Source organism: Salipaludibacillus sp. HK11 (assembly GCF_047795645.1).
Classification (GTDB): domain Bacteria; phylum Bacillota; class Bacilli; order Bacillales; family Salisediminibacteriaceae; genus Salipaludibacillus.
This window is the reverse complement of record NZ_CP181045.1, coordinates 1,787,818-1,903,160: the sequence shown is the minus strand read 5'-3', so window position 1 is coordinate 1,903,160 and position 115,343 is coordinate 1,787,818. Positions and strand designations below refer to the sequence as shown.

The 115,343-nt window shown below is 36.2% G+C and carries 128 protein-coding genes and 1 tRNA gene (1 of these 129 running past the window's edge); 89 read left to right on the top strand and 40 right to left on the bottom strand.

Going from position 1 to position 115,343, the window contains the following annotated elements; genetic code table 11:
* Positions 1–18: 18 nt before the first annotated feature.
* From ACM26V_RS09440 to ACM26V_RS09380, 13 genes are all read left to right on the top strand, one after another.
* Complete coding sequence (locus ACM26V_RS09440) at positions 19–1,590, top strand: extracellular solute-binding protein (RefSeq protein WP_416151166.1); 1,572 nt, start codon at positions 19–21, stop codon at positions 1,588–1,590.
* A gap of 159 nt (positions 1,591–1,749) precedes the next feature.
* The gene (locus tag ACM26V_RS09435) at positions 1,750–2,655 is read left to right on the top strand and encodes a pectinesterase family protein (RefSeq protein ID WP_416151165.1); all 906 of its coding nucleotides are present in this window, start codon (positions 1,750–1,752) and stop codon (positions 2,653–2,655) included.
* A gap of 277 nt (positions 2,656–2,932) precedes the next feature.
* Complete coding sequence (locus tag ACM26V_RS09430; RefSeq protein ID WP_416151164.1) at positions 2,933–3,919, top strand: ABC transporter permease; 987 nt, start codon at positions 2,933–2,935, stop codon at positions 3,917–3,919.
* Between the two features lie 23 nt (positions 3,920–3,942).
* Positions 3,943–4,818, top strand: coding sequence for a carbohydrate ABC transporter permease (locus tag ACM26V_RS09425; RefSeq protein ID WP_416151163.1), 876 nt, complete (start codon positions 3,943–3,945; stop codon positions 4,816–4,818).
* Positions 4,819–4,892: 74 nt separating this feature from the next.
* On the top strand, positions 4,893–6,008 hold the full coding sequence (locus tag ACM26V_RS09420; protein WP_416151162.1) for a hypothetical protein: 1,116 nt from the start codon (positions 4,893–4,895) through the stop codon (positions 6,006–6,008).
* An 18-nt stretch (positions 6,009–6,026) separates the two neighbouring features.
* Positions 6,027–7,274: an MFS transporter gene (locus tag ACM26V_RS09415; RefSeq protein WP_416151161.1), complete on the top strand. Its 1,248-nt coding sequence runs from the start codon at positions 6,027–6,029 to the stop codon at positions 7,272–7,274.
* Positions 7,249–7,557, top strand: a complete 309-nt coding sequence (locus tag ACM26V_RS09410; protein ID WP_416151160.1) for a cupin domain-containing protein — start codon at positions 7,249–7,251, stop codon at positions 7,555–7,557. The genes ACM26V_RS09415 and ACM26V_RS09410 overlap by 26 nt, the downstream gene beginning before the upstream one ends.
* A 15-nt stretch (positions 7,558–7,572) precedes the next feature.
* A complete protein-coding gene (locus ACM26V_RS09405; protein WP_416151159.1) occupies positions 7,573–9,009 on the top strand; it encodes a family 43 glycosylhydrolase in 1,437 nt (478 codons plus the stop codon).
* 29 nt (positions 9,010–9,038) lie between these two features.
* Positions 9,039–10,571, top strand: a complete 1,533-nt coding sequence (locus ACM26V_RS09400; RefSeq protein ID WP_416151158.1) for a glycoside hydrolase family 28 protein — start codon at positions 9,039–9,041, stop codon at positions 10,569–10,571.
* 23 nt (positions 10,572–10,594) lie between these two features.
* On the top strand, positions 10,595–12,160 hold the full coding sequence (locus tag ACM26V_RS09395) for a glycoside hydrolase family 43 protein (RefSeq protein WP_416151837.1): 1,566 nt from the start codon (positions 10,595–10,597) through the stop codon (positions 12,158–12,160).
* A gap of 12 nt (positions 12,161–12,172) precedes the next feature.
* Positions 12,173–13,735: a glycoside hydrolase 43 family protein gene (locus tag ACM26V_RS09390; RefSeq protein ID WP_416151157.1), complete on the top strand. Its 1,563-nt coding sequence runs from the start codon at positions 12,173–12,175 to the stop codon at positions 13,733–13,735.
* Positions 13,736–13,760: 25 nt separating this feature from the next.
* A complete protein-coding gene (locus tag ACM26V_RS09385; protein ID WP_416151156.1) occupies positions 13,761–14,876 on the top strand; it encodes a glycoside hydrolase family 88 protein in 1,116 nt (371 codons plus the stop codon).
* 40 nt (positions 14,877–14,916) lie between these two features.
* On the top strand, positions 14,917–15,471 hold the full coding sequence (locus ACM26V_RS09380) for a hypothetical protein (protein ID WP_416151155.1): 555 nt from the start codon (positions 14,917–14,919) through the stop codon (positions 15,469–15,471).
* A gap of 98 nt (positions 15,472–15,569) precedes the next feature.
* Here the strand turns inward: ACM26V_RS09380 and ACM26V_RS09375 are convergent, their stop codons facing one another.
* Entirely contained in the window at positions 15,570–16,532 is a 963-nt protein-coding gene (locus ACM26V_RS09375; protein ID WP_416151154.1) for a LacI family DNA-binding transcriptional regulator, read from the bottom strand.
* Positions 16,533–17,053: 521 nt separating this feature from the next.
* On the opposite strand from ACM26V_RS09375, the gene ACM26V_RS09370 reads away from it, so the two are divergent.
* Positions 17,054–17,713: a reverse transcriptase-like protein gene (locus tag ACM26V_RS09370; RefSeq protein ID WP_416151153.1), complete on the top strand. Its 660-nt coding sequence runs from the start codon at positions 17,054–17,056 to the stop codon at positions 17,711–17,713.
* 48 nt (positions 17,714–17,761) lie between these two features.
* Here the strand turns inward: ACM26V_RS09370 and ACM26V_RS09365 are convergent, their stop codons facing one another.
* Entirely contained in the window at positions 17,762–17,920 is a 159-nt protein-coding gene (locus tag ACM26V_RS09365) for a hypothetical protein (RefSeq protein WP_416151152.1), read from the bottom strand.
* Positions 17,921–18,167: 247 nt separating this feature from the next.
* Entirely contained in the window at positions 18,168–18,527 is a 360-nt protein-coding gene (locus ACM26V_RS09360) for a cytochrome C oxidase subunit II (RefSeq protein WP_416151151.1), read from the bottom strand.
* Between the two features lie 297 nt (positions 18,528–18,824).
* On the opposite strand from ACM26V_RS09360, the gene ACM26V_RS09355 reads away from it, so the two are divergent.
* Positions 18,825–19,553, top strand: a complete 729-nt coding sequence (locus ACM26V_RS09355; RefSeq protein WP_416151150.1) for a DUF2161 domain-containing phosphodiesterase — start codon at positions 18,825–18,827, stop codon at positions 19,551–19,553.
* A 59-nt stretch (positions 19,554–19,612) separates the two neighbouring features.
* Here the strand turns inward: ACM26V_RS09355 and ACM26V_RS09350 are convergent, their stop codons facing one another.
* The gene (locus tag ACM26V_RS09350) at positions 19,613–20,083 is read right to left on the bottom strand and encodes a flagellar basal body-associated FliL family protein (RefSeq protein WP_416151149.1); all 471 of its coding nucleotides are present in this window, start codon (positions 20,081–20,083) and stop codon (positions 19,613–19,615) included.
* Positions 20,084–20,304: 221 nt separating this feature from the next.
* On the opposite strand from ACM26V_RS09350, the gene ACM26V_RS09345 reads away from it, so the two are divergent.
* Positions 20,305–20,691 carry a hypothetical protein gene (locus ACM26V_RS09345; RefSeq protein WP_416151148.1) on the top strand — a complete coding sequence of 129 codons (387 nt, stop codon included), beginning with the start codon at positions 20,305–20,307 and terminating at the stop codon, positions 20,689–20,691.
* Between the two features lie 50 nt (positions 20,692–20,741).
* Entirely contained in the window at positions 20,742–20,903 is a 162-nt protein-coding gene (locus ACM26V_RS09340; protein ID WP_416151147.1) for a hypothetical protein, read from the top strand.
* Positions 20,904–21,463: 560 nt separating this feature from the next.
* Here the strand turns inward: ACM26V_RS09340 and ACM26V_RS09335 are convergent.
* Positions 21,464–22,318, bottom strand: a complete 855-nt coding sequence (locus tag ACM26V_RS09335) for a TIR domain-containing protein (protein ID WP_416151146.1) — start codon at positions 22,316–22,318, stop codon at positions 21,464–21,466.
* Positions 22,319–22,604: 286 nt separating this feature from the next.
* Here ACM26V_RS09335 and ACM26V_RS09330 point away from each other — a divergent pair, with 286 nt between their 5' ends.
* Together ACM26V_RS09330 and ACM26V_RS09325 are read left to right on the top strand one after the other, a co-directional pair.
* Positions 22,605–22,982: a hypothetical protein gene (locus ACM26V_RS09330; RefSeq protein ID WP_416151145.1), complete on the top strand. Its 378-nt coding sequence runs from the start codon at positions 22,605–22,607 to the stop codon at positions 22,980–22,982.
* 155 nt (positions 22,983–23,137) lie between these two features.
* Positions 23,138–23,278 carry a hypothetical protein gene (locus ACM26V_RS09325; RefSeq protein WP_416151144.1) on the top strand — a complete coding sequence of 47 codons (141 nt, stop codon included), beginning with the start codon at positions 23,138–23,140 and terminating at the stop codon, positions 23,276–23,278.
* Positions 23,279–23,303: 25 nt separating this feature from the next.
* On the opposite strand, the gene ACM26V_RS09320 is transcribed toward ACM26V_RS09325, so the two are convergent.
* The 6 genes from ACM26V_RS09320 to ACM26V_RS09295 all read right to left on the bottom strand — a co-directional run bounded on the left by ACM26V_RS09320 (position 23,304) and on the right by ACM26V_RS09295 (position 27,825).
* Positions 23,304–24,107 (bottom strand): HNH endonuclease, encoded by an 804-nt coding sequence (locus ACM26V_RS09320; RefSeq protein WP_416151143.1) that lies wholly within the window; start codon positions 24,105–24,107, stop codon positions 23,304–23,306.
* A 370-nt stretch (positions 24,108–24,477) separates the two neighbouring features.
* Complete coding sequence (locus ACM26V_RS09315) at positions 24,478–24,792, bottom strand: hypothetical protein (RefSeq protein WP_416151142.1); 315 nt, start codon at positions 24,790–24,792, stop codon at positions 24,478–24,480.
* Between the two features lie 135 nt (positions 24,793–24,927).
* Complete coding sequence (locus ACM26V_RS09310; protein ID WP_416151141.1) at positions 24,928–25,089, bottom strand: hypothetical protein; 162 nt, start codon at positions 25,087–25,089, stop codon at positions 24,928–24,930.
* A gap of 116 nt (positions 25,090–25,205) precedes the next feature.
* Positions 25,206–25,964 (bottom strand): IS21-like element helper ATPase IstB, encoded by a 759-nt coding sequence (gene istB, locus ACM26V_RS09305; RefSeq protein WP_416147913.1) that lies wholly within the window; start codon positions 25,962–25,964, stop codon positions 25,206–25,208.
* Entirely contained in the window at positions 25,961–27,487 is a 1,527-nt protein-coding gene (gene istA / locus ACM26V_RS09300; protein ID WP_416147912.1) for an IS21 family transposase, read from the bottom strand. The genes istB and istA overlap by 4 nt, the downstream gene beginning before the upstream one ends.
* Positions 27,488–27,615: 128 nt before the next feature.
* Positions 27,616–27,825, bottom strand: coding sequence for a hypothetical protein (locus ACM26V_RS09295; RefSeq protein ID WP_416151140.1), 210 nt, complete (start codon positions 27,823–27,825; stop codon positions 27,616–27,618).
* Between the two features lie 275 nt (positions 27,826–28,100).
* Here ACM26V_RS09295 and ACM26V_RS09290 point away from each other — a divergent pair, with 275 nt between their 5' ends.
* Together ACM26V_RS09290 and ACM26V_RS09285 are read left to right on the top strand one after the other, a co-directional pair.
* Positions 28,101–28,721, top strand: coding sequence for a hypothetical protein (locus ACM26V_RS09290; RefSeq protein WP_416151139.1), 621 nt, complete (start codon positions 28,101–28,103; stop codon positions 28,719–28,721).
* Between the two features lie 122 nt (positions 28,722–28,843).
* Positions 28,844–29,383, top strand: a complete 540-nt coding sequence (locus ACM26V_RS09285) for a tyrosine-type recombinase/integrase (protein ID WP_416151138.1) — start codon at positions 28,844–28,846, stop codon at positions 29,381–29,383.
* Between the two features lie 162 nt (positions 29,384–29,545).
* Here ACM26V_RS09285 and ACM26V_RS09280 read toward each other — a convergent pair whose 3' ends face one another.
* A complete protein-coding gene (locus ACM26V_RS09280) occupies positions 29,546–30,172 on the bottom strand; it encodes a phospholipase D-like domain-containing protein (RefSeq protein WP_416151137.1) in 627 nt (208 codons plus the stop codon).
* 1,966 nt (positions 30,173–32,138) lie between these two features.
* On the opposite strand from ACM26V_RS09280, the gene ACM26V_RS09275 reads away from it, so the two are divergent.
* The 10 genes from ACM26V_RS09275 to ACM26V_RS09230 all read left to right on the top strand — a co-directional run bounded on the left by ACM26V_RS09275 (position 32,139) and on the right by ACM26V_RS09230 (position 38,095).
* Positions 32,139–32,297 (top strand): hypothetical protein, encoded by a 159-nt coding sequence (locus ACM26V_RS09275; RefSeq protein ID WP_416151136.1) that lies wholly within the window; start codon positions 32,139–32,141, stop codon positions 32,295–32,297.
* A 590-nt stretch (positions 32,298–32,887) separates the two neighbouring features.
* A complete protein-coding gene (locus tag ACM26V_RS09270; protein WP_416151135.1) occupies positions 32,888–33,151 on the top strand; it encodes a hypothetical protein in 264 nt (87 codons plus the stop codon).
* A 1-nt stretch (position 33,152) separates the two neighbouring features.
* A complete protein-coding gene (locus ACM26V_RS09265; protein WP_416151134.1) occupies positions 33,153–33,857 on the top strand; it encodes a hypothetical protein in 705 nt (234 codons plus the stop codon).
* Positions 33,858–34,128: 271 nt separating this feature from the next.
* Entirely contained in the window at positions 34,129–34,503 is a 375-nt protein-coding gene (locus ACM26V_RS09260; protein WP_416151133.1) for an HNH endonuclease, read from the top strand.
* A gap of 290 nt (positions 34,504–34,793) precedes the next feature.
* Entirely contained in the window at positions 34,794–35,099 is a 306-nt protein-coding gene (locus tag ACM26V_RS09255; protein ID WP_416151132.1) for a hypothetical protein, read from the top strand.
* A complete protein-coding gene (locus ACM26V_RS09250) occupies positions 35,096–35,362 on the top strand; it encodes a hypothetical protein (RefSeq protein ID WP_416151131.1) in 267 nt (88 codons plus the stop codon). Before ACM26V_RS09255 ends, ACM26V_RS09250 begins: the two co-directional genes overlap by 4 nt.
* A gap of 495 nt (positions 35,363–35,857) precedes the next feature.
* Entirely contained in the window at positions 35,858–36,739 is an 882-nt protein-coding gene (locus ACM26V_RS09245; protein ID WP_416151130.1) for a hypothetical protein, read from the top strand.
* A 282-nt stretch (positions 36,740–37,021) separates the two neighbouring features.
* A complete protein-coding gene (locus ACM26V_RS09240) occupies positions 37,022–37,294 on the top strand; it encodes a helix-turn-helix domain-containing protein (protein WP_416151129.1) in 273 nt (90 codons plus the stop codon).
* Between the two features lie 125 nt (positions 37,295–37,419).
* A complete protein-coding gene (locus tag ACM26V_RS09235; RefSeq protein WP_416151128.1) occupies positions 37,420–37,548 on the top strand; it encodes a hypothetical protein in 129 nt (42 codons plus the stop codon).
* Positions 37,549–37,843: 295 nt separating this feature from the next.
* On the top strand, positions 37,844–38,095 hold the full coding sequence (locus tag ACM26V_RS09230; RefSeq protein ID WP_416151127.1) for a hypothetical protein: 252 nt from the start codon (positions 37,844–37,846) through the stop codon (positions 38,093–38,095).
* A 436-nt stretch (positions 38,096–38,531) separates the two neighbouring features.
* Here ACM26V_RS09230 and ACM26V_RS09225 read toward each other — a convergent pair whose 3' ends face one another.
* From ACM26V_RS09225 to ACM26V_RS09210, 4 genes are all read right to left on the bottom strand, one after another.
* Complete coding sequence (locus ACM26V_RS09225) at positions 38,532–39,443, bottom strand: tyrosine-type recombinase/integrase (protein ID WP_416151126.1); 912 nt, start codon at positions 39,441–39,443, stop codon at positions 38,532–38,534.
* 115 nt (positions 39,444–39,558) lie between these two features.
* Positions 39,559–39,633 (bottom strand) — tRNA-Val (locus ACM26V_RS09220).
* A 101-nt stretch (positions 39,634–39,734) separates the two neighbouring features.
* Positions 39,735–39,914 carry a hypothetical protein gene (locus ACM26V_RS09215; RefSeq protein ID WP_416151125.1) on the bottom strand — a complete coding sequence of 60 codons (180 nt, stop codon included), beginning with the start codon at positions 39,912–39,914 and terminating at the stop codon, positions 39,735–39,737.
* Between the two features lie 129 nt (positions 39,915–40,043).
* Complete coding sequence (locus ACM26V_RS09210) at positions 40,044–40,604, bottom strand: phosphatidylglycerophosphatase A (RefSeq protein WP_416151836.1); 561 nt, start codon at positions 40,602–40,604, stop codon at positions 40,044–40,046.
* A 384-nt stretch (positions 40,605–40,988) separates the two neighbouring features.
* Between ACM26V_RS09210 and ACM26V_RS09205 the strand changes: the two genes are divergently transcribed.
* Both ACM26V_RS09205 and ACM26V_RS09200 read left to right on the top strand, forming a co-directional pair.
* On the top strand, positions 40,989–41,516 hold the full coding sequence (locus ACM26V_RS09205) for a YjcG family protein (protein WP_416151124.1): 528 nt from the start codon (positions 40,989–40,991) through the stop codon (positions 41,514–41,516).
* Entirely contained in the window at positions 41,503–41,928 is a 426-nt protein-coding gene (locus ACM26V_RS09200) for a GNAT family N-acetyltransferase (protein ID WP_416151123.1), read from the top strand. The genes ACM26V_RS09205 and ACM26V_RS09200 overlap by 14 nt, the downstream gene beginning before the upstream one ends.
* 191 nt (positions 41,929–42,119) lie before the next feature.
* Here the strand turns inward: ACM26V_RS09200 and ACM26V_RS09195 are convergent, their stop codons facing one another.
* The 4 genes from ACM26V_RS09195 to ACM26V_RS09180 form a co-directional block, all read right to left on the bottom strand.
* Positions 42,120–42,584: an S-ribosylhomocysteine lyase gene (locus ACM26V_RS09195; RefSeq protein ID WP_416151122.1), complete on the bottom strand. Its 465-nt coding sequence runs from the start codon at positions 42,582–42,584 to the stop codon at positions 42,120–42,122.
* Between the two features lie 72 nt (positions 42,585–42,656).
* Positions 42,657–43,406, bottom strand: a complete 750-nt coding sequence (gene nfsA, locus ACM26V_RS09190) for an oxygen-insensitive NADPH nitroreductase (RefSeq protein ID WP_416151121.1) — start codon at positions 43,404–43,406, stop codon at positions 42,657–42,659.
* 112 nt (positions 43,407–43,518) lie between these two features.
* A complete protein-coding gene (locus ACM26V_RS09185) occupies positions 43,519–43,881 on the bottom strand; it encodes a YppG family protein (RefSeq protein ID WP_416151120.1) in 363 nt (120 codons plus the stop codon).
* Positions 43,882–43,884: 3 nt separating this feature from the next.
* Positions 43,885–44,325: an Hsp20/alpha crystallin family protein gene (locus tag ACM26V_RS09180; RefSeq protein ID WP_416151119.1), complete on the bottom strand. Its 441-nt coding sequence runs from the start codon at positions 44,323–44,325 to the stop codon at positions 43,885–43,887.
* 103 nt (positions 44,326–44,428) lie between these two features.
* Between ACM26V_RS09180 and ACM26V_RS09175 the strand changes: the two genes are divergently transcribed.
* Entirely contained in the window at positions 44,429–45,067 is a 639-nt protein-coding gene (locus ACM26V_RS09175; RefSeq protein ID WP_416151118.1) for a hypothetical protein, read from the top strand.
* Positions 45,068–45,357: 290 nt separating this feature from the next.
* Here the strand turns inward: ACM26V_RS09175 and ACM26V_RS09170 are convergent, their stop codons facing one another.
* Together ACM26V_RS09170 and ACM26V_RS09165 are read right to left on the bottom strand one after the other, a co-directional pair.
* The gene (locus ACM26V_RS09170) at positions 45,358–46,050 is read right to left on the bottom strand and encodes an ATP-binding cassette domain-containing protein (protein ID WP_416151116.1); all 693 of its coding nucleotides are present in this window, start codon (positions 46,048–46,050) and stop codon (positions 45,358–45,360) included.
* Between the two features lie 208 nt (positions 46,051–46,258).
* Positions 46,259–46,915 (bottom strand): potassium channel family protein, encoded by a 657-nt coding sequence (locus ACM26V_RS09165; protein ID WP_416151115.1) that lies wholly within the window; start codon positions 46,913–46,915, stop codon positions 46,259–46,261.
* Between the two features lie 188 nt (positions 46,916–47,103).
* Between ACM26V_RS09165 and ACM26V_RS09160 the strand changes: the two genes are divergently transcribed.
* The 7 genes from ACM26V_RS09160 to ACM26V_RS09130 all read left to right on the top strand — a co-directional run bounded on the left by ACM26V_RS09160 (position 47,104) and on the right by ACM26V_RS09130 (position 52,683).
* The gene (locus ACM26V_RS09160; RefSeq protein ID WP_416151114.1) at positions 47,104–47,532 is read left to right on the top strand and encodes a universal stress protein; all 429 of its coding nucleotides are present in this window, start codon (positions 47,104–47,106) and stop codon (positions 47,530–47,532) included.
* 80 nt (positions 47,533–47,612) lie between these two features.
* The gene (locus ACM26V_RS09155) at positions 47,613–48,692 is read left to right on the top strand and encodes a mechanosensitive ion channel family protein (protein WP_416151113.1); all 1,080 of its coding nucleotides are present in this window, start codon (positions 47,613–47,615) and stop codon (positions 48,690–48,692) included.
* Between the two features lie 271 nt (positions 48,693–48,963).
* Positions 48,964–49,209, top strand: a complete 246-nt coding sequence (locus ACM26V_RS09150; RefSeq protein WP_416151112.1) for a glutaredoxin family protein — start codon at positions 48,964–48,966, stop codon at positions 49,207–49,209.
* Positions 49,210–49,235: 26 nt separating this feature from the next.
* Positions 49,236–50,288 carry an HD-GYP domain-containing protein gene (locus ACM26V_RS09145; protein WP_416151111.1) on the top strand — a complete coding sequence of 351 codons (1,053 nt, stop codon included), beginning with the start codon at positions 49,236–49,238 and terminating at the stop codon, positions 50,286–50,288.
* A gap of 189 nt (positions 50,289–50,477) precedes the next feature.
* A complete protein-coding gene (gene dapD, locus ACM26V_RS09140) occupies positions 50,478–51,194 on the top strand; it encodes a 2,3,4,5-tetrahydropyridine-2,6-dicarboxylate N-acetyltransferase (RefSeq protein WP_416151110.1) in 717 nt (238 codons plus the stop codon).
* A complete protein-coding gene (locus ACM26V_RS09135) occupies positions 51,194–52,324 on the top strand; it encodes an N-acetyldiaminopimelate deacetylase (protein WP_416151109.1) in 1,131 nt (376 codons plus the stop codon). Before dapD ends, ACM26V_RS09135 begins: the two co-directional genes overlap by 1 nt.
* Before the next feature lie 107 nt (positions 52,325–52,431).
* Positions 52,432–52,683: a YkuS family protein gene (locus tag ACM26V_RS09130; RefSeq protein WP_416151108.1), complete on the top strand. Its 252-nt coding sequence runs from the start codon at positions 52,432–52,434 to the stop codon at positions 52,681–52,683.
* Positions 52,684–52,746: 63 nt separating this feature from the next.
* Here ACM26V_RS09130 and ACM26V_RS09125 read toward each other — a convergent pair whose 3' ends face one another.
* Complete coding sequence (locus ACM26V_RS09125; RefSeq protein WP_416151107.1) at positions 52,747–53,583, bottom strand: mechanosensitive ion channel family protein; 837 nt, start codon at positions 53,581–53,583, stop codon at positions 52,747–52,749.
* A 232-nt stretch (positions 53,584–53,815) separates the two neighbouring features.
* On the opposite strand from ACM26V_RS09125, the gene ACM26V_RS09120 reads away from it, so the two are divergent.
* Entirely contained in the window at positions 53,816–54,361 is a 546-nt protein-coding gene (locus ACM26V_RS09120) for a peroxiredoxin (RefSeq protein ID WP_416151106.1), read from the top strand.
* A gap of 168 nt (positions 54,362–54,529) precedes the next feature.
* Entirely contained in the window at positions 54,530–55,198 is a 669-nt protein-coding gene (locus ACM26V_RS09115; protein ID WP_416151105.1) for a potassium channel family protein, read from the top strand.
* Between the two features lie 145 nt (positions 55,199–55,343).
* On the opposite strand, the gene ACM26V_RS09110 is transcribed toward ACM26V_RS09115, so the two are convergent.
* The 5 genes from ACM26V_RS09110 to ACM26V_RS09090 form a co-directional block, all read right to left on the bottom strand.
* Positions 55,344–56,282: a DUF4349 domain-containing protein gene (locus ACM26V_RS09110; RefSeq protein WP_416151104.1), complete on the bottom strand. Its 939-nt coding sequence runs from the start codon at positions 56,280–56,282 to the stop codon at positions 55,344–55,346.
* Between the two features lie 136 nt (positions 56,283–56,418).
* Positions 56,419–58,083: a ribonuclease J1 gene (gene rnjA, locus ACM26V_RS09105; RefSeq protein ID WP_416151103.1), complete on the bottom strand. Its 1,665-nt coding sequence runs from the start codon at positions 58,081–58,083 to the stop codon at positions 56,419–56,421.
* A 3-nt stretch (positions 58,084–58,086) separates the two neighbouring features.
* Positions 58,087–58,299, bottom strand: a complete 213-nt coding sequence (locus tag ACM26V_RS09100) for a DNA-dependent RNA polymerase subunit epsilon (protein ID WP_416151102.1) — start codon at positions 58,297–58,299, stop codon at positions 58,087–58,089.
* Positions 58,300–58,800: 501 nt separating this feature from the next.
* A complete protein-coding gene (gene def, locus ACM26V_RS09095; RefSeq protein WP_416151101.1) occupies positions 58,801–59,382 on the bottom strand; it encodes a peptide deformylase in 582 nt (193 codons plus the stop codon).
* Between the two features lie 216 nt (positions 59,383–59,598).
* Positions 59,599–59,787, bottom strand: a complete 189-nt coding sequence (locus ACM26V_RS09090) for a YjcZ family sporulation protein (RefSeq protein WP_416151100.1) — start codon at positions 59,785–59,787, stop codon at positions 59,599–59,601.
* Between the two features lie 219 nt (positions 59,788–60,006).
* Between ACM26V_RS09090 and ACM26V_RS09085 the strand changes: the two genes are divergently transcribed.
* The 5 genes from ACM26V_RS09085 to lpdA all read left to right on the top strand — a co-directional run bounded on the left by ACM26V_RS09085 (position 60,007) and on the right by lpdA (position 66,037).
* Complete coding sequence (locus tag ACM26V_RS09085) at positions 60,007–60,654, top strand: YkyA family protein (protein ID WP_416151099.1); 648 nt, start codon at positions 60,007–60,009, stop codon at positions 60,652–60,654.
* Positions 60,655–61,161: 507 nt separating this feature from the next.
* Entirely contained in the window at positions 61,162–62,250 is a 1,089-nt protein-coding gene (pdhA, locus tag ACM26V_RS09080; protein WP_416151098.1) for a pyruvate dehydrogenase (acetyl-transferring) E1 component subunit alpha, read from the top strand.
* Between the two features lie 3 nt (positions 62,251–62,253).
* Positions 62,254–63,231: an alpha-ketoacid dehydrogenase subunit beta gene (locus ACM26V_RS09075; protein WP_416151097.1), complete on the top strand. Its 978-nt coding sequence runs from the start codon at positions 62,254–62,256 to the stop codon at positions 63,229–63,231.
* Positions 63,232–63,327: 96 nt separating this feature from the next.
* Positions 63,328–64,623, top strand: coding sequence for a dihydrolipoamide acetyltransferase family protein (locus ACM26V_RS09070; protein WP_416151096.1), 1,296 nt, complete (start codon positions 63,328–63,330; stop codon positions 64,621–64,623).
* Between the two features lie 4 nt (positions 64,624–64,627).
* The gene (gene lpdA, locus ACM26V_RS09065) at positions 64,628–66,037 is read left to right on the top strand and encodes a dihydrolipoyl dehydrogenase (protein WP_416151095.1); all 1,410 of its coding nucleotides are present in this window, start codon (positions 64,628–64,630) and stop codon (positions 66,035–66,037) included.
* A 75-nt stretch (positions 66,038–66,112) separates the two neighbouring features.
* Here lpdA and ACM26V_RS09060 read toward each other — a convergent pair whose 3' ends face one another.
* Complete coding sequence (locus ACM26V_RS09060; protein WP_416151094.1) at positions 66,113–66,517, bottom strand: hypothetical protein; 405 nt, start codon at positions 66,515–66,517, stop codon at positions 66,113–66,115.
* 393 nt (positions 66,518–66,910) lie between these two features.
* Between ACM26V_RS09060 and ACM26V_RS09055 the strand changes: the two genes are divergently transcribed.
* The 3 genes from ACM26V_RS09055 to ACM26V_RS09045 all read left to right on the top strand — a co-directional run bounded on the left by ACM26V_RS09055 (position 66,911) and on the right by ACM26V_RS09045 (position 69,674).
* Positions 66,911–67,831, top strand: coding sequence for a polysaccharide deacetylase family protein (locus tag ACM26V_RS09055; RefSeq protein WP_416151093.1), 921 nt, complete (start codon positions 66,911–66,913; stop codon positions 67,829–67,831).
* Positions 67,832–67,850: 19 nt separating this feature from the next.
* Positions 67,851–69,011 (top strand): M23 family peptidase, encoded by a 1,161-nt coding sequence (locus ACM26V_RS09050; protein ID WP_416151092.1) that lies wholly within the window; start codon positions 67,851–67,853, stop codon positions 69,009–69,011.
* Between the two features lie 366 nt (positions 69,012–69,377).
* Entirely contained in the window at positions 69,378–69,674 is a 297-nt protein-coding gene (locus ACM26V_RS09045; protein ID WP_416151091.1) for a DUF3055 domain-containing protein, read from the top strand.
* A 111-nt stretch (positions 69,675–69,785) separates the two neighbouring features.
* Here the strand turns inward: ACM26V_RS09045 and ACM26V_RS09040 are convergent, their stop codons facing one another.
* The gene (locus ACM26V_RS09040) at positions 69,786–71,273 is read right to left on the bottom strand and encodes an aminotransferase class I/II-fold pyridoxal phosphate-dependent enzyme (protein ID WP_416151090.1); all 1,488 of its coding nucleotides are present in this window, start codon (positions 71,271–71,273) and stop codon (positions 69,786–69,788) included.
* A 127-nt stretch (positions 71,274–71,400) separates the two neighbouring features.
* Here ACM26V_RS09040 and ACM26V_RS09035 point away from each other — a divergent pair, with 127 nt between their 5' ends.
* Together ACM26V_RS09035 and ACM26V_RS09030 are read left to right on the top strand one after the other, a co-directional pair.
* Positions 71,401–71,676, top strand: coding sequence for a UPF0223 family protein (locus ACM26V_RS09035; protein ID WP_416151089.1), 276 nt, complete (start codon positions 71,401–71,403; stop codon positions 71,674–71,676).
* A gap of 1 nt (position 71,677) precedes the next feature.
* On the top strand, positions 71,678–71,818 hold the full coding sequence (locus ACM26V_RS09030) for a hypothetical protein (protein WP_416151088.1): 141 nt from the start codon (positions 71,678–71,680) through the stop codon (positions 71,816–71,818).
* 173 nt (positions 71,819–71,991) lie between these two features.
* On the opposite strand, the gene ACM26V_RS09025 is transcribed toward ACM26V_RS09030, so the two are convergent.
* Complete coding sequence (locus ACM26V_RS09025; protein WP_416151087.1) at positions 71,992–72,609, bottom strand: YktB family protein; 618 nt, start codon at positions 72,607–72,609, stop codon at positions 71,992–71,994.
* A 375-nt stretch (positions 72,610–72,984) separates the two neighbouring features.
* On the opposite strand from ACM26V_RS09025, the gene ACM26V_RS09020 reads away from it, so the two are divergent.
* Together ACM26V_RS09020 and ACM26V_RS09015 are read left to right on the top strand one after the other, a co-directional pair.
* Complete coding sequence (locus ACM26V_RS09020) at positions 72,985–73,179, top strand: hypothetical protein (RefSeq protein WP_416151086.1); 195 nt, start codon at positions 72,985–72,987, stop codon at positions 73,177–73,179.
* A 260-nt stretch (positions 73,180–73,439) separates the two neighbouring features.
* A complete protein-coding gene (locus ACM26V_RS09015) occupies positions 73,440–74,234 on the top strand; it encodes an inositol monophosphatase family protein (RefSeq protein ID WP_416151085.1) in 795 nt (264 codons plus the stop codon).
* Between the two features lie 657 nt (positions 74,235–74,891).
* Here ACM26V_RS09015 and ACM26V_RS09010 read toward each other — a convergent pair.
* On the bottom strand, positions 74,892–75,071 hold the full coding sequence (locus ACM26V_RS09010) for a DUF5325 family protein (RefSeq protein ID WP_416151084.1): 180 nt from the start codon (positions 75,069–75,071) through the stop codon (positions 74,892–74,894).
* Between the two features lie 267 nt (positions 75,072–75,338).
* Here ACM26V_RS09010 and ACM26V_RS09005 point away from each other — a divergent pair, with 267 nt between their 5' ends.
* Positions 75,339–75,686, top strand: a complete 348-nt coding sequence (locus ACM26V_RS09005; protein WP_416151083.1) for a YlaH-like family protein — start codon at positions 75,339–75,341, stop codon at positions 75,684–75,686.
* A 160-nt stretch (positions 75,687–75,846) separates the two neighbouring features.
* On the opposite strand, the gene ACM26V_RS09000 is transcribed toward ACM26V_RS09005, so the two are convergent.
* Entirely contained in the window at positions 75,847–76,050 is a 204-nt protein-coding gene (locus tag ACM26V_RS09000; RefSeq protein WP_416151082.1) for a YlaI family protein, read from the bottom strand.
* Between the two features lie 282 nt (positions 76,051–76,332).
* Here ACM26V_RS09000 and ACM26V_RS08995 point away from each other — a divergent pair, with 282 nt between their 5' ends.
* Positions 76,333–76,785, top strand: a complete 453-nt coding sequence (locus ACM26V_RS08995; protein ID WP_416151081.1) for a pyridoxamine 5'-phosphate oxidase family protein — start codon at positions 76,333–76,335, stop codon at positions 76,783–76,785.
* A gap of 228 nt (positions 76,786–77,013) precedes the next feature.
* Positions 77,014–78,327 carry a PhoH family protein gene (locus ACM26V_RS08990; RefSeq protein WP_416151080.1) on the top strand — a complete coding sequence of 438 codons (1,314 nt, stop codon included), beginning with the start codon at positions 77,014–77,016 and terminating at the stop codon, positions 78,325–78,327.
* A 93-nt stretch (positions 78,328–78,420) separates the two neighbouring features.
* Here ACM26V_RS08990 and ACM26V_RS08985 read toward each other — a convergent pair whose 3' ends face one another.
* Positions 78,421–78,918, bottom strand: a complete 498-nt coding sequence (locus ACM26V_RS08985) for a peptidyl-prolyl cis-trans isomerase (protein ID WP_416151079.1) — start codon at positions 78,916–78,918, stop codon at positions 78,421–78,423.
* 91 nt (positions 78,919–79,009) lie between these two features.
* Here ACM26V_RS08985 and glsA point away from each other — a divergent pair, with 91 nt between their 5' ends.
* From glsA to ACM26V_RS08960, 5 genes are all read left to right on the top strand, one after another.
* Entirely contained in the window at positions 79,010–79,942 is a 933-nt protein-coding gene (gene glsA, locus ACM26V_RS08980) for a glutaminase A (protein WP_416151078.1), read from the top strand.
* A 139-nt stretch (positions 79,943–80,081) separates the two neighbouring features.
* Positions 80,082–80,366 carry a YlaN family protein gene (locus tag ACM26V_RS08975; RefSeq protein ID WP_416151077.1) on the top strand — a complete coding sequence of 95 codons (285 nt, stop codon included), beginning with the start codon at positions 80,082–80,084 and terminating at the stop codon, positions 80,364–80,366.
* Positions 80,367–80,563: 197 nt separating this feature from the next.
* Entirely contained in the window at positions 80,564–81,919 is a 1,356-nt protein-coding gene (locus ACM26V_RS08970; RefSeq protein WP_416147931.1) for an IS1182 family transposase, read from the top strand.
* 475 nt (positions 81,920–82,394) lie between these two features.
* Positions 82,395–85,841: a pyruvate carboxylase gene (pyc, locus tag ACM26V_RS08965; protein ID WP_416151076.1), complete on the top strand. Its 3,447-nt coding sequence runs from the start codon at positions 82,395–82,397 to the stop codon at positions 85,839–85,841.
* A gap of 233 nt (positions 85,842–86,074) precedes the next feature.
* Complete coding sequence (locus tag ACM26V_RS08960) at positions 86,075–86,521, top strand: Dps family protein (RefSeq protein ID WP_416151075.1); 447 nt, start codon at positions 86,075–86,077, stop codon at positions 86,519–86,521.
* 25 nt (positions 86,522–86,546) lie between these two features.
* On the opposite strand, the gene ACM26V_RS08955 is transcribed toward ACM26V_RS08960, so the two are convergent.
* Positions 86,547–87,452, bottom strand: coding sequence for a COX15/CtaA family protein (locus ACM26V_RS08955; RefSeq protein WP_416151074.1), 906 nt, complete (start codon positions 87,450–87,452; stop codon positions 86,547–86,549).
* A 636-nt stretch (positions 87,453–88,088) separates the two neighbouring features.
* Between ACM26V_RS08955 and cyoE the strand changes: the two genes are divergently transcribed.
* From cyoE to ACM26V_RS08925, 6 genes are all read left to right on the top strand, one after another.
* Entirely contained in the window at positions 88,089–88,985 is an 897-nt protein-coding gene (cyoE, locus tag ACM26V_RS08950) for a heme o synthase (RefSeq protein WP_416151835.1), read from the top strand.
* 36 nt (positions 88,986–89,021) lie between these two features.
* Complete coding sequence (coxB, locus tag ACM26V_RS08945) at positions 89,022–90,062, top strand: cytochrome c oxidase subunit II (RefSeq protein WP_416151073.1); 1,041 nt, start codon at positions 89,022–89,024, stop codon at positions 90,060–90,062.
* Positions 90,063–90,090: 28 nt separating this feature from the next.
* Positions 90,091–91,923, top strand: coding sequence for a cytochrome c oxidase subunit I (gene ctaD / locus ACM26V_RS08940; RefSeq protein ID WP_416151072.1), 1,833 nt, complete (start codon positions 90,091–90,093; stop codon positions 91,921–91,923).
* A 2-nt stretch (positions 91,924–91,925) separates the two neighbouring features.
* On the top strand, positions 91,926–92,546 hold the full coding sequence (locus tag ACM26V_RS08935) for a cytochrome (ubi)quinol oxidase subunit III (protein WP_416151071.1): 621 nt from the start codon (positions 91,926–91,928) through the stop codon (positions 92,544–92,546).
* Positions 92,547–92,550: 4 nt separating this feature from the next.
* The gene (locus ACM26V_RS08930) at positions 92,551–92,898 is read left to right on the top strand and encodes a cytochrome C oxidase subunit IV family protein (protein WP_416151070.1); all 348 of its coding nucleotides are present in this window, start codon (positions 92,551–92,553) and stop codon (positions 92,896–92,898) included.
* 235 nt (positions 92,899–93,133) lie between these two features.
* Positions 93,134–93,595, top strand: coding sequence for a DUF420 domain-containing protein (locus ACM26V_RS08925; protein WP_416151069.1), 462 nt, complete (start codon positions 93,134–93,136; stop codon positions 93,593–93,595).
* Between the two features lie 203 nt (positions 93,596–93,798).
* On the opposite strand, the gene ytvI is transcribed toward ACM26V_RS08925, so the two are convergent.
* Entirely contained in the window at positions 93,799–94,857 is a 1,059-nt protein-coding gene (gene ytvI / locus ACM26V_RS08920; protein ID WP_416151068.1) for a sporulation integral membrane protein YtvI, read from the bottom strand.
* 287 nt (positions 94,858–95,144) lie between these two features.
* The gene (locus ACM26V_RS08915; protein ID WP_416151067.1) at positions 95,145–95,498 is read right to left on the bottom strand and encodes a YugN family protein; all 354 of its coding nucleotides are present in this window, start codon (positions 95,496–95,498) and stop codon (positions 95,145–95,147) included.
* 156 nt (positions 95,499–95,654) lie between these two features.
* On the opposite strand from ACM26V_RS08915, the gene ACM26V_RS08910 reads away from it, so the two are divergent.
* The 8 genes from ACM26V_RS08910 (at position 95,655) to coaD (ending at position 100,847) form a co-directional block, all read left to right on the top strand.
* A complete protein-coding gene (locus ACM26V_RS08910; RefSeq protein ID WP_416151066.1) occupies positions 95,655–96,083 on the top strand; it encodes a CBS domain-containing protein in 429 nt (142 codons plus the stop codon).
* A gap of 391 nt (positions 96,084–96,474) precedes the next feature.
* Positions 96,475–97,557, top strand: coding sequence for a CAP domain-containing protein (locus tag ACM26V_RS08905; protein ID WP_416151065.1), 1,083 nt, complete (start codon positions 96,475–96,477; stop codon positions 97,555–97,557).
* 70 nt (positions 97,558–97,627) lie between these two features.
* A complete protein-coding gene (locus tag ACM26V_RS08900) occupies positions 97,628–98,050 on the top strand; it encodes a YlbD family protein (protein ID WP_416151064.1) in 423 nt (140 codons plus the stop codon).
* A gap of 33 nt (positions 98,051–98,083) precedes the next feature.
* Positions 98,084–98,320 (top strand): YlbE-like family protein, encoded by a 237-nt coding sequence (locus tag ACM26V_RS08895; protein WP_416151063.1) that lies wholly within the window; start codon positions 98,084–98,086, stop codon positions 98,318–98,320.
* A gap of 97 nt (positions 98,321–98,417) precedes the next feature.
* Entirely contained in the window at positions 98,418–98,861 is a 444-nt protein-coding gene (locus ACM26V_RS08890; protein ID WP_416151062.1) for a YlbF family regulator, read from the top strand.
* Positions 98,862–98,900: 39 nt separating this feature from the next.
* Positions 98,901–99,179, top strand: a complete 279-nt coding sequence (locus ACM26V_RS08885) for a YlbG family protein (protein WP_416151061.1) — start codon at positions 98,901–98,903, stop codon at positions 99,177–99,179.
* A gap of 622 nt (positions 99,180–99,801) precedes the next feature.
* The gene (rsmD, locus tag ACM26V_RS08880) at positions 99,802–100,365 is read left to right on the top strand and encodes a 16S rRNA (guanine(966)-N(2))-methyltransferase RsmD (RefSeq protein ID WP_416151834.1); all 564 of its coding nucleotides are present in this window, start codon (positions 99,802–99,804) and stop codon (positions 100,363–100,365) included.
* On the top strand, positions 100,365–100,847 hold the full coding sequence (gene coaD, locus ACM26V_RS08875; protein WP_416151060.1) for a pantetheine-phosphate adenylyltransferase: 483 nt from the start codon (positions 100,365–100,367) through the stop codon (positions 100,845–100,847). Before rsmD ends, coaD begins: the two co-directional genes overlap by 1 nt.
* A 46-nt stretch (positions 100,848–100,893) precedes the next feature.
* Here coaD and ylbJ read toward each other — a convergent pair whose 3' ends face one another.
* Entirely contained in the window at positions 100,894–102,105 is a 1,212-nt protein-coding gene (gene ylbJ / locus ACM26V_RS08870) for a sporulation integral membrane protein YlbJ (protein ID WP_416151059.1), read from the bottom strand.
* Between the two features lie 242 nt (positions 102,106–102,347).
* Here ylbJ and ACM26V_RS08865 point away from each other — a divergent pair, with 242 nt between their 5' ends.
* Positions 102,348–103,394 (top strand): SepM family pheromone-processing serine protease, encoded by a 1,047-nt coding sequence (locus ACM26V_RS08865; RefSeq protein ID WP_416151058.1) that lies wholly within the window; start codon positions 102,348–102,350, stop codon positions 103,392–103,394.
* 83 nt (positions 103,395–103,477) lie between these two features.
* On the opposite strand, the gene ACM26V_RS08860 is transcribed toward ACM26V_RS08865, so the two are convergent.
* Entirely contained in the window at positions 103,478–104,713 is a 1,236-nt protein-coding gene (locus ACM26V_RS08860; protein WP_416151833.1) for a nucleotidyltransferase, read from the bottom strand.
* Between the two features lie 252 nt (positions 104,714–104,965).
* Between ACM26V_RS08860 and ACM26V_RS08855 the strand changes: the two genes are divergently transcribed.
* The 3 genes from ACM26V_RS08855 (at position 104,966) to ACM26V_RS08845 (ending at position 106,550) form a co-directional block, all read left to right on the top strand.
* Positions 104,966–105,475 (top strand): YceD family protein, encoded by a 510-nt coding sequence (locus ACM26V_RS08855; protein WP_416151057.1) that lies wholly within the window; start codon positions 104,966–104,968, stop codon positions 105,473–105,475.
* A gap of 53 nt (positions 105,476–105,528) precedes the next feature.
* Positions 105,529–105,705, top strand: coding sequence for a 50S ribosomal protein L32 (rpmF, locus tag ACM26V_RS08850; protein WP_416151056.1), 177 nt, complete (start codon positions 105,529–105,531; stop codon positions 105,703–105,705).
* Between the two features lie 299 nt (positions 105,706–106,004).
* Positions 106,005–106,550, top strand: a complete 546-nt coding sequence (locus tag ACM26V_RS08845) for an RsfA family transcriptional regulator (RefSeq protein ID WP_416151055.1) — start codon at positions 106,005–106,007, stop codon at positions 106,548–106,550.
* Between the two features lie 132 nt (positions 106,551–106,682).
* Here the strand turns inward: ACM26V_RS08845 and ACM26V_RS08840 are convergent, their stop codons facing one another.
* A complete protein-coding gene (locus ACM26V_RS08840) occupies positions 106,683–107,159 on the bottom strand; it encodes an N-acetyltransferase (RefSeq protein ID WP_416151054.1) in 477 nt (158 codons plus the stop codon).
* Between the two features lie 289 nt (positions 107,160–107,448).
* Here ACM26V_RS08840 and ACM26V_RS08835 point away from each other — a divergent pair, with 289 nt between their 5' ends.
* The 8 genes from ACM26V_RS08835 to ACM26V_RS08800 form a co-directional block, all read left to right on the top strand.
* Positions 107,449–108,345, top strand: a complete 897-nt coding sequence (locus ACM26V_RS08835; protein ID WP_416151053.1) for a 2-dehydropantoate 2-reductase — start codon at positions 107,449–107,451, stop codon at positions 108,343–108,345.
* Positions 108,338–108,715, top strand: a complete 378-nt coding sequence (locus ACM26V_RS08830) for a DUF3397 domain-containing protein (protein WP_416151052.1) — start codon at positions 108,338–108,340, stop codon at positions 108,713–108,715. Before ACM26V_RS08835 ends, ACM26V_RS08830 begins: the two co-directional genes overlap by 8 nt.
* A 282-nt stretch (positions 108,716–108,997) precedes the next feature.
* Positions 108,998–110,629 carry a bacillithiol biosynthesis cysteine-adding enzyme BshC gene (gene bshC / locus ACM26V_RS08825; protein WP_416151051.1) on the top strand — a complete coding sequence of 544 codons (1,632 nt, stop codon included), beginning with the start codon at positions 108,998–109,000 and terminating at the stop codon, positions 110,627–110,629.
* A 299-nt stretch (positions 110,630–110,928) separates the two neighbouring features.
* The gene (gene mraZ / locus ACM26V_RS08820; protein WP_416151050.1) at positions 110,929–111,360 is read left to right on the top strand and encodes a division/cell wall cluster transcriptional repressor MraZ; all 432 of its coding nucleotides are present in this window, start codon (positions 110,929–110,931) and stop codon (positions 111,358–111,360) included.
* Between the two features lie 121 nt (positions 111,361–111,481).
* Positions 111,482–112,426, top strand: a complete 945-nt coding sequence (gene rsmH, locus ACM26V_RS08815) for a 16S rRNA (cytosine(1402)-N(4))-methyltransferase RsmH (protein ID WP_416151049.1) — start codon at positions 111,482–111,484, stop codon at positions 112,424–112,426.
* 2 nt (positions 112,427–112,428) lie between these two features.
* The gene (gene ftsL, locus ACM26V_RS08810; protein ID WP_416151048.1) at positions 112,429–112,800 is read left to right on the top strand and encodes a cell division protein FtsL; all 372 of its coding nucleotides are present in this window, start codon (positions 112,429–112,431) and stop codon (positions 112,798–112,800) included.
* A gap of 39 nt (positions 112,801–112,839) precedes the next feature.
* Positions 112,840–115,020 carry a penicillin-binding protein gene (locus tag ACM26V_RS08805; protein WP_416151047.1) on the top strand — a complete coding sequence of 727 codons (2,181 nt, stop codon included), beginning with the start codon at positions 112,840–112,842 and terminating at the stop codon, positions 115,018–115,020.
* 102 nt (positions 115,021–115,122) lie between these two features.
* Positions 115,123–115,343, top strand: the 5' end (the start) of a protein-coding gene (locus ACM26V_RS08800) for a stage V sporulation protein D (protein WP_416151046.1). The gene runs 1,711 nt beyond the window's last position; only the first 221 of its 1,932 coding nucleotides appear in the window; the start codon lies at positions 115,123–115,125; its stop codon lies beyond the right edge, outside the window.

Genomic DNA, 115,343 nt, shown 5'->3' with positions numbered 1-115,343 from the left:
GAGAGGGGTTAATTGATTATGATAAGAAGATCAAAAGTATTATCCGTTCTAAGTATTGTTGGGATATCTACTATGTTATTAGCTGCTTGTGGAAATAACGACAATGAAGAGACAACGGCAGACACATCTAACAACAATAACAATAACAATGAAAATGTGGAAGTAAATGATGACAATAATAATGATGGGAATGCAGAAGAGGCTGGAGAACCAGTAGTTATCGAAATGATGGCCAATCTGCACACACCGGAAACTCCTGATGATTTCTTAAAAGAAAAAATGGAAGAAACTTTTAATGTTGAATTAGACATTCAATGGGTACCTGATGGTAACTATGAAGAGCGGTTAAATACTGCTTTCGCTACTGGGACACTTCCAATGGTTGTGCCAATGGGCTTTGATATGTATAACCAGTTTAAAGACCCAATTCGTGCAGGAGAGTTTTGGGAGATCGAACCTTATTTAGATGAATTTGAAAATCTATCGAAATTAAAACCAGAAATTTTAGATAATACTCGTGTTGATGGAAAATTATATGCGCTTTATCAAGGTCGTCCACTTTCACGTCAAGGTGTCATTTACCGTAAAGACTGGGCTGATAATTTGGGAATTGATACACCAACGAACACAGAAGAAGTGATGGAAATGGCGAGAGCGTTTTCAGAAGATGATCCGAATGAGTCTGGATCTGATGATACGATAGGGTTGTCAGATCGAAGTGATCTCGTCTATGGAGCATTTAAAACAATCTCTTCTTGGTTTGGTACGCCGAACTGGTGGGGAGAACAAGATGGAGAACTCTTACCAGAATTTATGTTTGATGAATACATTGAATCAATGGATTTCATGAAAGAGTTACATTCTAATGGATACATGAATCAAGATTTTCCAGTTACAAGTAAAGATGATCAACAGGCAGCATTTAAAAATGGTAGTTCTGGAATGTACATTGGTTCAATGGCTGATGTTTTAGGTTTACACAGTGACGCCGTCCAATTAAATCCAGACCTTGAGTACGATGTCTTCAATTATGTTGAGGGACCACATGGAGAATATAATGTTTGGAGTATCCCTGGCTATGGAAGTGTAGTTTTATTTCCTAAAGCTGCGTACGAAGATGAAGATGAATTGCGTCAAGTTCTTGGATTCTATGATCAACTAATGACACCAGAAGGAGCCAACTTACTGGTCTGGGGTGAAGAAGGTACTCACTATGAAATCGAAGGTGATGGCGTAAACTGGATCGAAGATAATATGAATCTCGTTGATACTCAGATCCGTCCATTTCTTTCACTTGAAATAGGCGAACCAGAAACAAATAATCGTTATGAAATGTCTTCAACTTATGAAACAAAAGTTAAAGCAGATGAACTGGTAATTGATAACAATGATTATCTTGTCCACGACCCTACGATTACGTTAGATTCAGAGACATTTATTCTACACGGTGATCGATTACAGCAAATGATTAATGATGCTACACATCAATATATTCTTGGCCAAATTGACTTGGATGAATTCAATGAAATAGTTGAAAATTGGAAGAGTGAAGGCGGAGAGGCTATTATTGAAGAGTATAACGCTCAGTAATTTATAATAGTAAGTAAGATAGGTAAGTTGGCTGGGATGATTCTGATTTTAGAATCATCCCATTTTAATGTTACCGCATTTCCCGTGGAAGAAAAGGGGCTATGCCTGAATTCTCTAGGATAGCGAAATAGAAATAAAGCGATAGTAGGTGTGATAAACATGAATCAAGTAAAAATATTGAAAGTAACTAAAAATAATATTAATGATAAAAATACGTATTCTACCATTCAAGAAGCGATTAATGCAGTTCGTGTTCATGATACACAGCATACTGAAATATGTATAGCGGCTGACATTTATAAAGAAAAAGTTATTGTTCCTGCAAATTTAAATAATTTAACGCTAATTGGTGAAAGTGCAACTAGTACCAAAATTGTATTTGATGATGGTGCTAAAACGATAGGTAGTAGTGGGAAGCCATTAGGAACATTTGGAACTGCATCTGTTGAGATTAGTGGAGATTTTATTAAAATAAAACACCTTACGATTGAAAATAGTGCAGGCAAGGGAGAAAATGCAGGGCAAGCAATCGCTTTAGCCCTTCATGGTGATCATATTGAACTTGAAGACGTTACTTTATTAGGATATCAAGACACGTTTTATTCAAGTAAGGGACATCAATATTTGAAAAAATGCAGAATCGAAGGAGACATAGATTATATTTTTGGTGCGGGAACGGTACTATTTGATAATTGTGAAGTTTATTCTAGGCGCCGAGGCTATATCACTGCAGCAGCAACGCCAAAAAAGAAAAAATTAGGGTTTGTTTTTAGAGAATGCACACTAATTGCAGGTGAAAATGTGAAAGATGTTTATCTTGGTCGTCCATGGCGGCCGTATGCACATACATTGTTTTATCGTACAAAAATGGGGAGTCATATTAACAAACAAGGCTGGCACAATTGGCGCAATCAAAATAATGAAAAAACTGCGAGATATGAAGAATTAAATTCTTCTGGACTTGGAGCTTCGCATGAAAGAGTTGAGTGGGCTTCAGTCTCAAATGACGAGCGAATCAATGAGGTGTTTTCAAGGTTATCATCAAATTTTGGAGAAAGTGAATGACATGATTTATCGACTCGATATAGCTTGTCTTTTACTAGTAAACTTTGAATCGATTACCTTGTAACCGTTTTCAATAAAGATAATCTTTACATTGGATCTACTAGACTATCTCCTTTCTATGTAAGGTTTTTTTAATCTATGTTTCATGATGATTATAGATGTTATTTGTCTTCTATTTTATTGTTTAACTATGGACTTATCCATTTTATCTCAAGTTCAGTTAGCAAATCATCATAAAAATCATTTTCATTATGAAAAGAGAAAGGGTGACACAGTTATGGCAAATAACCAACCGCAACAATCTACGGGCGATTCGCTCGTTGTCGATTTAACGAAACAACAAATTCGACAAGCAAGAAAAAAAGAGATATTGAAAAGTATTGTGAAAAACAAATTGCTGTATTTAATGATTTTACCAGGTGTGATTTATTTTATTATTTATAAATACATTCCAATGTATGGCCTGATCATTGCTTTTAAGGATTACAAGCCATATTTAGGAATTATGGGATCTGAATGGGTAGGGTTTGAACACTTTGTCAGATTGTTTACTAGTAGTGAATTTTACGGGATCTTTCGTAATACGCTTATCTTATTTGGATTACAGATCATTGTGTTTTTTCCGATTCCGATTATCTTATCTCTTATGTTAAACGAAGTTCGAACGAACTGGTATAAAAGAGGAATTCAGACGTTAATTTATATTCCTCACTTTATGTCATGGGTAGTTATCGTTTCGATTAGTTACGTTGTTCTAACCTTAGACGGTGGAATTATTAATGGTATGTTGGAAATGATGGGATTTAGTAAGATTAATTTCTTAATGAGTGCAGAGTGGTTTAGACCGATGTATATTATTCAAGTCATCTGGCGCGAAGCTGGATGGGGTACAATCATCTTCCTAGCAGCGATTTCAGCCGTAGATATTCAACTCTATGAGGCAGCAAGAATGGATGGCGCCGGAAGAATAAGACAAATGTGGCATATCACTTTACCATCTATTAGAAGTGTCATTATTGTTCTATTAATCTTGAAAATCGGTGATGTGTTGGAGCTTGGATTTGAACACGTTTACTTATTGTTAAATGCTTCAAACCGAGGTGTAGGTGAAATCTTTGATACGTATGTTTACACAGCTGGATTAAGACAAGGACAGTTCAGTTATGCCACCGCTGTTGGATTTTTTAAAGGGATAGTTGGTCTTATTTTAGTAATGTTTGCTAATAGATTGGCGAAAAAATTCGGTGAAGAAGGCGTCTATTAAATTTACGAAAGGAGGAAAAAGTGATGATTGAAAATAGATCAATAAGCGGAAAAATATTTAATGTTACAAATATTATTTTATTGGGGCTCATTGGATTATTAACGATATTACCATTTTTACATGTTATTGCAGCTTCATTTACGACAAGTGCTGAATTGGCGAATAGCAGATTTGTATTAGTCCCTAGAATATGGAGTTTAGATGCGTATCGGTATATCTTTTCAACAGATACGATTATAAAATCGATGGGTGTCTCGATATTCGTTACTGTAGTTGGGACACTTTGGAGTATGACGATTTCAGTTTTAATGGCTTATGGACTGTCGAGAAGGGATTTATGGGGACGTAATTATATTCAATTTTTTGTTATATTCACGATGCTCTTTAATGGAGGGATGATTCCAACTTTCCTTATTGTCCAACAAACAGGATTAATGAATAGTCTGGCAGCCCTCATTATTCCTGTTACGATTAATGCGTTTAATATGATTATCTTAAGAAGCTTCTTTCAAAATGTTCCAATAAGTTTGGAGGAATCTGCAAAGATAGATGGTTGTAATGATTTTGGAATTTTATTTCGAATTGTGCTACCAATTTCTAAACCAGCGTTAGCAACGATATCCTTATTTTATGCGGTAACCTACTGGAACACGTATATGCATGCGATTCTCTATATAAGTGATTCTGCTAAATGGCCTGTTCAAGTACTTTTAAGACAAATTGTTGTTTTAGCAAGTGGATTAAATTATGACGGTGCCGAATATACAGATATTCCACCTCCAGAACAAACGGTAAAAATGGCAACGATTGTCGTTGCAACGATTCCTATTTTGATCGTTTATCCTTTCTTACAAAAATATTTTGCTAAAGGTGCTCTATTAGGGTCTGTGAAAGGATAAAATCAAATGAAGTTGAAGGCTGTCCTTATAAAAGGGGAGTCTTCTATTACCATTTTGGGAAAGGGGTGGAATATATGACAGCTGTTATTGGAAAATTCGATAATATATTGGATCAAATGGATGATCTTTTTGAAGGTTTTTATCCGTGGGTTGCGGGTCAGTATGATGGAAAGAGCGGAGGGTTTTATTATGCGCATAGTTCAAAAGAAGATGCGCGTATTCTTCCCGATATTGAATCTACGTCTCAAGCTTTGAATATAGTAATGAGAAATGATTTACTACCATTTATACCAAATCTCATGAAAAAAAAGCTGATTTCTTTTTACCAACGTAAGCAAGACAAGAGAACTGGCTACTTCTACGACGATAATTCATTAATGAGAGAAGATGAGGTGATGGTGCACCGAGCTCTTGGCTATGCCAATCGTGCTTTGGAAAATTTGGGGGACCGTCCACTCCATCCTTTACCAATTCAAGCGCAATCTGCACCAGGCTATATTACATCTACTGAAAGTTACTTGAAAAAATGGCGAAGCATTGATCTTTCTAATAGTTGGCGGGGATGCGACTTAATTGCAACCTCTTGTGTATATATTGGGTTAATGGAACGTGTCGATCAACAAAAATTTCTGCAGGAGGCAACAAGTTTCTTAGCGTCGATTCAGGACAAAGACACTGGACTATGGGGCGAGGGAAGTCTGTATGAGAGAATCTCAGGAACTTTCAAACTCCATACATTTTACTCGAGGCATTGTTTAAAAATGCCAAATAAAGAAAAAATTTATGCGTCGATCTTACATACTTTACGTAGTGAGAAAGCCGCAGATATGTGCTATATTCGCAATCCTATTGATTTGATAACTTTTCTAAATGTTGATATGAGCGATGCGGAGAAATTGGAAATCATAGAAACCACTGTCTCGAATATGAAAGCAATGAAACAAGCAGATGGGGGATTCTCTAGAGAAATAGGACATTCTCCACCAGCACCAAATGTCGCACAAGTTAAACACGGTAATTACTATCCAAACATGCCTAAACCTGTAGTCATTGGCAAAGGAAAAGTCGAAGGGGATATGAATGCAAGTACACAGGCGACCCTCATCAGGTTAAAGTGTTATGAAATGGCCCAAAAACCTCCAGTATCATTGCCAAATAAGGATTTGTTTATTTCGAATCTACCTTATTAAACGGAGAGAAGTGTGCTTATGACGAATTTTTTTAAACTACCAAATGAAAAGCGCTTATCTCAACTTGCAATAACTACTTTAACGAACCATACAATCTTCCATTTTGGGAACTCTTTATCACTCATTTTTTTAAATCTATATTTATGGCGATTAACAAATAGCCTATGTATTAATGGACTCTTTAATTTAATTGCTATTTTGTCTCAAGCATTGGTTACTTTATCGGTAGGGAAAATCGCCAAACAGCGAGATCGTATCACCATTTACAGATATGGTATTTTATTAACTGCACTATTTTATTTTTGTATTTTGGTGACGCAAGAGTCGATTGTCGAGTATTTTTATTTATTTGCATTGTTAAGAGGGGTGGCGCAATCCCTTTATTGGCTTGGCTATTTCACGTTAATGTTTGAAGTTTCAAATGATAAGAACCGTCATCGATATTTGGGATGGAATCAGATTTCGATGGGAAGTGCCAATCTGATTGGACCTGCAGCATCAGGAGCAATCATTAGTATGTTCGAAGGACTCAATGGATATATAGTTGTGTTTACTATTGCTTTTGTGATGTTTACGATTGCCACTTTTGGAAGCTTTAAAATGGGGAAAATGGAAACACATCATCGACAATATTATATGAAATATTTACCTCAGATTATCAAGAGAGTCCCGAGTTTTAAAAACGTTTTACTTGGTTGGTTTATTATTGGTTTCCCTCAAGGTGTTTTAATGTACATCCCACCTATATTGCTTTATACCATTCTGCTAGAGGAAAGCACTGTAGGGTACTTAAATGTTATTTTTCTATTGATTTCAATTATATCAAGCTATGTCATTTCTCGATTGGCGAATGTAGATAAGACAAGGGAATATCTTGTTATTGCAGCAATTGGTTTTTTGTTATCTACAAGTGTTCTTTTTTTAGGAATCACGATTTGGACGTTTGTGTTTTTTATGGCAATAAGCGCTGTCTTTAGACCATTACAGGCAAATGCTTATGCTGCCCATTATTTTAAATGGATAGGTGTCATCCCTCTGAAGGAACATTTTCGGGTAGAAAGTGTTGTACTTAGAGAGTCGATTACAAATGCTGGAAGAGGATTTGGGATTATCATATTTATGTTGTTTTCTCGTGAAATTGATGAAACGACAATCCCATGGGTTTTATTAGTTGTGTTGGGGATGCAATGGGTTGTACCACTTTTAGTAAAAGATCAAATAAAGACTGAGGAGGAGACAAATGGGTATAAATTGGGAACAAGTTGATGAGAAGGTTTCTCGTAAAATTCACAAACCAGGTGATCAATTGATGGCCATGGAAGTTCGTTTTGAAAAAGGGGGAATAGGTGCAGAACATTCCCATCCACATGAACAGATCAGTTACTGTTTAGAAGGAGAAGTTGAATTTACACTTGCAGGCGAAAAGCACGTGTTACGTCAAGGTGAAACACTTGTGATTCCAAGTAATACAGTGCATGGAGCTATTGCCCTTGAAAAAAGTCGACTTTTGGATGTCTTCACTCCTATTCGTGAAGATTTATTGACCTAAAGGAGGATGCAGAAGATGGAAGAGCAAACAGTTGGTAATAACGAAAAATTAATTGTTCGAGGAAATTATGCTGATCCATCGATTATTCGGGTGGAAGAAGATTATTATATGGTTCATAGCTCCTATCAGTATATTCCGGGGCTAATTATTTGGCATTCGCAAAATTTAGTTGATTGGAAACCGATAGGAGCTGCTTTAACTTCCTATTTCGGGAATGTCTGGGCACCTGAATTTGTATATTACAAAGGAGAATTCTCGATTTATTTTCCTTCTAATCGGATGAACTGGGTGACAAAAGCGAAGAACCCACGTGGACCATGGTCTAAACCAGTTCCGCTTCATTTACCTCACATAGATCCAGGCCATATTGTAGATGAGGTAGGTCGACGATATTTACATCTATCTGGAGGTCATGTTGTTCCGATTGATGAAGAGGGGATTCATATCCAAGGAGAAGTTAAAAAGGTATATGATCATTGGAAATATCCAAAGGATTGGGTCGTAGAAGGGGAAAGCCCCGAAGGACCGAAATTAATAAGAAAAGGAAAATATTATTACTATACACTCGCTATAGGAGGTACATCAGGTCCACCGACAAGTCATATGGTTGTTAGTTCACGCTCAACAACACCAATTGGACCTTGGGAGCATTCTCCATATAATCCGATTATAAAAACGATGTTAAAAGACGAGAAATGGTGGTCGAAAGGGCACGGTACGTTAATCGATACAGTAAAAGGGGATTGGTACATTGTTTACCACGCCTATGCGAACCACCTTCATACAATAGGTCGACAAACGTTACTTTCTGAGGTGGAGTGGATGGAAGATGATTGGTTTCGAGTGAAGAGTGAAATGAAGATTCCAGATACTCTTAACATTTTAAAGCAAGATAGCATAGAAGAAGACAATTGTGATGTGTTTACGGATGAAAAACGCTTTTTATCATGGCAATGGCTAAGATCGATAAGTGACTATCGCTATATTTATCATAAAGGAGCTCCACTAACGATTTTGGGAGCTACAGACAAAGCTGATTACTCACCGATGCTTTATATGGCGAAGCACCGTAACTATAAAGTGACGGTGGAAGTGGAAGTCATAGGGGAAGCGGAGTTGGAGTTTCTGCTCTATTATGATAGCGATCATTATGTTGGAGTAGGGTGCAGTGCTAATGGTGTAAGGGTCCTACGTCCATATAAAAGAGTAGGAAAGACCCCATTTAATCGCTCAAGAATTGTTTTAAAAATAGATAATCACGATAACATTGTTAGTTTTTATTATCGTGGTGTTGAGGATAAAAAATGGACTAAATACGATAAAGTTCTTGATACGTCCGGAATGAACCATAATACCTTAGGTGGATTCTTGAGCCTTCGTCCTGGTTTGGAAGTAGTAGGTAAAGGTAAGGTACACGTTTATCAATTCAAATATAAAGCAATAAACAGTTGAGTTATAAAGAGACCGATGGAGGTTAAATAATGAAAATTTCAATAACTGATTTTGGTGCGATAGGAGATGGCATAACGTTAAATACGGAAGCTATAAAGAAGGCAATTACAGCCTGTGAACTTGGAAATGGTGGTACTGTCGTCGTACCAAGCGGACGTTACGTAACAGGACCGATTCAACTTGTGAGTAATATGACTTTTGAGGTTCAAGCAGGAGCAGTTATCTTATTTACGGATGATTTTCAAGCATATCCACCTGTGAAGACTCGGTGGTCAGGGTATGAGTGCTTCGCCTTTACTCCGCTTCTATTTGGAAACAATTTGGAGAATGTAACGATTTGTGGTCAAGGAACATTTGATGGTCAAGGACAAGCTTGGTGGAAGATTGCTAATAAATTAAAAGAAGGAAAGAGCTTTGCAAATGATCGTACGATGGAGATTCGAAAAGCAAATGAAGAGATGTTACCTGGTATAGAAACGAATATTTTAGAATGGGAGACACAATTTCTACGGCCTCCCCTATGTCAACTGATTGATTGCCAACAGGTCACGATTGAAGGAGTTACTTTACAGAATTCACCTTTCTGGAATACGCACCTTGTTTATTGTGATCATGTGAGTGTTCGAGGAGTGACGATAAATAATCCTGCTGATTCTCCTAATGGTGATGGATTAGATATTGATTCTAGCCGAAATGTTAGAATCATCGATTGTCACTTTGATGTTGGGGACGATTGTTTGTGTTTAAAATCAGGAATAAATGAAGATGGTCGAAGAGTTGCAATTCCTACAGAAAATATTGTTGTGACGAATTGTACGATGGCCAGGGGGCATGGTGGGATAGTGTTTGGAAGTGAAAGTTCTGGCGGAATTAAAAATGTTACGGTATCGAATTGTGTATTTATTGGCACTGACCGAGGCATCCGTTTCAAAACGAATCGAGCTCGTGGATCTTATATAAAAAGCATTATGATTTCCAATATATATATGGAAAACGTTTTCTGTCCGATTGCGATTAACTCTTTTTATCGGTATGGAGTAGATGAAAATGACCCATCTATGAACGTTCTGGAGGCAATCGATGTTACTGAAAAGACACCGATTATCAAGGACATTCATATAAGCCACATTATTGCAAAAAATGTAAGGGCTGCGGCAGCATTTATATACGGGTTACCAGAAATGCCAATTCAAAGATTGAATTTGTCGCACTTGTCCATTGAAATGACAAAGGACCCCAATGAACAAGGGGGAGAGCCTGATATGGTAAAAGAGACAATTCTACGCGCTGGAGACGGAATGTTTATCAGATTTGTAGATGACCTTATCATGACAGATGTCACCGTTGAAACACGCCAAGGACCAGCTTTAACTATAAAAAATGGCAAAGAATTGGAATTACATCAAGTTAGAATGAAAGAACGCCACGCTAATACACCAGTTGTTGAATTAGAAAATAGTCAAGGCGTGTTTTTAGAAGGAGCGCAATTTTTCAGAGAGAAGGAAACGTTTGTGAAGATGGATGAAAAAATGATGTCTCAATTAATCACCCCATACTTATGAAACCAGATAGAAAGGAGACGATGATGAAGACATTTACAAATCCAATTATTTCAGGATTTTATCCAGATCCTTCCGTCTGTCGTGTGGAAGATAAATACTATCTTGTAACATCGAGTTTTGAGTATTTCCCAGGAATTCCGATTTTTGAAAGTGAAGACCTTGTAAACTGGAAACAAATTGGTCATGTTCTTGATCGTCCCTCACAGCTTAATTTAGATTCGACGCCTTGCTCTAAAGGGATATATGCAGCAACGATTCGATACGATAAGGGGTTATTTTATGTTGTAACGACATTTGTTGAAAGTAAAACAGGGGAAAGACGAAATTTCTACGTGACAGCAGAAGATCCAGCTGGTGCGTGGTCAGAACCTAATTGGCTCGTTGGCGCACCAGGTATTGATCCTTCACTTTTCTTTGATGATGATGGGAAAGTGTATTACACAGGAAACAGGGTGCCACCGAATGGTCCGCTTTACCATAAACATGTTGAAATCTGGATGCAAGAATTAGATTTAGAAAGAAAAGAATTGGTCGGTGAAAGGGTATCGCTATGGGATGGTGCACTAAAACAGATTCATGCGCAAGAAGGTCCTCATCAGTTTAAAAGAAATGGATATTACTATCTTGTAATAGCTGAAGGGGGAACAGGTTTTACACACTCTGTTACGATTGCGCGCAGTCCATCTCTATCGGGACCTTATGAAGTGTGTAAAATGAATCCAATTCTAACTCATCGACACCTAGGAAAAAAGTATCCGATTACAAATGTAGGCCATGGTGATTTTGTCGAAACGCAGCATGGAGATTGGTGGATGGTTTGTCTCGCTTCTCGACCATATGGGGGACCTTATCGCAATATGGGGCGAGAAAGCTTTTTAGTACCTGTTATTTGGGAAGACGATTGGCCAGTAGTTAGCCCTGGAATTGGAAGAGTCGAACTTGAAATGGAAAGACCAAAATTAACAGAAAAAAAGTGGTCCTCTTTACCAGCCTGTGATTCTTTTGATAGCCCTATTTTAGATCAAACTTGGATCTCGATTCGTACGCCACGTGATGATTTCTGGTCTTTAAAAGATCGCCCTGGATTTTTACGTTTAAAGGCGAAACAAGAAACGATAACAGAACAGGTCAATCCAAGTTTTATAGGAAGAAGACAGCAACATATGAGTTTTGATATACGTACAAAAATGACTTTTTATCCTCAAGAGCAAGAGGAAGCAGGAATTGTTTTACTGCAAAACAGCGACTTTCACTACCGATTTGTGAAAACAATGAATAAAGGGAATTCTGTCATCCAATTGATTAAAAGGGAAAATGGGATAGATACCATTGTAACTGAATTAAAAATCAATGCAGGTGACATTTATTTAAAGGTTGAGGCGGATCAGCAAAATTATTCATTTTATGTAGCAATAGAAAGTGAAAATTGGTCTCTCGTATCTGAAAACATTGATGGTCGAATTTTAAGCTCAGATGTTGCAGGTGGTTTTACTGGAATGGTGATGGGAATGTATTGTACAAGTAACGGAAAGAAGTCAGAAACTGTTGCTGATTTTGATTGGTTTGAATACAATCCAGTTAGTTATTGAAGGGTGGTTAATATGGATAAATCATTACCATGGAGCGCTGATTTAGGTAATGGGAAGTACAAAAATCCGATTCTTTACGCAGATTACTCGGATCCAGACGTAGTTCGAGTGAAAGATGATTATTTTTTAGTCGCTTCTAGTTTTAATATGTCCCCTGGATTACCGATCCTTCATTCAAAGGATTTAGTCAATTGGCGAATTATTAATCATGTTACAGACACGTTTCCAGATGTGAGTTATGATCGTGTGCGACATGGGGATGGGCTTTGGGCTCCGAGTATTCGATATCATGATGGGTGGTTCTGGGTGTTTGTTGGTTGTCCAGATGAAGGGATTTTCATGAGTAAAACGAGAGATCCATTTAGCGATTGGTCAACTTTACACCTTGTCAAGAAAGCTTCAGGATGGATTGACCCTTGTCCATTTTGGGACGACGATGGCAAGGCATATCTTGTCCATGCTTTTGCTCGTAGTCGCATCGGTTTTAAACATCTATTACAGCTTTGTGAAATGTCCCGTGACGGACAACATCTCCTTTCTGATGGTGTGATTATTTTTAACGGAGAACAAGATCATCCGACAATAGAAGGTCCAAAAGTATACAAACGAAACGGATACTACTATATTTTTGCTCCTGCTGGAGGAGTGGAACATGGTTGGCAAACAATTCTTCGCTCAAAAAATATTAAAGGTCCTTTTGAAGATAAAAAAGTACTTCACCAAGGTTTAACCAAAACAAATGGTCCTCATCAAGGCGGCTGGGTAGATACCGAAAGTGGTCAAGATTGGTTCATCCACTTCCAAGATAAAGCTGCTTATGGTCGGATTACTCATTTGCAACCAATGAAATGGGGAGATGATGAATGGCCAAAAATTGGCGAGCAGATTGATGAAAGTGGAATTGGAATCCCCGTTGATGAATGGGAGAAACCGAATACAGGAAAGTATTATCAAATTGAAGCTCCACAAATGTCAGATCAGTTTACCGGAAATAAATTAGGTCTGCAGTGGCAGTGGAGAGCAAATCAGAAAAAAGAGTGGTACCAGTTAAATGAAGGATACTTAACCCTTTTTGCCAAAGAGCAACCGTTAGGAATCCATACTCTTTATGATACACCGCAAATTCTTACACAAAAAGTTCCGGCACCTTCTTGCACCGTATCGCTGAAGGTAGACTTTCAGCCAGAAAAAATAGGAGATACTTTTGCATTTGTATTGTTGGGCTATACGTACCATAGTCTCATCGTAGTTAAGGAAGAATATAGTACTTCTCTTTATTATGTTAGAGGCGATTCTAAAGAAAAGGTTAAGAAGGAAAACCGTGAAAAGATTGCGGAAGTAGACGATACAAGTGAGTTACATTTCAAGCTACTGATTCAGAACGAAGCAACATGCCAGTTCTATTTCTCAGAGGGAAATCACAATGGTTTCAAACCTATTGGAGATGTTTTTGTTGCTGAAGAAGGTCATTGGATAGGATCGCAAATAGGGATTAGCTGTTTTCATGAAAAAGAAGTCCAAGGAGAAGGTGGGCGAGCGAATATATCACAATTTTCAATCGAATCACTTGAATAATACTAAATTTACTGGAGGGTTAGCGATGTCTAAAGAAATATTATTTGAAGGGAACACAGCGCTACAATGGGCTGAAAAAGCATGTCAGTCTTTAATGCAACAACATGAGGAGCCAATGTCATTACCACCAGCAAACCGTTGGCATTATCATCAAGGAGTTTTCTTATGTGGCATGCACGATGTATGGAAAGAAACAGAGAAAGAAGAGTACTACACGTATTATAAAAAATATGTTGATGATCTGATTGATGAAGAAGGGAATTTCTATTTTAGAAGAGATGAGTTAGATGCGATTCAACCAGGTTTACTGCTTTATCCTCTTTATGAACGAGAGGGAAACAAGAAATATAAAGTAGCCCTTGATAAGCTGCGGAATTTATTGAATACAATTAATCGGACGAAGTCAAACGGATTTTGGCATAAGGACAAATATCCTTATCAAATGTGGTTAGACGGTCTTTATATGGCTGGTCCGTTTACGATGAAATATGCACTGACATTTAACGAACCGGAGTTGATCGACGTCGTTCTTCATCAGGAAAAATTGATGAGAACTCACACGAAAAGTGAAGAAACAGGTCTTTATTATCATGGCTGGGATGAAAGTGCTTCAACAGAGTGGGCTGTCGCAGAAAAGGGGCACGCACCTGAAGTGTGGGGGCGTGCGCTTGGTTGGTATGGGATGGCCTTAACGATGTTGATTGAACTATTACCAGAGAAGCACGAAAAACGCCAAGAATTGATAGATGTACTAAAGGAGTTGGTTCAGAGTCTTGTAAAATATCAAGACGAAGAAACAGGCTTATGGTACCAAGTCGTCGACAAAGCGAACGAAAAAGATAATTGGTTAGAAACTTCGTGTACCAGTCTTTTTATCCTGACAATTATTCGAGCAGTCAATCAGGGGTATGTTGATTCTTCTTATTATCAATACGCCAAAAAAGGTTATGAAGGAATTCTAAAGCATAAAATGACGATAGAAAACGACCGATTCATCTTATCTGGAGTTTGTATTGGTACTTCCATTGGTGTATACGATTACTATATGGAAAGAGAAACGGTAAATAATGATTTACATGGAGCAGGAGCTTTTGTATTAGCTAGTGTGCAGATGCATCACTATCTACATGGTAAAATATAAGTTATAACGAGTAAGAGTCAACGAAAAGTGGTGAGAAATAGTGCGACATATACTAACAGTTCTTCTAGGGTTCATGAGCTTATCTCTACTAATTGGTTGTAGTAACAAAGATGATAGTTTTGATTTTCTTTTTTTTGTAGACTCTTTTATTCATGACCAACCAGAGCAACAAATGCGGGAATTAGTAGATGAGAACTTAATAGAAAACTCAGTTGAACAAATTTCAACAACCTTTTTCGTGCCAATGGAAGAGCGCTTGATTATTGAAATAGCCAGTCATAACGGTGATATTCTTTTTTTGAATCGGGAAATGACAGAAAGGGCGATGGATCCGGAAGGGCTTCATGCTTTTGATGATCATCTGTCTTTAGAGACATTAGCAAACATTCCTGATCAGGAAAGGAAGAGGCATCCTGACACAAATGAATGGAAGGTCTATGCATTCCCAGTAAGCCAAACAAAGATATTTAAAGACAACGTTAGTTTACAAGGGGGTGAAGAAGTATTTGCAATCATTCCTGTTTATGTAGAGGATCCAGTTGCTTCTTTCAACTTAATTAAGGAGTTAATTGGGGAAGAGGTGGAAGGTAAATAGACATATTAGCAGATTGAAAAAGAAGAACAGTATTTTCTGTTCTTCTTTTGTACTTTAAGATTGTTTGACTTCGCTAAAGGGTTAAAGTATAAGATAGACTATTGATGAGAAAATAATTCAGGTTCAAGGATAGTTGAACCAGGTTGATCATTTTCTTCAATCATGTCGATTAATTGATCAACAATCGTTTGAACAATCTTATCTAGTGGGACTCCGACATTCGTGATAGGATTATCAAAGCTATGCATCTGTGGAATATTATCATAACTAATTAACTCGATTTCTTGACTTTGTTGACTAGTATCTTCATTAATCGCACGAATCGCCCCTCGTGTTAAATCATAGCTACCAATCACCATAGCACTTGGAAGATTACCTGTCTCAAGCATTGATTTTACCGCTAAGTACCCATCATACATATCAAGACCATTCGTATCTAGAAAATAAGAATCGTTGATTGATGCAAATTGTTCCTTCATTGCTTGTTTGAAACCAAAAAGTTTATCTTCCTGTAATGGATCATTGCCAGAACAAACTCCAACAAAAGAAATATTTTTGTGTCCTTTTTCGACTAATTTTTCGACAGCCATTCGAATCGCATGTTGACGATTAGCGTCGATCGTCGGATAATCAGAGCCTTCGGAAACACCATATGTAAGAACTGGAATCGAAGATGGGTGCATTTTCTCCAATTTTTTTTGATCATTAAAGATTAGAATAGCGTCTACATCAAATCGTTGAAACGTATTAACAGCCTGCTCTATTTTATTGATAGATAATAACGTAGTATAGTCACGTTTTTCTAGTTCCTGATTAATACGAGTTATAAGAGCGGCTTGAGCAGTTCTTTCTACTGTAGGCCACACTACTCCAATTGTCTGAGATTTCTTGGATACAAGACTTCGTGCAGCGGCATTTGGTTGGTAGCCTAATTCTGCGGCAATATCACGTATTTTTTGTTTGGTACCTGGTTTTACTAGCGAACTATCACGAAGTGCTTTTGAAACTGTTGAGTAACTAACACCGGCAGATCTTGCTACGTCTTTTATCGTAACTCCCATAGAAGGACCTCCTAAAAAATTAAATTTGATTGTGAAACATATGATTGGAGATAGTTAGGTTAACAACGTTGTTTTTCATACTAATACTAAACTATTCGACGGATTAGCACAAGTAAACACATCAGTGTTGGAAAGGAAATTTACCAATCTTCACCTTATGTTATACTACGGAGAATTTACAAAACTTAGATTGGTTGAATTATATAAACGCGGATAACGTAATTTGGGTAACCCCTATGTGGAAACGAGTCTGTGATGGGTGTCATTTGAATCGAGATAGTCTCTATGCGATATAGAAGGGGGGGTACGGTTCTTCATGTTAAAGAACACAGTAAAGGACTTTTTTTGGTGATAAAGGCTAAAAATTTCAAGTTAATTTTTTAAGCTACATCAATTTAAATTTCATCATCGTGTGTCGTATTTAAGCCGGGATGATGGGGAAACTGAGAAATAAGCTACGCAAATAATAGATGAAATTATACCAGCGAATTCATAAATAGCACAGTAAAGGATGATCCATTGTGAAGGTTCGATTAGAATTAACATACAAAACGAAAAAAGGAATAGAAGCAACATTCACTTCGGATGAGATGAATGCAGAAAAAGCAATATTCACTGCGGAAGATTTAGAAAAAACGGGTCGATTGAAAAATTTAATATTTATAGATAATTACGATAGTACATTAAATTTGAAGGAATTAAAAAAATATATCGAGGAAATTGATACGGAACCTCATAATATTACTGTGTATTTTGATGGTGGTTTTGATCTGACAACAAAAATGTCAGGATTAGGCTGTGCAATATATTATGAGAAGAACGGAAAAACATTTCGTATTAGAAAAAATGCATTAGTAAGAGAACTTCACACAAATAATGAAGCAGAGTATGCAGCACTTTACCTAGGTTTAAAGGAAGTCGAAAATTTAGACGCTCATCATTTACCAGTTAATTTTGTTGGAGATTCCCAAGTTGTTATTAATCAACTACGTGGAGAATGGGCGTGTATGGAGAAAGTATTGAATCAGTGGGCTGATCGGATTGATAGTAAACTGAATGAGTTAGGAATCAGCGCTGAATACGAACTTATTTCGAGAAAAAAGAATCGGGAAGCAGATCAATTAGCTTCCCAAGCATTAAAAGAGATCGAAATTACAAGTGAGGTTGAGTTGCATGTTTAAAGTGTTAATATCAAATACTAGCACTTCGGTTTGATAGTCATTCTATTTTTATACCTCTTCTTCGTAAGTAACCTCGGCATTAAAATCGTTAAATTGTATATCAATTGATGTTAGGTTATCCTTACTTTCTAACCATTCGCTAATCTGTTCTTCAATTGGTTTAACGCTTTGATTGTTAGAGAGATTTTCGAAAATTTTCTTTTGCACCGATAAAGACCTCCAATAAATTTTCTTGTAAGATAATATTTCTTTTATATTATATTAGAGGACTGTTGAGAAATATGTTACTTATTGTATTCTGTGATATATTATTTTTGTCTGATTTTGCTTAGAAATAATATTAACTTTAATACAAGGAAAAAGTCATTGATGTTAGATGGATAGAACGAAAATAAAGAGCTGGTCTCAATTATTTCGTCGAGACTAGCTCTTCCATTATGGTGACGATTTAAGCTTATGTTACAGTAATTACTGCAGTCATCTCTTCGTGTCCTTCTCCACATGGGATAGTACAAATAATTGTATATTCGCCTGGTTCGAGAGTAACTGTATCAGATCCTTCACCATCAATAGTTAAGTCAGTTCCCTCAATGGAAATGCCATGATGTCCTTCATCATTTACTAAAGTGAAAGTCACCTCACCTGCTTCTACAGTAGTTACGTCTGTTTCAATATCCCAATTCGTAGCTGTAATTTCTACAGTTTCTCCAGCACCGCTATTACTCGATGCTTCCTCAGATTCATTATCTCCACCACAAGCTGATAAGACAAGGATGGAAGCAAAAATCAACGATGAAAAAATTTTTTTCTTCATGAAATAATCCCTCCTAAATTTTCTATTACACCTTATAGAAAGTTGGCGTGTATTGTATTGCCCTTCATCCAATTGGTGATAGGTTCATTTTATATGAGTTAACTACATGACGAGGTGAGATATATCACACAGTATTAAAGAAAATTTAATTTTTTGCTGGTGTTAAAGACCCGTATTGATTGTTGATGTTACATTTGCTTGAGATGAGAATAGTAAGTCTATCAATTCAAGCAAGATGTATTTCATGGTAAAATTAAATACGATATTGTTTTTACAAAAGTGGAGAGTGGTTACATCATGAAGGAAATAATAAAACTGAAAGAGGCCGATTTATACAAACCAATTCAGAAACATTTTTTGCATGAAGGTTTTGAGGTCTATGGAGAAGTGAAAGACTGTGATATAGCAGTAGTGAAAGATGAAGAGTTAATTATAATTGAATTAAAACTTAACTTAACTGTAGACCTTCTCATCCAAGCTACAAAGAGGAAGAAATTATCGGAACTTGTCTATATTGCTATACCAAAGCCAAAGTACAAACCGAGGTCAAAGCGTTGGACCGATATATGTCAGTTAGTTAAAAGACTGGAATTAGGTCTGATACTTGTTTCTGTTTCAGGAAAACGAAAACAAGTAGAAATTGTCTTTCCACCCACACCAATTTCGTCTCGGAAAAAAATGACTCAGAACAAGCGGAAGAGGCAAGAAGTGTTAAAAGAAATAAACGGAAGAAGTGCTGATTTTAATATTGGTGGATCAAACAGGACGCAAATTTTTACAGCTTATAGAGAGAATTGCATTCAAATTGCTTGTTACCTTGAACAAGCTGGTGAGCTGTCTCCCAAAAAGTTAATTGAAATGGGAACGGGAATAAAAACGTCATCAATCTTAACGAAAAACTATTATGGATGGTTTGAGAGGATTAAAAGGGGCGTTTATGTTATTAGTGAAAAAGGCAAACTTGATTTGAAGGGATATCCTGACCTTATGAAGTATTATCTAGGTAAATTGAATGATGAGAGCTAGATCAAAGACAGTCAAATGAAACATGAAAATTAAGTTATCATGTGCATTTGACTGTAAAATCATGAAATTACCATGCCTGTTATATAAACACGTTCAATATCAATATCAGAGAACGATTGATTTAAATCGTTCATAATTTCATTTTCAAACCATTCGAGGCCTTTGTTTCCTTGAAAGTCAGTACGATCAGCACCAGAAATTGATTTTGTAATAGAATGTCTTAGAAAAGCCTGTCCTCGTGATAGTTTATCAATATTAGAACTGTCTTCTAATAGAAAAGAAATGGAAATCCTTACGTATTCACCGTTATCCAACATATACCCATTTTCTTCAAGGTGATAAACCCTATTCAGTTCATCTTCACTCGTCAGTTCATCATAGGCTGATAAAATCGTCTCATTAGGTAATACGATGACGATGATTGTTATTACTAATAGTAAAACAGAGAGTCCCCCGAGAAAAATTATTATCGGTTTTCGTTTTTTGTTTTTAAGTTTATTTTTCTGAATATCATTGTTTCTTTCTGCCATCAAAACATCAATCCTTCGCTAGAATATTATATATAGACTTTGAATTAGTATATTATAATCCTTTAGTCCTGTATACAAAGTATGCAAAAGCGGATGATAAAGTCCTATAATGGTTGTGTCAACAGTGAAACCTATATTCAGTAGGTTGTGAAAATTTTATAGGACTGTTAATATTAAGTATAGAGTATATAATAAAAGGATAATAGAAGGAGAAAAAAATTTTGAGTGCAGAAAAAAGAAGCGTCAGTTTAAAAGTATTGAAAGATACTGAGAATCTTTATGACAGATTTGAGAGTGCATTTCGTTCTATTGCAAAGACATATATTGAATGTACGCCTATAAAAATATCAGGTATATACTTTCAGAAATCGAATAACCAAATCCTTGTATTATACGATTATCATAATTTAGAATTGAATTATATTCTTGAATTAGAAGAAGGTACGATGGGGGAACATGCTAAACTACCGAATGGTGAAATTGTCGATTCATTTATGGAGTTCTGGATAAAATGGGTGGTTGAAGGATTTTTCTCTAAAGAACTAGAAGTTGAAGCGAAACATATTGATATTACTTTTAATGATGGTGTCATAACTAAAACGATTTAAATAATAAGAGAAGCCTAGCATTTAATGCTAGGTTTTTTGGTTTACTATGAATGGGCTTTGATGATGTCAATAATGTCGAAAAAAGCTTTGCACGACAGACTCGCAAAATCCAAACAGGGAACACGTTCATTGACGAATTAAATGTCAGTGATGTTAGAGGTATTGTGCTGCTCGATCTAAAACAGCTCTCTAATAGTTTTGTTATTGAGTAAAGAGGAGAAGGAGTTTGTTTATGGACGAAATACAGTTCTCGTGGTTTTGTCTATGTGAAAAAATAGCGTAATTTAACAACAAAAAAACTACCTCACGTTTTCTGTGAAATAGTTATTAACTAAGGAAAAGGATATAAGTAAATTTATATTCTTAATATTAGTTTATAAACGGCTGTACCGATAATATGTAATATATGGTGACCCGTACTGGATTCGAACCAGTGACCCCTTGCCTGTCAAGGCAATAGCAAACTCTCAAGTCGAGGAATCCAGTCATATCAAAGCAAAAGTTCTCTGTGAACTCAACACAGTATTTTATTTGTGTGAACACTGTGTTGTGTCCACATTTATAAGTATAAAGGACAAGTCATTCACTTGCAAAAGTTTTGTTCTATTAATACGAAAATTGATTTACGAAGAACAGGTTAGGAAATTAAAATTGATTACCTTCTCTTTTTATGTTTTTTATTTAGATACATTGCGATCATAAATCTTTTAGATACTGGTAATACACACTATGAATGGTGTTCAAAACAAAGTTATTTACAATGTACTTGATGTTAAACAATCAAATTATAATCTATATCATAACCAGATCCTCTTAACTCTTTAGCTATCTCAAGTTTCCAACCAGCAATCATATCAATATAAACTACTCCAGCTATATCATTGGGTACTTCTACTATGTCTTTTTTTAAAGCAGCTACTTTTTCTCTCCCTATTTTCCCTATTAAAAAGCCATGTTCAAACACAACGTTTTGTCTTGCTCGTGATTGTAGTTCATTACCTTTTTTAGCTCCGATATCGCAAGGTGTATATAATACGATTCCAAACCCTACATTTGAATATTTCTCAATTTTTTCAATAATTGTTTTCCCTCCGCTTGCTTGCTCGTGAAGAATGATAGGTGACAGTCCTAGCTTTTCTATAAACCTTGCTAACTCTGTTTTCGCCAAATCATCATGACCGTGAACAATAAACACTTTAGTTTTATCAATTTCAGTTTTTTCAATATCAATAGTTTCGCTATAATCAAATTTAGGAAAGCTCGACTCAACTTGCCCATTTGTATCTCCTATGTTTTCGACTCTACCCTTAACAAAGGAGTAACCGTCACGCTCAAGTAATTTAATGAGTTGTTTCCACTTAATATCAGTTTTAGAAATTGGATTTTCTTCAGATTCAATTTTAAATAATTCAATTACGTTGAATAGTTTTCGTGACTCTTTAGATTTTGTCAAATCCAATGAAGATACATAGCAGTCAGCAAGAGACCTTCTATCACCAGTTAAATATGGTTGATAAAGCTCATTTTGAAATATATCTTCAGATTCAAATAAAATCTTTATTTTTGAAATTGTGCTATAAGTAGACAGTAAGTCATAAAAAGTATACTTTGTTCTATTACTAATCACTAAATTACCCCCTAATATTACTTATTTTTCTTTTGCGGTTACTATTATTTAATTTTAACATAATTAGCCAATTACCGAATAAAGTTCATAGAAGATTCCTTGATCATATTAACAGTAAATTATCAAAGCAACTAACCTCGTTTACTATCACCATGCATAATAATAATTAAGAAATATTTTGTATTTTTTTGTAAAAATGTATACACTTTCTGATTGTTTTAGATTATAATATTTTTTAAGAAATACCCTCGCTTTACTCACACTAACCACGAAAGGAGCCACGCTCATGCATGATAATGATATAGATTACATGACCTCGGCATATCGAATGCTCTATGAAGTAGAAACGTTATTAAAGTACAATGTTCATTCAGCTCTTTTTAGGAAACGCGGTTGGAAATGGGAAGAACACGCTACCTTTAAAAAACCTCTTGATGAAATGTACTTCCCAGAAGTCCTCAGTCTTTACGAAAAACACCCACTTTTTATGTATTACTTTGACTACAAAGAACTTTCATTCCTTCTAAGCTTAAAACCAATTCGCAATGATATTGCTCACATGAAAGTAATAACTTCAGAAGAATATAATCTACTGGTAAAGTCTTTTCAAACAGTCAAAGAAAAATTCAACGCTCAAAAGCATACTCATAAAGTTCCTTCCTAAAAGCTACGTTTTTTGTTTTCTTTTTATCCCACCCCAGAGAAGGACGCAAATGATATTTTACAGGAGTTCGTTGACGCTATAATTTACACGAAAACTGGAGACGAAATGACACTGGACGTGAAACTCAAGGACGTTGTATAAGGGAGTTGAACTATATGGACAAACCAAAGGGAATTAGAATAAAAGGTAATGAACCAGATATGAAAGTATTTGCTCAAGCACTCAATGACTTATATAAGCAAGGTGTCAAAATAACTCCAAGCAATAGGGGAGTTATTCTTTTGTCTAAAAAGTAAGTATTATTACGCTATTTTATTTGTTCTACAAATTCCAAAATGCAGAAAAAGAATTAATAAACTCTGTATTTCGTGCACCTTTACTTTTATTACAACCTTCACAAGTTAGTTGTATATTAGTTGGGTCGTTTGAACCGTGTAGTTCTAATGGTATGATATGGTCGTAATTTTCAGCATTATCATTTTGGAAAATCCGTGTTAAGTCAGTTCCGCATATTTGACAACGACCCCTATCCCTAAATTTTATACCTTTTTTAAGCCATTCTGGAAAATACGTACGATTAATAACTCCGTCTTTCTTCAACTGGGTAGGGTAATTAGTAACTTTAAATTCACGAATAACTTCAGCTAATTGTGAATTGAATTCAAACAAGAATGTTTTATTCATATATAATATCGTAAAGGTTTCATGAACAATTACTGAAGATAATTTAGGAATAAAAAAATCAAACAAATCTTTAGCATAATCCTCGACTTGTTCAAATTCTTCACCAGTTAAATCATTGTCATCAGAACCTAAGAATTCACATTCTCCTACTGATGAAAAATCTATTCTGTAAAACTCTAAAATATTGGTTAACGAATTAATGACACTCATTGGAAAATGCTTATCCAATAGATACTCGTATCCAAAAATATAAATTTCTGTTATGTACTCGTTTAGTAAAGTAAACTTTTTTGGTTTAGCACAAAAATCCATAACATCAATATCATTATAAAAAATCCAATTTTCTATATTTAACTCATTAATATTATCTAACTCTAATATTACTTGAGAGGCTAATTGTATTGCTTCGTTACCTTCCCAAGTGTTTTTATTAGTAGCCATAATTACACCACCTCTAAATAAGTCTACATGAATAGAAAATTATTTTATTAAGCTAATAACGCCAACAATTACTCCTAAAACTCCAGTAACCATTCCAGTTAGTATACCTATCCTAACTAACGTCCAATTATGTGGTTTATCTGTTAACTGTATATCTGTATATGATAACAATTTTCCTTTATAGTTGAGGTGAGTAGTTATGAAAATTCCAATTAAAATTAAAAAGAAACTTACAATATTTAATAGTGTAATGTTACCAAAATACATAGTATAGAAGAGAAACAAAATCAAAGGGAAAACCAAACTGATTAAGTTTTGAACTACTCTAATTGCAAATGAATACCAAGGCTTCTTTGATTTAATATAGTTTTTAACTCGATAAAAAAACCCTAACGTCCATGTTTCGTCTTTTCCACTCACCTCTCGATTCACTTAAATCTTGTTGTGGAGTGTTGTTAAACCCGCTAATACGAATCTTTAAGTTGTTTAGTCTATCTGGTAATTCTTTGTGTTGCAAAAACGTATCAATGTTTGTTTCATCAATGCGTATATTGTTAAAATAACAAGATATATCCATTCTATATTCCTCTGGAAATTCGTTAATAATAATACTTACTAGATATTTCAAGCCTTCTTTATCTAACTTGCAGGAGGTTAACTTACCTCCCTCTTTATACATGGACATTTTCTCACCTCGCAACCAAATCTATTATTACCATATTTTTAATAGTAAAATAAAACAAAGGAGTTTCCGATGAAAACCCTTGTGTTTTAGTCTATCCGTATAAGACCACTCCACATTATCTAAACACTAATGTATTTATTTTTGATTTAGATCCTTAGCTTTTTCTAATCGTTCTTTGAACTTTATTAGTTTTCGGTTTTGATCTAGACGTTCAATATTTACATTGTTTTCAAAGACATAAACAGCCTTTTCTAATACTTGAATTTCCTTCTTAAAGTCTTTTGTTTTTGTCAACATAATATTGAGCCACAGCGATCACTTTAAAAGTGAGCCACTTGTCATCTTTGTCCACCCATTAATGGGTAGGATTGGAAGTTGGGAGGGGCAACCCTCTCCCAACTTTCGCATGTTCTTTAGCCTCCTTCATTCTGTTTCATACTTTGCCTAAAACGATATGATTCGCCATTTAATAAATGTATATGTGATCGATGAGTGAGTCGATCTAAAAGAGCTGCTGTCATCTTGTCATCGCCAAATAAACTCGTCCATTCACTGAATTCTAAGTTGGTTGTAATGATGACACTCGCACGTTCATATCGACTGGAGAAAAATTGAAATAATAGCTCTGATCCTACCTTTGAAAAGGGCACATATCCGAGTTCATCTATAATGATCACATCTAATTTGAGCCACTTCTTTTCGAGAGCATTTAGTTTATGTTCTTCCTTTGCCATCAATAGTTCTTCTACCAATTCTGATGCTGTTATAAACTTGACTTTGTATCCATTTTGAATCATTTCAATACCTATTCCTGTTGCTAAATGAGATTTCCCTGTCCCACTGTTACCAAGGAAAATGATATTCTCTTTTTTTTCTACGAAATCACCTTGGCCTAACGTTAAAAATCGGTTTCGGTTTAAGCTGGGCATTAAACTAAAGTCATAGGTATCTAACGTTTTATGAACGGGAAAAGTAGCTTGTTTAAGTCGTCGTTGTTTTAAATTTTCTTCTCGTGTTTTCACTTCCAAATCTAATAAAGCTAACAAGTACTCTTCATAACTAAGGTTCCGCTCTTCAGCCTCTCTTGCGAGAGATTCGTAGTTTTGAGCGATCGTAGGCGTTCTTAATTGTTTCGTCATATGCTCCAGGAGTAACGTTGTTGTGGCCATCATTTCTTCCCTCCTGTCAGTAAACCGTATTGTTCTACGTTCGACTTTTGAACTTTATAGTCTAGTAAACTCGTAGGCGTTTTTTCTCTTGAAAGGTCATGAATGATCACGCCCTCATTTGTAAGTTGTTGAATCATATCGTGAACCACCTCATAGCGAAATACGTGAGTCTTCTCAGCTTCGATTAAAGCTTGAGTTAACTTGGGCAAGCCAATCTCACGATGTAAGAGGAGAAGACGGATGAACTTTTGATCTCCAATCGCTCCTTCTTGTTCTCTCATCTTACGATGATACCGTTTGAATACGTCTGGGATCTCAGAAGAGTGAAAGGCGTGTGCATCTCTTATTGCCCGCGGCTTATTAAGTAGAGCGTCAAGATAATGATCAAGATTCGTAAACATTTGATTTCGTTCATAAGATCGAGAATGTTCTGCGATCACTTGATTTTGAGCCACTATGATCACCTGATCGACAAAAATTTTTGCCCAAACAGCTTTTCCGACAAATTGACATGGAACAGAGTATTGATTGGTCTCAATTGTAACTAAAGACGTTTTATTCACCTGACATGATACCAACTTACACGCTTCAAAAACCTGATCAGGAAGGGCCTGTAGATAACCTTTTTCTTTCTCCCACATTTGAGCCACAGTCTCTTTGGAATTTGGAACCATGGTCCTTTCTGATTCCTTTAAACACCATTCTTTCAAGGAATCATTTAACTCTTCCATTGATTGAACTGCCGGAAGTGGAACGAAGGCATTTCTTCGAATATAACCAACCGTCCCTTCGATTCGTCCTTTTTCATTTCCAGAACGAACATTACAAAACTCTGATTTAAATAAATAATGGGCTTGTAGAGCGAGAAATGTCTCTTGCTCTATGCGATCTCTTCCTTTTAAAGTTTTTTGTACTGCCGTTTTCAGATTGTCATAGAGTCCTTCTGTTGGTATTCCTCCAAAGAATTCAAAGGCATGAACAAAACCATCGAGAAAGGCTTCTTGTTTCTCGTGAAGATAGGCCCTAACAAATCGCATGCGACTAGCGGATAACTGAATACAGAAGAGATAAACCCGTAGGATTCGGCCTTGAAGAATAATATCAGCTTCACCCCAGTCAAATTGAAATTGATGTCCCAGTTGAAATTCCAAAGGAATAAATACTTTTTGAAGTTTCTTTCTACGCTTAGCAACCACTTTTCGAATATTAGATGCCGAGCCTTTAAATGCATACTCATCAACGAGTCTCTTATAGATTCTAGCTGCCGTATGTTTTTGTTTCGCCCAATGCTTCAAATCATCTTCTAGCCACTGATCGATGATTGGCAATACTCGTTTCGTTTCATCTGAATATTGTTTGGATCCATAGATTCTTTGTCTATTAATCGCCGTGGGGAGTTCTGATTGATTAAGATATTTACTTACGGTATTCCTTGAAATACCAAGCTTTTTTGCGATGCTTCTTTCCGATAAACCTTCAACCTCTTTTAAATATTTGATATTATAATATTGAGCCATATCAATCATCCTTTTCTTCCTCTCAGTATGAAGTAGTTTGGTCACTATCTATCATAAGAGAGATTATTGAAATTGGAAATTGTGTGGCTCATTTTTCATGTGATCGAAACACCTAAAAGTGGCTCAAAATTAACTTATCAAAAACAGTCTTTCTGTTTTCGATAAATAACAGCAAGTCTATTATAAGGGTGACTTCCTTCAAAGTTTTCATTTACATTTTCCCAGTATAGAGACATAGCTTCATCTATTTTCCCTTCTTTTTCTAATTCTTTTCCTTTTAGGTTTCTATCCACTGGACTCATTGATTTTGGTTCAGTTTTAAATATCTTCTTAAAGCTTTTAAACATAGAAATTCCTCCTTCTTATATTGGTAATATTGGACAAGAAAAGGCAAAACTCCTTTATTTTTGTTAACTTTTTATAGTCCGTTGACACCTATGAAAGTGAAAATCTCCAAAGAGCAAGAGCATATGAAACGGAGTTTTTAAGAACAGAACAAACGTTCTTAATGTCAAATGGATATTGTTTCCTTTTCTATATAGTGTAAAATAGGGACAAGTCTGGGGAATTACTTCTACAAGGAGAAACAATGTAACTAAATACAGTATGAGGGGGAATAGCCTTGAAGTTGTTCAAAAATAAATATGTAAATACAGTCTTGATTTCTGTTTTAACTTCAATTGGAGTGCTTATAATTTATATTTATCTTGATGGTTCGTTGTTAGTGAATTGGACTGCAAGTATAGATAGTAGTTTAATAGGAGCATTCTTGGGAGCTTTAATGACTGGTGGAATAGCAATAATAATAATGAATAGAAATTTTGACTATGATAAAAAAGTACGAAGAAAAGAAAAGTTAGATAACTTTATAAAATCTGCTAGCATTATAGATATTTACGCAACTAACATAGCTGAATCTTTGAAGGTGACTTTTGATTTCCCTGTTATTGAATCTGATGCACACCACGTAACTTACCTATCGGCTCTTAAGTATAATTACAGGTTCATTGATGAGTTAAATGATGACTATATCTTTGAAAACGTTTTTGAAGATTATCATAGAATTAAAGTAGCAACTAATTATGCTGTATCATCAATAGAAAACACTATAAACAAGATTGATGACGAAAGATACAATGGGCTAGAAGAATATATCTCACAGATTGAAGAACACACACAGAAAATAGTTAAAAAGAAAAACGAATGTGAAGAAGAATCAAGCGAATTATCCAAGAGTTTGTAATTCCACTTGACTCCCTCCTCAAAAAAACGATAAAATTATCCAATAACGTAATTACGCATTTATGAAAAGGTAATGAAACAGTGAGGTTTAGTAATGTCGATTAGTAGGGGAGGAATCATAAAATGAATACTGTCCAACCAATAAGAAATAAAGATCAAATACAATTAATGAAAGATAGCTTTAAGAATGATCGAGACAGATTCCTTTTTATTACTGGAATAAATTCAGCTCTTAGAATATCAGACATATTAAAATTGAAAGTGAGGGACTTACAAGGAACTCACATCATATTGAAGGAGCAGAAAACAGGCAAGGCAAAGAGGCAAATAATTTCAACAGGCTTCAGAAAAGAAATTGACAAGTACATCAAGGGAATGAATGAGAATGATTATTTGTTCCCCAGTCGCAAAGGAACAGTAGCTATAACAAGAGTTCAAGCTCACAAGATTCTCTCAGAGTGTGCTGACAGAGTGGGAGTGAAAGAATTTTCCGCGCACAGTACCCGCAAAAGTTTTGGATATTTCTTTTATAAACAAACAAAAGACATTGCAATGCTCCAGAAATTATTCAGTCACTCAAGCCCAATGATTACAATGAGATATATCGGACTAGAACAGCAACAGCAACAGCAAGACGACGCATTGAAAGACTTTTCACTTTAATTAGTGAGAGTCTTTTTTTATGTCTCCAGTCACAATCAATTATTTTTCCCTTGAATCTCAATGACTTAATACTAAGGGAAAGCAAATAAGTCTTAACTTATTATGTACCTTTAAACCTAATTCCAATTACTCCGTTTTAAAATGACAAATCTAAATCTACTATTAGTTAAATTTAAATCTATGTCCACAAATCGTACAAAAAGGACCGTAACTCTCAAAATCAACTCCATCCGAAGATATGCATTCTGGACAAATTATGCCTCTAATTTTGCCATACCTTGTGTAAATGTCTTGAGAGGTTTCCCATAAATTATCAAATTCACATTGAAATTCTTTTGCTAAATCTCTGTCTTCACATATATGTATTAACTCAAAATTCTTTTCTAATGCAGCATACGTCCAATTTAATGAACCAAATATCACTTGTCTTTCTGAAACTACAAATTTATGATGCATATTTTGATAATTAATTCTAGTATTTAATCCTAATGATTTAATCTGCAATAAGTGGTTTTCTTGTGAAATATTTATAAGATCAATTAAGTCCTTAGAAACAAATAGTGCCGATTCTCTCGGATTATTAGGTCTTAACAAATCGGAAGTGTTTAATATTAACCTAGTTTCTTTTTGTAATTCTGTTCTTTCAATTAATTCTTTAATCAATGTTTTATGATTAAAGTACGCAACAGCTATTCTTAATAGTCCATCTGTATGTTTTATAATTTTAATAATTTCAGATAAAGTAGCTTCTGTATTGCACTCCCCTGGTCTAAGAAAAATAGTCTTCAATTCTAATTTCCCCCTATCATTTACTAATAAGTATTTTCCTTTTTTTTTTATACTAACATAAGATTATTGTTAAAATATCATTTACACCTTTATTTTACATATATAGGTGATTTTTTTACTTTTAATAACCTTTGTTAATCAATCTTGCCCGTTTGCAGAAGACTGATTAATTGAAAAAATTATCGTATTTTTTACATTATTGATCCTCAAAAATGTTAGGGGTACTAGAAAAACCTCATGAGAACCTTATATGAACCTTCCTTGTGAACGCTCTGGGGAGGCATTTGAGTGTCATTTGTATGCAATTGTAGGCATGTCATGACATGTAAATTTATAAGCTACTATTATTACTAGGTACTAATTTATATAGGATTGACAAGGGTTAGAGGTACGTATCACTTGAAATGTACTTTGTGAGCAGTTGCGTATTTTATCAGCTGGAGACTTATTCCAGAGAGACCTTTCAAAACTTTTCTTTCTTTGACAGACGTTAATTTTAGACCATAGACCTCCACACAAGAAGAAATAACAGTAAATAGATGTATAATTAATGAACTCACTCCAGAACTCATACAAGGCATTAGAGAGCTTATTCCAGTATTGCTCTTTAAATGTTCCCTCCAGTTGATTCAATTGACGGGAGTTATACATTACAGGGAGCTATTTAACAGGCTTGAAGCTCCTCATGTATGCAGTTGCTCCCTACTATCCACACAACAGCCATACCAACAGCACACAAGGGAGACAGGTCTTGTGTATCATATCATTCATTGAGTAGATAGGTGAACGCAGTTGGTTTATCTCATTTTATTCTCATTAATTGCTATAATTTATTAGTCGAATGAAACACAATCGTTATTATGATAGATTGATAAACATACTCAAAGCATTGATACAAAAGGATTCATCAAAGGAAACATAACAACAAAGCTAATTGAGAACGGATAAAAGAGCTTATTCATTCATTTTAGTGACTCTAAACGATAATGATTACAATTAATAAAGTGTAATACAACAGCGATAAAAATATTATATGTAAAGGTAAACGACTTGACAAAAAATAATTGAAAGGAGGGGAGCATGGGGGAGTACGGGGGTATTTCCCCACAGCAGAGCTATAAACCGAACGCATAGAATTTTAGAACCTTCAAAGACAATATATGTAAACTACAATTACACATGCAACTGCGAACAACTGCGATCCTATAAAACAACTGCAAACACAAAGCCTCTCATATCCATTCTATGCCTATACAGGTAACACTTGCAAACAACAGGCATTTATACAAGGAAACTCACAAGAGCCTCCAGAGTCCTCTCAAATGCTCCTCAACAGGGGAACAACCATTCTTAAACCCCGTAATAACGCTCTGAATAGGGTGAATTGAAACGTTAATATATCAAGGGTTATTTGTATCAAACAAGTAAGACAATTGCACACAAGCGATCCTCACACTTCAATAATCAAAACACCGGGGTATTTTTTGAACCAAAAGGTAAATAAATTTATACACAAAATTTTTAAAAACTTCAAAACGTCACAAAAACAATTTGAATACGTTGTACAGGGTACGGAGTACCGAGAGAGCAGAGCGAACGAGGAGAACAAGAGCAGTTCAAAACAATTTTCTATAAATCTAGTTCCCTAAACAAATGATTAAACATGTAAAACAATTGTAGACAAATGATTAAACAACTGCAGTCACAACAGTCCTTTCCCTCCGTTGTACTAAGTAGGAAAACAAACAAGGAGGGAATATTCATGAAGGAAATCATTACACTTTTTAAGTCGGAAATGCAAAGACGACATAAGAAAAGTATTGAGATTGTTTGGGGGAGAGATACGACTCTTTCAAGAAGTATTTGAAAACCGTTGATGACTTAGAAGAACCATGATAAAAAGCTCCTTGTTAAAATCATCATAGAAAATTATTACAAGTGGACTAAAAAAGCGATATTGTACCCGTTGAATATATCAACGTTTTCAGTTGAATGGATTCAAAGGAAAACAAGGAGAATACTTGAAGAACAAAAGCTCCTTCAAATGGAATTGCTTGAAGAGGAACAGGAACGAATTGACCAACAGGAAAGAATTGAAAGACTCTATGAACGACTAGTCCAATAGTCATTTTACTAGGAGTATTTGTTCATTTTTCATCATATCAGTTGTGAATAGGGTTGTTCAGCCCATCTATATAGTGAGGGAGTCAAAGCCACTCATTGAGTGAGTTGAAAACGAACGAAATGATAAACAATACAAATAACAATTGAATAACATGTAAAGCAATTGAATACAAATGCTCCTGTTTCTCCGAAACGTAAGACCAACAATATTAATAATCATAGTGTTATTGATTGATTGAAAAGCAACTGCTAGACAATTGTAGGCAACTGCTAAAACAACTACGAAACCTAAACAATGAAAGTTTAGGTTGCTTTTTTATGAACCTCTCCTATTGATAAAGGTAGTCTTTGAAAATGAGACTTTCCTTTTTTTGATTAAGGATCATGAAAAATTTAAGAAAAGCACGAGAAAGCAAGATTTCCGAACTACATGTACTCCATCTAGTTCTTAGAGGCACATCGAAACCTCTTCAAGACGGTTCAACGGTTTCCGTTGGACTTGCGATATTGGAGAAAAGCCTTTCGAGGTTTTTTTATTTGGTTGAGTATCACTTTTATTTTAAAAATTATATGAAAAATGGAGGCAAGGTTATGAAAAGACAGCTTAAAGGAAACGAGGTCAAAATCATACGCACGTACTTTCTTGAAGTGGATCAAAACAGATTAGCGGAAATGCTTGAATATGATTCTTCTTATCTTTCACAGAATGAGAGCCGTAAAAATGAGTTAGCAAGTGAAAAGCTTTCATATAGGTTATTGAACCTACTGGAGAGAGAAAATTTTGACGTTGAATTGATTCTAATATTTTTGCAAGAGAAAGACAGGTTTCTAAAAAACACAAAGGGGAGAAAATAAAATGACAAAATTACAAGAACTGCAAAACCAATTGAAGGAATTTGAAGCACAAGCAAAGGAACTGGAGAACCGACAGAATCAAAACCGTGAGGACATGATAAAGCTTGGAATTGAATTAAAAGAGCTTTACAAGAAAGAATTTGGTAAAACAGACAATACGAGCAAAGCGGTAGATAAACGCAAGAAAATTGATTCTCTCAAAGTACGAAACGAGGACATACAGGGACAACTTGAAGCCGTGGAAGAGGTCAAAGAAGAAAGACTCCAAGAGATCAAAAATGAAACGATTGAAGAACGCTCAAAGGCTCTCATTGAATCAAATAAACAAGTGGAGGCTCTTGAACTAGAAATATTTGAGAGCAAATTGAAGTTCTTGAAAGAGCTTGAGAACGCAATTGAAAAGAGGAACAAACTTCAAGAAATCGAGAATGAATATCATAAAACTTTGAAAGCATTTGACAGCAAAGACAAGGTTCAAAAGGTCAAAGAATTTACTATGTACAATCCAGATTATTTAATCATTGGGGAAAGCTCAACTCCTCCAGTTGCTCCGACAGATAAAGAGATTCATAAAATTGTAAACGGGGGAAATTCAGCAATTAGATTACCATTCTCCTATCTCCTGTTCAAGAAACACGGAATAGTAGAGAGGAACGAGAAAGAGGCACAAAGTAAACTGCATGAGAAAGACAGAGGAGGAAAATAATTTATGAATGAAAACATAAAAAAGCATATGAGGAAAGCAAAGTTTCTAAAGAGAAAGAGAAAAAACAGGAACGACTCAGAGAAAGACGTGAGGAAATTGAACGAAATGAACAGACAGACAAGGAAAATAATGATTCAGCTCACGTTCTTATAAGAAAAGGACTTGAAAAGCTACTGGAGAAAGAGAAAACGGACTCAATAGACGACTAAAAAATAAATGGAGTAGGGAGGAGCTGCTTTCCTCCCTATGCTTCAAATAGGGGAGAAATATCATGAAAAATGAGTACAAAATATTAGACAATGGAACAACTGAAATCTACTGCAAAAAAATAGACGGCAGAATTATAACCGTCAAAATTGATACGGCAGATTTGAAGCTAGTCTCAACGTATGATACATGGTTCGCAATTCCAGACAAAGTGTCTAACAAATATTATATACGAACTGGGAGAACGAGAAATCATAAAACAGAAACGATCCTCCTCCATAGGCTTATTATGGATTTCCCAGAGGGGTTAGTAGTGAATCATATTAATTCTAATTCGACAGATAACACAAGAAAAAATCTTGAAGTTGTCACTAATCAGAAAAATGTTTTACACGGCAAACAAGCCATTGAGGTTATTGTGAGACAAGTTCCTTCATAATACGGGACTTGATAAACACTTTGCCGTTATATGGCTAATTGACAAGCACACAGAGGACGAAATTCAGTTGACAGCCTCCAGATTTCCAATAAAAAGTGACGCCAAAATATATGGATACTTGCTTGAAATACGACAAAATCCTGAAATGTTGGACTATATTGACTGGGATAGAAAGTTCGATAATTTGGGTTATGATTGGGCATAGGTTAGGTTTGAAAAGAACCTTAAAAAACCAGAGATATTAACGAATCTCGAAGTCATAAAACTACGAAAAAAGGAGCTAAACCTCTATGAAAATGGAAACTATTGAGCAATCATTCATTATAGGTGCTGGAAAAAAGAGTGTTTTAGTCTTTAAAGTTGATAAACCTTTCCTAGCCTACTCACTGGAGATTGAAAAGGAAAGTATTATTGTATATACGTTATTTATTGACGGGAGACAACAGAAACGAGTTGATATAAAACGAGGTTTGATTCTATTTGATGAAGAATTGCACGGCAACCAACACATAAAAAAAGAGTTTACCTTGCTAACGGAAAATAAGGACGCTTTACCTAAACGGGTTATTGTGAGAATAAGAGGGGAATACAAATGAGAAAAGTAAAAAAGTTACCTATTGTCGGAGATATGAAAATATTACCTTTGAGTAACGAATTAATGCTCTTGGAAAGCTCAAAGATCATTGATTGTGAAATACGGTTCATACTAGAGGAAAACGGATTCATTGAAATTACGGGAACGATCCGTATAAAACGAAATAAGAAATCATTTAAGCAAGTGTTTGACATAAAGCTAGTTGAATCAATTACGACAAGAGAACTGCATAATCTCATAGCAAGAGAAGAAAGCCTTTCCTAATCGGAGAGGCTCATATTTTTGTCACAAATCAAATAACAAGCAATTGATAGAACCGCAAAGAAAAAAATTTTATGGTTGAAAACCTTGATATGACTAAGTTTTATTTGCAAATGAAATAATTTATCGAAATCTTAAACAAAATGTTGTTGTATTATACGAAGTCGCTTACAAGGTAGGAATTGTGAAGGTAAAAACTTCAGATTAAACATCAAGAGATATCTAACAAGGATACTGGGATTTTATGTTAAAACGATAATTAGAGAATGTGAACAATGCTACTAAAGATAACAGGGCGCTTAGTTTAAGAATTATATTTCGATGATTAGTACAATAAAAAACTGTACAGTCGTTTGTAAAATTCCCAATTACTTATAATTAAAATATAAATTGAAAAAAGAAAGTTAAAAATTTAAATGAAAAAAAACCATTTTTATCCTATTATAATTTATACTATTACAGTATAAGCAAATAATATTTGTTAAAAGGTGGGGAGAAATGTCTAATTTACAATACTTTATAAAGGAATTAAACCTTAACGGTGACAATTCTGAAATTAGAAAAGGATTAATGAAAAAAATAAGGGATATCCATCCAGATAATAATAGGGGAGAATTTAAAAACGATGAGGAGAAATTATTATTTTATAACTTAAATGAAGCTGTTGAAGAGATTGATGATCTATCTAAAAATCAATTATCTACTATCAAAACTTCAGATATTGTGACTTTGGTAAGTCGCCTATCTACTACGAACCAAAAGGTAAGCATGAGTGATAATTTAGATAAAAAAATTGAAAAGTTCCATTCAGACTATAAGTCAAGTCATAATGTACCTAAGTTTTCCCTTACAGGAGTTACCTCTGTATTAGGTATCGTTTGGGTATTTCCTAGTCAAATGAGTGAACACCCGATCTTGGGAAACCTTATTAATCACAATAGTGTAACTTTTACTGGAATATGGTTGTACTCTATATTATTAACAGTAGGATTTTGGATTATCATAAATCGAAAGGAACAAAAACAAAAAGCGTTTTTATCAGAGATAAATACTGAATCATATCAAAATGATTTATTTAGCGAATATATTTCGGTAATATCACATCATCATATAGAAAAAGGTTCCTTCATATCTAAGCATCAATTTACTCATTTTTTGACTAAAGATAGATTCTATTATAGCCGTAGTAGACTGCTTTCCTTTTTTGGGACTAGTCATGAAATAGATAGCGATATTGCCCAAAGTATTGCAGACATTATATTTGAGCGTGCTGAAGAAAAAGGGTTAATCAATAAAACAGATACGAAGAGTCTTGTGGATCAATATGAAATAGATCCAGATTTCTTAACGACTTTTAATCCTGAACTTGCTACTCAATAACAATTTGTACAGGAAAAAGTTAGACATTAGACAGGTGCAATGTCCGGCTTTTTTCATGTCCTTTACTCTGTTAAAAATAAAGATAGTGAAGATTTGCACTTAAACTATGGGGAGCGTTAGTTGAATAATAAAAAGTAAATATGAGTAAAACGCACAGAAGTTGTGTTTAATATAGAAGTCTAATGCCGATAAGAGGAACAAGAGATTCCTTGTATTTATATAAAGCATGAACGGAGGGAGTAACAAAAAGAAAATTATGGAATTAATGGAGGAAAGAAATAAATGAATAACTGGAAAGTAAGACTAAAATTAAAAGAACTACTCGTTGAGAGAGAAATAAGTCAAAAGGAACTAGCGTTAAGAACAGGAATTAGAGAGGCAACCTTGAGTGTTATTGTAAGGAACACAACCGATAAGATTAATTATAAACATATTGGAACAATAATGAATGAACTTAATATCGAAGACTTTAATACAATTTTTGAATTATATGAAGAGTACGATTCAAGAGAAGGAAACTTTCAAGGTTCTCACGTCGCAGAAAAAAACGAATAAATAAACGGAGAACCTCACAGGGGTTCTTTTTTTATGTCACAAAAAAGACTCCCTCCTGTTGGAGAAAATAAGAGGGAATAAGACAAATATACCCTTGAATATTCTTATACTGGGAGGGTGTCACAATGGAGAAACCTCAAACAATTGTTACGCATGAGAGCAAGGTTGAAGGAGTGGGAACGGTCAAGGTTTATGGAACGATTGACGCAGAGAAGCTTTTCAAAAGGCTCTTGAAAAGTAAACATATTGTTTGACTAGGGGACTCCTGTAAGTTCCTTTTTTCTTTGTCGTTTATATATCGCAATATAGAACTTGATTATAATCGAATGAAAAAGGTGTCCAAGTAATTCGCAAAGATTCTGCAATAGCTGACGTTACTGAATTACTAGGACTATAACTGCAAAGGCAATGAAAACGCTCGATATGTTCCTGCTACTGAAGTTCAAGAGATAATTGTCCTTTCTACTAAAACCAGAAAAAGGACGGATTCCTAGAAAGCTATTCGACAAGGAATATTTTGGATATAATGTATGAAAGGAGAGTGGTAGTATGGGATTTAAGGAATTCAAGGAAGAATACAGAGAAGGAGTTAAGAAACTGGAAGAGGAGCGTAAGCAGAAGGAAGCTGAGAGGGAGGCTAACAAGGTAGTGAAGGAAACGCCTAGTGAAACGGAAAAACTAGCCAAGACAGGAAACTTTGTTGTGAGATGGACAGCGATATGGTTCCTCTTGCCGATATTGGCAATAATGTTTATTGTTGGACTCATGGTGGTTGTATGGGTATGGGACATGATATTCTAAGGAGTTGAAATATCTTCCTAGTTATATTTTCATTAATCCTTCTTTCGTTGTTTCTTAACGATTTAATTTTTTCCTATATTCATAAAAAACTAACCATTAACGAAGTGGTGATAAATTGTTATGGGCGGGGAGAAAGTCCCCTTTGCTCTTTTCCTTTTTCCTAAATTGAGTATAATATGTTTAGAAGTAATTTGAATTCTCAGAGGAGAGTGAGAAATGGGAGTAAGCAGGAATTAATTGACATGGAAGGTTTCATTGGACTGTTAGTAATTCTAATAATTGTATTCATGGGAGGAAGCAGTAGAAATAGGGGTAACTGGTAAGGAGTGTGTAATTCTCTTCTTTTTTTATGTGCAAATCAAAGATCAGCTCGTTGAACTAACCAAGAAAATCATTCTAAAGAGCCTATTCACGTGGATAGGCTCATGTAGTGCTGCTATATTAAATCATTAAGCGGATTGTGTTCGTCCAGTCCTTCTTTCAACTCATGAGCATGATAACCAACATAGAGCTGAGTTGTTTGAATCTTTGAGTGTCTCGCAAGTAATTGTGATTGTCTTAGATTTGACCCACTCCGCAGAACCTCTTTAATGAAGTAAGCTCTAAGACCATGTGGACAGAATCTTGATTGAAGACCTAGTTGTTTCTTTAATCTTTTGAATATGTTCTGGATTGCAGTTCTGGAAAGCAAGTGTCCTTCTTTTGTAATGAACAAGGATTGAGGGAGCTTGGCAAACTTCCTTTCTAAGAACAATCTGTACTCCAACAATTCCCTCGCAAGTGTATCACTCAATGGAACACTTTGACTTGTCCTTGACTTGCTCAACTGTATTCTTATGACTGATTCAGTGAAATTAATATCACTCCAATGAAGCCTTTCAATCTCGCTTAATCTCATTCCAGTTCCAATGAAGGTCAACATAATTACATAATTCCTTCTTGATGTGAAAGAGTCCTCACGTCTCTTTGAACGTCTTAAATGAGAAAGAACGGCTCTTACGTCTTCAGTTGTAACAATTTTTGGTTGAACGTCTTCCTTCATTGTTTTAATTCCCTCGGTCAACAATGAATCTGTCAGTTTCTCAACATATAACCAACGGCAAAAGACCCTCATTATTCTTAGTTTAGTGTTCACGGAAACAGGTTTGTTGTTTAGTTCTTCATAACAATACATGAGGAATTGCTTCAAATTTCGCTTGGTTAAATCCTCAAGGTGTTCGACCTCTTGTTCATATAAATACTTGGTGAAGCCTTTAAAGAAATTGTCGTAACCTTCCAACGTTGAATCTCTCAATCCTTCAAACTTCTTGTCCAAAACAAACTCTTTCACAATACTTTCTAACAACATAAAAATTCCCTCCAGAGTCCGTGTTGAACTCACAAGAGGGAACTTTTGCAACTTATATTTGAGCTTTAGCCTAATTGATTGAACAATATAGCTAAAACCGTTGATATGTAAGGATTGGTGACCCGTACTGGATTTGAACCAGTGACCCCTTGCCTGTCAAGCAAGTGCTCTCCCACTGAGCTAACGGGTCGTATTTAGTACGACAAGTACTAATATATAAGAAAAACGAAATGAAGTCAACAGTTTTATGGAAAATAGAAATAAAGTTGAAGATTATCTTTATGAAGTGGTTTATTCGTCATATGTATATCGTACGACGTAGCGATTATCCTTTAGTTTACGGATTTCCACGAGTGGCCCAACTTCATATCCATTCATCCAATTATCTTCTATTTTAGCTTTTAGGCAACTAGCTTGGAATTTGGATGTGAAAATTTGTTTCCAATAAATCCACCTTGGTTTTTTTCCCATCACATGCTCACCTCATAAATGTTTGATCGCTGTTTGAAAGAATACCATTGACAAAAACAAGAATCAAGTTGGAAGCTCAAGAGAAAGGTTACCAAGAGGTTAACGCGCATAGTTAACCTCAATCTTCTTTTAACCTATTCGTTCCTCTTCATCTCGATGATCTATTTCCTCATCTTTTAATTTTTCTTGCCGGTCTCGAATACGGTGGGCAAGACGGCTTGATGCATTTGCTGCCACACTACAGACAAGATCATCAAGAAACGTATGGACTTTATCACCAGGTTTAGTATCAAGTTCTTTGATGATACCTACTTTTTCTTTATCTAAGTAACCGAAAGTTGTTACTGCTATGCTTCCATACCCAAATACAGAGCCAATGGCAATCGTTTCGTCGACACCAAAAAGGCCTTCATCCATTTCTATGATGGATTGTAGTGGTTCTGATAATTTTTTTTGTTCAGCTAATTTGTCGAGTTCAACACCGACTAAAATAGCATGCTGAATTTCTCGCTTTTCTAATACTGCATTGACGCTTACTACACAATCTTCCATTGAGAGAGTATCGTTATATTGGATTTGCATATCGTAAACAATTTGAGCAATCGCAGCGATTTCGACTCCACGCTCTGTAAGCAGGTCACGGGCTGCTTTTTCAACAATATGGCTTTTTATTGGCTCTTTATTGGACATTGACATGTACGTCACTCCTTTGAGAATAATTAAATCAGCTCCCCTATTAGTTTAGCATATTTGTGAGGGGAAGTGCTTTTCAAGGATTTACTTATGTTATTCTCTAATCTGTAAATCATTGTTAGAGGTGCCAGAGCTTCTCTGAAAATAGAAGGATTTTTGAAATGTATAGAGAATTATATTATGATAAACAAATACTTAACGTGTTTTATAAAGTAGCGAACGAAGCTTTTCACCTCTTGTTTCACGGTGGAATTGCTAAATCTCGTATGCGGAAAGGGAACAGAACCAGGTTAACTGAATGAATAGAAAAATGATAATACCAACATTATATAATACCAGAGCGGAAAATTAGAAAATTTATTGTTGCGAGGAGGAGTTGTCATGAAATACGGTGTTGCTGTGTTCCCATCTAAACAATTACAAGATATTGCCAATTCTTATCGGAAGAGATATGACACAAAATATGCAAAAGTTCCACCGCATTTGACTTTGAAAGAGCCTTTTGAAATGGATGAGGCAAAAGTGAAAGATCTAGTTAAGTATCTTCGAGAGGTTTCTGCAAGTGCAAATCCGTTCACGTTAAATGTTTACAAGTATAGTTCGTTCTATCCAGTGACAAATACGATTTATATGAAGGCTCATGAGAATGAAGAGATGATTTCATTGCATGATAACCTGAACACTGGTTTAATGGAAAATGATTCAGAACACACTTTTGTACCTCATATTACGATAGGACAAGAAATGAATTATGATGAATTATCGGATGTGTTCGGTCGGTTAAAGTTAGAGTCGATTAGTCATGAAGAAACAATCGATCGATTTTCTTTGCTGTGTAAACTTGATAATGGTATATGGACAGTTTACGAAACGTTCATGTTAGGGGAGAAGGGAAATGACGCTAGTTAAAGTTGCAAAGACAAAAGAAGAGCTAAAACATGTATATGACGTTAGGCGAAAAGTATTTGTAGTTGAACAAGGCGTTCCGGAAGAAGTAGAGGTCGATGAGAAAGAACAGCAATCCATTCACTTTATCGCTTATAAGGAAGAGTGCCCTGTAGGTGCTGGAAGACTGCGTATTCATGGATCTGTAGCGAAGGCAGAAAGAGTGTGCGTCTTATCTGATGAGAGAGGCAAAGGTGTGGGGGCTGATATTATGAGAAAGATGGAAGTGTATTCAAAAGAGAACAATTTGCAATCGTTGAAGTTGAATGCGCAAATTCATGCAGAGCCCTTTTACAAAAGCTTAAACTATTCGACTATTTCAGATAGTTTTTACGAGGCAAACATTCCTCATGTGACAATGGAGAAGAATCTATAAGAATGTATTGTAAGCGTCTTGCACTTTTTCAGAAGGAGATCAAGATATTCAAGCTAATCGCAGTGGTTATTCATTTGAGTACTTCTCAGTTATAATAATTGTATTTACATAATAAATAAGCTACGGACTTCCGTAGCTTATTTATTTATTTTTTTTTGTGAATAAATTGAAATTTGTTACTTCAAGAGAAATTAAGCGAAAATTTCTGTCCATTCTCCTTTTTTGTCAAGCATTCCTTGGGCGATTTCTTTTGCACCTTCCAAGGAGTGAGATGCAGCCCATCCACATTGTACTTCATTACAAGCAGGGACGTCTGTTGCTTTAAGGACATCATGTAACGTTTTCTCTAGTAGCTCTAGGACGTTATCATAGCTGTCATCATTAATTATTGAAAGGTAGAAGCCTGTTTGGCATCCCATCGGACTAACGTCAACAATTTGTGTGTGGTGATCGCGGCTGAACTCGGCCATCATGTGTTCTAATGAGTGAAGGCCTGGCATATTCATATGATCTTGATTTGGTTGGCAAAAGCGTAAATCGTATTTGTAGATTGTGTCTCCGTTAGCCCCTTCAGTCGTACCAGCTAATCGAATGTAAGGAGCTTTTACTTTTGTATGGTCTAAATTAAAGCTTTCGACGTTCATCTTTTTAGTCATAAGCGATCCCCCTAAATAGTTTAAGTAAAATCTACTGTCTAAAATAGTATAACAGTGAAGCTACCATTAATTCTATGATTTTAGAAAACCTTTTCCTTGGACAAAATCTTTTATCTGAGTCCGACGAGGTGTGCTGAGCATACGAGTCATTTGCTCTGTCCAGCTATCTTTTCGTTCGCCATTTGTACGATCGGAGTAATAAGCGGAAATTGTTTGATTGTATGTAACAAGATCCTTCATTATCGCTTGTCGATCCGTTGGATAGGACTCTTTGTAATAGATGCTCTCTACCGGAAACCTAGGTTTTTGATCGGTTTCTGCATCAGGGACCCCAACAGCCATCCCAAACAGTGGAATGACATAATTAGGAAGTTGTAGTAGCTCTGAAACTTTTTCGATTTCATTTCGTAATCCACCTATGTAGCACATACCAAGCCCTATAGACTCAGAAGCAATTGCTGCATTCTGCGCAGCGAGGCTTGCATCGATGACAGCAACCATAAATTTCTCGGTTGTTTCAATAGCAGGCTTAATGTCTGTCTTTTCCATGTCAGCAGCAATGGTATGACGATAGAGATCGGCGCAGAAAACAAAAAAATGACCATTCTTTTCGACATATGGTTGATTTCCAGAAAGTTCAGCGAGCTTGGCTTTCGTTTCTTTATTTTCAATACCAATAATGGAATAGGCTTGTATATAACTTGACGTAGAAGCCATTTGTGCCGCTTCGACTATTTGGATTACTTGTTCTTCTGTTAATGCTTGATCTTTAAAATTACGGATAGATCGATGGTTCAAAATTGTCTCGATTGTTTGATTCATTACGACCAACTCCTTTGTATTCTATTTTTATTCTATCATACACAAGGTTTAAATTAATTATATCTGTTTATAAGGATGACGAGAAAAAAATGGAAGAGCGGTACTCTCCCATTTACGGCTTTTTAATAAAGAATCCTCCGACTTGTTTAACGAGCGGACTGACATGCGAGGCGGTTTTCACCACTTGATCCATCGTTGTCATCGTTTTTTGAAAATCGAACTTTCCGTCTGCAGATTGGAACGCGTTCATAAATTTGGACGGCGGTTTTTGTTGCGGTACTTGCTGTCCAAATTGCGAATAAGGACCAGGATGTTGCGGTGGTGCGTATCCATGATATGGCGGTTGTTGATAATAAGGTCCTGGACCAGGTTGTGGACCTGACCAATATTGTGGTGGAGGCTCTGGTGGATAATAAGATTGTTGATGATAGGCATTCGGAAACGGATGGTGGTTGTTTGGCTGTTGAAAAAACATCACTTATACCTCCTTAGAGTCGATTGGTATACGTTTTCGTTTATTCGGAATACGAATCGTTAGTAGACCTTGTGAGTGACTAGCTTTAATCTCGGACTGATTCACTGCAAAGGGAAGAGTGACTACTCGATCAGCTCGCTGAAATCGATAGTATTGTTCAGTTGTTTGATTTTGACCATCTTTTTTTTCTGTTAAGCTTTCGTTTTTGATACCGATTTTAATGTAGTTCTGAAAAATATCCAAATTAATTTGATCTTTTTTAATTCCGGGTAATTCGGCTTCAATAATATACTCATTCTTTGTTTCGTATTGGTAGACAGGAATGGATGGTGGACTATGCAAATGTTTCATCGCTTGATTAAAAAAACCGTCCATCGATTGTAAAATGTCGCCAAATGGTTGTTCTGTTATTGGTTTTATTTCTCGCTTATTTCTTTCACTCATTTTTTTCACCTCTTTTGACCATTCATCTTGTATTACAATATGTTTGCAAGAGAGAACGTGAGTGGGCGATTGACTCGATTTATAAAAAATGGAGGTTGTCACGATGCAAGCATATATAGGTTTATTGGTTCTTTTATTAATTTTTTTCTTTTCTGGTGTTGTTGATTGGTTTCAGATCAAGTTGGAAAATGGTGTTTACTACAAAGATAACTGGATTAAGACTGTTTTAGCAGTAGTCGGTTTTATTTTCATTATGTATTTTCAAGGGGATTTGATGGGGGATTGGATCTTTTGGGTTGCGGGTGCTTTGTTCGTCTTTTCAGTCGTCATTCTTCCAATAAAAGGAAATAAAAATAATTTGATCATTTATAGTACATCGAAAAATAACGTGGAGCACTTGTTGGAATATCACTTGTGGAAGTATGAGGTTCCATTTGTCGCAGAGAGGATAGAAGGTGAGGAAAGAATTTACTTTGAGATAGAGGGTTCAAATGAAAAAATCAAAATGGAGTGGGAAGAATCGCAATTTAAAGAAGAGAATGAACATACGGTCAAATTACATATTAAGAGAAGTAGGCATTCGAGTAACTTAATTGAAGTGTTAGCAGATACAAAGATGGAATTACAAAAACAACAAAATCCAGGAGTTTTAAAGAAAAGATTGATGTGGCTTGGTGGACTTCTTATTTTTGGCACAGGATTTGGTGTTTTCTTCTTTATAGCTTTATTGTTAGGATACTAAAAGAACAAGTGAATAGCATGTTTCATACTCGTTATGGTAAGTTATTATTAAGGAAATAGGACAATACGTATAAAGGTGAGTGAATCAAATGGAAAAAGTTCAAAAAGCAGCGATTCTTATTTTACTTGTCGGTGCTGGCGGCGTTGTGCTGACATACACCGTCTTAACGATATTGGCAATTATTTATAGTGGTTCAAATGGATCTTAACGGAACTATGTTTTCTTATTATTTGAAGAAGTGACATATCAAAATAAAAAGCCCACAACCTTGATGTGGGCGAATGCAGGCGTTAATGAACGTGCTCTTGTTTATTCTTTTCCACCAACTGGTAGTTTTCAACAGTAAAATGTCGGTCTGCTCGACTGTGAATGGAATCATCGTTTGTAACGATGATGACAGTTGATTGCTGTTTCTTAGTAAAGTTCAATAATTTGTCTAGCACAACCTTACCGTCATCGCCACTTAATTCTTTTGTCGGTTCATCTGCTAATATGATTTTTGGATTTGTCATTAGAATTCTTGCAATCGTTGCTAATATTTGATGTTTATCATCTAGTCCCTCAATCGAATCGTTTAGCTTTTCGTTCGAAAATCCTAGATCAACAAGGATATTTGTTGCTTTCTTTTCTACTTCGTCAAACCGAGGATCTTCCGTGTCCAGACCGAGCATTAAATTTTGTTTTGCAGTTAAATAAGGCATTAAGCAACCTTCTTCATTGATGTAACCGATATTCTCCAAACGCCATTCTGTACGCTTTCTAATACTAATTAAATCCTGACCGAATACTTCAACAGTTCCTTTATTTGCAGGAGTCATAGCGGCAATCATTCGTAATAAAGTAGATTTTCCAGTCTTTTCATTTCCTGATATGACAATGAGTTCCCCTTTACGTACAGAAAAATTCATATTTTCAAATATTAGTGTCATTTCAGAGCCGTTTGAAAAGCGTTTTAAAACATTGCTTAATTCAATCGCATTCATGTGATCTCCCCCCATCGTATGGTTTAAATCAAATTGAAATAGTTTGAATCCCTATACTATATTAAACCATGGAAAAACAATAAATGAAACCGCGATCATTGAAAAAGTTTGACAATTTTGTAAATTTAAAAAATTATCACTGTTGTTATAGTAGAAAAGTGACAAGCTAAATTGAGCTTTGGTAATTTGAATACAAGATCACCTGGGTTTAGAGGGCTGCTTCTTGAAAACGCATTAAATCCTGTTTATTTCCAATGACTATAAAAATGTCACCTTGATTAAGCTTTTCACTTGGATCTGGTGTTACATTCACTTTTCCATTTTGTTTAATTGCTAAAATAGTACAACCGAAGCGAGCTCTCACATTTAGGTCAATAAGAGACTTGCCATTTACTTTTTTGCTAGCTAGGACTTCAACAATACTGTAATCAGCTGATAAATCAATGTAATCAATAACTTTTTCAGAAGTAAGGAATGATGCAATTCGGTTACCCATGTCTTTTTCAGGATGGAAGATTCGATCAGCACCAATTTTTTCTAATACTTTATGGTGATAATCATTTTGTGCTTTTACCCATACTCTAGGTATATTAAAATCTTTTAAGTGTAGCGTGCACAATATACTCGCTTGAATATCATCACCGATCGCAACAATGACGTGTTCAAAATTACGAATTCCGATTTTACTTAGTTCTGTTTCATCGGTCGCGTCACATAATAACGTCTGTGTTGCAAATGCACCAGCCATTTCTATCTTTTTCTCGGTTTTATCGATAGCAAGGACTTCATGCCCCATGTGGAATAATTCCTTACAAATACTTGTGCCGAAACGTCCTAAACCGATAATTGCGAATTGTTTTTTCATAATTGGGTACCTTCTTTTATGTAATATGATGCCAAATTATATCATTTACACTTACTGATTTTCAAGTTAATATGAAAAGAAAGCTAGTCTGGAATTTTTACTTTAAGGAATTTTGAAAAATTAGTAAGGATTTGCGAGCAAAAATAAATAGTATGATGATTCTCATAAAGAAAGTAGGGAGTAAAAAAATGATTATTGTACCTGTTGACGGATCGAGTCAATCTTTAAATGCATTAGATTTTGCTATAATGATGGCAGTAAATTATCAGGATAAGTTATTGTTATTGAATGTTCAGCCGAAAAGAGAAGCAAATTTTTCCGTGGAAGTTACGGATGATGAACAATGGGGGCAACAAGTAAAGGATAATGCCAAACGTCAATTAGAAGAAGCGATTGCATTTGTAGAAGGAAAAGTTCCGTATTCGACTAAGATGAGAATAGGTATTCCATCTATCGAGATTACTACAGAAGCAAAGGAAACCCATGCGACTAGTATTGTGATGGGTTCAAGAGGAAACGGACCTGTTGTTAGTGCAATCTTAGGAAGTGTGAGCTATGGTGTATTGCATTTATCACCTTGTCCTGTCACAGTAGTGCCAGGTCAAGAAAAAGGATGAAGAGTTGGAACTCTCTAGTAATCATTTAGAGGGTTCCTTTTTAAAAAGTGTAATCGAATAAGTATCTAAAGGAGAAAACTATGTTTGACTGGTTAACATTACTCACATGGCGTGATGCAACAATTTCGGTAGGTATTTTATTGCTATTTTTACTTTTTAGGAAGATTTTCACAACGTATATATTTAAGCTGATATTATATTTATCAAGAAAAGCACCAACTGAGTGGGTCACTAACATTTTATTGGCTTTTGAAAAACCTCTTCGATCCTTTTTTGTGGTGATTGGTTTTTATCTTGCCTTTTTATATTTATTACCGGATAGATTTGATGAAACGATTCATCATCTTTTTCGAACGTTAGTGATCATTCATATTGGCTGGGGATTATATTATTTATCTGCATCTAGTTCAATTATTTTTTCAAAAGTAGGCGAAAGATTAGATATTCAATTTGATCAAATTGTCGTGCCGTTCCTTTCTAAAATCATTCGATTTGCCTTGGTTGCGATGATACTAAGTATTGTTGCTAGTGAATGGGGGTATGATGTCAGCGGTTTTATTGCAGGTCTTGGTTTAGGCGGATTAGCGTTTGCGCTTGCAGCGCAAGATTCTATAGGAAATTTTTTCGGTGGTGTCGTAATTATTACGGAAAAACCGTTTACCTTAGGGGATTGGGTGAGTACTCCTTCGGTAGAAGGATTTGTCGAAGATATTACATTTCGCAGCACTAAAATACGTACATTTTCTGATTCGTTAGTGGTGGTGCCAAACTCGACGCTTGCCAATGAGCCGATAGAGAATTGGACTAAAATGGGGAAAAGGCAAATTACGTTTAACTTAGGTGTGTTGTATTCAACTCCTAGGGACAAAATTCAAACTTGTGTCGATCGAATTGATAAACTTCTTCGTGAGCGAGAAGATATTAACCAAGATATCATTATAGTTCGTTTTAGCGAGTTTAATGATAGTAGCCTAGATATTTTTCTTTATTTCTTCACGAACTCCACAATGTGGGTAGAGTATATGGAAATAAAACAAGATGTGAATTTACAAATTATGAATATACTTGAAGAGGAAGGTGTGTCAATTGCCTTTCCAACGAGAAGTATTTATATGGAAGAAAAAATAAAAGGTGTGGAAAAAGAGCAAGGTGATCAATGATTAAGGTCTTTCTTTATAAAAGCAAACTTTAATATATAGGTTATTTATAGTAAAATAAATAAGATATATTCTTTTAGTAGGATTATAGTCCTATTGATTTAAAAAGTTAACATCATTTTTTTCCGTTTGTTATTCAGTACAATAAAGAGAGATGAAATTGTTACGTTCATTGTGGGGAGATCATTTATTTATACAAGAAAAAGACTAGGTGTTGAAATAAATACTGAAATGTCTGCTGACAATAGTTTTGAAAACAAGGTGGGGGATTCAAATGACGAACAATGTAGTAGTTTTTACTAGTGAGGGCTGTTCTTATTGTGAGAAAGTTCTTGATTTTTTCAAGGGGCATGGGATTGAACCCCATCAACGAAACGTGTCTCATAATGAGGTGGATTTTAAAGAATGGAAGTCAATTAACCCAATTGGAACGCCACTCACTTGTTACGGGGAAAAACAAGTGGTCGGGTTCAATGAAAAAAAACTTCTTGCAATAGCGGAGCAATATAATTCGAAATGATTTCAAAGAAAGTTTGAGGGATAGTCATGAGGTACGTATCTATTGATAAAGTTGAACAAGGTGAAAAATTAGGAAAACATATTTTTGGTAGTGATGGACGTATCCTTCTAAATGACGGAGTTACATTAACAATTGGACTTATTTCAAAATTGCGCCAAATGGGTGTGACTTCTATTTTTGTTAAAGATGATCGTTTTGAGGAAGTCGAAATTGAAGAAGTAGTTTCTGAGACAACCAGACGAAAAGCGGTTGCAACATTGGCCAATTCGATTCAATTTATCCAACAAGATAAGCAAATTGACGGAAAATCAATTAGCAATGTTGTTGATCAAATGATTGAAGAGGTGATGGCTAATCCGGATGTTTTATTTCATTTGACAGATATTCGCACGAAAGATAATCATCTTTTCGTACATCTAGTGAATGTCTGTATTGTGTCAGTTATGGTAGCTGTTCAAATAGGTCTATCAAAACCACGGATTCAAGAATTAGCTGTTGGCTCACTATTACATGATGTAGGGAAATTAGTTGCAGAAGTAAAAAAAAGTGATGTCCCAGTAGGCTATCAGCAAAGTGATGAGTTAATGCAACATCATTCTTGGAAAGGTTTCAATTTACTAAGGAAGGCGCCGGACGTGAGCACACTATCTGCTCATATCGCGCTAGCTCATCATGAAAATGTCGATGGTTCAGGAAAGCCTCGGGGAATGTCAGGAAACGATATTCATTTCTTAGCAAAAATTGTTGCAGTAGCAAACGACTACGATCATTTAACTTCTGAAAATGAGTCGGATCCTGGATTGTTTCCGCACGAAGCTTGTGAGAGGATCATGGGACTTACTAATGTCCGTTATGATCATAACGTAGTGTGGAAGTTCTTGCGATGTATCGCCTTTTATCCATCTGGGGCACAAGTGAAACTGAGTAACGGATCGATAGGTGTAGTCACAGGTCAGCATAAAGGCTTGCCTCAACGGCCTATTGTCAGAACTTTTCGTCCAGATGGGGATGATTTTATCTTTAATGAAGTGGATTTAGCGAAAGAAACAACGGTATTTATTACAAAGGTCTTAACATAATCACAACTGCAAAGATGCCCTTTAGGGGGTGTCTTTTATTTACTAATTTTTGTTGAATTGATATGCTCAATACCAAATTTAAATAGTAAAACAGAGTAAATGAAATAAAAGAAACACAACGATTGCATTTTTTTGTTGTAATGACTATGATAAATAGGAGTTGTGATCTAATTTAAGGAGGAATTTTTCATGAAACAAATGGATGCAAATGAAATTATTAGTTTTATCTCGAATGCAGAAAAGTCAACACCGGTAAAAGTACATATTAAAGGTGACGTGGATGGCATTGATTTCGGTGCTAATACGAAATCATTTATTCAAGGAAATACAGGTGTGCTTTTTGGTGAGTGGAAAGATATTCAAGAAGCAATCAAAGTGAATGAAGCAAAAATTGAAGACTTCGTTGTTGAAAACGATCGTCGAAATTCCGCGATTCCTTTGCTAGACATGAAAAATATCCATGCTCGTATTGAGCCAGGAGCGTTTATTCGTGAACAAGTTGTTATTGGTGATTCTGCTGTCATTATGATGGGTGCATCGATAAATATTGGTTCTGTAGTCGGAGAAGGTACAATGATTGATATGAATGCTGTTCTTGGTGGAAGAGCTACTGTAGGAAAGAATTGTCATATCGGTGCCGGAGCTGTATTAGCTGGAGTCATTGAACCACCGTCTGCTAAACCAGTGATCGTGGAAGACGGTGTTGTAGTTGGTGCGAACGCTGTTGTCCTTGAAGGTGTAACAGTCGGTAAAGGTTCGGTTGTTGCAGCAGGAGCAATTGTAACGGAGGATGTACCGCCAAATACGGTTGTTGCAGGTACCCCAGCCAAAGTTATTAAAGAAATAGACGATCAGACAAGAGGTAAAACAGAAATTAAGCAAGAACTTAGAAAGCTTAATAACTAATGAATACGAATCATTTACAGGAGCGCTTGGTGGAACGACGCCGAGCGCTTCATCAAATTCCGGAGGCTGGTTTCAAAGAGACGAAGACACAGCGTTTTATTCTTGACGTAATTAATAAATGTTCACAGGGTTTTCTGGAATACACGACTTGGGAAACGGGTGTACTTGTCAAGATTACTGGAAGTGAGCCAACTAAAACGATCGGGTATCGTGCGGATATAGATGGTCTCCCAATTGTTGAAAAAACGAATCTACCTTTTTCATCAAAACATGAAGGTATGATGCACGCATGTGGTCATGACTTCCATATGACGATTGGTCTAGCCTTGGTTGAAGAATTTGCAGTTAACCAACCGAAACAAAATGTCGTCTTTGTTTTTCAACCGGCAGAAGAAGGCCCTGGTGGAGCAAAACCTCTTCTTGCTTCGAATCAATTTCAGTCTTGGAAACCGGATGAAATCTATGCGCTTCATATTGCTCCAGAACACCCAGTTGGAACTATTGCTACAAAACCGGGGATTCTGTTTGCTAATACGAGCGAATTGTTTATCGATTTTCTTGGGAAAGGCGGTCATGCTGCGTATCCAGATATGACTGAAGATATGGTAGTAGCGGCTAGTCATTTTGTGACGCAACTGCAGTCGATAGTTGCAAGAAATATTTCCCCTTTGGATTCAGCAGTGGTGACTGTTGGAAAAATTGAAGCAGGTACGAAGCAGAACATTATTGCTGAACGTGCACGAATTGAAGGGACGATTCGTACGTTATCGATTGAGTCAATGAACAAAATTAAATCAAGAATTGAAGGAATGGCTCGAGGGGTTGAGGAAAGTTTTTTCTGTGACTGTAAAATTGATTATGGTGCAAACTACTGTCAAGTCTATAATGAAGAGAAGTTGACAAATTCCTTTATTCAGTTTGCACAGGCATCTTCCCATGTTGATTTTAAAGTTTGTGATAAGGCGATGACAGGAGAAGATTTCGGGTATTTCCTTGAAGAAATTCCAGGGGTGATGTTTTGGCTAGGTGTCGACAGTGAGCACGGTCTTCATTCAAATAAACTAAATGCTGATGAAAGAGCATTGTCAGTAGCGGTTAACTACTTAACTGAGTTTATTACTAGTAGGTAGATACTTATCGTTGTTTTTTTGCTATAAAACAAGATTCGCCTTCATTTTTTGTATATCGTCTGGTCTAGTGGTGATACTACTAGCGTAAATAAAAGGAGGCGATTTTAATGGCAAGAGTAGGTGTTGAATCTTCATTAACAGACATCGAACAAGCATTGCAGGCACAGGGACATGAAGTTGTTTCTTTACAAAATGAACAAGATGCATCAGGCTGTGACTGCTGTGTTGTTTCAGGTCAGCAAGAAAATGTGATGGGAATGGCCGATACGACGACAAATGCGGCGGTAGTCTCAGCACAGGGATTAACGGCTGATCAAGTGTGTCAGCGGGTCGATCAATCAATACAGGCTCAATCATAATAAAAGACCTGATAGCTATTTTTAGCTGTCAGGTCTTAAGTATGTCTGTGAAGGTTATGCGCTTTAAGCTTCCTTATTAATAAAAACTTGATGTGGAAACGGAATTTCAATATTGTTCGCATCAAGAGCTTCTTTCATGGCCTGACGTAATTTTCTTTCCACGCCCCATTGCTCCATATTCGCTGTCTGAGCAATGACGCGAATGACTACTTCGCTATCTCCTAAGTTCTGCACACCGACAACGTGAGGGCCCTCTTTAATCAACTCGTCTTCTTGTGCAATTTGGTCACAAGCTTGTTGAAGGACTCTCATGGCTTCGTCAATGTTGTCGCCATAACTAATACTCATATCAACTAATGCTCTCATATTGGAGCGCGAGTGATTGCTGAGGGTGCCGATTTCCCGATTCGGAATGTAATGGACGGTACCGTCAAAACCTCTTATTTTTGTTGTACGTAAACCTACTTCTTCAACAATACCATCTAAACCAGAGACAGTGACATATTCATCTACCTCAAGTTGCTTTTCTAATAAAATAAAAAAACCAGTGACAACATCGCTTACAAGGCCTTGGGCACCAAATCCGACAGCGAGCCCTATAATACCAGCGCCGGCAATCAGTCCAGTTATGTTATATTCAAAGATTCCGACAATAAATGTGATCAAAATAAATATTAATACGTAAGAAAAAAGGTTATTCACTAATTTTTCCAATGTTTTTGAGCGACTCGCAGAGAAGTTTTTCTGGTTGCTCATTCTTGCAAAAGTATTAGAAATAAATTTTCTCCCAATAGATCGGATGATAAAAAATACAATGACAATTGCAATTAATTGGAGACCGACTGTTAATGCTTTTGTACCTATTTCTGTCCAATTAATCGCTTCAATCCATGCTTGCATATGTAATACTCCTTCCAAGATGTTTTTTAAGTCCATATTAGAGTTTACCACAATCGATAGGGTCTTTAAACGTATAGGGTTTCTAAAAAAAACGGGCTATTTTCAAGATCCATCGGAGTTTCAGAAAAGAATGAGATGGACATGATAAGAGAAGGCACTTATTATGTCCGTCGTAGTTTACGGAAGATAATCAGTGTCATAAAATAATAATACTCCTGGAGGGATTGTTGACATGACAGAAAAGCGAATGGTAGCTAAACAAGCACCGAGATTTGAGATGGACGCTGTAATGCCGAATAAAGAATTCGGAAAAGTGAGTTTAGAGGAAAATATGAAGCAGGATAAATGGACAGTTCTTTTCTTTTATCCGATGGATTTCACATTTGTATGCCCAACGGAAATCACTTCTATTAGTGATAGATATGATGAGTTTGAGGATTTAGATACAGAAGTTATCGGTGTATCTACTGATACAGTACACACACACCTTGCGTGGATAAATACAGATCGTGACGATAATGGACTAGGAGATTTAGATTACCCATTAGCAGCAGATACCAACCACCAAATTTCTCGTGACTACGGAGTGCTAATTGAAGATGAAGGGGTAGCTCTTCGAGGATTGTATATTATTAGTCCCGAAGGTGAATTAATGTATTCTGTTGTAAACCACAATAACATAGGGCGAGATGTAGAAGAAACGCTTCGCGTACTTCAAGCGCTTCAAACAGGTGGGCTTTGTCCAGCTGATTGGAAACCTGGGCAAGCTACACTGTAAGGCAAGTTGAAATCCCCCCCCACGCCACTTACCACTTATACATGGTTTCAAACCAAGTGAAGGATTTTTTGCCACTTTTTTTCAATATAACGATATACTCTAATTGAAACTAAATGTTTTTCTCTGTATGATAGAAGAAAAGTGAAGTGAGAAAATCGGGGGATCAGAATGAAAAAACAATTTGCCGTCATAGGTTTAGGTCGTTTTGGGGGGAGTATTTGTAGTGCTTTAAGTGAGCAAGGAGTGGAAGTCCTTGCTATTGATACGGATGAAGACAAGATCAATAAATACGCTTCGATTGCGACTCATGCTGCTGTAGCGGATACGACAGATGAGAATACTTTGAAAAGTTTAGGAATCCGTAACTTTGATCATGTAATAGTTGCGATAGGGGACAATATTCAATCAAGTATTTTAACTACATTAATGCTAGTTGAGCAAGGAGTTAACCATATAACGGTTAAAGCACAGAATGATTATCATGAGAAAGTGTTAAATAAAATCGGGGCACATAAAGTGGTTCATCCTGAGCGTGATATGGGGATTCGTATTGCCCATAATATTGTTTCAAAAAACGTTCTGGATTACTTAGAACTGTCTGATGAATATAGTATTGTTGAGTTAATTGCAGGAAAGACAGTGGATGGACGCACTTTAATCGACTTGGATATCCGCGCGAAATACGGGTGCAACATCATGGCAATTAAACGAGAAGATGATATTAATGTATCACCAGCGGCTACGGAAGAGCTTAAAAAAAATGATATTGTGATTGTGATCGGTGCAGATAAAGATATTAACCAAATGGAAGACGATTTATTTGATGATGAAGATTGATGATAGTAGAAAAACTTGGGTTGTCGCCAAGTACTTCATGGCGAAAGTCTTAGTTTATCTTATACTTTAATCCTTTAGTGAAGTTAAACATTCTTAAAGTATTAAAAAAAGTGGCCTCGTACTTTTGAGGCCATCTTTTTTTACATTATAATTCATCAGTTTCCTGGTTATTTTTTCGTCGTTTATAAAAGATAAAAACACTAATTCCAATAACAGCAAGTGGAATTACTACTGGTGATAATCCTACAAACAATACAAATGCTCGAGAAAAAACTGAAATGATAACGTTTATTGTGTCCATGAATAAGCTCTGTGCATGCTGTAACGTATTTAATGATTCTTGGTCTTGTAAACTCGATACATTTATTGATCTTTCCTGTATATGAATGGTAACTGTCGATAATTCTACATGATTTTGTAAATACAACTTTCTACCTTTAATCCGTTCGATGTCTTCTTGAACGTCTGATAGATCATTTGAGATGGAAAGGAGATCTTCCGTATTGTTTGCTTCTGCTAGAAATGCAAGCAAACGCTCTTCAACGGTTTCTTTCGAGCGGAGTTGTGATTCTAAATCGACAAATTCTTCGGTTACATCATTTCCACTTGTAGCCTTTTCTAATACTTTTGAGCTAGTTGTTTCTAAATCATTGAGGAACGAATGGAAATATTCTTGAGGTATTCTCACAATTAGCATCCCATTTTGTCTGTCATTTTCACTTCCTTGTTGATAGACGGAAGATTCAACAACAAATCCGCCTAGTTGATCTACTTCATCTTGAATATGGATTCTGGCATCATTAAAATCATTGACTTCAATCGAGATATCACCATTGTAAATCACCATTCGCTCACTTGATTGTAAATCTTCAGATTGTTCGCCTTCCTCAACATTTGCTACCTCTCCCGAACTTGCTTGTTCATCTTCAGCTTCAACGAATCCATTCTCTGAATCGTTTGTTGCCACATCATAGGAAGCATCGCTATCACTTTCATTGTTACTACTACATGCAGAAAGAAACCCGATGAAAAATAGAATAAGTAGTGAAGGAAATATAAATCTATTGCGTTTTATTCTAGTCATAACTACGTTCCCCCTTCTTTTTCTGCCTCTTCGCATTGTTAGACGGGGAATGATCATATAAAGTTACAAAACGATCAAGAAAGTAAAGAAATAAAAAACGAGCAGGAATGTGTTATTCCTACTCGTTAGAATTTAATTATACTTCCATTATAATTGGTAAAATCATTGGTTTACGTTTTGTTTTTTCGTATAAAAATGGTCCTAAGGTATCGGTAATCTGATTTTTAATTTCTGACCATTGTGTTGTTTTATTTCCCATCAAACTTTTCAGATGAACGTCAAGTTTCTTTTGTGCTTCATGAATTAAATCTCCTGACTCTCTCATGTAAACAAACCCTCTTGAAATGATGTCAGGACCGGATGCAATTTTAAACTCTTTCATGTTGAGACTAACGACGACAACTACTAGTCCTTCTTCTGATAGAATACGTCTATCACGTAGAACGATATTTCCAATATCTCCAATTCCACTTCCATCAACATAGATAGAGCCGGAAGGAACTTTTCCTGCTAGACCAGCTTCGTTTTTGTCTAGTGCTAGAACTTCACCAATGTCCATAATGAAACAATTTTCTTCTGGTACACCGCAATCTTGCGCAAGCTTTGTGTGCATTTTTAGCATGCGATACTCTCCGTGAATAGGTAAGAAGTACTTAGGCTTCATAAGTCGAAGCATCAGCTTTTGTTCTTCTTGTCCACCGTGACCTGAAGTGTGAATATCACTTAATGATCCGTGAATGACTTCGGCGCCTGCGCGGAAAAGCTGATTGATGATTTTACTAACACTTAAATTATTCCCAGGTATCGGTGAAGATGAGAAAACAACCGTATCTCCAGGGTAAATTTGGATTTGACGGTGAGTACCATGTGCAATTCGAGATAGCGCGGCCATCGGTTCACCTTGACTGCCTGTACAAAGAATTAATAATTGATCGGCAGGAACTTTGTTTAACTGTGATGATTCTATAAATGTACTTTCAGGTGCTTTAATATAACCAAGCTCTCTACCAATTCTGATGGCTGATTCCATACTTCGTCCAAATACAGCAACTTTCCTTTCGTATTTGACTGCTGATTCTACAGCTTGCTGTAACCTATACATATTTGATGCAAAAGTCGCAAAAATAATTCGACCATCTACTTTTCTGAAAATGGCGTCGATACTTTCACCGACTTTTCGTTCAGACATAGTGAATCCCGGGACTTCACTGTTTGTACTGTCAGATAACAAACATAGGACACCATCTTCACCAATCTTCGCCATTTTTGATAAATTTGCCGGTTCCCCAACTGGAGTAAAATCAAATTTGAAATCTCCTGTTTGGACAATACTTCCAGATGGTGTTTTAACGACAACTCCAAACGAATCAGGAATACTGTGTGTTGTCCTGAAAAAAGAAACGGAAGTTTTCTGGAATTTGATAATGTCATCTTCATTAATTTCATGAAGTTCTGCAGTTCTTAGTAAGCCATGCTCTTCTAACTTATTTCGGATTAAAGCTAGAGCAAGTTTCCCTCCGTATATAGGTACGTTTAGCTCTTTTAATAAATATGGAATCCCGCCGATGTGATCTTCGTGACCATGGGTGATAAAAAGACCTTTAATTTTATCAGCATTTTTCACTAAATACGTATAATCAGGTATCACATAGTCAATGCCAAGTAATTCATCTTCAGGAAATTTAATTCCAGAATCGATAATAATAATTTCATCTTGGAATTGAACTCCATACATGTTTTTTCCGATTTCGCCCAGACCGCCGAGAGCAAATATTGCTACTTGATGATTTTTAGCCTTCATAATCTATGCATTCTCCAATCGGAAATCAAGATTATTTTCTTGTTCGTAAGCAAGGGCCTCATCAGATAATGGCGTAACGAATTCAATGTTGTACTTACGATCCGTAAGTTTTTTTCGAACTTCCTCTTCAGTTGATGCGTCGATGTAAAGAGTATTTGTTCGTTCTCTTACTGGGATTTCGGTTAATGTTTTTTGATAAAATACTTTAAAAATCATGTCATTCTCTCCTTTTTGTATTAAGAATTTTATTAAATAGGATTCTTTTGGTATCTGACAGTTAAACCTCAAGACAATTGATCCTATGTAAAAGCGTTGGAATTCGGTTACTCATTTAATTTAAAGTAAAACGCCACAAAGTAATTCTTCTTTTTACCATATTACAGAAAGAAGAATGAGTGAAGTATACATATAAATTTTATAGAAGTAAAATCCGGGAACTATTCTTATAAACGTTCTCTCCACCTTTTCAATATTTTAAACCCTCTAACCTTTTAATTCAAGGTTCTTGTTTAATAGAAAACGGGAAAGATCGATTTTATTAACGAGAAGCGACGGAAAAAGTCAATACATAAGCATGAAAACTACAGTATAAAAGAATTCTTAGTTATTGATGTTGTTTATGGAAGAGATTATGGCTTTTATAAAATTTTACTCTTGTTGCCAAATGCATAACTTTATAAAGAAAAAAATAACTCCTAACAAAAAACCTCTCCGTACTTAGGAGAGGGGAGAATCTTGCTCATTTCGTTTAATAATTTCGTTTGGAGGTAAGGGAACTTTGTAAGGATCATCACCTTCAATGCGATCATAGAACATGATACCGTTCAAATGATCTAATTCATGTTGGAAAACAATTGCTAAAAAGCCGCGGAGACGTTTGACGACTTTTTCTCCATTCAAATCGTAACCCTCAATTTTAACTCTTGCATACCGTGGGACGATGCCAGGCACTTCACGGTCAACTGATAAACAACCTTCGCCGGATTCCAAATGAGTTGTTTCAATAGAATGGCTAATGATTTTAGGGTTAAATAACGCATATTCAAGTAATTCTTCATTTTGATCTGTTGTTCTGACAACAATCATCCGTTTATTTACGTTAAGTTGTGGAGCTGCTAACCCAACACCTGGACGTAAATCATATTTTTCAGCTATCTCTGGGTCTTGACTATGTACAAGAAATTCCATCATTTTATTTAATAGTTGTTTATCTTCTTCAGAAGGAGGAATTTCTACTTCATTAGCAATTTTTCGCAAAGATGAATGTCCTTCACGAACGACATCTTTCATTGTAAGCATGGGATATCTCCTTTCAGTTTTCGGTATGTTTAGTTGATGAAATACTCGTCTTTCTTTATAAGCATAAACAGTCTTAAATGAGAAGCGCAAGTGCCTTGAAGATCGACGGAATAATTACATTCAGATATCATTATAATAATATTACACTTTTTTATCATTTAAAGAAAGAAAAAGAAAGTGAACTGAAATTGTTCACTTCCTTTTCGTGGGAATGGATTAACAGTGGTGTTGTTTAGATGCTCCTACAATAATTAATAGGATGAAAAGTACCACAATCAGGGCAAATCCTTTCCCAGCTCCTGTAGCAGCACCTGCTACTTGTGATGGGTATCCATAACCGTAACTTGGAGCTGCCTGCCCATAACCGCAAGGGTCACAGCACTGACCGCCATCGTATCCGTACATAAGAATGCCTCCTTTTTTCTTTCGACCGCTTAGTTAGCGGCGTAATAACATGCTATGCACCTTTTGTTTAATGGAGTGGATGAATACCTAGAAAATTGTTATTTGCCTGAAATAAATTTAAGTGTAGTAAAAAAAGAGCTTGTAAAAACCTTGGAAATAAGGTAATTTGATAAATGAATGCTATTACTGTTGAGTGAGTTATTTTAGGAGGGGCTTTGTTTGAAAAAGATCTATCTGTTTGTTCTATTTGCAGCTATGATGGTCGTCTATACAGCATGTTTTGGAGAACAACCAGCTGAATTAATGTACGATCACTTAGAAGAATCTGTACAAATAGAAAACGAAATTGAAGGAAAGCAAGACCCGTTAACGAATGCGGAACAAGAAGAAGTTAATTTGTATGAAGAAATGCTCACTCTGTCTTCTGTAGAAGAAATTGAACCACTGGCGGATCAAGCAATAGAATCTGCAGACACTAGAAGAGAGCTTATGGAAGAAGAGAAAGAATTAATTGAAGAATCATATTTGATTTTTCAAGAAGCTGAACAGTATGTTGACGATATCGATGACGAAGATGTCTTACAGGCTGCTAACAGTGTTGTCGAAACGATGAATGAACGTTATGACGTTTACATGCAGTTACATGAAGCTTATACGCATTCAATAGACCTAGATATTCTTTTATATGAAATGGCAAAGGATGAAGAAGTTGAAGTGGATGAATTACAGGAGCAACACGATACTGTAAATGAAGCTTACAGCGAAATCTCTCAATTGAATGACCAATTCAATCAGTTAACCAATGACTATAACGATGCGAAAGTGAACTTCTATGAAACAGCTGAATTAAATGTGACCTTTGAGTAAATGGAAATAAAATGAAAAAGAAAGGAAGGCATTCTTCCTTTCTTTTTTTGTGCTCTTAGAAATTCCGACAAATGTTTTATTAGTATTTTTTATTTCGATTATATTTATTAAAGGCGCTATGTGGGATAGTGTAGTTAAAATGGTATAACAGTTTCTAAATATCCATGTAACAGTTATATTTTTTTGTGAATGAGTAAACAACATAAATATGATAATAAACTATTAAAACGTGTGCAAAAGCGTTGACGAAAGATAAGAAAGTCGTGTAAACTGAGATTAGCAAAAAAGTAAGTTGTATCACTTGTTTTAAAAACAAACTATTACAGTGTTGATTTTAAAATGAATGATTATTTTTTTAAGAAGAGGGAATAAAATCACTGAGTTATACAATGAACGTGTCGAATCACATGGATAAAGTTGAACTTGGGTACTTTAATTAAGAGTGATTCAGGCAATAATAGTGATTAATTGATTTAGACGATAAGAAAGGATGAGGTGAACAGATTCATGGAAAAGACAAAAGAATTAAAACAAATTGAAGATCAGTTCAAAACGTTTCAAATTCTCGACGAAGAAGGAAAAGTAGTTAACGAAAAAGCGATGCCTAAATTATCCGATGAAGAGTTAAAAGAATTAATGACGCGGATGGTGTATACACGTATATGGGATCAAAGAGCTATCTCATTAAACCGCCAAGGCCGTTTAGGCTTCTATGCTCCTGTAGCCGGACAAGAAGCTTCAATGATCGGTTCTCAATTTGCACTTGAAAAACAAGACTGGATTTTACCAGGTTACCGTGATATTCCACAAATTCATTATCATGGTGTGCCACTAGATCAAGCTTTCCTTTGGTCACGAGGACATTTCATGGGAGGGCAAATGCCAGAAGGTGTGCGAGTAATGATGCCACAAATTATCATTGGAGCACAAATTACACAAACTGCTGGTGTCGCAATGGGACTTAAGAAAAATAAGGAAGATGCTGTTGCGATTACTTATACTGGTGACGGTGGTGCTTCCCAAGGTGATTTCTACGAAGGCATGAACTTTGCAGGAGCATTTAATTCTCCAGCGATCTTTGTTGTCCAGAATAATCGCTTTGCGATTTCAGTTCCAGTAGAAAAACAATCTGCTGCTGGTACGATTGCACAAAAAGCTGTTGCCGCAGGAATTCATGGCGTTCAAGTTGATGGAATGGATATTCTAGCTGTTTATGCAGCAACCAAAGAAGCTCGTCAAAGAGGTCTTGATGAAAATGGACCAACATTGATTGAAACACTTACTTACCGCTATGGACCGCATACAATGGCCGGTGATGATCCTACAAGATACCGAACATCTGATGAAGACGATGCTTGGGAAAAGAAAGATCCACTCGTTCGATTCCGTAAGTTCTTAGAAGGTAAGAAACTATGGACAGAAAAAGAGGAAGAGAAGATCGTAGAACAAGCGAAAGAAGATATTAAAGCAGCTATTAAAAAAGCAGATGGAGCTCCTAAACAAAAAGTGTCAGATTTAATCTCGAATATGGCGGAAGAACTTCCCGCTAATTTGAAGGAGCAATTGGAATATTATAAAGAAAAGGAGTCGAAGTAAGTTATGGCGCAAATGACGATGATTCAAGCAATAACGGATGGAATGCGAAATGAACTAAAGAATGACGAAAAAGTTCTCGTTTTCGGAGAAGATGTTGGCCAAAATGGCGGTGTCTTCCGAGCGACTGAAGGTTTGCAAAAAGAGTTTGGCGAAGACCGTGTATTTGATACACCATTAGCTGAATCTGGAATTGGCGGATTAGCTACAGGGTTAAGTGTTACAGGTTTCCGAGCAGTGATGGAAATCCAGTTTTTTGGTTTTGTTTTTGAAACGTTCGATGCAGTTGCCGCTCAAATGGCTCGTATGCGGTATCGTTCAGGTGGAACATACAATGCACCAGTGACGATTCGTGCTCCTTTTGGTGGTGGTGTGAAGACGCCTGAACTACATGCTGATAGTCTGGAAGGGCTAATGGCTCAATCACCAGGATTGAAAGTAGTTATCCCATCTTCACCGTATGATGCGAAGGGCTTATTAATATCTGCTATTCGTGATAACGATCCTGTAGTTTTTCTAGAGCACATGAAATTATATCGTTCTTTCCGTGAAGAAGTTCCGGAAGAAGAGTATACATTACCATTAGGCGAAGCGGCAGTTAAACGTGAAGGTTCTGATATTTCAATCATCACGTATGGGGCAATGGTTCATGCTTCATTAAAAGCAGCAGAATCATTGGAAAAAGATGGCATTTCAGCTGAAGTCATTGATTTGCGCACAGTGAGTCCAATTGATATTGATACAATTATTCAATCTGTTGAAAAAACAAATCGTGCAATTGTTGTTCAAGAAGCGCAAAAACAAGCTGGAATTGCTGCTAGTGTTGTCGCAGAAATTAATGAGCGAGCAATTTTAAGTCTTGAAGCACCTGTACTAAGAGTAACAGCACCTGATTCTGTATTCCCATTTGCATCTGCTGAAGATGTTTGGCTTCCAAATCACAAAGATATTATTGATAAAGCAAAGCAAGTCATTGAATTTTAATTAATACTACTAAATAGATCAAGGAGAAGTGAACTTTATCATCACTCCTTGGTTCTCTTTTAAATTAATACGATATATAGAAATGGAGGCATTACTATGGCATATGAGTTTAAACTTCCTGATATAGGTGAAGGGATTCACGAAGGTGAAATTGTAAAGTGGGAAGTAAAAGAAGGTGACGAAGTAAAAGAAGACGATGTCTTGTGTGAAGTTCAAAATGATAAAGCAGTTGTAGAAATACCATCTCCGGTCGATGGGAAAGTTCTTAAATTACATGTCGAAGAGGGCGTTGTAACAGAAGTTGGAACTGTCGTCATCTCGTTTGAAACGGATGCGGAACAACCAGCTGAAGCGCATGGCAGTGATGAAGAGGAAGAAGAAAAAGAGCAAGAGCAAGAGCAAGAACAAGAATCTGCTGAGGCTTCAAAAGAAGAAGAAAAGCCTGTAGAAGAAGTTGATGAGAACAGTCGTATAATCGCAATGCCATCTGTTCGGAAATATTCAAGAGAGAAAGAAGTAAATATTCGTAAAGTGAAAGGCACAGGCAAAAATGGTCGTGTATTGAAAGATGATGTTGATGCTTATCTTTCAGGAGATAGTAAGCCAGCTGAATCAACACAAACTGATTCTACTGAAACTTCAGCAAAAGAAGAAAAGAAATCAGTAGCTGCTTATACTCCAGCAAATGAAGAGCTTGAAACGCGTGAAAAGATGTCAGGTATCCGTAAAGCGATTTCTAAAGCAATGGTTAATTCTAAGCATACGGCACCGCACGTGACATTAATGGATGAGATTGAAGTAACTGATCTTGTTGCCCATCGTAAGCAATTCAAACCAGTAGCAGAAGAAAAAGGTGTTAAATTAACTTATCTACCTTATGTAGTGAAAGCTTTAACGTCTGCTATTCGTGAATACCCAATATTAAATACTTCTCTTGATGACTCAACAGAAGAGATTGTCCATAAACATTATTACAATATTGGAATTGCTGCCGATACGGAAAAAGGATTAATGGTACCTGTAGTAAAAGATACAGATCGTAAATCGATATTTAGTATCTCGGATGAAATTAATCAACTTGCTACAAAAGCACGTGAAGGATCCTTATCATCCGCAGAAATGAAAGGCGCTTCGACGACGATTACAAATATCGGGTCTGCTGGTGGACAATGGTTTACGCCGGTTATTAATCATCCAGAAGTGGCAATTCTAGGACTAGGTCGTATTGCTGAAAAAGCGGTTGTTCGTGATGGAGAAGTTGTTGTAGCTCCAGTTTTAGCCTTGTCATTAAGCTTCGATCACCGTATCATTGATGGTGCAACAGCTCAACATGCGTTGAACCACATTAAACGTTTATTAAATGATCCACAATTACTAGTAATGGAGGGATAAGTATATGGTAGTAGGAGATTTTCCGGAAGAAGTAGACACGTTAGTCATTGGTTCGGGCCCTGGTGGATATGTTGCAGCGATTCGTGCAGCACAACTAGGCCAAAAAGTAACAATTGTAGAAAAAGATAACATGGGGGGCGTTTGTTTAAATGTCGGATGCATCCCATCAAAGGCGTTGATTGAAGCGGGTCACCGATATCATAATGCTGGTAATTCTGATGATATGGGTATCTCTGTTGGTGAAGTGAAACTTGACTTCTCGAAAGTGCAAAAATGGAAGCAGACTGTCGTTGATAAGTTGACAGGTGGCGTCGAGGGACTTTTGAAAGGTAACAATGTTAACATCGTTAAAGGTGAAGCGTATTTCGTTGATGATTCATCAGTTAAAATTATGGACGAAAAAAGTTCACAAACGTATAAATTTAAACATTGTATCGTAGCAACTGGATCGACCCCAATTGAATTACCGAATTTCAAATTCAGTGATAAAGTTATTTCTTCTACTGGCGCACTCAGCCTTAAAGAAGTACCTAAGAAAATGATTGTTATTGGTGGAGGTTACATCGGAATTGAACTTGGATCAGCATATGCTAACCTTGGTTCTGAAGTAACAATCCTTGAAGGGACGAAGTCAATCTTACCTGGATTTGAAAAGCAAATGAGTCAACTTGTTGCGCGGCGATTGAAAAAAGCGGGAGTTACGATTAAAACGGAAGCTTTCGCGCAAGAAATGGAAGAAACAAAAACAGGCGTAAAAGTGAAAGCGGAAGTGAAAGGCGAAGTAGAAGAATTTGAAGGAAATGTTCTTTTAGTAACTGTCGGACGTAAAGCTAACACTGAAGAACTAGGATTGGAACAAGCTGGTGTGGAACTGGACGATAAAGGTATTGTTAAAATTGATAAACAATGTCGTACGTCTGCTGAGAATATTTTTGCAATTGGTGACATCGTGGCAGGCCCAGCATTAGCTCACAAAGCATCCTATGAAGCGAAAGTAGCTGCTGAAGCTATCTCTGGAGAACCTTCTGAAATAGACTATACAGCGATTCCTGAAGTTGTATTTTCTGGACCGGAACTTGCAAGCGTTGGTCTTAATGAACAAAAGGCTAAAGATGAAGGCATAGATTATGTTGCATCTAAATTTCCATTCCAAGCAAATGGACGTGCATTGTCGCTTAATGAGTCTGAAGGCTTTATGAAGATGATCACTCGCAAAGAAGACGGTCTTGTGTTAGGTGTACAAATTGCAGGACATAACGCTTCTGATATGATTTCTGAAGCGTGTGTAGCGATTGAAGCTGGCATGACTGCAGAAGATCTAGCGTTAACGATCCATGCTCACCCATCTTTAGGCGAAATTACAATGGAAACAGCGGAAGTTGCTTTAGGCACGCCGATCCATATTGTAAAATAATATAAAAAAACTTGCACAGCTAATTGCTGTTGCAAGTTTTTTGTTTAGAGCTCATTTAAATTAGATCTTGTTTATTTAAGACGCTTCATCACTGTTCTGTTGTAGGCTAGCTTCTAATTTTTTATAGATAGATGAAAAGTCCTGTGCACCCTCTATTCGTAAAGTGACTTCGAGATCATTAACTAACAACAAAGTAGGATAAGTATCAATCTCATAGTAGTTGACTATTTCTTCGTCTGACTCGTAGACAACATTGACGTTAGAAAGCTTATTTGGATACTTATATTGGACGTCGATCAAGGCGTCATAATAGTTATTTTCTTTACGTTTGTCACTCTCATCAGTAAATAAAACGGTCACAGTTGAATCCTGGTCATCATTACTTTCAAGAAATGGGTAACTAGTCATAATCTCTTGTGAAGAGCAGCTTGTTAAGTATAGGCATGAAGATAGAAAAATACATAATAAAATGCGACTCATTCATGCTCACTTCCTTCCATTAACCGTATCTTGTCATTTCGTTAATTCAATATTACCATCTATCAACAGTGTAAAGGGTCTCGTAATCAAACTGTTATCTAAACGCAAACAATAGGGAATGATCGAAGGTAATATGTAATATTGTTGATTTTTGAAACTAAAGAAACGATTGTAATAAACGTTCTATACTAATATAGACGGATGAAAGCGATGAAAAGTTTCACAAAATGAGCAAATAAACTGAAATATTAATCGGAAATTAACTTATTTACATTGGCTAGAAAAAGTGAAGCCAATAAGTGGTATAGAAGAATGATTCTATTTTTCGAGTAAATATGATAGAGTTTGGATGGGATGATAGTGATTAAATTGAAAACTGAAAGAGGGATGGACATGAGACGAGCAAAATACATCAGCGTAGCTTTAACATTAGCAATTTTTTTAAATGCATGTGGAAACGACGAGGAGACAGAATCTCCTGAGAATGATAATGAATCAGAGATAATACAAGAGGAAGAAGACGAGAACAACGAAGGTAATGAATCAGCTAATGATAATGAAAATCAGGCAATAGATGATCTTAACGAAAACAATGATTTAGTGGGAAATAACAATGATGTAAATGACGAAGTAAACGAAGAGAGGGAAGAAAATGAGGAGATTGCCGTGGAAGATTTAGACCCTGCGTATGAGATCGGTGAGATTAATGGTGTTAATTATCCTATTAGACCGATAGACGATGCAAATGAGGAAGTTGTTTTGTTAACAATTGATGATGCCCCAGATAACCACGGACCAGAAATGGCGCACATCTTAAAAGATTTAGATGCAGGAGCGATCTTTTTTGTGAATGGTCACTTTATTAATACAGATGAGGGAAAAGAAGACTTAAAAGAAATTCATGACTTAGGTTTTGAAATTGGTAATCATACGATGAGCCATCCAAATTTAAATGACATTTCTGAGGAAGAACAATATGAAGAAATCGTTCATCTTAATGATCTTATTGAAGAAATTATTGGGGAACGACCAAGATTTTTCCGCGCGCCGTTTGGAGCAAATACGGACTATTCTAAAAAACTTTTGGAAGAAGAAGGTATGCAGTGGATGAATTGGAGTTATGGGTATGATTGGGAAGCAGATTATATGGAAAAAGAGGCGTTAGAAGAAATTATGGTTGAAACGGAGCTTCTAGGAAATGGCGCGAACTTGTTGATGCATGATCGAGAATTTACTAAAGACGCATTGCCGGGAATTGTCGAAGGACTTCGTGAAAAAGGGTACGAAATTGTCGACCCTGCTTTGATCAAATAACGTAAAGGATAGGGTAATTATGTGGAAAGTACTAATACTGATGTTTGCTATGCTGTCCATTACGGCTTGTGAATTAGAAGCAACTCAGGAAGAGCTTACTAATTCAGATAATTCGTCTGAAGAGACTGAGGTAGAAAATCTAAATAATAATGATCAAGGTTTGAATGAGAATGACCATTTAGAAGAAAAGAATGAAGAAATCGAGACTCATGATGAAGAAGTAGAGGTCTATTCCTTTGATGACACTGAAGAACACTTTATTGCTGTAGAAGAGTTAACAGAAATAATCGGTGGCAGGTATGACTATGATGAAATAGATAAATCCTTAACAATCTCGATCTCAGGACGAGAGTTTTATCTTGTATACGGAGTACCTGTATTGGAAATTGACGGTGTTTATAAAGATTCTGATCGTGTTTTAGTGAAGGAAGATGAAGAAGGAAAAGCTTATGTGACGAAGTCTTTTGTCGAAGAAGGATTGGAAATGGATTATGAATTTGATGATGAGGAGTCTGTGGTAACTTTTTCATGGACAGACGAAGTAGTACAAGCATGGGCTTCTTTTGGACAAGAAGAGGTTGATATCCATTCTTTTTCTACGGATGATATGATAGATTACTTGTCTTTTTTAGACAAACCAATTGAAGGAGCATCAGTCAGTACGGTGGAAAGCCACTTACCTGGTGCACCGAGAGATTATCGAAATGGAACACATGAAGGAATAGATTGGTACGATTACGCTTCAGGGATAGAAATATCGACAGATACGCCAATCTATGCAATGGCAGAGGGTGTTGTTGTCCGCGTCGACGATGATTTCGAGGATTATTCTTCACATGAAGTGCGTGACTATGATTTGAATTTAGCAAGTGAAGTAGGGTTTACCCCTGAATATATATTTGACAAGTTAAGAGGAATGCAAGTTTGGGTGCAATATGATAATGGTGTAATGAATCGTTTTGCACATTTGGACTCGATTCCGGAAGACTTAGAACTTGGTCAGACAGTGACAGAAGAAACGGTGATCGGTTATGTAGGTAATTCTGGGACGAGTGGTGCTTTAAATCAAGATAATAGTGGACTTCACTTACATCAAGATTTACTTATCTATGGTGAATTGTTTTGGGAGCCATTTACATTAGATGAAACGGCGAGTATTCTTCAAGAATTGTGGCCTTAGTCTAATCTTTCTCATATAAAAAAACGTAGAGGATTTTATATCTTCTCTACGTTTTTTCTGTTTTTAGATGTAATTGTTTAGTTAATATTGGTAGGTAGGGGAGAGAGCGTTAAGCGACGTTCACGTAGAGGTGTCAGTTGAAAAAGTTTGACTAAATTGTAACAGAGTGATGAACTTTTTATGAATGATACAGAAGTTAACATTATAAGAATGGGTATTGTGATAAAATGATTCAAAGACATAGACATTTAGAATTTGTTCATTCCATTGAGATGAGCAACCTACTATTTAGGTAAATTAAATTAAAGTTGTTAAATATTCAGAATTTTTGTATAATTGATTATAGACCGAGAGGGGGTTGTTCTAATGGAGCTCTATCAACGCCTTTATGATGAGGCTGAAAGAGTCAACGTACAGTTTGTTGGAATAACGACAGAAAATTCAAGGTTTGATTTTGGTATTGTGTATACAAATTTATTTTTCGGAAAACCACTTATTACGTGCATGCAATCCGGAAAATCACTGCTATTAAGTCAAGAAGATTTAAATGATGTAGATTATTTAAAAAAATTGTTTCAAGTAAAATTTGATCAAGATGCCGAAGCCCTTTCAGAATTTTTTAAATCTGCTTTACCTGCTACTACACTAGAAAATCAATACTGAATCAAAAAAAAAGCGATCAGCTAGCTGACCGCTTTTTTCGATGTTGGGTAAGTGAATACAGTGTCGTTTTATTTATTGATGGTATCAAAAAAGTGACATTTCTGTTAGAAATTAAATAATTGCTTTTCTTTCGCGAATGACTCGGATATGAGTTAACGTCGGATCCTCAGGTCCTTGAACGGGTAAACCTGCTTCCATGTTTGTATAAATATAATCCAAGTTATCTTGTTCAATAATTTCTCCTGGAATAAAAATAGGGATTCCTGGTGGATAGATCATAATGAATTCAGCACTGATTCTGCCTGCCGATTTACTAAGTTTAATTAATTCAGTTTCTGCATAAAATGCATCCCGAGGAGATAGAGATAAAATTGGAATGTTAGGTACTTGTACTTTAATGGGAGAAAGTTTATCCTGCCCTTCTTGATAAAACTCGTTAGATAACTCTCTTAGAGCATGAAGTAATTGATTCATCGTTTTCTGTGAGTCGCCCATTGTAACAATACAGAGAATATTATATAAATCTGATAGTTCTACTTCAATGTTTGCTTTTTTTCGTAGCCACTTTTCAACTTCGTATCCAGAAATATTTAAATCTTTAATTGAGATAATTAGTTTAGTTGGATCCATATCATAAATAGCTCTTTCGTTTAATATTTCTTTTCCAGGGCAAGAGATGCCAGGAATGGTATTTATATTCTCTCTCACTACTTCAGATAGTTGAATAACCTTATCGAGTTCATTGTGGCCATCCATAGCTAAATAACGACGTGCTGTGTCAAGTGAAGCCAATAAAATATATGATGTTGATGTTGTAGTTAGCATACTAATCGTACTTTGCACCCTTAAATAAGAGACTCGATCACCTTGTAAATTTAATACAGAACTTTGTGTTAGTGATCCCCCTAACTTGTGAACACTCGTTGCAGCCATATCAGCGCCAGCTTGCATCGCTGAGACAGGTAGATTCTCATTAAAGTGAATATGTACGCCATGAGCTTCATCTACAAGCACAGGTATGTAAAATGAGTGAGAAAGACGGACAATTTCTTCTAAATTAGCTGAAATTCCAAAGTAGGTGGGGTTTATAACCAGGAGGCCTTTTGCATCCGAGTGAGCCTGTAGAGCTCTTTTTACAGACTCGATAGTGATACCATGAGAGATCCCTAATTCTTCATCTAACTCAGGATGAAGAAAAATTGGCGTTGCTCCTGAAAAAATAATCGCAGCCATAATTGATTTGTGTACGTTTCGAGGGATGAGAATTTTTTCACCGGGTCCACAAACAGACATAATCATTGTCATGATCGCACCGCTAGTTCCTTGAACTGAAAAGAAGGTGTGATCAGCTCCGAAAGCTTCAGCTGCTAAATCTTGGGCTTCTTTAATAATACCATGTGGGTGATGTAAGTCATCTAGTGGTGTAATATTAATTAAGTCAATGGACAAAGCATTCGGTCCAATAAATTTTTTGAATTCTGGGTCCATTCCTTCTCCATGTTTGTGTCCAGGTATATGAAACTGGACAGGTGATGATTGAGTATGTTCTAAGAGACCACTAAACAGTGGCGTTTTTATTTGACGGTCTTTAAATGACAAAGTTTTCACCTCAATTAATAAATTGTAACTTTTCGTTATTTCTTGTTATTTCACATAATAAACAAAATGTAGTATAACAGAAAGGGACGATCAAGGAAAGAATATTTTGTTAGGAGGATATCGTGCCATGAAAAATGAAGTGAATATACCCTTATCAATGGATTGGGAAAAAGACGAAATTGTAGATGTTGTTCATTTTTATGAAGCAATTGACGAATGCTATAGTAAGGGGCTTAAACGAGAAAAAATAATGGGGCTTTATCAAAGATTTAAAAAGGTGGTCCCGTCAAAATCAGAGGAGAAGCAACATTTTAAAGAGTATCAGAAACAAACAGAACAGTCTCCATATCATGTGGTCAAGAAAGCGAAAGACTCCTCTGAAGGAACGGTAATAAAGATCTAAAGTGAGCGGATTAACTACTACTTATAAAAGGAGAGCTACTCCTTTTTGGAATCATAAAGAATACGGTCAAAAGTCGATCCAAACGAGTGAAGATATTGATGTGGATTTACTGAATAATTTTGATATTTACGCTAATTTATAAAGCAAAAAACGATTAAATCACAATGGATTTAGTCGTTTTTTGCACTTTAAGAAGTTTAACTTTGCTAAAGGATTAAAATATAAGATAAACTAAGGCTTTCGCCATGAAGGATTTGGCGACAAGCCAAGTTTTTCTAATAAAATGTATGATGGAAATTGAAGATGATATATTCATCATCGCATTGAAAGTTTATATAAAGGTGTCAATGTTTTGAATGTGTCGTGGACAAGGTTAATAAACTTGTCACCATCTTTCAGGATGGGGTCGGTTGCTTCGATTTGACGTCCAATTAAAAATTCCCCTTTCTTAATATCGCGAAAGCGTGTCAGCGCATGATCAAGGTCAATTGTTTCCAGAGGTTCTGCGAATTTTTTCATATGGTCGAGCGAAATGACAAAATCATTTGGAATCGTTTCTATGATGGTATCTTTTTCTTCCATGAAACGTTGTGCAATTTCTGTTTTATGTGGCAATTCATAAATAAATGCCAACCATATGAAAACGTGATCGTCGAATAATCCGACTTGAAAATGAGGGTGTTGTTTATACCCTCGTTTGTTGTGACAATAAGCAGACCAAGTATCCGAAGGTGGATTCACTTTGCGTCTAGCATGTCTTGCAATATGTAAAAACATATCTTGTCCAAGGATCAAAGAAAGTTCGTCCTTTACGTCGTCAGAGATTGCTTGAAACTTTGGTTGAATTCGTTCTTGGATAGCCTCCATTCTATCTTGTAATTCTTCTAGTTTGAAAGTGTCAAAATCATTTTTATTAAAGCCGTTGAAGTTCATATAATCCCCCCGTTTGTATTGGTAGTTCGCAATAAAAATCTGTGATTCATCTGTGTGATATTATTTTCGTCGAATTGTTATCTTTAAGGATAACATTTCTTTTTAGTGAATCCTGAAAAATTAATACTCAATGCACTCTTCTTGTCTTCTCCTTTACTATTTTATCAAATCGAACCGTATTTAAAAAGGAATTAGAATTAGTTTTCTCAATTAGGTTTTAATTCGTGAGAATAGTGGAATAGTAAATTAACGAGAATAAATAGTTGCAAAATTCCGATAAATATCATAATGTAGTGTTAACTATTAAATTTGTTTCTAAAAAGTTTATTGGTCTGTTTTATAAAACAGATACTCGTAAGAAGAGGGGTGCGATTTATGGAGAAGGTCATTCAAACATTAAAAAGAAGAGATGGAGAGAAACGTATCCCAGTCTTGAAACTGGAGATTGACTATGAACTTCAAACGCTATTCGATGCGATTCAAGCCAATGAACAAGATCAGATTATTAATTGCAAAACGAGACTAGATACATTACGAAGTGAATGGCTTCGTTTAGAAGCCTTATTATGAAGTGAACCTTTTTATAAAGGTTCATTTTTTTGGCTATTTTCTGGATAGAGATAATTTAACGTAAAATCGTAAAAAAGTAGCTTAGACATAGAGAATAACAAAGCAAAAGTATCCAACTTTTTGCTTCTCCCAATCCTCTTACCAGTCTAGAACGGTATCTTATTGTTTCAGAGTAACCAAATGAAAGAAAATATTTGCAGGTGTGATATGATTATGATATACCTATAGCAATATTACTTGCTTGATGAGGAGATGGAACAATGATAAATGAACGTGAAAATAGAAGTTTTGAAGATGTGAAAAAACAAGCAGAGTTGTGGATTCGCGAAGCTAGTCAATACATAAAAGAGAAAATGAAAGGTACATTGTCTATTACAACGAAAGCTCATCAACACGATTTAGTTACAGACGTAGACCAAAATGTTGAGAAATTTTTTCTTGATAAAATTACGGATAAATTCCCCGATCATCGATTAATGGGAGAGGAAGGGTCATTTGAACAAATTAAGGACTTAGAAGGAACCGTGTGGATATTAGATCCGATAGATGGAACGGTTAATTTTGTTCACCAAAAAAGTAATTTTGCTATCTCCATCGGAATTTTTCATGATGGTGAACCTATCATTGGGTTGGTCTATGATGTGATGGGTGATGAGTTGTTTTCGTCACTAAAAGGTCAAGGGGCGATGCTTAATGGCGAAAAGTTGCCTGCATTAACGAAAAATTCTTTAAATGAAGCGTTGCTGAGTTTCAATGCAGGTTGGCTCCTTAAGGAAAGAGGATTAGAGGAATTAGTTGAATCATCACGAGGAATTCGCTCATACGCAGTTGCTGCATTGGAGATGGCATATGTTGCTTGTGGTCGCTTAGATGCCTACATAAGCTTTAATTTGGCTCCATGGGATATTGCAGGAGGCTATGCGTTGCTTCAAGAAGTTGGTGGAAAAGCGACTAATTATACAGGGGAGGAATTAACGTTTCTAGAAAAAGATACGTTGCTTGCTGCTAATCCATGGATCTATGATGAAATTTTGGAAATTGCTCGCAAGAAATAGAAGTTTTTAATCCAGAAAAATGTCCAACATCTTTTCACTTGAAGAATTTGCAACGGTTTTGGTTCTTTTTTCAGGTTGTAACTTCTGTAAAAGAAATGGAAGTCTCTTAGCAATAAATAATTTTATTTATTCAGTAACTCCTAGCTTTGACTAATATTAAGTATGTATCTTGTGAATGTCTATCAAATTGTACGTTAATTTGTTAGACATTTTTTAGTGTTTTAGAAACAATTTAAGTTAATTTGAGATGTAACCTGTATAATAAATTGATAAAAAATAGCTATTGTATATTTATATTTTTCGGGAACGAGGTGGGGGAAGCGATGAGTTGTGAGAGTGTCCGCATGTAGCGGGTTCGAGTCCTCCTATTCTAAATAAAACAACAATCTAGAATTAATGTCTTTCCTGATTTTTCGTAAAGCACTAAGTGAGAAGGAGTTGGACCGTTAGAAGGTTGAAATTGAGAAAACGGTCCGAATATGCCAAAACTGATAGATCATTTTAAAACTATTTTTATGAATAATCTAAGGTCTTTATAAATTACAAAAAGCACCGCATTTACGGTGCAATTAGTTAAACATTTTTGTGCCTATTTTCTGTCGCAAAGGAAGGTTTTGCGATAGGAAACGGAATGTGTTTAGTTTTGGCGAACTTTTTTTAATTTGTAGCTTGTTTATACTTTTTTCGTTTAAATCCAGCAGCGACAGAGCCAAGACTTAATATAAGAAACCCTAAAAACATTAAAAGGCTTGTTTGTGCAAATGAAATTCCGATACCGATCATTCCAATCGTACCTAACATTGCAAAGATAAAAAGTGTTAAATCAAATGATTTCATTGTTAATCATCCTTTCTATATAATTAGTGTAACGGAAATGAAACAGAAAATGAACCTAATTATTCTTTCAATTTTAACATATACCTCATCATGTGCTATAATCTAAACGTTATGCCTAGCTTTATTGAGCTAAGAAAAATGTGGTTCGTATCAGAAAGAGAAAGGTTCGCATGATGAGTTTATCTCACTAATTGAGGTAACTCTGTACTTATTGATAGTATGAAAATGTAACCAATTTTATCTCGCAAATATTTAGGAGTGAAGAATATGATGATTGCAGCCAATACTGGAACACCATCACCTAATCTGGCCCCGATTGCAGAATGGCTTGGAGCAGCAGATCCTAGCAATTTTGTGATGGTTTTCTGGATAATGTATATTATTATTAATGCATTAAGTATCGTAGTATTTAATCTTGGTTTTGCTAGAAAATTACCTCTATTAAAGAATGTAGTGATTTATGCGGTGATGTTCTTTGGTAATATGTTTATCACGTTATTTGCATTAACGCTACCCGTTATTGAGTCATTAGGAATTGCTGCTCTGGTTTTGGGGATGTATAAATTCCAACTAAGACGCCATAAGCAAGAAGAAGCGAGTGAAAAGAGTAACTAAGAGTTTAATGCACCTACATGATTATTTGCATGTAGGTGCATTATTTTTATACATTAAGAATGTTTAACTTCGCTAAAGGATTAAAGTATAAGACAAGCCAAATTTCTAATAATAGCTCTCATTTTAATCATGCGACCTCTTTATATCCCCAAATGATAAATTAAATATAGTCGTCAGTTTCTTCCTTAGGAGTATGCTCTGCAAAGTTTCCAGTCTTTTTCCTTTCAATGGTTCTTTCTTCAATTCTGTCATGGCATGTTTGACACATATACGTATGGATTGGGCGATTACGAAGTTTTTTCGCTAGTGGTATATGGTTATTAATTGATTCTACAACGTCACAAATGACACATTTTACTCTCATGGCACACCTCTTCAATATTATAGGTTCATATTTCATATTTATACTTTTAATTGTTTTTGTAGAGAAGCAGTTACCTTATACTTTTCTTAGTATAACATGAGTAAACCGACAATTTTAAGGAGAAGTTTACATATAACGACTTAGGTATTCTACTTTCGTTTGTTTTTTACTAAAATAAGACGATACAGGATCTTTTCAATGATTTTTGTTAGAATGGTTTTAAGATTCAGGAAATATAGGTATAGTATAGTAGTAAGAAAGAATAAGGAGGCGTATGTAATTATGGCTAATCAAGTTGAAACAGTATTAACAGAAGAACTCCTACCACTACTTAGAGAAGAACGCTATGTATCAATCGCAACAGTGGATCATGAAACAGGTGGAACGAATGTAAATGCAATTTCTTGGGTATTTGCAACAGATAATGCACACGTAAGGTTTTCTGTAGATAATCGCTCGCGTATTGTTGAGAATTTAAAAAAACAACCACTAGTCACTTTAACTGTAATTGGCGCTGGATCGACGTATGCAATCGTCGGAGAAGCAAAAGTGCTCGAAGAAAAACTCGAGAATGTCCCGCTTAAGTTAGCATTGATTGAAATATCAGTGAAAGAAGTTCGCGATGTGATGTTTTATGGGGCTAGAATTACACAGGAACCTAAATATGAAAAGACGTACGATAAAGAAGCCGCTGAGAAATTAGATAACCAAGTTATGACTGCAATGAAAAAATAACAGTACAATGCCGCATGATTATTTCATGTCGGCATTGTTTTTTTATTGAACTGTTGGGAAGCGAAGGAAAGCAAAATTTTTTAATATTATACAGAGGATCTAGTCAAGTTGATGAATGTAAATGAACAAATAGTCTTTGCAAAGGTGATCAGGAATATACTTATTTGAATAGAATGTAATCATGCTCATGTTGTAGTTGGAATATATTCATTATTGGGAGGGAATCACTTGGCTAAAACCTACATTCTCGATACAAATGTTTTGCTACAAGACCCATTGGCTCTTTTTTCTTTTGATGATAATGATGTGATTATCCCAGCAGTTGTGTTAGAAGAAGTTGATTCAAAAAAACGATATATGGACGAGATTGGCAGAAATGCAAGGGAAGTAGCCCGTTTACTTGATGATTTAAGAGGACAAGGGAAATTAAACGAAGGAGTGAAGTTAGAAAGCGGGGGGAATTTAATTGTAGAACTAAATCATCGTTCGTTTGAACAGATGAAGAAGCATTATTTTGAATCTACAAATGATAATCGTATCCTAGCGGTGGCTTTGAATATAAGTTTAGAACGTTCTGAAGATGTCGTGTTAGTAAGTAAAGATGCTCTTCTGCGTGTGAAGGCTGACGCTTTAGGATTACATTCAGAAGATTTTTTATCTGATCGAATAGTACAGTTTGATAGAATGTACCAAGGATATGAAGAAAGTTGGCTCGACCCAACCAAAATGGATGAGCTTTTTGAGAAGAAACAACTTCCAATTAATGAGATTCACACTAATCATAAATATCCGAATCACTTTTATATTTTCAAAGATAGTGCGAATGGAACGCGTTCAGCTTTAGCTATCATGAATGTTAAAGGAACACACTTTCAATTATTTTTAAAAAACCACGACTCAACTTGGGGGATCAAGCCACGAAATGTTCAACAAAAGATGGCATTGGAATTGTTGACGCGAGAAGATATTCCCCTCGTTACTCTAGTTGGAAAAGCTGGAACGGGTAAGACGTTGTTGTCTCTGGCAGCGGGACTATATCAAACAGAAGATTTAAATCGCTATAAAAAACTATTAGTCGCTCGACCTGTTGTACCAATGGGGAAGGATATTGGTTATCTTCCAGGAGAAAAGGACGAGAAACTTCGACCTTGGATGCAACCGATCTATGATAACCTCGAGTATTTATTTAATACGAACAAAAGTGGAGAATTGGAGCAAATCTTAGCAGGTATGTCGTCAATCCAAGTTGAAGCACTTACGTATATCCGAGGGCGTAGTATTCCAGATCAGTTTATTATCATCGATGAAGCACAAAATCTAACGAAACATGAAGTGAAGACGATTTTAACAAGAGTGGGTGAAGGTAGTAAAATCGTTTTAATGGGAGATCCAAAACAAATTGATCATCCATATTTGGATGAATATACGAATGGACTCACTTATGTAGCGGAGAGATTCAAGCACTTATCAGAATCTGGTCATATAAAACTAGAAAAAGGGGAACGGTCAGGTTTAGCTCAATTAGCAGCAGATTTATTGTGATGTTACACCAAATAAGAAAGCCCTACGCTATTGCGTAGGGCTTATTCTAAACTTTTTATTTTTTACGCTAGTATTTAGGGGAATTTCACTTTTCTAAATGACAATAAGTGATTGGATGTTTTTCACTGGATTTTGTTGATTTGAGCCGTCACCATAATAAAAATGGAGTGGGCCAGTTTCTTTTAATGCTTTGCCTTTGTCTGAAAAACCAACAATCGCTTTCTCGGCTTCAGCTAACGAACAAACGAAATCTTCTTCTCCATTATTTCGAACGAAGCGAACAGATGTTGCACTAGATAAAGGTGAAGCGTTTGTCAAGAAAGGTTCGATAGCAATACCGAGTGATTTTTCAGTTAAATCAGTTTTATTATTCATAATTTTGTTATCATTCGTTTGGACTTTTGCAGTGACTTGCCTTTGTTCGTCCCATGCCTTGCCCATATTTTCAATAACGGGATCATAATCCTCTGTTTTTTCTTCTTGAAAATATGTATTTAAATCGACGATTCTTTCATCAAAAAGCCAAACACCAGGATCTATTGTAATCGAGTGTTTAACCATCCCTTTTATGGAAACAATCATAGAAGACATTGTTGATTCACTCTCCTTTCTCTTAACAGTATAGAGGGGAAAAGAATGTTTGTCATCTTTGAATGGATCATTTCTACGAGGAGGGAAAATTATGGAGATATGTAGAGATACGGAAGCGCTAAATATAATGATTAAGGAAGCATACCAACAAGCAAAGTTTGGAAAAGTAGCTGATTATATACCAGCTTTAAGTTGGGCAAATCCAGAAACACTGTCGCTTGCCATATACGAAGGTAAATCGATGATTGCAACAGCAGGAGATACATCTGAGACATTTACACTGCAAAGTATTTCAAAAGTGTTAACTTTAGCTATGGCACTGATGGACATAGGAGAAGACGGTGTTTTTTCTCGTGTCGGAATGGAGCCAACTGGAGATCCTTTTAATTCGATTATAAAACTAGAAACACATACGCCTTCCAAACCATTAAATCCAATGATAAATGCAGGTGCATTAGCTGTTACAGATATGATTAAAGGTAATACTGTTGAAGAAAAATTGGGGAGGTTGTTAGCATTTATTCATGAACTAACAGGAAATTCAGCTATCACATATAATAATGAGGTTGCAACGTCAGAATTTGAGACAGCTGATTTGAATCGATCTTTGGCATACTTTTTAAAACAACATAGAGTAGTCAGTAGTGACATAGAATGTTTATTAGAGCTATATACAAAACAATGTGCCGTAGAAGTAAGTTGTGAAGATTTGGCGAAGATCGCCTTTGTAATTGGTAATGAGGGACGGAGTGTTGAAACAGACCGAACGATTATTCCACTTCATATCTCTCGGATTATGAAAACGTTTATGACGACGTGCGGAATGTACAATGCATCAGGGGAATTCGCTATTAAAGTGGGGATCCCATCTAAAAGTGGCGTATCTGGAGGGATTATGGCGGCAGTTCCTCATGGGCCAGGGATTGGTATTTTTGGTCCTGCTTTAGATGAAAAAGGAAATAGTATTGCAGGGATGAAATTACTCGAATCACTAGCTCACCGATATGATTTAAGCATCTTTTAAGAGGAATATGAGAACGATCTGTTGCATTTTTATTTCAGAACAGATAATATAATAAGAAGAAATGATAGTTAAATTAGCACTGACTCAAATGAAAGAGTATATTCATTGCGTGAATTATAGATGAACAGGAGGGATTCGCATGTCCGTAGAAACCCTATCCGAACAAAGTGAAAAAGCTTATGCCCTTCTTAAAGAAGATGCAGAAAAGATTGTAAAGCTTATCGAAGTTCAGATGACAAACTTAACAATGCCTCAATGTCCGCTTTACGAAGAGGTTTTAGATACACAAATGTTCGGTTTATCACGAGAAATTGACTTTGCTATTCGGTTAAATCTAGTAAACGAAGACGATGGCAAGCAGCTATTAGGTCAATTGGAAAAACAAGTGTCATCTCTCCATGAGGCTTCTTTAGACAGCAAATAATTACTAATAACGATAAAAACAAGTGCACAGAATATTTCTGTGCACTTGTTTTTTATTGTTATACAATCGAGTGAATTTCATAATTTAGAGCCCTTGCGTCCCAAGGAGTTTGAGACACAAAAAAGGAAGTACCTCCCCAAGTCCTGTATAATGGTGGTTGACCAAAACAACCAAAAAGACTGGAGGAAATACTCCCTATGGCCATTATACGACAAACGAGCTTATTTAGCATTCAAGACTTATATGAGATGGAACCTACCCAACGTTATGAATCGATTATTTCAGCGATAGATTTAGATGCGATCCACGATGAAATAACCAAAAAATCCCGACTTGGTGCACCCGTAGAGCTGAATTATGCGGCAATGGTTATTTCTATGTTTGTACGAATCGTTGAGCGCATTCCAACGATGAAGGACTTAATAAAACGTTTGAATGATGACTTTATATTTAAGTTGAATTGTGGTTTTCTTGTGTCTGACAATACTCCCTCTGAAGCTGCCTATTCACGACTTATAACGAAACTGGATGACTCTATTGTTTTAGAGGAATCACAAGAGAAAGTTGTTCTTCAAGCCATGGCGGAAGGCTTTATTATGGATGACACGGTCGCTATTGACGCCACCCATTTTGAAGCACGTGATCAAGCACCACCAAAAGAAGAAAAGCCAAAAGCAGAACCTAACAAGCGTGGGCGCAAACGTAAAGACGAGCGAGAACAATGGCTGATGGAACAAGCAGAAAAGGAAGCAAATCTTCCACTTTTCGAAAAGAAAATAGAAGCTCAGTTGGATGTTCCTTTACATGAGTTACGTTCGGAAGTTCCTCAAGACCCTAAATGGGGTGTAAAGAAGAACAGCGAAGGAAAAAATGTCTTTTGGTACGGCTACAAAGGTCACTTAGCTGTTGGTACATCCAGTCAATACATTTTACAGTCCCTTTTTTCTTCTGGCAGTTTGAATGATGGAAAAGCAGCTATTCCTTTATTAAAGGGAGTGGATGAATGCCTATCCTTGCCTTCTTTGGCCTACCAGACAATGGACGCAGGCTATGACTACGCCCCTATTTATGAACAAGTTCATCGAATGGGAAACCAATCTGTGATTGCTTATAATAAGAAAAATGAAGCAGAACCCATCGGGTTTGATAAACACTTTGCCCCAACCTGTTTTAGGGAACATTCCTATCGTTATGATAGTTTTGATGCCAAGTATGAAACGTTGAAATACACAAGTCCAAAAGAATGTAGCGACTGTCCTTTAGCTAACGAAGGCATTTGCCAAAAGGTTTATAAAGTAAAAATCACGACAGACCTCCGAAAATATACAGCACCAGCACGTGGTTCAAAAGCATGGAAACATCTATCCAAACGCCGCTCAGCAGTAGAACGCGTCAATGCTTATCTAAAGGAATATTATCAACTAGACAATGTACGTTATCGAACGGGAAAACGCGCAAAAGTTCATTTTGACATCGTCACGCTTATTTATAATGCATCAAAATTAGCAAGTGATCGTATCAATTTACTGTTAAATCAGCAACAAGCTGCTTAAAGAAATTTTTAAAAACGACATTATTAAAATTCTGCAGGTCTTTGAATTTTTAAAAAGGTGAATTATGAAATTGATTCAATCAATTTCAATAATCTATTGCGTAAAAAAGGTGTTTAGAATAGTTTCTGAATCTAAACAACTCTATTAAGAAGTTACTCTATTTTTATGAATGGGTCCTATTCTCATATAGGATAAATTTAATAAAATCTAAATATGATTTCTTGCCCATAAAAGGTGAAAAGAGAATACGGAAGTGATAAGATAATAATTAAGTTTTGGAAACAATCAGAAAATGATGAAGCTAAAAAAATGAGTAGAGCCGAAAGAACAGAATAAGCTATTTTTAAATCATAAGGAATTAACATGCGTATCATGTCGCTCTAAAAAGGAAAAAATTGAGGTTATTAAAGACTATATTTTACATAAAGATGTGATTTGTACTTAAGCTTAAAAGAAAAAATGAAGGAGGAAAAATATGAAACGTCTAGACCATTTAAACAAAGTATTAGTAGCTAATCGAGGAGAAATAGCGATCCGGATTTTTCGAGCTTGTACAGAGTTAGGCATACGAACTGTAGCAATTTATTCCAAAGAAGACACAGGTGCTTTCCATCGTTACAAAGCGGACGAAGCTTACTTGGTAGGTGAGGGGAAAAAACCAATTGATGCTTATTTAGATATTGAAAGTATTATTGAAGTAGCAAAAAGAAATGATATTGATGCGATTCATCCAGGTTATGGTTTTTTATCGGAAAATATAAATTTTGCTAAGCGGTGCAAAGAAGAAGGAATTATTTTTATTGGTCCATCTATAGAACACCTGGATATGTTTGGTGATAAAATTAAGGCTAGAAAAACAGCGATTGAAGCAGAAATTCCTGTCATTCCGGGAACCGATGGTCCTGTTAATAGTGTAGACGATGTTATTGCATTTGCGGATGAACATGGCCTCCCGCTTATCATCAAAGCATCTTTAGGTGGCGGTGGTCGTGGAATGCGAATTGTTCGGTCAAAAGACGAATTAAAGGAAGCGTTTGATCGTGCTCGTTCTGAAGCGAAATCAGCTTTCGGAAATGATGAAGTGTATGTCGAGAGGTTCGTAGAAAACCCAAAACACATCGAAGTGCAAATTTTGGGTGATAACTATGGAAATATTGTTCATTTATATGATCGTGATTGTTCCGTGCAAAGAAGACATCAAAAAGTAGTTGAGGTTGCACCTAGTGTTTCTTTGACAGAAACAGCACGTGAAAACATCTGTAAATCGGCATTAGACTTAATGAAAAAAATCGGATACATAAATGCAGGAACGGTTGAATTCCTCGTAACGGATAAAGAAGAGTTCTTTTTTATTGAAGTGAATCCAAGGATTCAAGTAGAGCATACGATTACGGAAATGATTACTGGCTTTGACATCGTCCATACACAACTTATGATTGCTGATGGGAAAAAACTTCATGGCCGTGAGATTGCGATTCCACAACAAGAAGATATTTTCACACATGGATTTGCAATCCAGTCAAGAGTGACAACTGAGGATCCACAAAATAATTTTTTCCCGGACACAGGCAGAATTATGGCTTATCGAACAGGTGGAGGATTTGGCGTTCGCTTAGACGCTGGGAACGGATTTCAAGGGGCTGTCATTTCACCTCACTATGACTCTTTATTAGTGAAATTATCTACTTGGGCTCTGTCATTCGAGAACGCAGCAAATAAGATGGTACGTAACCTAAAAGAGTTTCGAATTAGAGGGATCAAGACAAACATTGCTTTTTTAGAAAATGTTGTCCAACATGAAAGATTTCTAAATGGATCTTACAATACGTCGTTTATAGATGAATCACCAGAATTATTTGTATTTCCTAAACGAAAAGATCGAGGAACGAAAATGCTCTCTTTTATTGGGCGTACAACAGTTAATGGATACCCAGGTATTGGCATAAAGAAAAAGCCAGTGTTTGAAAATCGTAGAACACCGAATGTAGCACTACAGCAACCTCTTCCAGAAGGAACAAAACAACTACTAGATCGCCTTGGGCCTGAAGGCTTGACGGAGTGGGTTAAAGCACGGAAGGAAGTCCTGTTAACAGATACAACGTTCCGTGATGCTCACCAATCCCTTCTTGCTACAAGAATGAGAACAACTGATTTAAAAAACATCGCTGAGCCAACTGCACAATTACTTCCTAGTTTGTTTTCACTAGAAATGTGGGGAGGAGCAACTTTCGATGTATCGATGAGATTTCTCCATGAAGATCCATGGGAAAGATTGCTTATCCTTCGTAAAAAAGCACCGAATGTTTTGTTTCAAATGTTACTAAGAGCATCGAATGCGGTAGGTTACAAAAATTATCCAGATAATCTCATTGAAGACTTTGTCGAAAAATCAGCGGACGCAGGTATCGATATTTTCCGTATTTTTGATAGTTTAAATTGGGTGGAAGGTATGCGTCCAGCCATTGAAGCTGTAAGAAAATCAGGCAAAATTGCTGAAGCAAGTATGTGTTACACAGGTGATATCCTTGACCAGTCTAGGACCAAATATGACCTATCTTATTACGTAAGACTTGCGAAAGAACTTGAAAATTCAGGAGCTCATATATTAGGTATAAAAGATATGGCAGGGCTACTAAAGCCTCAGGCCGCTTTTGAATTAATTACTGCGTTGAAGTCAGAAGTAAATATTCCGATCCATTTACACACTCATGATACGAGTGGCAACGGTCTTTTCACTTATGCAAGAGCGATTGATGCAGGGGTTGACATCGTTGACACGGCGATCGGTTCGATGTCAGGGCTTACGAGTCAGCCTAGTATGAACTCGTTGTTTCATGCTCTAAGTGGTCACGAAAGACAACCGAATATCAATATTAGTAAAGCAGAAGAATTAAACCATTTTTGGGAAGATACAAGAAAGTATTACGGTGACTTTGAAAGTGGTATGATGGCTCCTCATTCTGAAATATATCATCACGAAATGCCTGGAGGACAGTATAGCAACCTTCAACAGCAAGCTAAAGGTGTCGGTTTAGGAGATCGGTGGGACGACGTGAAAACGATGTATCGAACTGTAAATGACATGTTTGGTGACATTGTTAAAGTGACTCCTTCATCCAAAGTGGTTGGCGATATGGCTTTATTCATGGTACAAAATGATCTTACGCCAGAACTCGTTTATGAAAAGGGAGAACATATTGACTTTCCTGATTCTGTCATTGAAATGTTCCAAGGGTTACTCGGACAACCGTACCAAGGCTTTCCTGAGAAATTACAAAAAATCATTTTGAAAGGGAAAAAATCCATTGTTCATCGCCCAGGAGAAAAGATGCCCCCTATAGATTTAGAAGCAATTAAAACAGAGTTATATCATAAATTAGGACGGCAAGTTACGAGTCATGATGTGATTTCATATGCTCTATATCCACAAGTGTTCTTGGATTATCAATCGTTTATTGACCAATTCGGAGACGTTTCTGTCCTCGATACGGCGACTTTCTTCTATGGTTTGCGGTTGGGAGAAGAAGTTGACATTGAAATTGAACAAGGTAAAACACTTATTATTAAGTTGGTGTCGATTGGAGAACCTCAAAAAGATGCAACTCGAGTTATTTATTTTGAGTTGAATGGACAACCTAGGGAAATTATCGTTCACGATGAGAATGTTGAATCACTTGTGAAAATGAAACAAAAAGTTGACAAGACGAACGAAAAACATATTGGTGCTTCTATGCCTGGAACTGTTGTGAAAGTGTTAGTCAGTAAGGGGGATAAGGTCAAAAGAGGGGATCATTTAACGATTACCGAAGCCATGAAAATGGAGACAACGGTTCAAGCACCTTTCGATGGAGTGATTAAACATGTGTATGTGTCCAATGGTGAAGCGATCCAAGCGGGTGACTTATTACTAGAAATTGAATAAACAATGATATAAGAAGAGGGCTTTTGTGACATTTAGTATTTTTAGTTTAAAAACAATCCCTAATAGATGAAAATGTAAAGAGATATTCCAAGTAATTTGGACGTCTTGTGACAATACTACTAGCCACTTGGCTTAGAGGTATATATTGGGTATAATGATGAAGGGAAAGAGAAGGGGAACCTCTTTCTTGAGTTATAAATACCGTCATTGAAATTATTAGGGAGTTGATCAAATTGGCACACGAAAAAACAGCAGAAATTCTCAACCGTCAAGTTGCAAACTGGAATGTGATGTTTGTGAAGTTACACAATTTTCATTGGTATGTGAAAGGCCCAAATTTTTTCACATTGCATGAAAAATTTGAAGAGCTTTACGATGAGGCAGCAGGTCATATTGATGAGCTCGCAGAACGTCTTCTCACTTTAAAAGGAAAGCCAGTAGCATCGATGAAAGAATTTTTGACATTGACAACACTTGAAGAAGCTAAAGGGGAATTAGCTTCCGAGGAAATGGTTAAAGCATTGATTGAGGATTTTACTAGAATTTTAACAGAAATAAAAGAAGATGTAAGTACATTAGAAGAGGATGTAGATGATCAAGGCACAGCTGATATGCTGCTTGAAATTTCTCATTCGCTTGAAAAGCATAACTGGATGTTCCGGACTTTTTTAGGAGAATAACATGAAAAAAAGCTGACCGTATTGGTCAGCTTTTTTGTTTGGCACGATAGGCTAGAAGTGTTGAATAACTAATCGCTCCGAATAGAAGACTTACCATAAAGGCATGAAAGAGCGTTGCATTTAGTGTAAATCCGCTGAAAACGACAACGGCACCACTAATTACTTGTATCGTTACGAAAATAAAGCTGATAGATACAGAGTAAAAGAAGATTCTTTCATGACGATAGTGTTTTAATACAAGAATAAATGCAATGAGAATAACAATAAACAACAAACCAGCAGCCAGTCTATGACCGAATTGAATCGCGATACTTCCTTCGAGATTTGGAATGAGTTGACCATTACAAAGTGGCCACCCACTGCAAGCTGCACCAGAAGACGTATGTTTTACATAAGCACCTGTGTAAACAACGATATACACATAAGCTAGTATAAAATACATAAGATTTCGAATATTAGCAGCAATTTTAGTTTGTTTCATCGTGGAATCTTTCCCACTTTCGAATGCAAGGATCGTTAACAAAAGAACACTTGTAAATGAAATTAGAGAGAAACCAAAATGCAAAGCCATAACAGCACTTGATTGTCCCCAAACAACAGCCCCTGCTCCTAATAAGCTTTGCAAAATTATAAATAAGACAGCTAAAATTGCAAATAATTTTGTTTCTTTCATGTGACGTAAGGAGTTCCAACTCCAAATCGCATGAGTAATCACCATTAATCCTAAGATGCCTGAAACAAGCCGATGTGTATATTCTATCATTGTTTTTAGCGTAGGTTCCGCTGGAAACAATTGACCGTAACAAAGAGGCCACTCTGCCCCACAACCGTCTCCTGAACCTGTTTGTGTAACAAGAGCCCCTTGAATGATGACAACAAGCATGCCAAATGTTGTCATCACGCCAAATATTTTCAAAAACCGATGCATCATTCCACCGTCTTTCTATCGTTTAGATACTTTTTTTGTACTTTAAGAATGTTTAACTTCGCTAAAGGATTAAAATATAAGATAAACTTAGGCTTTCGCCATGAAGGACTTGGCGACAAGCTAAGTGTTTCTAATGAAAAAGTATTTAAATTATTTTAAAAAATTATCTTTGACGCATTTTCTATAATACAACTAACTCGTACTTATTTTATGAACTCTGCGATAAAAAGTCAACGAAAGGGCATTTACTTTAATATATTGAACTTTTAAAATAGTTCTTTCAATCATTTCACTAAGTATTATATAATATAAACATAGTGCCGATGTGTATTATTGTATAAAAAAAGTAATAACTGTAGAGGTAAGAACAACTTCCAAAAAAAATGTGATGAAAATCACTGAAACTTCCTATATAATGTGTATGGATGAGTAATATCTATACCATTTCAAGTTATGATTTAATTATCGAAGTTTTCAGAGAATAGTAATTTGGTCAAGATTATCCTATATTAAAATTGAGATTATAGAGCAAATTATTAGACTTGAATAAGGAAACATGGTTTGATTATGGGGAGAAGAATGTAAAGAGGGGGGGGGAATAAATTGAATAAAATCACGATTTCTTCAACAGCAGAATCAATCAATCATGTCGATAATACAGATCAATCTAACCAAGCTGGATGGCGTGAGTATTTGGCCATCTCGAAAACAGGGATTGTGATGTCTAACTTGATAACAACATTTGCTGGTCTATTCTTAGCTGCCTATTATACGGGAACCACTTTGGGAGCTGACCCATTAAACGTATTATTAGCATTGTTAGGGTCTGCTATGGTCATGGCTGGCGGATGTGCACTGAATAATTACATTGATCGAGATATCGATCATTTGATGGAACGAACGAAAGAGCGCCCTACTGTGACAGGTCAATTAACGGGCAAACAAACATTAACATATGGCCTTGTTTTATCCGTTGGAGGAATTGCCTTTCTCGCGATTACCACCTTGGTTGCAGCGGTGATAGGAGTGGCGGGTTTAATCATCTATGTTGTTCTATATTCGATGTGGACGAAAAGAACAACCACTTTCAACACAATTGTTGGTAGTTTTTCGGGGGCTGTGCCACCGTTAATAGGTTGGGCAGCAGTTGACCCAGGTCTACATCCATACGCATGGACCTTGTTCCTTATTATGTTTCTATGGCAACCACCGCACTTTTTAGCTTTAGCGATGAAACGAGCGGATGAATACAAAGCCGCGGGTATTCCAATGTTGCCAGTTGTGGCAGGATTTGCTGTGACGAAACGACTAATTATTTGGTATATTGCGGCCTTAATTCCAGTTTCATTGTTTGTGGCTGATTTTGGCATTGTTTATACAGTCGCTGCAGTTTTATTGGGGGGAGGCTGGCTTGTGTTAGGAATTGCTGGCTTCAAAATAAAGGATGACATAAAATGGGCGAATCAGATGTTTATCTATTCCCTTAACTATTTGACGATAATGTTTGTCTTAATGGTTGTTGTTCACATGTTTTAAAATATTTTCACTACAGAAAGAGGGGTTTGTGACGAAATGAAGTTTGTATGGCGACTACTTCCAATATCTTTCATCATGCTATTGTCTGGTTGTGGTGTAGAGAATTTATCTGCTCTTGACCCACAAGGTCCTGTTGCAGAAATGCAATATTCCTTAATCCAGCTTAGCTTGTATATTATGATATTTGTAATGTTTATTGTGTTTTCAATTTATATTTTTGTAATCTTTCGCTTCCGTGAAAAACCTGGGGATACACATATTCCGAAGCAAGTTCACGGGAACAGAACGTTAGAAATCATCTGGACGACTATTCCAATTATTCTACTCTTGATGCTTGCGGTTCCGAACGTGATGGATACGTTCACACTGGCAGATACGAGTGTTGAAGTAGAAGATGGCGCTGAAGGAGAGGAAATCGATCATGTAACAGTTGAAGTAACTGCGCATCAATTCTGGTGGGAATTTGCTTATCCAGATCATGATATTGTTGCAGGTCAAGAGATGTATATTCCGACAGATACACGAATTAATATTGAATTGCAGGCTTCTGATGTTATTCACTCATTTTGGGTACCTGCTTTAGCTGGTAAACAAGATAACGTTCCTGGTATAACAAACGATATGTGGTTTGAAGCGCCTGAAGAAGGTGTGTATATGGGTAAGTGTACTGAATTATGTGGACCTTCCCACTGGCAAATGGACTTCAAAGTGATTGCTGTAGACCCAGATACATTCGAAACATGGGCTACAAATATGGCTGAACCACCAGAAGAGATAACAGATCCCGAAGGGCAAGTTGCTGTTGATGGTCGTGGTGTATTTGAAGAAAGCTGTATTAGTTGTCATGCGATCGGTGATGAAGGTTCACCAACAGGACCGAACTTGACAAACTATGCCGAAAGAGAAGCGCTTGCTGGGTATTTGGACCCTGACGATGAAAATCTTGAAGCTTGGTTGAGAGACCCTCAAGAATTCAAGCCAGGAAACAACATGCCTACTATTAACCATGATCAAGTAAGTGATGAAGAAATGACTGCACTTATTGCATATCTAAATGAATTAAAAATACTTGAATAATTAAAGGTAGTAAAGGGGGTATCTAAACGTGTCTTATGAAAAGGCTCAGTCTAAAAATGTAATTTGGGACTGGCTGACCACGGTTGACCATAAAAAAGTAGGTATATTGTACTTAGCCGGGGGCGCATTTTTCTTTGCCTTAGGTGGCTTGGAAGCTATTTTAATGCGTATTCAGCTTATGTTTCCTGAATTTTCGTTTATTCAGGCACAAACATTTAATGAATTATTAACTATGCATGGAACGACAATGATTTTCTTGGCTGCTATGCCACTATTATTTGGTTTTATGAACTTTATCATTCCACTGCAAATTGGTGCGCGGGATGTGGCTTTTCCATTTTTAAACGCTTTAGGTTTTTGGTTGTTTTTGTTCGGTGGTTTGTTATTAAATATCAGCTGGTTTGCAGGTGGAGCACCTGACGCTGGTTGGACCGCTTATGTTCCATTATCAAGTCAATCACCTGGAGAGGGTCTTGATTACTATTTACTTGGTTTACAGGTAAGTGGTTTGGGTACTCTTATGGGTGGGATTAACTTCCTTGTCACAATTATCAATATGCGTGCACCTGGGATGAGCATGATGAGAATGCCATTATTTACTTGGAGCTCGTTTGTGGCTTCCATGCTAATTTTATTTGCATTTCCAGCATTAACAATTGGGTTGTTACTCTTGATGTTAGAACGGTTGTTCGGAGGGACATTTTTTGCAGTTGACTTCGGAGGGAATGTAATAATTTGGCAACATTTATTCTGGATATTTGGCCACCCAGAAGTTTATATTCTTATATTGCCTGCGTTTGGTATCTTCTCAGAAATCCTCCCTACATTTGCTAAAAAGCGATTGTTCGGATATTCTGCGATGGTATTTGCTACATTAATCATAGGTTTCCTAGGGTTCATGGTTTGGGCTCACCACATGTTTACTGTAGGAATGGGACCTGTTGCTAATGCAATCTTTGCTGTTGCGACAATGGCGATTGCCGTTCCAACAGGGATCAAGATATTTAACTGGCTATTAACCCTTTGGGGAGGGCGTATTCAGTTCACAACGGCAAACTTGTTTGCCTTAGGTTTTATTCCATCATTTGTAATGGGTGGGGTAACGGGTGTAATGCTAGCAACAAGTGCAGCTAACTATCAGTTTCACGATACGTACTTTGTTGTTGCTCACTTCCATTATGTAATTATTGGTGGGGTAGTCTTAGGGTTGTTCGGTGGAGCATTCTACTGGTGGCCGAAGATTTTCGGATATCGTTTAAATGAAGCATTAGGAAAGTGGTTTTTCTGGCTATTCCTAATTGGTTTCCACTTAACGTTCTTTGTTCAACATTTCTTAGGATTGATGGGAATGCAGCGACGTGTTGCTTCTTACCTTCCGGATCAAGGATTTGAAAGTATGAACTTGATTAGTACTATGGGTGCTTTCCTTATGAGCATTGCATTTATCTTATTTTTGATAAATATTTTCGTTTCAACAAAAAATACAGAAAATGCTGGAGATCCATGGGATGGTCGTACACTTGAATGGACAACACCTTCACCAGTGCCTGAGTATAACTTTGCACAAACGCCACTTGTTCGTGATTTAGATGCGTATTGGTATGAAAAATATGAAGGTGATGGCAAAATGAAAGCAGCTGAACCGTTAGAAGACATTCATATGCCAAATGGAACGATTCTTCCATTAGTAATGTCAATTGGTTTATTTGTCGCAAGTTTTGGGTTTATTTACATGGTGATCCCAGTTATCGTAGTTGGTTTGGGTATCACATTCGGAGCGATGTTCACACGGTCCATTAAAGAAGACCACGGGTATCATATCCCAGTTGAAGAAATTACACGTGATAAGGAGGAGGGTTAAACATGGCTGATAATCAAGCGGTTGAACAACAAACCCTTCCTCCGAATCCGGAGAAGGCGACGTTAGAAGGGCGAAATAAATATTTAGGTTTTTGGTTTTTCCTTGGTGGAGAAACGGTTTTATTCGGAAGTTTATTTGGAACGTATTTAGGACTTCGAAATGGCGTTCTTGATGGACCGGGTCCAAGCGATTTATTTCACTTAAACCTTGTGTTTATCATGACAATGATTTTATTAACTAGTAGTTTGACGAGTGTTTTTGCTGTTATCAACATGAAACGAGGGAATTACAAAGGATTACTGACGTGGATGTGGGTAACGGTTGCTTTAGGGGTAGCGTTTCTTGGGTTTGAGATCTATGAATTCTATGACTATGTAGACAAAGGCTTAGGTTTTTCAACGAGTGCTTTTGGCTCTGCATTCTATACGTTAGTAGGAACACACGGAGCTCACGTAGCTTTCGGTGTTACTTGGATCACTATCTTGTTAATTCGTTATCGTAAATCTGGTTTGACATTAACAAATGCGCCTAAGTTTTACACGGCAGTATTGTATTGGCACTTTATTGATGTTGTTTGGGTGTTTATCTTCACTATTGTCTATCTACTAGGAATAGGAGGTTGATCATATGAGTTCACATGTAGATCCTAGTGCTCCTCTTCAAGGTGAACCGTCTGTTCGAACGAAACGTAAGCTAAAAAAAGAGATGCGTACGCAACTTGTTTCGTTTGTTCTGATGATATTCATTACTTCAATGGCATTTTTAGCTATTGCTAGTGATGCAGTTCCAAGTGGTTTTGCGATTCCATTTATATTGATTTTAGCTAGTATTCAAGTCATCTTTCAATTGTATTTTTTCATGCACATGAATGAAAAAGGTACGGGATGGGTCAATGCAATGATTTGGTCAGGATTGTTTGTAGCAGCTTTAACTGTTGCTTCCTTGATGCTTCTCATTGGTGTTGTTAAATACTAATGAATTAGTTTGAGTTAAGCACTTCCATAATTTTATGGAGGTGCTTTTTCTGAAATAAAAGCTGTTTCTTAGATAGAGTTGTTTAAGAAAAGTGAATGGTGGAATTGGTTCTTTTAATAATAAATATGGTAAAATATTATTAAATGATTGTGGGACTAATTCGGGGCATTTATCATCGCTAAAACAAATCATATAAATAATATAACGATGAATGAATAGAGAGTGAGGGGGAAATATGGCTACACTGTTGCCATTGTTAAGCACTATTTTTATTGCTTTAAGTGCATTATTCGTAGCGGTAGGGTGGTATTTTGTTAGTAAGAGAAAGATTGAAGCTCATAAAAAAGCTATGTTTTGGGCGGCGGTATTTGCTAGTGTATTTTTTGCAACATACTTGTCGAAAACATTTTTTATTGGAAGTACAGCTTTTGGTGGACCTGAATCCGTAGAAACATATTATAGGATCTTTTTGATATTTCACATTACGATGGCGACAATTGCTGCTATTTTAGGGATTATTCAACTAACATCCGGTTATAAGAATAATTTAAAACTTCATCGAAAATTAGGTCCAATCACGTCAATCATATGGTTTATTGCTTCTACTACGGGTATTGTTGTTTATTTTTTATTGTATGTCATTTATTCACCGGGGGAGACGACAAATATATTCCGAGCTATTATGGGTGTTGTTTAAAATGATGTATAAAATGTAGGGCTACTGAATAACTTATTGCGAGTACGATACTGAGGCTATCAGAGTGGGGATGGCTCTTTCATTTAGCTGATATAAAGGGAATCCCTTTTTGGTTAACTCAAACCCTAGAATGAATAAAGAGAGTCTAAGCAAACGCTTCTAGCTTGCTTAGACTCTCTTTAATGATTTGTGATGAAAACCACCTATATTTTTATATTCATTTTTATGATTCCAGCTTCTCGAGCACTTGTAAACAGTATAACTACAAGCGGACCAATGATAAAACCTACGGCACCTAACAACATTAAACCGATATACAAAGAGACGAGGGTCGCTAATGGTGATAAACCAATGTGGTGTCCCATTACTTTTGGCTCGACTGTTCTACGAATTGTTAACAGTACTGCGGCTAATACAAACATTTGTATTCCAGTTGCTGTGCTGCCAGCGATTAAGTAATACCCAGCCCATGGTGCTAGAACGGCAATTGATCCGATGATCGGAATAAAATCAATCAGCCATATGACAATGGACATAATTAATGCAACTTCTGGAGCTATAAATAAGAGTCCGATAAAAGTAACGATGAAAATAATGATACTTACTAAGAACTGAGCTTTGAAAAATCCAAAGATAACGTAAGATAATCTTTTTGTCATAAAACTGAATTTCTTTGCAGTTTCTTCTGACATGTAAGAAAATAATTTTGTTTTTAGTCTAGGTAAGTCAAATAAAAATAAGTACAAAGCAATAAGATAAACTAGAAACGAGACAATATATGAAGGGATCTTAATCAAAAGGTTAGTAGCCATCCCAACGATATCTATTCCAGCTAATTGATCTCTAATATTTAGGAGTTGGTTAGTAACAGCACTGTCAATTTCAGTGACAATGTCAGAAGAATATTGATCCAATTGAAAACGTAAGTTATCCAATAGAGACATCCATGCAATGTTAATTTCATTTATAATCATCGGGAGGTTTTCGACAAATTGATTTAACTGTGTAAATGCTCTAGTGAAAGTGAAATACCCGAAGATAGCAATGACTAGTAAAAAGGTGATAAACACAATAAATACAGCGATACTTCGTGAAAGTTTCGTTTTTTCTACCAACACCTTGACGATGGGTGCTAAAATTAGGGCCGTAATTAATGCTAAAATTAGTGGTAAAGATACAGGGAAAACGAAATACAGGAATAGGGCTGTAATTAAAATCCCAATAGCTGTGTAGATATACTTTTTTTTCGTCTGAGGTGTCAACGGAATGCCCCCTTCTCGTTTCGTTATAAGTAAGTAGAAATAACTTTCGAAGAAGATGTTAGGTATAAAGGGTCCCAACATCTTTATCGAAAGAGGTATAGATTGTATCGTTATTTAAACAATCTATTTACTTAAGATGAAAATACACTGGATCATCTGTTTAAATGAGATGTCGTTACTAAAGGCAAGACACACCAAAGCAGAATCGATCATTTAGAGAGAAACAAATAATGTTAGGATTTTACTTCGAGATAAGATGTTATGTATCAAATGTTCTTTTAAAAATGTTAAATTGCTTCGTTTCTAATTTTTTCTAATACGGATTCAATTTTTTTCTTGCATTTGTCTACAATTTGTTTAGGGAATTCTTCGTCATACTCTACTCCATGTGGATAATAGTGTTTACCCAAGTATGGAACCATCATTCTTACTGTACTATGTGGAGAAGGTATTTCTCCTTCTACTACATGAGCAGGTACACGGAAATAATAGACATGATCGAAAACTTGATCAATAATTTTGTAATCAAATGTTATCCGTTCATAATCATATTGATCAGCAAATCCTGCTGCTTGCATGATTTCTTCTAAAGCTTGATATTCAATTACGATACCTTCGAGTCCAGTTTCTTCAAATTTCATTTTACTTCCTCCTTGAAAATCGATCTTTATTCACTCTTCTTTATAGTATTACGAATTCTGCTCCGTTGCAATGAAACAGCGTTAAAACATGGAAAAATAATTTTGCTTAAAGCGGAGAGGATAAAACTTGAAACTATAAAAGAGGAGGAAATAAAAATGACAACGTTGAAAGATATTATGACTGGAAGTGTTGATGTTTGTTCGCCGATGGATAATATATATGAGGCAGCGTTAAAAATGAAGAATGACCATGTTGGTGCGATTCCAATTTGTGAAGGAACGAAATTATTAGGAATGGTTACTGATCGGGATATTGTTGTGAGGGGAGTTGCCGATAAACGCCCAAATTCTTCGCCTTTACAAGAAGTGATGAGTGATCATCTGTTTACAGCGCCACAAGACATGGATGTAAATGAAGCAGCTAAATTGATGGCAGAGAAACAAATTAGACGATTACCTGTAGTGAATGGTGATGAGTTAATTGGCATTGTAGCATTGGGTGACTTAGCCATTCACACATCTACAGAACATGAGGCAGCCATTGCATTATCTGAAATATCTGAGCAACCACAGTATCATCATTAATAAGGATAATTCATTTTTTGTTATACTTTAAGAATGTTTAATTTTGCTGAAGGATTAAAGTATAAGATAAACTAAGGCTTTCGCCATGAAGGACTAGGCGACAAGCTAAGTTTTTCTAAAAGTAACAAATAAAAAGAAAGTAATTCAAGAAAAATTCTTGAGTGCTTTCTTTTTTTTACTTTAAGAATGTTTAACTTCGCTGAAGGGTTAAAGTATAAGATAAATTAAGGCTTTCGCCATGAAGGACTAGGCGACAAGCTAAGTTTTATAATTTAGAATTGGATTAATTTAACGGAAGGCTTCTAAGTCGTTTATGCCTTTAAGATATGGTAGGATTAAATTGGAATTGCGCTGAATAAAGTAAAGTTAGGTCTTATAAAGAGGTGATAGATTGAAATCATTCATTGTGTTTATTATCGGTTTGATGGTGATTGTCGGTATGGCAGTAATAGGTTCAAAACTCTTAGATGATTTAAATATAATGGAACAAATAGAGGGATTTAGTTTCGATGTTGACATACAAAATGATGAGATTGTTGAGACAGAAAATGAAAATTCTCAACAAATTCATGAAGAGATAGGAGAAGATGAAGATCGCAAACTTCACCAATGGATTTATCGACATTTAGATGAACTCTTTATTAGTTATGGAGAACCTGACCGGATAGATATTACACCATATGGATACAGCTGGTATATTTATCAGTCTAACGAAAATTATATCCAGTTTGCAGTTAAAGATGATCGAATAGAAGGGGCTTTCACAAATAGTGTTAGTGTACCTTTAGAAGATATTCAAATAGGCGATGGATATGATTCAATAGCATTGATTTACGCTTTTAATAACGAACAAACAATATCAAAATCAATTTCATCGTATACATTTGAATTAAAAGAAGACGATTTAAAAGAAAGACCGCTTGTACATGTTCAAGATAACATTTGGGCTCAGTTGTATTTTGATACAGTTACCGATGAATTATCATCTGTTCGCTATGTTGATGAAGATATTTTACTTATCCATAGACCTTATTCGCTTACTTATAATGGGAACCTTCCTGAAAAAGAATCGTTAACGGCAGAAGAGCAAGTTAATTGGCAAGAGGGGCAAGCGGCACAGATATTTGATTTGAGTAATAAAATTAGAAAAAAACACGATTTAAATCAACTCGAATGGGCTGATCAAGTAGCTGAGGTGGCTTTTTTACACAGCAAAGAAATGTATGAATTTGAATATTTCTCTCACACTTCTGAGAGGAAAGGGGAGTTATCCGATCGTCTAAATGTGGGGCAAGTCAAATACATGCGAGCAGCAGAAAATATTGCTGCCCAATATGTAGATGGGATTGCGGCAGTAGAGGGATGGCTTAACAGTGAAGGACATCGTGTGAACCTTTTAAGTGATGAGTTTACACATTTAGGAGTTGGCGTGTACGAGGATTACTACACGCAAAACTTTATTTATCCTCGGTAAATTAGGCTCACGTCTGCTTATTTTTTTCATAATGATATAGTATATGAATTGAATGAGAGAGGTGGAAAAAGTGGGCGAATCCTTACATCCAGATGTGAGAAAATTTAAGAAGTTTGTTAAGGAAAATCCTCATATATTGCGAGACGTCAATTCTAAAGAAAAGACCCTTCAAGATTTGTTCGAAGAATGGATGTTATTTGGAGAAGATGATGACATATGGGATTCCTATTTGACTGAAGATGATGAAGAAATGGAAATCGACGATGAGGACGATAAGAACGATTCTGAGACTGGTTCAAAAACAGAAGTAGAATTACTTAATATGTTGAAGAAAATGAATTTAAATGATGTGCAGCATCACCTTGCTCAATTTAGTACAGTAGTCGGGTCCATTCAAGAGTTATTTGGTCAATTTAAACAGGAACAAACACCAGAAACCCCACCAAGCCAAGAACAAACACAATCCTCGCCCTTCTCTTTCCGGGAAGATTAATGAAGAACTTGATCGCAAGGAGGAGGGACAGCGATGAGAAGGGAAGTCTATGAGTCGGTTCGAGCGAATCGAGAGCTTCACCAATACTTGAGAATGCACCCATTATGGTATCGGAAGTTGGGAAGAGACCCAGAAAAGGTAGCTGAAATGGTTCGGGAGTCAAAGTTCTATTTCGGTAGAACGCTGTCTCAGAGAGTTGATCAAATTCATAGGAATATGAATACTGCAATGATGATGGTAGAAATGATGCGACAGGTGAATGAGAATTGAACTCACACCTGTTTTTGTCCTGGGTCGATCTAAGATGTTACGGTAGTTTCGCTGAAACGAATATTCATGTTATAATATAAATGGAGGTGTTAAAAAAATGGTGACAACAATGACAGATGTCAATATACTCCAAGAATCTCATGATTTTAGTGAAATCATTTTATCTTCGGATGTTTTTAATAATTATATAGCAATAAAAAAGCAAGTGCAGCGTAATGCTGAGGCACAAAAAATGCTCAAGCATTTTGACGGCTTAAAGGAAAAATATGAAGAGGTTCAGAGGTTTGGTAAATATCATCCTGATTTTAAGCAAATAACTTCTGAGGTTCGTGAGTACAAGCGTAAGTTGGATACTTATCCATTAATAGCAGAGTACAAAGAAAGTGAAAAAGAGCTTGAAAATATGTTAAATGAAGTGAGCCAGATTATTGCACACGCGGTTTCTACGCAAATTAAAGTCCCTACTGGGAACGCATTCTTCGATCAATCATCTAGCTGTGGTGGAGGTTGTGGATCTGGTGGAAGTTGTGGTTGTGGTTAATTTAAATGTGAACAAGCTCATTGAAAAGGAGACAGTTCTATGGTCACAAGCAATCGTGTCAGTTTAGCTATATGGGTACAATCTCTGAAGCAGGTGAAACAATTAAAACGATTTGGAAACATACATTATGTTTCGAAAAAAATGAAGTACGTTATTTTATATTGTGACGAAGATCGTGTAGATGAAACTATAAATAAATTACAGTCTTTCCATTTTATTAAGAAAGTCTCGATGTCTATGAGACCGTGGATTAAGACGGAATATCAAAATTCTGTTCCGCCAAAAGTCAAAAAAGAAGATTATAAGATGGGGATTTAACTTTCAGACTTAATTCTGAAGGTTTTTTTCTTCGTTATATACTTGAGGAAGAATGCCAATCGTTTTTCAGTCTGAATGCGGCACTGATTCGGAACATTTTTCCAATGCCCATCGTCTAACAGTCCGAATTTCAATGAATATTTCTGAAACCGAAAAATATGCTCTTATCGCAACCAGAACACCGGTATATAGTGTGGGAGGCTAGTTATTTGCAAAGTATTTTATAAGGCAACAAAAATCTGTATGAAAAAATTTACCTAAATAAAAGAAAACCTGTAGTTTTCACTACAGGTTGCTCTAATGCAGAGTGACTTTAGTATTCGTTTTCGACTCTCTGCTAAAGCAATGGGAGAGGAGAAACCGGAGGAAGAACTTATGGGGAAACGTAAGCCTTCTCCGCGGTTGTCCGCAACATGTTCATTCATGCTGCTACTGTTATTATGAACAAAATTTAGGTAAATATACTTTTGGGTAAATATTTTGAAGGAGTTTAAACAACTAGTTTTTCTTTTATTAAGAAAGAGCATATTATAAATAGAATACTCTACGATTTCATTCTAGTGCTTATTGGATTATGATAGGATGTATGGATAAATAGAAAAAGTAAAAAAGGTGAAAAATGATGAGAATAATTAGTGGTGAAAAAAAGGGGTTTCCCTTAAAAAGTGTTCCAGGTAAGACAACCCGTCCAACGTCAGATAAAGTAAAGGAATCCATTTTCAACATGATTGGTCCTTATTTCCATGGGGGGAGCATGTTGGATTTATATGCTGGAAGCGGGGCGATGGGTATCGAGGCAATTAGTCGTGGTATGACGAAGGCAACCTTTGTTGATCGCGAAAAAAAAGCTGTGGAGACGATTTATGCAAACTTGCATAAAGCAAACCTTGGGGCAAATGCGGAGGTATTTAGAACGGATGCTCAGCGTGCGTTAAAAGTCATCAAGAAAAAGGGACAAACATTTGATTTTGTGTTTTTGGATCCTCCCTATGCAAAGCAACAAATAAATCTTGAATTAATGTTTATTTCTGAAAATAACATCATAAATAAAGGTGGCTATATTGTTGCTGAGCACTCGTCTAAAGTAATTTTAAAAGCAGATTTAAATTTTGAAATCATCCGACAAGAAACTTATGGAGATACGACAGTAACGATATTTTCAAAAAATGATGAGGAGGAATTATAATGACGAGCATAGCTGTAATACCGGGAAGCTTTGATCCTGTAACACTTGGGCATATTGATATCATAACTCGTGGTGCGAACATTTTTGACCATGTTATCGTATCGGTTCTTAATAACCAAAAAAAACAGCCGTTATTTTCAGTTGAAGAACGGATAGCATTAATTGCTGAAGCAACAAATACTTTAGGGAATGTTGAAGTGGATAGTTTTAATGGGCTATTAATTGATTATGTTAAGGAAAAAAAAGCTAATACAATTATTAAAGGTTTACGAGCTGTATCAGATTTTGAGTACGAACTCCAAATGGCTGCCATAAATCGAAAGCTAGATGATAGTATCGAAACGTTTTTTATGATGACGAACCATAACTATTCATACTTAAGTTCAAGCATCGTAAAGGAAGTCGCTAAATATGGCGCTCCAATAGATGATTTAGTGCCTGATATTGTGGAGAAAGCGCTAATAAGTAAGTTTGCAAAGTAGCTTGCCGTGAGTCTAGTTGTTTTTTATGAAAGCATTCTAGATACTCTTAGCTTCTTTTTATAGATAAATACATCCAAGTTGTGAGACCAATAACAGTTATGAAACTTCCGTACACGGTGAACCAGTCATACATAGACAAAAAAAGTGTTTGTATCGTTGGATCTGTTATAGGTGGGTTACTGGTAGGTAACGTCTGATCGTCAATCCGGTCCAAATATAATGGTTTGAAAAGTAGAAATGTGAGTATTGCAGAAATGATGCCGTGAAGACACCTTGCAATAAAAAATGGTAAGAACCTTATCTCTGTTTTCGCAAGAATACTTGCTACTTGCGCCTGCACACTGAAACCATTAAATGCTAATATGAAACTTGTGATAATCGCTTGCTGTAGCAAAGAAGCTTGATTTACTTCGCTAATTCGTTGGCTACCAATCGTGATTTCAAATAATCCAGCAAAAATTCCAGAGCTGAATTCTTTGGGCATATCCATCCAATTGAGTATAATAGAAATAATAAAACGAAAGAGCATTGAGAAATTGATAACTTCTAAAATTTGACTTAGTACTGCGAAAAAAATCATAAAACCGCCTATCATAAGCAGAGTTTGAATAGAAGAATGAACAGCGTCCCCCATTATTTTTCCAAACGGTTCATGTTGATTCATTCTTTCTTGATGCATTTTTTTAATCGCTTTACTCATCGACAGAGCTTTCATTTTTTTTGAGGAGGTTTTTTCTTGTTTTGAGCCATGGAAACGCATGATAAGACCAACAAATAAGTTCCCACAATAATGGGAAGCAGCCAGTACGATTCCAAGCGCTGCATTTTGAAAGAAACCGACGGAAATGGCACCAAAAATAAATAATGGATTTGACGCATTACTGAATGAGACGAGTCGTTCTCCTTCGATTGTAGTTAAGTGTCCTTCCTCCCAGAGGCGGCTAGTAAACTTAGCACCTGATGGAAATCCTGAGGCAAGGCCCATTGCCCAAACGAACCCACCCGAACCAGGAACACGAAACAAAGGTCTCATAAATGGTTCAAATAATGTGCCGATAAATGAAACAACGCCGAAGCGGATCAGGAAATCTGATAAAATAAAAAATGGCAACAAAGATGGGAAAACAACTTCCCACCAAACTGTCATGCCACGAACAGAAGCATCATAAGCTTCTTTAGGAAAGATCATGAAACATAAAGCTAACAAGGTGGCTATAAGAGCATATACGATCGTTTTAAATAGGTCAATACGAGACATATGACGGCTCCTTTTAAATAATTTAGCGCATCGCTAGACCCATTTGTCGGACTGATCTGACAATAGACTTTCTTAGTTACATCTGGAACATGTCGCTATGATTTGAGGCTAAATTTTCAATACTTGTCCATAAATAACTATACGAAAACTGTAAATTTTAGACCTGTTTATTCAATAATTTAATTTAAAAGTCACAATTGTGATGGTGGCACTATTATTTGAAGATTGGAAGGTGTCGGAATATGAGGGAAACACCAAATGCTTCAACGAAATCAATATGGAAATGGGTCATTTTATTTTCTGTTTTGATTGCGATTAACTTTATAGAGTTACCATACTATTTCACTGTACCTGGAGATGCCAAAGTACTTAGTGACGTGATTGAAGTGGAAGATAGGTATGACTACGAAGGGTCATTGATGCTAACGACGATTAGGATGGGAAAAGCGAATACGGTTAATTATCTATGGTCGATGCTTAGTGATCAAAGAGAGTTGATTGCCGAAGATCAAATACGCCCTGAGGGGGAAACGGACGAACAGTACAATCATCGTCAAATGATGATGATGACAAGTTCTCAAGAGCTTGCTGTAATCGTAGCGTACGACTATGCAGGTAAAGAAGCTTATTTCGAAAATTATGGGGTATTAGTTACATCAATTATTCCTGATATGGATGCAGAAGGGAAATTAGAGATAGGTGACAGAATTGTTGAAATAGACGGAACAGAAGTTTTAGAAGTGGATCCTCTTTTAACCATACTAGGAGAGTATGACATCAACGATAAGGTGGAAATTACTTATGAAAGAGACGGAGAAAGAGAACAAGCGACGATTATGATCATGCCGTTCCCTGAAGAAATAGATCCTGAAGGTGACCGTGGTGGAGTTGGGATTGCTAATCCAGTGGCAGATAGGGAATTGATATTCGAACCAGACGTTCAAATTAATACAGCAGAAATAGGTGGGCCTTCGGCGGGGTTGATGTTCTCGTTAGAAATTTATAATCAACTCACAGAAGAAGATATTACGAAAGGGTACAACATTGCAGGGACAGGTTCGATAGATCAAGATGGAAACGTAGGACGCATAGGTGGTGTGAATCAAAAAATATATGCTTCTGAAGAAGCAGGAGCAGAGATCTTTTTTGCACCTAATGAAGAGGGAGTAGAAGGTTCCAATTATCAAGATGCACTTTCTACAGCTGAATCACTCGGAACAGACATGGAAATAGTCCCTATCGATACGTTTGTAGATGCAATAAATTATTTAGATTCACTAGAACCATGAATAATTGAAACTATCGCATAGGAATAAATGAGTCCTTATTGGCATATAGCGAATAAGGACTCTTAGTTTGCTTAGAATCGCTTTTAAAGAAACTCTTTGGTGTTTTTATCGTATTGGATGGGGATGGCTCGGTATTCATCCATAAACGAGCTTCCTGAAGCATGATGGATGATACTGTGTAGACGACTTGCAACGATATCTTTTTCTAGTACAGGATGATCTGATTCGCTTGCCCTTGTAATAATTGGCACGGATCGATCATCTTTTATTGTAGAAAGGTGCTTCTGACCTTTTTGGGACATGCCTAGAACTCGAATATAAGGAGGCGTAATTTCTTTAAGGGCATTGTTCATAAAGGACTTGGTCGTATTTAAGTAAAGGTGAACGAGTAATCGTTGCAACCTAGTTCGGGTATAACGTTTCGTTTTCAATTTTTGGATAAACTCTTCAAACGAGCTTGCCTGAATAATTTCTCTCTTAATGCGGTATTCAAGTCCCTCTTCACATTCATAGAGCTGCTTCATTTCCTCGCTACTTTCGGAAATAATTTTATGTTGTAAATAAAAGAAGTAATCTTCCCAACTGTGGAAGGAGCCTTTAGTTGAATAATAGTGAGACAGTTCAGCATGAGTGAATTCCGGGACATAAGATTGAATGTCTGACTTTTGGCCTTCTTTCGTATTCAAGTGCTTTCTTATCGCAGTTGCACTGGCTATTTTTTTACCTGTCATTTCTTGATCGTGGAAATGGGCACCAGTTCTTTTTATCGTATGAACGTGAATGGATGAATTTCTCTCCATGACTGATTGAACATAGTGAAAACCTAAAATGTTGTTTGGTTGAGTCAAATCCAAGACATCATTGGTTGCTCGAAGCGAACGGTAAACATCTGAAAAAGCTCTTGGATAACTTTTACCTTTGGCTAATTCTTTTTTTAGATTGATATTTATTAATTTTTGATTTTTATTCAACCAATGAACTGTTTCTATAAATGGCTCTATTTGTCCCTCTTCACTTCCAAAACAAATATCAGTCACGGAGAGGGAATCTAACAAAGCGATAGCTCCTTCCGCAAAGATTTCTGCTTTTTGTGTAGAATAAATATAAGGTAGTTCGACAACTAAGTCTACCCCACCTTGAAGTGCCATTCGAGTTCTCGACCATTTATCTACGAGCGCGGGTTCTCCTCTTTGTAAAAAAGATCCGCTCATTACAGCAATCACAACATCAGCTTGGGATTTTTTTACCGATTGTTGTAAATGATATAAGTGGCCATGATGAAAAGGATTATACTCGACAATTAACCCAAGGACTTTCATCTTAAACACCTACTTTCTATTTAGAACCATATTAGCAAAAATACCATAATTCTCACTAATTTTCATCTTTCGCTTCCCTTATTAATTTGTGTTAGTGTAAACTAAGAAAGGACGTTTTAAATCAACTTGATTTAGTATAGAGAAAGCCTTATGTGGAAAAGGTATGTTCTTTGTTTGAAATGTAAAGAGATTATCTTGACAAACGTTTTTTTGAAAGATATAATAACATTTGTTGTCTTGAGGTGAAAAGATATGAAATGGTCGGTACAACAGTTGCTTTCCTTCAAAAAAAAGGGCTTGCAGATTGACGAATCGGTCGATATGAGTAAAGTGAAAGAAGTAGACCGTGAAATTCGTGAAATTACTCCAGTACATGTGAAAGGTGACGCTCATTTCGATAAAGATGCTGTTACTTTTCAAGTTGAAATAAGTGGTTCCATGACGTTGCCTTGTGCTAGAACGTTAAATGATGTGGAGTTTCCTTTTTCTATTCATTGCACTGAGATTTTTCAACTAGATGAATGGGCCACCTTCAATAAACATGAAGACGTTCATGAATTAGTGGATAACACGGTTGATCTAATGCCTTATTTACAAGAACGCATATTGCTTGAAAAGCCAATGCGAGTGTTCAGTGATTTGAAAGAGGGACCAGCACCTAAGTCTGGTGATGGTTGGGAATTATCCGAGATGGATGAGAACCAGGAACGAAAAGTTGATCCTCGATTGAAAGAGCTGGAAAAGTTTTTTGACAAAAAATAGGATTCTATAATGTAGAATCTGAATGTTTGAATGATATCAAGGAGGTGCGATTCATGGCAGTACCAAAGAGAAAAACGAGTAAAACAAAAAAGAATCAACGTCGTGCACACATTAAATTGCGTGTACCAGGTATGGTTGAATGTCCAGAATGTAGTGAAATGAAGCTTTCACACCGAGTGTGTAAAGCGTGTGGATCTTATAAAGGACGCGACGTAGTAGCAAGTAATTAATAATGAAGCAGGGGGGATTACCTTCCTGCTTTTTTTGTATTTTAAGAATGTTTAACTTCGCTAAAGGGTTAAAGTATAAGATAAACTAAGGCGTTTGCCATGAAGGACTTGGCGACAAGACAAGTTTTTCTAATCTGCAATAATGCATGTCGAGTCGCTGTTATACCCTTCTGTTTTTCCCGCATAAATCTTGTTGATCTACTCTTTTCTACGTCTATCTCCTCTATTAGTTGCATACATATACAAGGAGAAATTGAAAGAGACGATCGTGGAAAGTCGGAGAGGGGGAAGTCATTGCATTGATCAGGCAGGATGCATGGAATCAGGACGAAGATTTATTGTTGGCTGAAACAGTGTTAAGGCATATTCGTGAAGGTGGTACGCAATTAGCTGCCTTTGATGAAGTTGCCGAAAGGTTATCGCGCACTTCAGCGGCGTGTGGGTTTAGGTGGAACTCATCTGTTCGAAAAAAATATCAATCTGCGATTCAAATGGCAAAAAAAACGCGTAAAGAAGCAAAGAAACAATTAGTTAGTCAAAATCATGATCAAGTTGTGATAAATTCTAGTGGTGAAAACATTGGGCAACAAGATGAATCTGATTATACAACGGAAGAAGAAATTATGTGGTTCGACCAAATGATTTCGTTTTTACAAAGAAAAAAAGAAAAAGTAATTGACGTTGATGAAAGTTTAGTTCATTCTTTGGTTGAAATTCAAGATGAGAACAAACGCCTAAAAGAGGAACTATCACAAGTGAGCGAAGCATATGAAGACGTAAGAGAAGAGTATCACGTAATGATTAAAGCTCTACAACGTGCAACGAATAAAGAAAAACTGAGGTAGTGATCTTCTTATACGTGAATCACTTAAAAAAAATGAAGTCAATTTAAAACCCGCCACTTCTAGTAAGTAATCGAAGAAGTGACGGGTTTTAGTCTTTTGCTATTTTGTTTTAAGAAGTGCTTGTTTATCGAACTAATCCTTTTGTTCAGAGACCCCTTTAGGGAACCATACATAAGGATTTTCACTTTTGTCTCTTTCTTCTAAATAGGTTAATGGTTCAAAGCGTTGTTTGAGCCAAAAATCGTCCGATCGTTGCCTAGCATTTGTTTTAACAGGAAGTCCAAGTGTCTTTGCAAAGTCGACGAGTTCTTTGCCAATCCCTTTTCCTTGATATCCAGGGAGTACCTCTAATTTCCAAAGTTCATAATAATCTTGTGGAGGATCGAAGTAACGGTCGAATTTCTTGTCAATTCTGTACAAACTCATTCTAGCAGCGAGTTTTTTTCCAAAATAAACACCGTAAAATGGTGATTCACTGTCGTTTTCAACAATGTTTTCTTCCAAATCTTCTTTCATAGATAGCTCTTGTTGACCGTATTCTCTAAAGTTCTCAAATTCCTCTAGTGTTTTGAAGTTAACTTTTAGTCTTACTACTTCATGGTTATTCATTTTATCATCGCCTCCTGAGCCGAAAAGTGAATTTATATAAATTTAACATAATAGAGATATAGCAAAGAAACTAATGCTCTATTCATAGTATAATAGAAAAAAACCAAAAATGAAAACGTCTTCTTACTATTTTTGTTAGAATACAATTAAGATATGTAAAATGATAGACAGTAAACGGTCTTCTGAATCAGCGACCTCGGCTTTTGAGAAGACAATTACCTACTTATTCGGAGCAATAAAATAGCTCCATTCACTAAGGATTTTGGGTACTGAGAAAGAGGGGGAACAAATGAATATAGTAATTGTAGGTGGTGGAGCAATTGGATTATTGACCGCCAATTATTTACTCAAAAGTGATCATAATGTTCAACTAATTACTAGAACGAGCGAGCAAGCGGAATTCATTTCAACTAATGGAATTTTGTGCGAAAACGAAGATGGGATAATTTCTAACAACGTTGTTGCTACTTGCTATGATTCATTTGAATGTAACAAGGAAGATTTGATTATTGTTACGGTAAAACAGACACAGCTTTCTGTTTTTCTTAGTTGGGCTAAACAAACGATTAATCGTGAAGTTCCACTTTTATTTCTTCAAAATGGGATGGGGCACATTGACAGAGCAAGAGCGATTTTTGATAACTGTTTGTTCTCTGGAGTGACCACACACGGAGCAATTCGAATTTCCTTGAATGAAGTGAAGCATACAGGAGTAGGAAAGATTCTTATTGGTGGAGATGGTGAGCAACGATTTGTTTTATCAACTTTGATGTCAAGAGATGGAAATTTTCCAATTCATTGGTCAGAAAATATAGACATGGTGATGAGAAAAAAATTATTAGTTAATGTGGTGGTGAACCCGCTAACTGCAATACACGAAGTGAAAAATGGTATGTTGTTAACGGATCGAAAATTGAAAGTAGAAGCTTATGACATTTTTGATGAAGCGCGAAATACTTTAGGTTTTCCAAAGGAAACGTGGGAGGAAGTGGTAGATGTCATTCGACTAACTGCTGATAACCACTCTTCCATGCTTGTCGATCGTATGGCAAACAGAAAAACAGAAGTTGATGCAATTACAGGTTATATGCTTGAACTAGCGAGTAACATTGGACGCTCCTGTAAAAAAATTCAAGAAATACATAAAGAATTAAAAAAATTAGAAAGGAAAGATGAGAATGAGTGAATTCGCAGCTATCGTTATCGCAACGTTCGTAACTGTGCCGTTAATAGCTCTATATACAATTTACATTCTTTTAGTCAAAACAACAAAAAAGAAACAATACTCTTTTAAGATAGCCGTTGATAGTACGACGATATTTTTTATCGTGTCGGTATATTTTCTTTTCTCAGAAATTTGGGGTTTACAGGTAGGGTGGCACTCCATTTTTTTTGTTTTATTAACAGCTACTTTTTTTACAGTTTTTCATTGGAAGAAATATGAAGATATTGATATAAAGAAAGTGTTCCGAGGAGTCTGGAGATTACAGTTTGTTGTGTTTTTCTTGCTTTATATCGTTTTAGTTCTATACGGATTGTTCTACCGGATTTATTAATAATAAAAATGAAAGTCAACTTTATTGGTGGATAAAAAAGATTCTGTTATAATAAAACAGAAATTATTTGTTTTTACTTTAAGAATGTTTAACTTTGCTAAAGAATTAAAGTATAAGATAAACTAAGGCTTTCGCCATGAACAACTTGGCGACAAGCCAAGTTGTTCTAATAAACTGTACTAAAAACTCTGTTATTTATTATGATGGAACTTCTACAAGTACGTAGGAGGGAATGGCTATCGTTTGTTTCTAGAGTTGATATAAAAGGAAGGTTGACATGCTATGCAGGTGAAGGTTGAAAATACGGTTGAGACCGGTTCATTTATTGATAAATATATTCATCAAGATTCACATATTCATTCTTTTTTCGATTATAATTTATCCGGAATTGACAGCAAATCTCGTTATAATGAGCTGATGTCGCAAACTTACGAGCGTGAAAAATTAGTAATAGCACTGAGAAAGTACAATCAAACATATCATCCTTCTGAGCGAGCGATGAAACAAATCGAAAGACTCAAAGATCTTGAAAGTGTCGTAGTTGTTGGTGGCCAACAGGCTGGATTGCTTACCGGACCTCTATATACTGTCAATAAAATTATATCGATTCTTCTAGAAGCTAAAAATTTAGAAGAGCAACTGTCAGTTCCAGTTATCCCTATCTTTTGGATTGCGGGCGAAGATCACGATATCGATGAAGTGAATCATACATATTTTTATGATGGCGAAAATTCGAAAAAGATACGAATTCCAGAAAAAAATGACATAAAAAGCTCCATGTCTGAGCGGTTTATTAATGCGGAAGCAAAAAGAGAAATAGAAGAAGCTTTTAGATTTTTACACGAGACCTCTCATACGCGAAAGCTCTACGATGATTTAATAAATGACTTATCTGAAGAGATGACTTACACGGAATGGTGTGGAAAAATTTTACACCGATTATTTTGCAACACGGATCTTGTTTTGATGGATGCGGCGGATCCAAATATTCGACAGATTGAACGGAACTATTTTAAACAAATGGTTGAAAAGAATGACACATTGCGAACATCGTTTATTGATCAAGGTAATCTGATTAAAGACGGCGGTTTAGGTGAGCCGATTGCCTTGGATAAAAATAATGCGCATCTTTTTTTCCATGAAGGGAATCAGCGATTTTTACTAGAGAAAACGGAAATTGGTTTTAGAGAAAAACAAGGTGAACGTAATTGGACAGAAGCTGAATTATTGAATCAACTAGAGAATGGTACCTTAAGATTAAGTAATAATGTTGTGACACGACCAATTATGCAAGACTTTCTTTTACCAGTTCACACATTTATTGCGGGGCCAGGAGAATTGAAATATTGGGCTGCCTTGAAAAAAGCGTTCCACACGTTTGGCAAATTTATGCCGGTAATTCGTCCACGACTTCATCTCACATATGTATCTAGGAAAACAGAACAAAATTTATTTAGATATCATTTAAAACCGGAAGCTATTACTTTATCTGGTGTAAAAGAGGTTCAAGAAAGATTGATAGAAGAAGGGAAAGAACTTGATGAAAAAAAGATCTTACAAGAGGCAGAGAGTGATTTGAAAAATGTAGTGGAAAAATTCACAGAAAAATTAACTCCACTCGGTAAAGGGATCATACCTATAAATGATAAGTACAAATCCCAATTTGATGATCGATTTAAATTGTATCAAAAGTCTGTTCAAAATTTTCTTCTCTTGAAGAATGAAACACATCTTCGCAGGTTAGATAAAATTGAAATAGAAATAAAACCACACGGTCATTGGCAAGAAAGGTATTTAAATATTTATCCATTTCTTAATCAGTACGGTGATGACTTAGTCGAAAGAACTTTAAAGGCATTAACTGAGGCACCTATAAAAAGCGTAGCTGGTAGCCATGTTTATATTTTTTTATAACCACTGCATTTTGCAGTGGTTTTTTTGTATTTTAAGAATGTTTAACCTCGCTAAAGGATTAAATTATTAGATAAACTAAGGCTTTCGCCATGAAGGACTTGGCGACAAGCCAAATTTTTCTTATGCACATGTGTATAAAATAAAACGAAATTAGAATTAATTAATTCGTAAAGTAAATACAAGAATTCTGGTAATTAAATGATTGTGGAAAAGAATTTTTTTGTTTTTTTAATTCTAAGTGGTTAAAAGTGGGGAGATGTGGTAAGTTAGTGTTATAAAGTGGAGAGGAGTTGGAATCTATGTTCATGGGAGAACACCATCACAATATTGATGACAAAGGACGAATGATCGTCCCAGTCAAATTCCGTGAAGAATTAGGTTCCAGCTTCGTAGTAACACGTGGAATGGATAAATGTTTATTTGTATATCCTGAAAACGAATGGAAACAACTTGAAGACAAATTAAAAACTCTACCCTTCACTAAAAAAGATGCTCGAGCTTTTACAAGATTTTTCTTTTCAGGAGCAGCAGAATGTGAATTGGATAAACAGGGTAGAGTAAATATTGCTTCCACTCTTCGCTCATATGCAAATTTAGAGAAAGAATGTGTCATTATTGGTGTTTCCAATCGTGTTGAAATATGGAGTAAAGCGATTTGGGAAGAGTATTTTGCTGAGTCGGAAGAGTCATTTGCAGAAATTGCTGAAGGAATTGTTGATTTTGATCTTTAAATGGAACATACGACTAGTAATTGTAGATTTGACCAAAATATAATGAAACAGTTAACAATGTAGTTTCACTCAAAATATTTAATATAAGTAGAAACGCTTTAATAGGGAGGAGGATAATGATTTGTTTGAACATGAGACGGTTTTAAAAGAAGAAACTGTTCAGGGACTTAATATAAAGCCTGATGGAACATACGTTGACTGTACCCTTGGGGGTGGCGGCCACAGTGAACGCATCTTACAAGAACTATCAGCAAATGGAACGTTAATTGCTTTTGACCAAGATGAAAAAGCATTATCGTTTGCAAAGAAAAGGCTTGAACCTTATCCGAGTAACATTCAATTTGTACATAACAATTTTCTTCATTTAAAGGAAGAGTTAGAAGCTAGAGAAATTAAAGCTGTTGATGGCTTTGTTTTTGACTTAGGCGTTTCTTCTCCTCAGTTTGATGAACCAGAAAGAGGATTTAGTTATCGGTATGATGCTCCTCTAGATATGAGGATGGATCAAACCCAAGAACTCACTGCTTTTGAAGTGTTGAACCATTGGAGTTTCCATGAATTGATGGGAATTATATCGAAATATGGGGAAGAGAAATTTGCGAAGCATATCGCACGAAAAATTGAAAAATATCGAGAAACAACAGTAATTGAAACGACATTCCAACTCGTAGATATTATAAAAGACGCTATTCCAGCTCCAGCTAGGAGGAAGGGTGGACATCCGGCAAAGCGTACATTTCAAGCAATTCGTATTGCGGTAAACGATGAACTGAATGTTTTCGAGAATGCGATCGCAGATGCGATTGATTTTACGAAACCTGGAGGGCGAATTGCAGTTATTACGTTTCACTCGTTGGAAGATCGGATTTGTAAGCAAGTTTTTAAAAAGAAAAGCAGTTATCCAGAGTTACCTAAGGGTTTACCCGTTGTACCAAAGGAATTTATGCCAGAATTAATGTTGGTTTCACGCAAACCAATCCTTGCTAATGAAGAGGAACTGGCTTTCAATAACCGTGCGCACTCGGCAAAGCTAAGAATCGCAGAAAAAAATGATAAGGAGGAATGAAAATGAGCCCGCTTGTGGAGAAGAGGATCCAACAAAATACTGTACCTCAGCCTGAACGTGAAACGAAATCTGTGAAAGAGCGAGTTTTTAAAGGTGGGGTTACAAAAGGTGAAAAAATGATTTATTCCATGGCGATCATTGCTATGGTATTTGTGTTCTATTTGATTCTCTCTAACTACGCAACAATGTATACTTTAAATCATGAAATCCAACAGACGGAGACAAACATTTCCGAACAACAAGAAATCAATGGTGGGTTAACATTACAAGTGAAAGAATTATCCGACCCGGACAGAATTTTGGATATTGCCCAAAATGATCTAGGAATGGAATTAAATGATAAGAGTGTCAAAGTGATTCACGGAAATGAATAAGCCCTCCTTTTTGAATGGGTCTGAAGGGAGTTACAGTTCATGGCGGAAGTAAAAAATAAACTTATAACAAGAAGAGCACTTTTCTTTTTGTTTATTTTAACAATTGTTATTGTCGTACTTTTTTCGAGATTCGTTTACATACAAGCGGCGAAAGAGGTTCAAGGAACAGATTTAGAAGAATTATTGGAGAAACGGTGGTCAGAATCGAGAACGATAGATGGACGACGAGGGACGATTTATGACCGCAACGGAGATGTGTTAGCGGAAGAAATTCCATCGTACACAATCATCGCTATTTTAGATGATCGTTTTGAAGAGTATGTATCAGATGTTCAGGAAACAGCAGAAAAATTAAGCGATGTATTAGAAGTTGATGCAGACATACTCGAAAATCAATTGTCGAGAGATGCTGTTCAAGTGGAATTAGGTCCACAAGCGAAAAATATGAGTTTTGAAAAAAGGCAACAAGTAGCTGATCTTGAGCTTGATGGGATCTTGTTCCGAGAGGATCCAAAGCGCTATTATCCGAAACAAACTTTTGCTTCTCATATTATTGGATACACAGAGCGGGATATGTCTACAGCAAGGATGGGTCTTGAAAGTAGTTTAGATGAGTATTTGCAGCAAACAAACGGAGAAATTACGTATAAAAAGGATGGTCGAAGCCGTCGATTAGTCAATGCAGAGGAATTCATTGAAGAACCAGAAAATGGGAATGATGTATTCTTGACTATTGATTCTCGTATTCAAATGGCGATCGAACAAACGATGAGCCAAGTTGACGAAGAATATAACCCTGAACGAATGATGGCGATTGTTGCTAATGCAAAAACGGGTGAAATTCTTGGGATGAGTAATCGACCGAGTTTTAACCCAAATCAATATGAATCTATTGAAAATTATACTAATTATAGTATTTCTTCTAGATTTGAACCGGGTTCAACAATGAAAATATTTACGCTTGCAGCAGCAATTGAAGAAGGTGTTTATCAAGGCGAGAATACGTATCAATCTGGGACATACGAAGTTCTTGATAAAACGGTAGGTGACCATAACAATCGTAGAGGATGGGGAGAGATAACTTTTGATGAAGGGTTTCAAAGATCATCAAACGTTGCTTTTTCAAAAATTGCGATTGAGGATCTTGGATCTGAAAAAGTATTTAATTATATTAATGCTTTTGGTTTTCGTGATCCTACCGGCATTGATCTCCCTAATGAAGCAACCGGACTTATCGCTGATAACTACAGAATTGACGCAGCGACAACGTCATTTGGGCAAGGTTCTGCTATTACTCCGATTCAACAAGTACAGGCAGCGACCGCGATAGCGAATAATGGAGAAATGGTCGAACCTTTTATTATTGATCGAATTGTTGATTTTGATACTGGAAACGTCGAATACCAAGGTGAACGGACAATAAAAGGTGAACCAATATCGGAAGTTACAGCAGTGCAAGTACGTGAACTGATGGAGACTGTGATAACTTCGGAAGTGGGAACTGGTCGTTCATTTGCAATTGAAGGTTTTGATGTAGCTGGAAAAACAGGAACAGCACAAATTCCTGATGGATCAGGTAGCTATTTAAGAGGTGAAAATATTTACTCTTTTATTGGGATGGCACCTACAAAGGAACCTGAAGTGATAGTTTATGTCGCGGTAGATAGACCGGAATTAGAACCACACCAGGTTGGCTCTGAGCCAGTTTCCATGATTTTTCGGCAAGTAATGGAACAAAGTCTTCAGTATTTGAACATAGCACCTTCTGATGAGGATGAAGTTTCTTCTGTCCAAGAAAGTATTGAATTGGAAGATTATCAGGGGAAGAAAACAGAACAGGTTGTCGAAGATCTAACAAACTACGATTTATCTGTGATTGTTATCGGTGATGGAGAAAAGGTTGTTCGACAATCGCACCCTGAAGGAGACCAACTAATGAGTGGGGAGAAGTTTATCTTATTGACAGATGATGAGCAACCACTTGTGCCAAATATTACTAATTGGTCTTCAAGGGATATTTATTTGTTAGGTGAAGTGACAGGAATTCCTATCGATGTAAATGGTGTAGGTTTTGTAAGTGAACAAAAACCTAGTGCTGGAACTGATATGAATAATCTGGATCGAATCATCATTGAACTGACTATGGATGAAGAGACGAACGTTGATGGCGATGATCCAGTTGACTCTGCTGATAATTCGGAGATAGATGGTGAAGAGTAATTGATATTATTGATTAGATCTAATAAATGGGTGGGTTCTAACCTGTCCATTTTTTTCATATAGTTGAACCAAGCCAAATTGTCTTGCTTGGGGAGGTTCCTAATGAAAAGAGTGTCTTATGTAACTGTAAGAAAGAGATTGGTATTCACGTTATTAGCAGGGGTATGTTTATTTATTATCATGATTGGCCGTTTATGGTATGTACAGGTTGTCGTGGGGGACGATATCTCTAAGAAGGCGGAAGATTCTTGGGGAAGGAATATTCCATTTGAAGCCGAGCGTGGTGAAATATTGGACCGAAACGGGGAAGTATTGGCAATGAA

Bases quoted from the DNA above. Each gene is read 5' to 3' on its own strand.
- ACM26V_RS09050 (WP_416151092.1), top strand. From the start codon at position 67,851: ATGTGGAAAGTACTAATACTGATGTTTGCTATGCTGTCCATTACGGCT.
- ACM26V_RS09165 (WP_416151115.1), bottom strand. From the start codon at position 46,915: ATGAAAAAACAATTCGCAATTATCGGTTTAGGACGTTTCGGCACAAGT.
- ACM26V_RS09295 (WP_416151140.1), bottom strand. From the start codon at position 27,825: ATGTTTAAAAGCTTTAAGAAGATATTTAAAACTGAACCAAAATCAATG.
- ACM26V_RS08925 (WP_416151069.1), top strand. From the start codon at position 93,134: ATGGCTACACTGTTGCCATTGTTAAGCACTATTTTTATTGCTTTAAGT.
- ACM26V_RS09210 (WP_416151836.1), bottom strand. From the start codon at position 40,604: ATGTCCAATAAAGAGCCAATAAAAAGCCATATTGTTGAAAAAGCAGCC.
- ylbJ (WP_416151059.1), bottom strand. From the start codon at position 102,105: ATGTCTCGTATTGACCTATTTAAAACGATCGTATATGCTCTTATAGCC.
- ACM26V_RS09025 (WP_416151087.1), bottom strand. From the start codon at position 72,609: ATGAACTTCAACGGCTTTAATAAAAATGATTTTGACACTTTCAAACTA.
- ACM26V_RS09315 (WP_416151142.1), bottom strand. From the start codon at position 24,792: ATGTCCATGTATAAAGAGGGAGGTAAGTTAACCTCCTGCAAGTTAGAT.
- nfsA (WP_416151121.1), bottom strand. From the start codon at position 43,406: ATGAATCAAACAATCGAGACAATTTTGAACCATCGATCTATCCGTAAT.
- ACM26V_RS09130 (WP_416151108.1), top strand. From the start codon at position 52,432: ATGGCAAGAGTAGGTGTTGAATCTTCATTAACAGACATCGAACAAGCA.
- rnjA (WP_416151103.1), bottom strand. From the start codon at position 58,083: ATGAAGGCTAAAAATCATCAAGTAGCAATATTTGCTCTCGGCGGTCTG.
- ACM26V_RS09205 (WP_416151124.1), top strand. From the start codon at position 40,989: ATGAAATACGGTGTTGCTGTGTTCCCATCTAAACAATTACAAGATATT.
- ACM26V_RS09235 (WP_416151128.1), top strand. From the start codon at position 37,420: ATGGAGAAACCTCAAACAATTGTTACGCATGAGAGCAAGGTTGAAGGA.
- ACM26V_RS09355 (WP_416151150.1), top strand. From the start codon at position 18,825: ATGAAGGAAATAATAAAACTGAAAGAGGCCGATTTATACAAACCAATT.
- coaD (WP_416151060.1), top strand. From the start codon at position 100,365: ATGACGAGCATAGCTGTAATACCGGGAAGCTTTGATCCTGTAACACTT.
- ACM26V_RS09285 (WP_416151138.1), top strand. From the start codon at position 28,844: ATGAATACTGTCCAACCAATAAGAAATAAAGATCAAATACAATTAATG.
- ACM26V_RS08915 (WP_416151067.1), bottom strand. From the start codon at position 95,498: ATGAAATTTGAAGAAACTGGACTCGAAGGTATCGTAATTGAATATCAA.
- ACM26V_RS09070 (WP_416151096.1), top strand. From the start codon at position 63,328: ATGGCATATGAGTTTAAACTTCCTGATATAGGTGAAGGGATTCACGAA.
- ACM26V_RS09055 (WP_416151093.1), top strand. From the start codon at position 66,911: ATGAGACGAGCAAAATACATCAGCGTAGCTTTAACATTAGCAATTTTT.
- ACM26V_RS09325 (WP_416151144.1), top strand. From the start codon at position 23,138: ATGGACAAACCAAAGGGAATTAGAATAAAAGGTAATGAACCAGATATG.
- ACM26V_RS09330 (WP_416151145.1), top strand. From the start codon at position 22,605: ATGCATGATAATGATATAGATTACATGACCTCGGCATATCGAATGCTC.
- ACM26V_RS09390 (WP_416151157.1), top strand. From the start codon at position 12,173: ATGGATAAATCATTACCATGGAGCGCTGATTTAGGTAATGGGAAGTAC.
- dapD (WP_416151110.1), top strand. From the start codon at position 50,478: ATGAAACAAATGGATGCAAATGAAATTATTAGTTTTATCTCGAATGCA.
- ACM26V_RS09230 (WP_416151127.1), top strand. From the start codon at position 37,844: ATGGGATTTAAGGAATTCAAGGAAGAATACAGAGAAGGAGTTAAGAAA.
- ACM26V_RS08985 (WP_416151079.1), bottom strand. From the start codon at position 78,918: ATGTCTTCTATGATTGTTTCCATAAAAGGGATGGTTAAACACTCGATT.
- ACM26V_RS09135 (WP_416151109.1), top strand. From the start codon at position 51,194: ATGAATACGAATCATTTACAGGAGCGCTTGGTGGAACGACGCCGAGCG.
- ACM26V_RS09420 (WP_416151162.1), top strand. From the start codon at position 4,893: ATGACAGCTGTTATTGGAAAATTCGATAATATATTGGATCAAATGGAT.
- ACM26V_RS09350 (WP_416151149.1), bottom strand. From the start codon at position 20,083: ATGGCAGAAAGAAACAATGATATTCAGAAAAATAAACTTAAAAACAAA.
- ACM26V_RS08935 (WP_416151071.1), top strand. From the start codon at position 91,926: ATGGCTGATAATCAAGCGGTTGAACAACAAACCCTTCCTCCGAATCCG.
- ACM26V_RS09400 (WP_416151158.1), top strand. From the start codon at position 9,039: ATGAAAATTTCAATAACTGATTTTGGTGCGATAGGAGATGGCATAACG.
- ACM26V_RS09215 (WP_416151125.1), bottom strand. From the start codon at position 39,914: ATGGGAAAAAAACCAAGGTGGATTTATTGGAAACAAATTTTCACATCC.
- ACM26V_RS09430 (WP_416151164.1), top strand. From the start codon at position 2,933: ATGGCAAATAACCAACCGCAACAATCTACGGGCGATTCGCTCGTTGTC.
- ACM26V_RS09200 (WP_416151123.1), top strand. From the start codon at position 41,503: ATGACGCTAGTTAAAGTTGCAAAGACAAAAGAAGAGCTAAAACATGTA.
- ACM26V_RS09115 (WP_416151105.1), top strand. From the start codon at position 54,530: ATGAAAAAACAATTTGCCGTCATAGGTTTAGGTCGTTTTGGGGGGAGT.
- ACM26V_RS09310 (WP_416151141.1), bottom strand. From the start codon at position 25,089: ATGTTGACAAAAACAAAAGACTTTAAGAAGGAAATTCAAGTATTAGAA.
- glsA (WP_416151078.1), top strand. From the start codon at position 79,010: ATGGAGATATGTAGAGATACGGAAGCGCTAAATATAATGATTAAGGAA.
- ACM26V_RS09395 (WP_416151837.1), top strand. From the start codon at position 10,595: ATGAAGACATTTACAAATCCAATTATTTCAGGATTTTATCCAGATCCT.
- mraZ (WP_416151050.1), top strand. From the start codon at position 110,929: ATGTTCATGGGAGAACACCATCACAATATTGATGACAAAGGACGAATG.
- ACM26V_RS08995 (WP_416151081.1), top strand. From the start codon at position 76,333: ATGGCTAATCAAGTTGAAACAGTATTAACAGAAGAACTCCTACCACTA.
- ACM26V_RS08975 (WP_416151077.1), top strand. From the start codon at position 80,082: ATGTCCGTAGAAACCCTATCCGAACAAAGTGAAAAAGCTTATGCCCTT.
- ACM26V_RS09090 (WP_416151100.1), bottom strand. From the start codon at position 59,787: ATGTACGGATACGATGGCGGTCAGTGCTGTGACCCTTGCGGTTATGGG.
- ACM26V_RS09375 (WP_416151154.1), bottom strand. From the start codon at position 16,532: ATGGGAGTTACGATAAAAGACGTAGCAAGATCTGCCGGTGTTAGTTAC.
- coxB (WP_416151073.1), top strand. From the start codon at position 89,022: ATGAAGTTTGTATGGCGACTACTTCCAATATCTTTCATCATGCTATTG.
- ACM26V_RS09425 (WP_416151163.1), top strand. From the start codon at position 3,943: ATGATTGAAAATAGATCAATAAGCGGAAAAATATTTAATGTTACAAAT.
- ACM26V_RS09100 (WP_416151102.1), bottom strand. From the start codon at position 58,299: ATGATTTTTAAAGTATTTTATCAAAAAACATTAACCGAAATCCCAGTA.
- ACM26V_RS09045 (WP_416151091.1), top strand. From the start codon at position 69,378: ATGGAGCTCTATCAACGCCTTTATGATGAGGCTGAAAGAGTCAACGTA.
- ACM26V_RS09255 (WP_416151132.1), top strand. From the start codon at position 34,794: ATGAAAATGGAAACTATTGAGCAATCATTCATTATAGGTGCTGGAAAA.
- rsmD (WP_416151834.1), top strand. From the start codon at position 99,802: ATGAGAATAATTAGTGGTGAAAAAAAGGGGTTTCCCTTAAAAAGTGTT.
- lpdA (WP_416151095.1), top strand. From the start codon at position 64,628: ATGGTAGTAGGAGATTTTCCGGAAGAAGTAGACACGTTAGTCATTGGT.
- ACM26V_RS09415 (WP_416151161.1), top strand. From the start codon at position 6,027: ATGACGAATTTTTTTAAACTACCAAATGAAAAGCGCTTATCTCAACTT.
- ACM26V_RS09240 (WP_416151129.1), top strand. From the start codon at position 37,022: ATGAATAACTGGAAAGTAAGACTAAAATTAAAAGAACTACTCGTTGAG.
- ACM26V_RS09120 (WP_416151106.1), top strand. From the start codon at position 53,816: ATGACAGAAAAGCGAATGGTAGCTAAACAAGCACCGAGATTTGAGATG.
- ACM26V_RS08910 (WP_416151066.1), top strand. From the start codon at position 95,655: ATGACAACGTTGAAAGATATTATGACTGGAAGTGTTGATGTTTGTTCG.
- ACM26V_RS09175 (WP_416151118.1), top strand. From the start codon at position 44,429: ATGCAAGCATATATAGGTTTATTGGTTCTTTTATTAATTTTTTTCTTT.
- ACM26V_RS08890 (WP_416151062.1), top strand. From the start codon at position 98,418: ATGGTGACAACAATGACAGATGTCAATATACTCCAAGAATCTCATGAT.
- ACM26V_RS09020 (WP_416151086.1), top strand. From the start codon at position 72,985: ATGGAGAAGGTCATTCAAACATTAAAAAGAAGAGATGGAGAGAAACGT.
- ACM26V_RS08970 (WP_416147931.1), top strand. From the start codon at position 80,564: ATGGCCATTATACGACAAACGAGCTTATTTAGCATTCAAGACTTATAT.
- ACM26V_RS09265 (WP_416151134.1), top strand. From the start codon at position 33,153: ATGACAAAATTACAAGAACTGCAAAACCAATTGAAGGAATTTGAAGCA.
- ACM26V_RS09155 (WP_416151113.1), top strand. From the start codon at position 47,613: ATGTTTGACTGGTTAACATTACTCACATGGCGTGATGCAACAATTTCG.
- ACM26V_RS09270 (WP_416151135.1), top strand. From the start codon at position 32,888: ATGAAAAGACAGCTTAAAGGAAACGAGGTCAAAATCATACGCACGTAC.
- ACM26V_RS09405 (WP_416151159.1), top strand. From the start codon at position 7,573: ATGGAAGAGCAAACAGTTGGTAATAACGAAAAATTAATTGTTCGAGGA.
- ACM26V_RS08835 (WP_416151053.1), top strand. From the start codon at position 107,449: ATGAATATAGTAATTGTAGGTGGTGGAGCAATTGGATTATTGACCGCC.
- ACM26V_RS09185 (WP_416151120.1), bottom strand. From the start codon at position 43,881: ATGTTTTTTCAACAGCCAAACAACCACCATCCGTTTCCGAATGCCTAT.
- ACM26V_RS08865 (WP_416151058.1), top strand. From the start codon at position 102,348: ATGAGGGAAACACCAAATGCTTCAACGAAATCAATATGGAAATGGGTC.
- ACM26V_RS09360 (WP_416151151.1), bottom strand. From the start codon at position 18,527: ATGAAGAAAAAAATTTTTTCATCGTTGATTTTTGCTTCCATCCTTGTC.
- ACM26V_RS09245 (WP_416151130.1), top strand. From the start codon at position 35,858: ATGTCTAATTTACAATACTTTATAAAGGAATTAAACCTTAACGGTGAC.
- ACM26V_RS09170 (WP_416151116.1), bottom strand. From the start codon at position 46,050: ATGAATGCGATTGAATTAAGCAATGTTTTAAAACGCTTTTCAAACGGC.
- ACM26V_RS09160 (WP_416151114.1), top strand. From the start codon at position 47,104: ATGATTATTGTACCTGTTGACGGATCGAGTCAATCTTTAAATGCATTA.
- pdhA (WP_416151098.1), top strand. From the start codon at position 61,162: ATGGAAAAGACAAAAGAATTAAAACAAATTGAAGATCAGTTCAAAACG.
- ACM26V_RS09075 (WP_416151097.1), top strand. From the start codon at position 62,254: ATGGCGCAAATGACGATGATTCAAGCAATAACGGATGGAATGCGAAAT.
- pyc (WP_416151076.1), top strand. From the start codon at position 82,395: ATGAAACGTCTAGACCATTTAAACAAAGTATTAGTAGCTAATCGAGGA.
- ACM26V_RS09250 (WP_416151131.1), top strand. From the start codon at position 35,096: ATGAGAAAAGTAAAAAAGTTACCTATTGTCGGAGATATGAAAATATTA.
- ACM26V_RS09060 (WP_416151094.1), bottom strand. From the start codon at position 66,517: ATGAGTCGCATTTTATTATGTATTTTTCTATCTTCATGCCTATACTTA.
- bshC (WP_416151051.1), top strand. From the start codon at position 108,998: ATGCAGGTGAAGGTTGAAAATACGGTTGAGACCGGTTCATTTATTGAT.
- ACM26V_RS09035 (WP_416151089.1), top strand. From the start codon at position 71,401: ATGAAAAATGAAGTGAATATACCCTTATCAATGGATTGGGAAAAAGAC.
- istA (WP_416147912.1), bottom strand. From the start codon at position 27,487: ATGATTGATATGGCTCAATATTATAATATCAAATATTTAAAAGAGGTT.
- ACM26V_RS09000 (WP_416151082.1), bottom strand. From the start codon at position 76,050: ATGAGAGTAAAATGTGTCATTTGTGACGTTGTAGAATCAATTAATAAC.
- ACM26V_RS08955 (WP_416151074.1), bottom strand. From the start codon at position 87,452: ATGATGCATCGGTTTTTGAAAATATTTGGCGTGATGACAACATTTGGC.
- ACM26V_RS08840 (WP_416151054.1), bottom strand. From the start codon at position 107,159: ATGAATAACCATGAAGTAGTAAGACTAAAAGTTAACTTCAAAACACTA.
- ACM26V_RS08830 (WP_416151052.1), top strand. From the start codon at position 108,338: ATGAGTGAATTCGCAGCTATCGTTATCGCAACGTTCGTAACTGTGCCG.
- ACM26V_RS09015 (WP_416151085.1), top strand. From the start codon at position 73,440: ATGATAAATGAACGTGAAAATAGAAGTTTTGAAGATGTGAAAAAACAA.
- ftsL (WP_416151048.1), top strand. From the start codon at position 112,429: ATGAGCCCGCTTGTGGAGAAGAGGATCCAACAAAATACTGTACCTCAG.
- ACM26V_RS09150 (WP_416151112.1), top strand. From the start codon at position 48,964: ATGACGAACAATGTAGTAGTTTTTACTAGTGAGGGCTGTTCTTATTGT.
- ACM26V_RS08860 (WP_416151833.1), bottom strand. From the start codon at position 104,713: ATGAAAGTCCTTGGGTTAATTGTCGAGTATAATCCTTTTCATCATGGC.
- rpmF (WP_416151056.1), top strand. From the start codon at position 105,529: ATGGCAGTACCAAAGAGAAAAACGAGTAAAACAAAAAAGAATCAACGT.
- ACM26V_RS08805 (WP_416151047.1), top strand. From the start codon at position 112,840: ATGGCGGAAGTAAAAAATAAACTTATAACAAGAAGAGCACTTTTCTTT.
- ACM26V_RS09385 (WP_416151156.1), top strand. From the start codon at position 13,761: ATGTCTAAAGAAATATTATTTGAAGGGAACACAGCGCTACAATGGGCT.
- istB (WP_416147913.1), bottom strand. From the start codon at position 25,964: ATGATGGCCACAACAACGTTACTCCTGGAGCATATGACGAAACAATTA.
- ACM26V_RS09340 (WP_416151147.1), top strand. From the start codon at position 20,742: ATGGGCTTTGATGATGTCAATAATGTCGAAAAAAGCTTTGCACGACAG.
- ACM26V_RS09145 (WP_416151111.1), top strand. From the start codon at position 49,236: ATGAGGTACGTATCTATTGATAAAGTTGAACAAGGTGAAAAATTAGGA.
- def (WP_416151101.1), bottom strand. From the start codon at position 59,382: ATGCTTACAATGAAAGATGTCGTTCGTGAAGGACATTCATCTTTGCGA.
- ACM26V_RS08930 (WP_416151070.1), top strand. From the start codon at position 92,551: ATGAGTTCACATGTAGATCCTAGTGCTCCTCTTCAAGGTGAACCGTCT.
- ACM26V_RS09005 (WP_416151083.1), top strand. From the start codon at position 75,339: ATGATGATTGCAGCCAATACTGGAACACCATCACCTAATCTGGCCCCG.
- ACM26V_RS09180 (WP_416151119.1), bottom strand. From the start codon at position 44,325: ATGAGTGAAAGAAATAAGCGAGAAATAAAACCAATAACAGAACAACCA.
- ACM26V_RS09320 (WP_416151143.1), bottom strand. From the start codon at position 24,107: ATGGCTACTAATAAAAACACTTGGGAAGGTAACGAAGCAATACAATTA.
- ACM26V_RS09225 (WP_416151126.1), bottom strand. From the start codon at position 39,443: ATGTTGTTAGAAAGTATTGTGAAAGAGTTTGTTTTGGACAAGAAGTTT.
- ACM26V_RS09195 (WP_416151122.1), bottom strand. From the start codon at position 42,584: ATGACTAAAAAGATGAACGTCGAAAGCTTTAATTTAGACCATACAAAA.
- ACM26V_RS09260 (WP_416151133.1), top strand. From the start codon at position 34,129: ATGAAAAATGAGTACAAAATATTAGACAATGGAACAACTGAAATCTAC.
- ACM26V_RS09435 (WP_416151165.1), top strand. From the start codon at position 1,750: ATGAATCAAGTAAAAATATTGAAAGTAACTAAAAATAATATTAATGAT.
- ACM26V_RS09125 (WP_416151107.1), bottom strand. From the start codon at position 53,583: ATGCAAGCATGGATTGAAGCGATTAATTGGACAGAAATAGGTACAAAA.
- ACM26V_RS08855 (WP_416151057.1), top strand. From the start codon at position 104,966: ATGAAATGGTCGGTACAACAGTTGCTTTCCTTCAAAAAAAAGGGCTTG.
- ACM26V_RS09010 (WP_416151084.1), bottom strand. From the start codon at position 75,071: ATGAAATCATTTGATTTAACACTTTTTATCTTTGCAATGTTAGGTACG.
- ACM26V_RS08895 (WP_416151063.1), top strand. From the start codon at position 98,084: ATGAGAAGGGAAGTCTATGAGTCGGTTCGAGCGAATCGAGAGCTTCAC.
- ACM26V_RS09110 (WP_416151104.1), bottom strand. From the start codon at position 56,282: ATGACTAGAATAAAACGCAATAGATTTATATTTCCTTCACTACTTATT.
- ACM26V_RS09440 (WP_416151166.1), top strand. From the start codon at position 19: ATGATAAGAAGATCAAAAGTATTATCCGTTCTAAGTATTGTTGGGATA.
- ACM26V_RS08885 (WP_416151061.1), top strand. From the start codon at position 98,901: ATGGTCACAAGCAATCGTGTCAGTTTAGCTATATGGGTACAATCTCTG.
- ACM26V_RS09410 (WP_416151160.1), top strand. From the start codon at position 7,249: ATGGGTATAAATTGGGAACAAGTTGATGAGAAGGTTTCTCGTAAAATT.